This is a genomic window from Chromobacterium indicum (genome assembly GCF_039708975.1).
Taxonomy (GTDB): Bacteria; Pseudomonadota; Gammaproteobacteria; order Burkholderiales; family Chromobacteriaceae; genus Chromobacterium; species Chromobacterium piscinae.
On record NZ_JAYFSJ010000008.1, the window covers coordinates 189,638 to 288,871 of the forward strand.

Genomic DNA, 99,234 nt, shown 5'->3' on the forward strand with positions numbered 1-99,234 from the left:
TGGGGTGGATGATGGGACTCGAACCCACGACAACCGGAATCACAATCCGGGACTCTACCAACTGAGCTACATCCACCGCTGATGACGCGATGGTCGAAACCTTGGGGTGGATGATGGGACTCGAACCCACGACAACCGGAATCACAATCCGGGACTCTACCAACTGAGCTACATCCACCGTCGAAACAGTATGACTGCGGCAGTGCCGCAATCTTGCAAATTGTGGGGTGGATAATGGGACTCGAACCCACGACAACCGGAATCACAATCCGGGACTCTACCAACTGAGCTATATCCACCACTGTTTGTTGCCGCCGCTTAAGCGACTGGCGCGCCCGACAGGAATCGAACCTGTAACCCCCAGCTTAGAAGGCTGGTGCTCTATCCGGTTGAGCTACGGGCGCTCTATCGGGCAATTCGTTTTCTGGTCGGGGCGGCGGGATTCGAACTCGCGACCCCCTGATCCCAAATCAGGTGCGCTACCAGGCTGCGCTACGCCCCGAACAGAGACCGCAACTATACGGACGAGGCATGGGACTGTCAACGGCTTTGTGCAAATATTTTCGGGGCTTTCCGGGGTGTTTTGGCCTTGGCGGAATAGCGTGTTTGTTTTTTCTTTATTTATCTTGATCTTAAGAAAAATAATCCGCCGAGCGCCCTTACTGCACTGCGCAATTAATGCGAGAATAGCGGCCGTTATTCATTGCACCAATATGGGAATCAGGCATGTCGGCACAATTGATCGATGGCAAGGCGGTAGCGGAAAAACTGCTGGAGAAGGTGCGCGCGGGCGTGGAAGAGCGCCTGGGGCAGGGCAAGCGGGCGCCGGCGCTGGCGGTGATCCTGGTCGGAGACAATCCGGCCTCCGCGGTTTACGTGGGCAGCAAGAAAAAGGCCTGCGAAAAGGCGGGCATCCGTTCTGTCGCTTACGATTTGCCGGCCGCCACCAGCCAAAAGGAATTGCTGGAAATCATCGATGGCTTGAATGCGGACGCCGGCGTGGACGGCATTCTGGTGCAATTGCCGCTGCCGGCGCAGATCGATCCGCAGGCGGTGATCGAGCGCATCGATCCGAAAAAGGATGTGGACGGCTTTCACCCGTATAATGTAGGCCGCCTGGCGATCAAGATGCCGCTGCTGCGGCCGTGCACGCCGCGCGGCGTGATGACGCTGCTGGAAGAGTACGGCATCGATCCCAAGGGCAAGAAGGCGGTGATCGTCGGCGCGTCCAATATCGTCGGCCGCCCGCAGGCGCTGGAAATGCTGCTGGCGCGCGCCACTGTCACCGTCTGCCACAGCGCGACGCAGAATCTGGCGGAGGAAGTGGCCGGAGCGGACATCCTGGTGGCCGGCGTCGGCATTCCCAATTTCGTCAAGGGCGAGTGGATCAAGCCGGGCGCGGTGGTGATCGACGTGGGCATCAACCGGCTGGATACCGGCAAGCTGTGCGGCGACGTGGAATTCGATGTCGCGCGCGAGCGGGCAGGCTTCATCACCCCGGTGCCGGGCGGCGTGGGGCCGATGACGGTGGCGACGCTGTTGCAGAACACGCTGGATTCCGCCAATCTGAACGCCTGAGCCGACAGCCGCCCGAGCGGCGGCCCAAGCCAGCTCGCCACAGCCGCCGCAGCGCCGGGCTGTGGCGATTTTGTTTTCGGGAATGCCGGCTTGCCTGCGTCATGGCGGCGTTCGAATGTGCAGACAGCCGCGCTTGGCTGTTTTAGTATCAGATTTAGTATCACATAAAACTAATTTACGGATTTGCTTCATGAGTCACGACAAGCACTCGGCGACGCTGTTGATCAGCGCGCCGGACAAGAAGGGCCTGGTAGCGGCCATCGCCAATTTCCTGATGACCTACAACGCCAACATCATGCATGCGGACCAGCATCAGGACACCAGCGAAAACCTGTTCCTGATGCGGGTGCAGTGGGATCTGGACGGCTTCACGTTGCCGATGGACAGCTTCGCCGCCGCGTTCCAGCCTATCGCCGACGAGCACGGCATGAACTGGAAGGTATCGCTGTCCGCGCGCAAGCCGCGGATGGCTATCTTCGTATCCCAGTACGAGCATTGCCTGGTGGACCTGATGCACCGTTGGCGCATCGGCGAGCTGGATTGCGACATCCCGCTGGTGATTTCCAACCACGAAACCTGCCGCCGACTGGTGGAGTTCAACGGCATCCCTTTCCATGTGATCAAAGTCACCAAGGACAACAAGGCCGAGGCCGAGGCCGAGCAGTTCCGCCTGCTGGAAGAGGCGGGCGTCGATTTCATCGTGCTGGCGCGCTATATGCAGATCCTGTCCAGCGGCTTCGTCGAGCGCTATCCCGACCGCGTGATCAACATCCACCACAGCTTCCTGCCGGCCTTCGACGGCGCCAAGCCCTATCACCGCGCCTTCGCGCGCGGCGTGAAGCTGATCGGCGCCACCAGCCACTATGTGACCGAGGATCTGGACGAGGGCCCGATCATCGAGCAGGAAGTCACCCGCATCTCGCACCGCGACACGGTGGAGGATCTGGTGGAGAAGGGCCGCGACCTGGAAAAAGTGGTGTTGTCCCGCGCCGTGCGCTGGCATCTGGACAACCGCGTGCTGTCGTACAGCAACAAGACCGTGGTTTTCGACTGAGGATGCCATGCGCCTGTTGATCGACGATGTGCTTGATTTGCTGCGCCTGCGGGTCAAGCCGCTGGCCGCCTACCAGTATGCCTGGTGGCAGCCGGCGCTGTTGCTGACGCTGATGGGCGCGGTTTCCAGCGGCGATACCGCCGAGCTGGGCGGCAATATCGCCGGCCGCATCGGCTTCATGGTGCTGTTCACCTGGCTGCAGACGCTGATGTTCGCCCGCTTCATGGGTGTCTGGCTGCGCTGGGGCAAGGGCGAAGTCAGCGGCTCGCTGTTCGGCCTGGTGGTGGTGGCCAGCGGTTTGCAATTCGTGGAGCCGCTGACCAGCTGGCTGCCGGGAGATGCCGCCAAGGTGATAGACATCCTGCTGTCGCTGCTTGGCCTGGTGGTGCTGGTCAACGCGCTGTCCAAGGTGGCGCAGGTGTCAGTGATGCGTACGCTTGCCGGCGTGGTGCTGTTCGCGCCCTTGTCGCTGCTGTTGCTGGCGGCCACGCTGTCTTTCGCCAAGGCCGCAGGCTGGGTGGAGCTGCCTCAGGAGATGGTGGAGATGATGCAGCAGCAGGGCGCTGCCAGCGATGCCGCGTCGGCGGTGAAAAAATAAACCGCATGGCGGGCAAGAAAAAAGGACACGCGCACGCGTGTCCTTTTTGTTTTGAGGATTGAATCCCTCAGTCCACCTTGGCGATGTAGCGGGCCAGGCCCAGCAGCGCGCGCAGCGCTTCTCCTTTGGCGGTTTCCTCGTTGCGCAGCCTGGCGTAGCGGCGCAGGATGGCCCGTCCTTCGACGAACAAATCCATATCGGTATCCGGCGACGACACCAGCGCGATGCGCTCGATCTCGTTCTGCGGCTTGGGCTGTCCCTGGGCGATGCACAGGTAAACCTTGTGGGCGTTGAACGGGGTGATGTGATCGAACAGGTACAGCATGGAGTTGATGCGCAGGCCGGTTTCCTCGCGGATTTCGCGAATCAGCGCCTGGGAGCGCAGTTCGCCGCGATTGGCCTTGCCGCCGGGGAGGTTGTAACGGCCGCCGCGGCTGGCGGTGACCAGCACGCCGTCCGGCATCTCGATGATGGCTGTGGCGCGCCTGGCCAGGTCGCTGGGCAGGCGTTCATTCTTACGGTCTTCCAATACGTTCATTCTTCCAAAATATCATTATTTGATGAGGTCTGACGCCTCGAGCCAGCATTCCAAACACAGATAGCGCCCTTTGGCGGCGCCATCTGTATTTCAATAAGTAGAATTACTGGTCACATGCCATTTTATATCAAGGCATGGCCAAGTCCAGCGCATTTATACGAGTTTGACCAGTAAACCGACAAGGCCGACCAGCAGGCAGTAAAAGCCGAACGGTCGCAGCGACTCGATTTCGGTTTTCTTGAAGTAACGCATCAGAAACCAGGTGCTGGCATAGGCGCACAGTCCCGAAACGGCGCCGCACGCTAGCAGCAGCCCCCATTGCGGGGCGCCGCTGCCGTGGTGCGCCAGCTTGGGAATCTCCAGCACACCCGCCGCGGTGATGATGGGCGTGGCCAGCAGGAAGGAAAAGCGGGCGGAGGAGGCGTAGTCCAGGCCGTGGGCCAGTCCGGCCACCAGCGTGGCGCCGGAGCGGGAGAAGCCCGGCAGCAGCGCCAGCGCCTGGCCGGCGCCTATCTTGATCGCGCCGGCGAAGCTCAGTTCGGACAGTTCGTGCGAAGCGGTTTTCTTTTTCAGACGGTCGCCCCACAGCAGCATCAGGCCGTTCAGCGCCAGGAAAACCAGCACCGCGGTGGCGCTGGTGAACAGCGCGCGCAATTGTTTTTCCAGCAGCAGGCCCAGCAGGCCGGCCGGTATGGTGCCGGCGATCACCAGCCACATCAGGCGCGCGTGCGGATTGCTGGCGCGGCCGCCGGCTTTCAGCCAGCCGCCGATCAGGTCTGTCCAGTCGCGGCGGAAGTAGATCAGCAGCGCGGCGGCGGTGCCCAGATGCAGCATGACCATGAAGGGCAGGAAGTCGGGATGGGTGCGGTTGATCGACCAGTGCAGCCAGTCGGGTATCAGCACGCCGTGGCCCAGGCTGCTGACGGGAAATAATTCGCTGATGCCCTGGATCACGGCAAACAGCAAGGCTTCGGTCGCGTTCATGGCTCCCCCTTGGATAGGACGCGGAAGAAACGGGCGGCGGATCCGCCGCGCCCGTTTTGGAAGAATGACCGCTTCTTAACGCGCAAGCCAGCTGTCCGGTTTACCGGATCGTTCAGTGCGGGCGGCGCGGCTCTTCCCGATCCAGCTCCTGCTCTTCCTGCTCCAGCTGGCGGCGGATGGCGGCGAAGAAATCATGGATGCCGTGCACGGAGGGAGAGAGAGACGCCAGCAGCTCGGCCCGGGTTTCGGCGTCGATGGCGTCGACGAAGGGGCGCATTTCCGGGTCTGGATGACGCTCGAAGCCCAGAATCATGATCGGCTCGAGCAGCGGCGCGTTGTCAGGGGAGTCGAACAGCAGGCCCCAGTCGTCGTTCAGCAGCTCCATGCCGGCGGCGAAGCCTTCGGCCCAGTCATTGCCGGTGGTCTGGCCGGCCGTGTCGGCATCCAGCCATGGCTGAAACTCGCCCTGCTTCAGCGCTTCGGCGATGTCCTGCCAGTGTCCGCGCAACAGCGCCACGAACTGCTCCAGCGCTTTTTCGCTGGGAAAGGCCGACTCGTCGTCGAAAGCGTCGCCCAGGATCAGCGGCAGGCACTCCGCCGGGCGCACGGCCTCCGGGCCGGCGAGCAGCGCGGCGAAGAAACCGTCCAGCCGCTCCAGATTCATGCAACCGTGGCCGGCGAAGCGGGCGAGGGTGGCGGACAGGCGTTGATAATCTTGTTCGCTGAGCGGCTTGTGCGACATGGCGGATTCTTCTAGTTAGGTCAGGCGGCCATTATGGGGCAGGGCGGAGCAAAACAAAACCGCCCGCGCAGGGCGGGCGGCTTGGCGGGGCGGTCGGGGCTTAGTAGGAAGCCAGCACCAGGCCGGCGATCAGCGCCGACAGGATGCTCACCAGCGAGGAGCCGTAGACCAGCTTCAGGCCGAAGCGGGACACCATGTTGCCGCGATCTTCGTCCAGGCCCTTCACCGCGCCGGCGATGATGCCGATCGAGCTGAAGTTGGCGAAGGACACCAGGAAGATGGACAGCACGCCGCGGGTGTAGCTGGACAGGTGCGCGGCCTGGTTCTTCAGTTCCAGCATGGCGACGAACTCGTTGGTCACCAGCTTGGTGGCCATGATGCTGCTGGCGGTCAGCGCTTCGTGGCTAGGCACGCCCATCAGCCAGGCGAACGGCCAGAACACGTAGCCCAGGATGGTCTGGAAGTTGATGCCGAAGATGGCGGTGAAGATGAAGTTCACGCAGGCGATCAGCGCGATGAAGCCGACCAGCATGGCGGCCACGATCACGGCGATCTTGAAGCCGGTCAGGATGTACTCGCCCAGCATCTCGAAGAAGGACACGCGGTGCGCATCGCTGCTGATCAGTTCGTCCTCGCCCAGCGCGCTGTCGTAGGGGTTGATCAGCGACAGCACCACGAAGGTGCTGAACAGGTTGAGCACCAGCGCGGTCACCACGAAGCGCGGCTCGATCATCTGCATGTAGGAGCCGACGATGGACATCGACACGGTGGACATCGCGGTGGCGGCCAGCGTGTACATGCGCTTCTCGTCGAAGGTGTGGATGATGTTCTTGTAGGCGATGAAGTTTTCGGACTGGCCGACCATCATCGAACTGATGGCGTTGAACGACTCGATCTTGCCCATGCCGCTGATCTTGGACAGCACGAAGCCGATCGCGCGGATCACCACCGGCAGCACTCGAATGTGCTGCAGGATGCCGATCAGCACCGAGATGAACACGATGGGCATCAGCACATTCAGGAAGAAGCTGAATTCATCCTTGTTCTGGATGCCGCCGAAGGCGAACTTGGTGCCTTCGCCGGCGAAGTCCATCAGCTTGGTGAAGACGCCGGAAATGCTGCCGACGATGGCGAGGCCGTAAGTGGTGTTGAGCAGGAAGAACGCCAGGGCGATCTCGATGACCAGCAGCTGGATCACGGAGCGGATCTTGATGTTCTTGCGGTCGCGGGCGACCAGCTGGGTGAGGGCCAGTACCACGATCAGGCCGATGATGAATTGGACGATATGCATGATGAATGTCGCTTTGTGGGTTCCCCCTGCCTAGGCAGGTATCGAGCATGGTTCCGGTCCCGCCTGATGCCGCGGGCCGTATGCCGGTTTTTATAAAATGCGGTCAGCGCCGCGCCGGGCGGCATGCGCTTGGAGCGAATGCCATCGGCGTGAGCACAATGCGCTGAAGCAGAGAATAATACTTGTCTTTAGATCAAACAATCTGTCTTTAGATAAAGAGAAGCGGCCCGCCCCGGCGCGTGCCTGGGGCGGGCCGCTTTTCATGTCTATTGACCCGATTGGGCTTCCTCCGCCTCGCGGCGGGCTTGCTCGGCGAAGTAATGCGCGCGGCGCGCTTCCTTGGCGGCGGCTTTCTCCGCCAGCTCGGCGGCTTTCTTTTCCTTTTCCGCGTTTTCTTCCGCCAGGCGCGCCGCCTTGGCGGCCTCGCGTTCGGCGGCTTCGATCGCCTCGATCTCCTCGACTTCCTTGCGCGTCTTGCACGGGCTGGTTTTTTCGAACCAGGCCACGGATTCGACGTGCGCGGTGTGCGGGAACATGTTGATGATGCCGGCCGCTTTCAGCGTGTAACCCTTGGTGTTGACCAGGATGCCGGCGTCGCGCGCCAGCGTGGCCGGGTTACAGGACACGTAGACGATGCGCTTGGGCGCGGTGTCCTCGGTGATGGCCTTCAGCAGCTGCACCGCGCCGTCGCGCGGCGGGTCCACCAGCATCTTGTCGAATTTTCCTAGGGCCGCGAACGACTCCTCGGTCACCTCGAACAGGTTGGCCATCTCGTAGCTCACCTTGTCCTGCAGCTGATTATGCGTGGCGTTCTCCACCGCGCGCTTCACCAGCGGCTGGCTGCCTTCCATGCCGTGCACGATGGCGCCGGAGCGGGCGATGGGCAGCGTGAAGTTGCCGATGCCGCAGAACATGTCGGCGATGCGCTCGCCCGGCTGCGGGTCCAGGAACTTCAGCGCGCGGGCCACCATCACCGCGTTGATTTGCGGGTTCACCTGAGTGAATTCGGTGGGGTAATAGGGCATCTCCACCGCGAACTCCGGCATGCTGTAGGTCAGCTTGGGCGCGTCCAGCGGGTAGATCGGGTAGCAGGTCTCCGGGCCTTTGGGCTGCAGCCAGATCTGCAGCGGGCGCTCGGCGCTGCCGTGGGTGTCGGAAAACGCCTTCAGGATGGCGAAGTCGGCGTCGGTGATGGCGTCCATATTGCGGAACACCAGAATGTCCAGCTTGTCGCCGACCGCCACTTCCACCTGCGGCATCCGTTGGCTGATCGACAGCGTGGCGATCATCGCGCGCAGCGGCATGATCAGGTCGGAGATATGCTTGGGCAGGATGTGGCACTCGCGCATCTCGGCGATGTAGCTGGAGTTTTTCTCGTGGAAGCCCACCAACACGCCGCCCTTCTTGGCCACCATGCGGGCGGACATGCGGGCGCGGTGGCGATAGTGCCAGGCCGGACCGGCGATGGGGGTGAGCACGCGTTCCGCCTTGACCTTGCCGATGCGCTTGAGATTGTCTTCCAGCACGCGCTGCTTGACCGCCACCTGGGCGGTGAATTCCACGTGTTGCATCGAACAGCCGCCGCAGACGCCGAAGTGCGGGCAGCGCGGCTCGGCGCGCATGAAGCTTTCCTTCAGCACCGCGGAGGTGTTGGCGTTTTCGTAGCTGGGTTTTTTGCGGTAGCTGCTGTAGACAACTTTTTCGTACGGCAGCGCGCCATCGATGAAGATGGTCTTGCCGTCAACGTGGGCGACCCCCCGGCCTTCGTGGTCCAGCGATTCGACCAGGGCAATAGTCTGTGCGTGCGTCATCGTCTTGCTTGCAAAATCAAACGGTAAAACGCGGATTTTCTCAAAAACCGGCGATTCTTGCTGGTTTTTTTACGATCCCGGAATTCGCCGCCTTTCTGTTAGAATCAGCAGCGTGAATCATGGTTACAGAAGGTGCGGTATGTTGAAGCGGTTGTCGGTGCTGGCGCTGGGATGGTGGCTGGCTGTTCCCGTACAGGCGGCGGTGATGCCCGCGCCGGATGTCGCGGTCAATCCCATAGGCCGCCACCTGGTGCTTAATCTGCCGCAGGCGCGGCTATTCCTGTATCAGGACGGCAAGCTGGCGCGGATCTTCCCGGTGGCGGTCGGCAAGATGCTGACCCAGACCCCGACCGGCAGCTTCGACATCACCGGCATCTACCGCGCGCCGAGCTGGCACGTGCCCAAGTCCATCCAGGAAGAGATGCGGCGCAACGGCAAGGAAGTGCAGACCGTGGTGCCGCCGGGGCCCAACAATCCGCTGGGCCCGGTCTTCGTGCGTTTCGGCGAGAGCAGCCTGGGCCTGGGCTTCCACGGCACCAACGCGCCGGGCTCGGTGCCGGGTTTCCGCAGCCACGGCTGTGTCCGGCTGCGCAACAACGACGCGCTGGAGCTGGCCGGCACCGTCAGCCGCGGCGACGCGGTCACCGTCGCCTACCAGACCATCATCTTGAGCGAGGACGAAGCCGGCCAGCTGTGGCTGACCGTCTACCGCAACCACTACCGGCAGAGCGATCCCTCGCTGCCGTACCTGGCGGACACGCTGCTGGCCTGGCAGCGCCAGCACCAGCAGGCCTTGTTCGGCCAGCGGGTGGACAATGCGCTGAAGCAGCGCGACGGCAAGCCGGTTTGCCTGAGCTGCAAGAGCGCCAAAACCGACATCAACGGCAATCTCAGCGCCTTGCCCTGGTTGTCGAAGATGAACCCGCCGGTTCCGCCCGCGCCCGCCGCGCCGGCGGCCAGCCAGCCGCAGAACGAGCGCCAGCCGGGACCGCCGTCGGCCAGGGCTGGTCAGCGCGTCCGGCCTGTGGCCAAGACGGGCTGAGTCCGTTGGTTTGAGTCAATGAGTCCGGGCCGCGATCGCGGTCCGGATGCGTTTGGCGGCGAGCTTACTGCGCCGCGGCCTTCAGCGCCTGGGCGATGTCGGCCAGGATGTCGTCGATATGCTCGATGCCGATCGACAGCCGCACCAGCTCTGGCCGCACGCCGGCCTGTAATTGTTCCTCCGGCGACAGCTGGCGGTGGGTGGTGGTGGCCGGGTGGCAGGCCAGCGACTTGGCGTCGCCGATATTGACCAGCCGCGTCACCAGCTGCAGCGCGTCGATGAAACGGCCGCCGGCCGCCGCGCCGCCCTTGATGCCGAAGGACAGGATGCCCGAGGCGCGGCCGCCCAGGTAGCGGTCGGCCAGCGGCTTGCTGGGGTGGTCCGGCAGGCCAGCGTACTCCACCCATTCCACCGCCGCGCTTTCCTTCAGGAAGCTAGCCGCTTTCAATGCGTTGTCGCAGATGCGGTCCATCCGCAGCGCCAGCGTTTCTATGCCCTGCAGGATCAGGAAGGCGTTGAATGGCGACAGCGCCGCGCCCATGTTCCGCAGCGGCACTACCCTGGCGCGGGCGATATAGGCGGCCTCGCCCAGCGCTTCCACGTAGTTGACGCCGTGGTAGCTGACGTCCGGCTCGTTCAGCCGCTTGAAGCGTGCCTTGTGTTGTCCCCATGGGAACTTGCCGGAGTCGACGATGGCGCCGCCTATGCTGTTGCCGTGTCCGCCCAGGTATTTGGTCAGGCTGTGGACCACGATGTCGGCGCCGTGTTCGAACGGCCGGCACAGATAGGGCGAGGGCACGGTGTTGTCGACGATCAGCGGCAGGCCATGTCGATGGGCCTCGGCGGCGAAGGCGGCGAAGTCCACCACATTGCCTAGCGGGTTGCCTATCGATTCGCAGAACACGGCCTTGGTGCGCTCGTCCACCAGCGCGGCGATCGCGGCCGGGTCCTTGTAATCGACGAAACGGACTTCGATGCCCAACTGCGGGAAGGTGTGGGCGAACAGGTTGTAGGTGCCGCCGTACAGGGTGCGGGTGGCGATGATGTTGTCGCCGGCTTCGGCGATGGTCTGGATCGAGTAGCTGACCGCCGCCATGCCGGACGCCACCGCCAGCGCGCCGATGCCGCCCTCCAGCGCCGCGATCCGTTTTTCCAGCACGTCGGTGGTGGGGTTCATGATGCGGGTGTAGATATTGCCCTGCACCTTGAGGTCGAACAGGTCGGCTCCGTGCTGGGTGCTGTCGAAGGCGTAGCTGGTGGTCTGGTACAGCGGCACCGCTACCGCCTTGGTGGTCGGGTCGGGGCTGTAGCCAGCGTGGACTGCGAGGGTTTCCAGTTTCATCGTGGGCTCCGGTTGAGTGGGCGGGTGGCTGCAGGCACTTGTCATGATCGCTTACCTTAATGCCGCCGCGCGCTTGCCACAAGGAGATATCGATGATGGCGGATATAACTTTTGAATCTATTTAATCCATTGTCGATCAGTCTTGTTCCGCTTATTCCCATCCAGGATGGCCGCGCCGCAGCTCCGTCCAGATTTTCAAAACGTGGGCCGCGTAGGGCTGGGCCTTGCTCGGGGTGGGGCTGTGATAGGCGCCGATGCCGGCTACCCAGCTGCCGGTGCGCCTCACTTCGGAAGAGAGCAGCCAAGCGGCGACCTGGACATTGACGCAGGGATCGTATAGCCGGGCGCGGTCGATGCCGTAGCGCGCCAGCTTGGGCAGCCAGTTGTCGTTGATCTGCCAGTAGCTGATGTCGCTGCTGCCGTTGCGGTTGCGGCCGGTAATGTAGGGATTGCTGAACTGGACGCCGGACTCTTTTACTTTCAGCGCCATCAGCAGCAGATAGGGCACGCTGAAGCGGCGAGAAGCGTCCAGCGCGCAATTGGCGGTACGTCTGATATCGAAGTGTTCCGTGACGCGGTCGACGGGAGCCGCCTGGCAGGAGAAGACCGGCAAGAACGCGAAGACGAGTCTCCATGGCGGGAAGATGGCGCGGGAACGGCGTGCGAGCGGACTCATGGCAGGCGCCGCAACGGTCCCAGGGCATCCCGGACCTTGCGCTCGCCAGCGCCGTCGTCGAGGAAGGGACCGATTCGAACCTGGAATTTCCTGCCGACATCCTGGATCTGGCTGTCAAATCCCTTGGTTTTGTAGGCAGCGGCTACGCGCGCGGCCAAGGCGCGTTTGGCGAAGATCCCGCCGTCCATCGCGTATTTCTGCGCGGGGGGCTTTTCTGGCGTTTTGGCGGCGGCCGGAGAGCCGATGATCATTCGCGTGTAGTCGAGCGCGATGGTTCTGGATTTGGCGTCGACCACCAGTACGTAGGGGAACTGGTCGCCGATGGCCTGCAGCACCGTCAGCGCCGGCTGCGACGCGCTTTTGATGTGGACGATGACGGCATTGTCGGGGGCGCCGCGTTCCTCGAAATGCCAACCGATGGCGTCGGCGAGGTTTTGGGCGATCTCGCGCGGCGAGCCGGTATAGTCCGCCGAGTACGCCTGTCTGAGGTCCTCGGCGGGATTCGCCGAGGCGCGCGGCACCGCCTGGCGGCCATCTTTCGCCGTCTCCATGGTTTTGGCTAGGGCGGCCAGTTCGGAGGGCGCGCCCGGCCGATTGTATGGGGGCGGAGCGCAAGCGCTGAGGGCGGCGGCGAGTAGCGCCAGCCATGGTGATGTTTTCATTTTCTTAAATTTATTTGATAAAATATTAACTATATCAAACATAAAATTGACAGGCTACTCCTTCCGCTGGCGCGTGGTGTGTCGTTTGAGACTTGCCTTGTATTGATCACGACATGATCTTATTTGACTGGCATTGATAAAATGTTTGATATAATATGCATCAAAGTGAACTATTAGGGTTCGGCTGTGAAGAAGAAACTATTTCTGGCGACGTTCGTGCTGATGCACGCGGCTCAGGCGCGCGCAGGATTTCTGTACTTGGGGGGCGATACCGGCTTGCAGCCGCCGACCGCGGCGTTGGCGGGCGGCGCCGAGGCCAAGACTTCGCCGCCTGCGCCGGCAGCCACGGCGGCATCGCCAGTCATGCCCGGAGCCACGGCGGCATCGCCAGTCATGCCCGGAGCCGCGGCGGCGGCGCCAGCAGCGTCAGCGGCGCCGATGCCGGTGGCGACAGCAATGCCGCCCGCAACGGCAGCCGAAGGGCTGGCCGGTGCCGTGGGCAGCCGTGTCGTTTTGCGCTTGCGGCCCGGGGTGGGCAGGGTTTCCGCCGCGCTGCGCGATTTTGCCAAAACTAATGGCTGGGTTCTGGCTTGGGAGTTGGATCGTGATTTTCCGATCGACTACCCCGCGACTTTCAGCGGTTCTTTTCTCGATGTGATCGAGCAGGTGGCCAGGTCATTGCAGAACACCGATTCGCCGGTGCGGGTCAAGGTTTACGAGGCGAATAAAGTCATTCGCGTGCTTCAAGCCGCACGATGAGGGGATGTATGAGGAAAATGCTTGTTGTCGCGTGCGGCTCGGTGATGGTGGCCGGCTGCGGCACGCCGGGTCTGTTGCAAAGCATTGATGAGCGCATCGGGGACGTGCAGGACGCATCGCGCAAGGCGGGAGCGGAACTGGCGTATCCGACGGCGGGCCTGGTTGAGCGGAATGGAGGGGCCTGGCTCGCCCACCGTTCGGTAGTGATCGATGAGGCCGATGCATTGCCGGCCCGTTTTGATGAGCCCGCCAGCTTCGCTTCCGGCCGGGCTTTGCCGTTGTCGCTGCTGCTGGAGCAGATCGCCAAGGAGCAAGGCATCGTCATCCGTCTGGCGCGGGATATTTTCAGCGCCGGGTCAGCCAAACTGGCCGGTCCGGCTCCGTCGGCGGCCGCGATGCCGGCGCTGCCGCCAGGCTTGGGAGCGGCGTTGCCGCCGCCTGCGGCGACTGGCGGTGATGCAGAGCCCAGGGCGCAGGTAAATTACAGCGGCAGCCTGCGCGGCTTGCTGGATGCCGTGGCCAACCGGACTGGCACCTATTGGATTTACCGCAACGGCTCGGTCAAATTCTCCCGCTTGCTTACCCGTACTTTTCAGATCAAGACCATGCCGGGCACCTCCAGCTATGCCGCCAAAGTGGGCAAGAGCTCGCAGAGCAGCACGGGAGGGAGTGGCTCCGCCGGAGGCTCCAGCTTGAATTTCGGCTCGGATTCATCGGTCAGCATGAATTCGGAAATGAAATACTGGGACCGGCTCAGCGATACGGTCAACAGCATGCTGTCGCCGCTTGGGCGGGCGGTGTCGTCCGAGATGACCAGCTCCATCACGGTAACCGATTCGGCCGACGTCATTGAGCGCGTGAGCCGCTACATTGACGGCGAAAACGCGGTGCTGGGGCGGCAGGTCAGCTTGTCGGTGCAGGTGTTTTCAATCCGCCTGACCCGAGATTCGGCTGCGGGCATAGATTGGAATCTGGTGTACCAGGCCGCGCAAAGCGGTTGGGGTAGCTCGTTCCGGATGTCGGGCAATTCGGATACTGCTCAAGGCGTATTCGGCATCACGATGGATTCCGGGCAGTTCAAAGGATCGCGGATCTTGCTGCAGGCGCTGAGCCAGCAAGGGCGCGTCAGCACGGTGGTCAATACCAATGTCGTCACGCTCAATAATCAGCCGGCGCCGGTGGCGGTCACCAGCAACCGCGGCTATCTGGCCCGGGTGACCAGCACGCCCGGCACCAACGGTTCCGCTCCCAGCGTCGGGCTGGAGCCGGGCCTGATCTCGACCGGCTTCGTCATGAACTTGCTGCCGACCTTGCTGGACAACAGCAGCGTCATGTTGCAGGTGCAGATCGACCTGTCCGAGCTGATGGGGATCGATGAGGTCAAGTCTGGAGACAACCTGATTCAGACGCCGAATACCTCGTCGGTGCAGACAATGCAGCGCGCGGCGCTGAAGTCCGGGCAGACGCTGATCCTGAGCGGTTTCCGCCAAGCCAGGAACAACACGCGGCGCAAGGGCGTGATCGCGTACGAGGGGGGGACGAAGACCGCCTCGCAGAGCGATGAGGAAGTCATCGTGGTCATTTCGCCGCAATTGACCGAGGGCGTGTGAGGTGTCCCGGCTGCTGTTCGGCAATCTGGTCGTCGAGGTCCGGTGGGAGGCGCTGCTTGGGCTGAGCAAGGAAGCGGACGAGATCCGCGAACTATCCTCGCGCCGCGGAACCCGGCAGTTCCTGGTGTTGCGCAACCAGCTGGGGCCGCATGTGGCGGGCTTGGCCGATTTGCCCGGCAATGTGCGCAAAACGGCGTATTTCGCCTTGGCCGGCCTGCTGCGGGAGATGTCTGATGATGACAACATTCTCTTTCTGCATACCGACCCGGAGGATGCGGACAGCCTGATTTTCATCGCCATACACGAAGGCAAGCCGACGCATGACCGGGTGCTCTCCCGCGACGAGGCCCTCGTCGCGGCCAGGCAGTTCATCCAGGAGGTCGGGACCGGCGTCACCATCCTGGGCGATGTGTCGGAAGGCTCGCTGGTGGCGACCAGGCTGCTCGATCTCGAGCATATCGTCAGCGCGCTGGCCGATGAAGACAAGGCGGCTTCGCGCTTCCTGCCCTTGCCCGGCGGCGGCCGTTGGGCGGTCGCGCTGTTGTTGCTGATGCTGGCTGGCATGGGCGGCGGCGCCTGGTGGTGGACGCAGGAACAGGAGCGCGAACGGCAAGCGAGTCTGGCGGCGCTGCAGGCGGCCAGTCCCGATCCGGCGGCGATCTACCGAGGCCAGATGGAAAAAGCCTGGCAGGGACTTCCTTTGCGGCATGGCCTGGGGTATGCGCGGGCGATGCAGGGCGTCATCCAGCAATTGCCGTTGCTGGCGGGAGGATGGCGGATCAGCCGCATGTCGTGCCAGAACGGCGTTTGCGCGCTGACCTGGCTGCGCGGGATCGGCGGCACGTTTGAAACTTTGTTGGCGCAGCGCCGCAATGTCCGCTTTCAGGACATGAACACTGCTGAAGAGAGCCTGGATTTCGCTCCGCCGGCTGGCGCCGCGGCGATCGAGGCGATGGATGCCTCGCAGTTCTACCTGAAGGCCGGTGTGCGGATGCAGATGCTGGATGACTACGGCAAATCCTTCTCGGGCGAAAACCGGCTGCAGGTGGCATTGGACAGGATCGAGCCCCTGGTGCCGGTGCCGCCCGAGCTCAAGAGCCGGGCGGGCGAGGTTCGGCCGCTGGCCAAGGGAAGCTGGATGCTGCAAGGCCATCTGGCATTTCTGGACTCTTTGCCGGGCCTGATGGAGAAGGCCAACAACATGACGATAGATCAACTCGCAGTGACGATAGATGACAAGAATCCGGCGTTCTCTGCCAAGGGGACGTTTTATGTCCGCTAATCCGCTGAAATGGCTGGCGGCCGCTTGGCTGGCGCTGGCTTTGCCCGCGGCGGCGGAAACGATAGACAGTTTCGCCAAGGGCGCGCTGTCGTCGAACGGCGGCATGCCGCCGTTGCCCGCCGGAGGGGCGGCGCTGGCATTGCCTGGGCCCGGAGGGGAGGCGGCGCAGCCGTTCGACCTGATGTTCATTCAGAGCCGGGGCAAGGTGCGCAAAGCTTACATCGTGGTGGGCGGCAAATACGGCAGGGCAGTCCAGGCCGGCGACATGTTGCAGGAATGGAAGATCGCGGCTGTCGGCGAAGACTATGTCGACATGTCGCGCCGCGGGAAGCGGACGCGCTTGTTGATGGATGCCGGAGCGGCGATCTCGGAGCCGCGCTGAGCGCGGGAGGGAGAGAGTTTTGGAAATGTGGAAATGGTTGACTGGAGCGCCGCGGCGGAACGAGGGGGCGGAGCGCCGATCGCGCGTCCGGGCCGCGTCGAGTGGGGCGAGAGCCATGCCGGCGAGCCCGATCGCCCAACTCAGGCTGGAGGCCATCCGCCATCAGGGATGGCGGCACGAGAGCGAACTGGTACTGCCTGGCCATGAGAACGACGCGATGGTGCTGGTCGCGGCCAAGGCGAAGCAATACATCCTGCTGCTGGAGGACGCCGCTTATCGCCAGCTTCGGCACAGCGATCTGCTGCAGCGCTTCGACGCCGGGGTGCGCGGCCGGACCCGCTTCGCTTGTCTTGGCATCTTTGTCGGCAGCATGGAGGAAATCCTGCTGGTTCATTCCCAGTTGCAGCAGCATGGCATGGAGACCGGACTGCGGGGGGGGGACGCCAAGACCGGAGGCTATCGCAATTTCGACATGGTGATCGAAAAGGCGATCGATCTGCGAGCCACCGACATCCATTTCGAGTTTCGCGACAATGGCCTGGTCCAGGTGCGTTACCGCGTGCACGGCAAGTTGAGGGACAGCGACCCCAAGGACAAATTGCTGCGTGATTTCAACGCGATGATGGATGCGGTGTCCACCGCCTACAATTCCCGCGCCGACTCCAGCAGCCGCAGCCACAACCATTTCGATGAAAACAAGCATCAAAGCTGTTCCATCAGCCTGGCTATCCATGGGCGCAATTACCAGTTGCGTTTCCAGAGCATCCGGGAAAACCGCGGCGTCGACATTGTCCTGCGGATACTGCTGAACGAGGCGGTGGAGAAGGACATCATGAGCCTGGGTGAGCTGGGCTACTCGGCCGATCAGGTGGAAGCATTGGAGGACGCGGTGTTCCGCTCGCCCGGGCTGACCATCATCGCCGGCGAGACCGGCTCGGGCAAAACCACCACTTTGCGCACGTTGATGACTTACGAGCGCCATTCCGGCAAGAAGTTTTTCTCCATCGAGGATCCGGTGGAGTATATCCAGCCGCATGTGACGCAAATTCCCATCCAGCGCAAGGCGGAGGACAGCCGCAAGGACGGCAGCGAGACCGCGTTCGGCGCGGCCTCCAAGGTTTTGCTGCGCGGCGATCCGGACAAGGTGATGGGCGGCGAGATCCGCGATGTGGAAACCGGTTCGTTCGCCAAGGCCATGACCCAGACCGGCCATCAGGTGTTGTCCACCGTCCATGCCGCCAGCGCTTTCGGCATCATCCCGCGGCTGAGCGACGACGAGGTCGGCATGCCGATCCACGCGCTCGCGGCGCCGGACTTCCTGACCGCGCTGGTCTATCAAAAGCTGGTTCCCGTGTTGTGCCCGGCATGCAGCCAGCCGGCGGCAAGCTGCCTGGATGAGTCATATCTGCGCACCATCGCCGAACTGGGCATTGATGTCGCGGCGGTGAGGGTGGAAGGGGCGGGGTGCCCTGAGTGCCGGTATCTGGGCAGCATGGGACAGACCGTGGTCGCCGAGGTGTGCGAAGTGACCGAGGAGATGTTGCCGCTGATCCGGGAAGGACGGTTCTGGGAGGCGGAGAAGCGCTGGCGCGCCCTGAGCAACGGCCGCCTGGACGATCCGACGATGCTGGGAAAGACTGCGATGGAGCATGCGCTCTACAAGATGTCGCTGGGTTTGCTGGACCCGCGCGATGTGGAGTCGGCGTTCCGCAAACTCAAGAAGTATCGTCCGCTGACGCCGGCCGAGAAAACGGAATGCGCATGAGCCGTCTTTCAGGAGAGGAGGGGCCGGACGAGGCGAAGAGGAGCCCGCCATGCTGGATCTGCTGAAGCGGTTTTTCGGCATCGCTGCCACGGATGAATCGAAATACGCTGGCCTGGCCAAGGCGCGGCGGAAGTTTCTGAAACTGCGCGCCAAATTCTACGGCGATCTGGCCGATTCGATCGAGGACGGGGCCAATCCCTATGAGTTGTTTTCCCACAAATACGCGTTGGCGCGCGAGCGCGGCAATCCGATGGCGCCGTTGTTCGCTTATTGGCGGCAACGGGCGGCCTCGATGAATTTGCGGGGCACCTGGGAAGGAACGGTTCCGGCGGACGATCTGATGGTGATCGGCTCCGGCGAGCGCGGCGATCTGCCCGAGGCGCTGCGCTTTTTGGCCAGGGTGGTGAAAATCAGGGAGGGCAACGCCAAGGCCATCAAGATGGCGGTGGCGTTGCCGATTTTCCTGCTGATCCTGATGAGCGGGGTGCAGCTGGGCGTGGCCATCGGCATGATGCCCATCATGGAGCAGATCATGCCCGCCGAGCGTTTTCCGTTCATCGGCAAGGTGTTGTACTACCTGTCGGCGGCGATACGGGATTTCTGGTTTCTGATCTATGGGCTGCCGGTGTTGCTGGGCTTCGCCTATTTCTGGTCGCTGCCGCGCTGGACCGGCTCGCTGCGCAACCGTCTGGACCGCCATCTGCCGTATTCCGTATATCGCGATTTGAAGGCCAGCGAGTTTCTGGTGTCGCTTGCGGCGTTGTCGCAAGCCAATACCGCGGTGTTCGACGCGGTGATGCTGCTGGAGCGCGGCGCCACGCCATGGATGCGCTGGCACCTGGCGCGGATCCGGATTTCGCTTACCGCCAACCGCAGCATCCTGAAGGCGATGGATACCGGTTTGTTTTCCGAGGAGATTTTTGATCGCTTGTCGGAGTATTCCGAGCGCAGCAATTTCGAGGACGGCATCCGCAAGATAGGGCTTGGCACGATCGAAGAGATCGCCGAGGCGATAGGCGAGCGCTCGGCCATCATGCGCAATGCCTTGGTGGTGATGGTGGGCGGATTCATCCTGCTGACCATAGCCGGCATGATGATGACGGCGCTCGAGGCGGGCAATCAGATTCAGCAAATGACCACTGGAGGGTGATTCATTCAGTCCCGAAAATTAAATATTTAATAAAATTACTATTTTAATTAACTTTTCTTAATCATGGGAGACACTCATGCATGCATTGCCCATACAAGCCACAGCCGTCAGGCGCGGGGCGCTTAAACGCCAGGCCGGCATAGATTTGATTCAGTTGTCGGTCGCTGTCGGCATCATCGCCTTCATTCTGGCGGTCGGCTTCCTGGTTGTGCCGACGGTGATGACCAATATCAAGGTCAACTCGGAAACCTCGGATATCCAGCAATCGGTTTCCAACGCTCTGCGCGTGTTCGGCAGCGGCGCCGACAGCAGCGGCCTGACGACCGATGTGGCGGTCAGCCTCAAGCTGTCTCCGCCGGATCGCATCAGCGGGACAAACATCCTGAATCGTTTCGGCGGCACGGTGACTTGGGGCCATGGCGACGTTTTCGGCAACGATGACGGCTTGACGATTACGTCGAAGGGCTACTCCGCGGAGGCTTGCGCCAAGCTGGTGCCCAATGTTCAGGCGCTGTTTGCCAGGATCAAGATCGGCGGCACTCCGGTGAAGGACACCGCTAGTGGCAAGGCGCTGAGCGTAAGCACCCTGGGCACCGCGTGCAATCCAGGCGGCGGCAAGACTGTCGATATCGAATTCGCGTTCACCAAATGACAAGCGGCGCCCCGCCGAGCGCGGGGTGTCGGCGAGAGTATCCGGATACATGATGCAAGAGATGATTACCGACGTTCAGTTGCACGTGCGCGACTGGCAGTCCTGCGTGCTGTTTCCCGGGCAGATCCGGCCGGCGAACGAGCACAGGAGCTTCCTGCAAGACATGGCGGAAGCGGTTTTGGCCGAGCAAAAGCAGGTGGAGCAGCGCTCGGGATTCACCGTGGCCGTCGGCGGCGCGCGCTGGCGGGTGCAGCGCATGCAGCCATTCCGTTACGCCTGCCGCAAGGTGATGGGGCAGGCGCCCAAGCTGAACGAGCTGGGCCTGCTGGAATGCCATGTGCGGATGATGCAGTCCGACGAGTTGAAGAAGAGCGGCGGGCTGGTGCTGTTTTCCGGCCTGACCGGTTCCGGCAAGACCACCACCTTGAATGCGATGCTGGTGTCCCGGCTCGAGAAGTTCGGCGGCTTCGCCCAGACCGTGGAGGACCCGGTGGAGATCGTCATCGAGGGCTGGCATGGCGAGGGCTATTGCACGCAGATCGATGTGACGGATAGCCCCTCGGGGCAGGACATCGGCTTCGACCGCCGTTTCGCCGAGGCGATCACCACGTCCTTGCGCTCCTTCCCGGCGCGCGAACGCTCGATGCTGATGATAGGCGAAGTGCGCGACCCGCACAGCGCGGCCGAATTGTTGAGAATCGCGGTGGACGGCCACTTGGTCTTGTCGACCATACACTCGCGCGACATTCCGACCGCGCTGAGCCGGCTGGCTTCGCTGGCGCGGGCCGGCGGCGAAATCCAGGCCGACAAATTCATCGCCGACTCCTTGCGCATGGTGTTTCACCAGCGCCTGGACAGCGGCATTCCGCAAGTCAGTTCGCTGGATGTGCGCGAGCGCAGGGACCTTTACCAGTTCCTGAGCAAAGGCGAGTACGCGCGCCTGGAGGGGGAGGTGGACATCCAGCGACGGGTGAACGTTCAGAGCAGGGGGAATTGATGCGCAGGAAGCAGACGGGGGAGTTGCTGATCAGCCTGGCGATCGCCGTGACCTTGATCGGCATGTGCCTGGCTTATCTGGGGGTGCGCCAGGTGAACGACTGGCGGGAAAGCCGCGGCCGGCAGCTGGGGGGCGCGTTGGCGGGCCTGGCCAGAGGGGTGAACAGCTATGTGGTGCAGTATCACCCCAAGATCGTAGAGGCCCTGTTTGCTTCCGGCCCGCCTATTCCAGTGATCGATAATGGTGTGCTGATCGCCCACGATGCGGCGAAGCCCACGGTCCAGGAGATTGTCAAGTACGCCGGCATGGGTGGTTTCGGCGACAAACCGCCAGGTACTGGCGGCAACTATCAAATCGTGCTGAGCAAGGGCAGCCAGTGTTCGGCTCCGGAAACCTGCAATATCGATGCCTTGACTTACATCGACGCGCCGTTGCTGCTGCCGTATCCGTCGGTTTCAGACAAGGCCGACTATGTGGCGGCCGCCACCGCAGTGCAGACGATAGGGGCTAATGGCGGGATGTCGATGCTGCAGAACAGCCGGTGGTTGACGTTTCCGGACAATAACGGACAGCAGGTGGCTCGAATAGTGAACAGAGCCCCGGGTCAGCCCGGCGGCATCGTCGCCGTGCGTGGCGGCTATCTGCGTTCGGACATGGACCAATTTTTGCGGCGCGACGGCAGCCGGCCGATGACGGGCAATCTGGACATGGGGGGCGGCAACATCGGCGCAGCCAAGGACATCGTGGGAACTGGCTCGCTGGCGATGTCAGGGAATGTGGGCGCGTTAGGCAGCATGGTGGCCTTCCAGAACATCACCGCAGGAGCGGATTTATCTGCCGGCGGCAACCTGACGGTGGAGAAGCAGGCGACGATGAAAGGCGAGCTCATCGCCAAGGAGCGGCTGACCGCCAATAAATACCTGCAATTGGGAGGAGACTCCAGAGCGGTGATCGGGGCGGATTGCTCGCCGAACGGCTTGGTGGGGCGCGATGAGGATGGCTTGATCCTGTCATGCCAGAGGCTGAAGTGGGCGCCGGGCGGTTTTTCGCAAACCAAGCCCGCAGTGGCGGAGGTTGAAACTTGCGGCAAGCAATCGATGCGTCCGCCCAAGGGGGACAGGGGCAATGCGTCGATCGCCTATTGCGAGGAAGGGGCCCGATTGGTGGCGGGGGGCTACTACCTGACTGGCTGGCCTAATCAGGCAGACCAGCATCTATATGAGAAGTACACCCTCGCGCCGGAGGAAAGCGCGCCGCTGGCCTTTTACACCATCGCGCGGGACGAGTATCCGCAGGGCTTCAAGTCCCGCAACGACGAACGCCCGTTGCCGCGCGATAAGTTGAATCGCGAGGGCTGGTATGTCTGGACCGGGGGGGCGGAGTCGGGCTGCTGGAAGGCTGTAGCCATGTGCACCAAATAAATATGGCCAGGGCGTGGCAACCGGCTGCGTCTTGCATCCTTTTACGCGTTTCAGATCGGCGGCCGCGCTTGATCGCATCCTGCTTTAGGGCTTCTTTTCTGCCCATATTCCAGTTTCTGCGCGTTCGCGCGGCTTCGCTCAGACCGAGGCCTTCAATCCCGCCTTTGCCGCCGGATGGCGCATCTTATGAGCAAATATGATGGCTTTGCCCTGGTTCGCCGTGTAATTGACGCCGGGCGCGGGGCATCGGTCGCATCTTTCCGGTTGACCGCGCGTCTGAACGGCGGCTTCAGCGGCGCGGCGCGGCTTTCATCGCGGGCGATGGGTGCCGCGCGGATGCGCCGCGCTGACGGGCTCGCATGCGGTGTGGCTGCGGGGAGGGCGAGCCATGCCATTATCCCGGATGAATGCGCATTAAAATACCGGGTCGGCGCGCTTGTGCGGCAGTGCGATGTTTGGCGTTTGGCGAGCATCGGCAAGGGCAGAATCGCATGGAAAATCACCGTTCTAGATGAGCGTTATTTAGAGTTTTTTTAATAAAAAGTTGTGTTAAAGTATGTATCTTAATAAATTATTAATTGGATTTGGCATTGCCTTTGACATGCTTTTTCGTACTGAGGCTTGCGGGGTGTATTGATTGAGCGTTTCGGCGGCGGTCTCCCGATAGGGCGTGAAGACGGCTTTAGGTGATTGGATCGGGGCGACGAATTGGAAGTGGGTGCGAACATGGGTTTGGCGGATGATGATGCGTGTTGTTTTGTCTGGCATATGCTCTGGTGTGTTGGCTGAGACTTCCTTGGATAGGGCTGGAAGGGTTGATAGAGGTTTGGTATGAAAAAAATTCAAGCGGTGCTGAAGGACATTGCGCAAAAATCCCTGCTGCTGGCTAGCTTGATCGATGAGGCGATTCGGGTCGGCGCGCTGACCCAGGAGCGGGCCAATGATCTTGTTCAAGGATTGAGCGTCAGGGGGCAGCTGGCCAGTAGTTTGGAAACCATGCTGTATTGGACTGCCGATGATATCGGCGATCCAGCCGTGATTGAGGAGTTTCAGGAACTTGCAGTCTGTACTCGCGACTATTTGTACTGGGTGGAAGATACGGTTTGCCAAATCAGGGCTACGTTGCGGAATGCCGTCGACTGCATTGAACGATAGAAGCACCCCGCGTTTATGCGCTTGAGGTCTGCGGCGGCGTCGATGGATTTCGACTGAAGCGGTCGTTTGTAGGCGGTGATGGTGAGCGGGCGGAAAGCTGCGGCTTTCTTAATGCTCGTTGGTCGGATAGTCGCAGTCATTCCTTACCTTTCCTGTAGACTTCGTTTCCCTGATGATACTAAATCAATATTATTGTTTTTTTTTGATTGAACATGACATGGCAGGCGGGCTGCCATTGTGGCTATTACCCTGGAGCGGGTTGGGTTTCTTCATGCCCGATGATTGTCCGACAAAGGTGATTTCTGTTTCTAACGGGGTTGTGGAGTGGGTTCAGGCATGCCTGCTCAAAATGCCGACAAACCGGGTGTGGAGGAGGCTCATGTATGAGCGGTATAGCCGTCAGCGTTCGTGGAAATGAATTTTTGTGACCTTGTGGTACACTCTAGTAGTAATGAAACTAAAAGAAACTGTAACCTCCGGGCTGCGCCAAGAGGCAGGGTCACTCATGGTAACTGAGTGAGGGGAAAAGACATGTACGATGACGGACGCGTATTTTTGGTTGCGGGTTATTGGGCAAAACTTAAGAAAGCGTTCTCGGCGGCTTCGGTGTATGTCATTGCGGACACTGCGACCGTCGCATCCAGTTTGGCAAAGCGTTGCATGCCGCAGTTTCAGCCGGCGGGTGTGATGAGTCTGGCCGAAGTGCGTCGATATGTAAATTACATGAATCGGATCGCTGTCGGCGACGAGGCTTGCCTGACGCAGGAGAGCGTGGCGTTTGGCGATGATGGCCATTTGCCTGCGGAGCGGGTTTTTGTTGTTGTCGGTTTTTCCAAGACTCATGCGCCGGACCGAAATCCCGTGGTCAATTTCGTGGTTGCGCGCAGCGACGCTGAAGCGGCGGTTCTGCAGCAGGGCGCGATGCCTAGTCTTTCCGTTTCTGGCGTGGTGGATCTGGCCAGATTGACGGAGTTGTTGTATCGAATGGAGCGAGTCGCAACTGGAGAGGTGCCGGCGCTAAAAGAGCATGGTGTCATTCGGTAATGATCGGGTCTATCGCAAAAAGGTGTGACAGATGTCTACGGTGAACATCCCGGTGTATGAACGTCAACTTGCGGCGGTGTTGCCGGAGGAATTGCAGGCTTGCTACTTCAGGGGCGAGGTGCCTGAGTCAATGCGGCAACGATTTGACGAGTGGAAAGCCAGCGCTTTTCTTGATGGAGCGCCGCCGGCTTCGATGACGGAAAGCAATGTCGCGAAGTTTTTCCTGAGGGCCGAGGCGCTTGGGGCGCGGGATGCGTTGGGCGCTGTGGCCTTATCCGTGCTGTTTCCGATGAGCAATGCGCCGATCACGGCGCTGGACACTGCCGCGGTAAGGCGCGCGGCCGTCGCCGGCCACGCGCAGTTGGCGCGAGAGCTGGTGGATATGGCGATCCATCCCGCCGATGTCGCGCCGGCCAATCGTCAGCAGCAGGTCGCCGATCGCCGTGATGCCGAGCAGGCTCAGCTTGGGGCGGCAAATGTCGACCGCAATTTGCTGGACTTTTTTCAGATGCGAGGCAATGCCAAGTACCGCAAGGACTTGATGATCAATGTCGCGCTGGAGGAGGCCCACGGCGCAAAGGGTCTTGCCGAGCGGGTGGAGCGGCGGATAGGCGTGCTGGCTGCGCCGGAGCGGGGATGGGTGAGGCGTTTGCTGGATGGAGAGTCTCCGGTCGAAGTCATGAAGGATGCGCGCCGCGCGAAAGCGCCCTAGCTCCGCGCGGCTGTTTTCCCTGGGAATGGCCCTGGCGGGCCGTCCGCCGGGGACATGCGGCAGTTGGCCGCTAACCCTGTCCCAGGGCCGTCTTCAGATACCAGGCGGCGATCTCGTTTCCCCAGAACAGTGCTACCGCGGCCGCGCCGATGAGGTGAGGGCCAAATGGTTGCGGCGCATGGCTGTCAATCTTTCTCAGCGCGATCAGCGCGCCGCCTGTCAGCGCGCTGCTGATTGCGCCCAGTCCGACGATCAGCGGCAGTTGTTGCCATCCTAGCCAGGCGCCCAAGCCTGCGACCAACTTGAAGTCTCCGGCCCCGAGTCCGTCCAGTCCCGTGCTCCAGCGGAATAAGGCGGCGATCGTCCGCATCAATGAATATCCCGCTATTGCGCCGATCACGGCATCTTGCAGCGGGGCGAATGCGTGGAAAAGATTGGCTATCAAACCCAGCCATAGCAGCGCCTGGGTCAGCGAGTCGGGCAGCAGCTTGGCATCCAGGTCGATCAGCGCCAACGCGGACAGCAGAAATACCAAGACCAGACAGGCCGCGGCGATGGGGTGGGGGCCTAAATGCCAGCCTATGCAGCAGAACGCGAGTCCGACGCCCAGCTCGATCAGCGGGTAGCGCAAGCTGATTCTGGCGGCGCAGCGGGCGCAGCGTCCGCGAAGCAGCAGATAGCCGAGAAGCGGGATCAGCTGCCATCCGGCCAGCGAGGCGTGGCAAGCGGGGCAGTGTGAGCGTGGGCGCGATAGCGTAAGCGTTTCGAGTGGAGGCGCCGGCTGATTCGTGGCCTCCGCGCACTCGCGCCTCCAGGCGGACTCCATCATTTTGGGGAGCCGGTAAACCAGTACATTCAGGAAACTTCCAAGCAGCAAGCCCAGGATCAGCAGGACGACGGCGAACTGAATGGCGAGCGTGGCGTTCTGGCTGAGCCAGGCGAATAGCGCTGTCAGCGCGATGCTCGCGCTTCCGATGAGAAGCGCGCTTTTCCGGTCGATCATATGTTCTTGGCTTTCTTTCCGACGAAGCGTGTCTGAGGGGGAGGGTGTATGTGGATTTTGAAATCCCTCAACATAAAGTTTGATTTAGTACCTACTTCAATATAACATATTTATCGCATTGACCTATGTGACGAGGTATCGGAATGAGTGGAATGCATGATTTTGGCGATGCGGAAAGTCTGGCCTTGGACAGGGAAGGGCCTGGTTTCGCCGATGAGCGCGCGATGGCGCGCGATGCATGGCGGCAGCCCCCGCCGCTCCAGGATTTCGGGATGGAAGAAAAGCCCGGAAGCGCGTTGACGGAGGAAAAACCGAAACGCGATCTCCGACGGGTGGCGGTGTTAGCGCTGATCGCCTGGCTGGTGCTCATTCTGCTGGGCATGCTGTTATGGCAGAAGTTTGTGAGTCCGCAGCCTATCGCCGAGCCGTTGATCTCTGCCTCGGGGCAAACAGGCCAGCCGACGATGCCGGCGCCGAGGCGGATTGCGGCAAAGGCCGGCGCTGCGTCTGAGGCTGGCGGACGGACTGCGTTGCCGGCGCTTGGCGTACGGATTCCAGCCTCCGGTCCGCTTCCCGCGCGGCAATCCGCAACGCAGCCGGACGCTCCGGCATCCGCGCCTGCGTCGCGGCCAGACTCCCCGGTCGTGAGCGCGAAGCCCATGCCGGCAGGAGAAACGCTGGAGGCGAAAGTCGCGAGGCTGGAGCTGGAGGTGAAGGAACTGGCAGCTCGCAGCCGGCCGGCAAGCCCGCGCAAGGCCGCCACCGGCGGGCATGGACAGAAGGCGCGCGATGTGAGCGTGCTGGGCATGTCCTCCACATCGGTATGGGTGACGCAGCCGGATGGCCGCGCCGCCGAATTACAGGTGGGCGATCGCTTCAAAAATGGCGAAGTGATCCAGCGCATAGACCAGCAAGCGCAGGTGATCGAAACCGATCATGGCCGCTACAAGGTCAACCTCTAGCCGGCGGCGCAGACCAGATGAAGGCAGCGCCCTGGGGCGCGCATATGAAAGGATTAAGTCATGCGCAAGTTTTTCGCGAAAATGCTGCTGGGCAGCGACGCGCTCAGCAAGCTCGATTCCATCGAGCAGTCGGAAGCCCTGCAGGAGGTGGCGGGCAGCCAGCCTGACGAGACGATCAGCGACACGCTCAAGGGCAGTTCGCCCACCATCACGCGCGAGCAGATCCGTTCTTTGATCGAGATCGACATGGAGATCCATGGCGATATTTTCATTGGCCGGGGCGTCAAGGTTTCCGGACGGATTATCGGCAGCCTGATTCCCAATGGGGCGGTCAAGGAGTGCGATCCTATCGTCATCGTCAGCCAGGGGGGAGATATCAATGGCGATCTGCATGCCCGAGTCGTGGTCGTGGCCGGCAATCTGGACGGAGATATCTATGCCGATCATGTTCTGTTGATGCCGACTGCCCAGGTTTGCGGCACGGTCAACTACCGCCATACCCTGCGCCAGGATATAGGCTCGGCCTTGTCCGGCATGGTGAGGCGAGTCGAGCACATCGCCATGCTGGATCATCCGCCTCATCCTTGCGATATGGGCAGAAGCGCGTTGCCGGGCGACGGAGAGGCATCGGCCACAGGCATCCCGGTGCTGACCGTGGAGCGCGAAGCGGCTGTCGCGCAGGTTTCGGCGACGGTATCGCCATTGGCCGCGACGCAGAATACGGCGGAGATTGAAAAGCTGTATCGCGGGCTGGATGTCGAGCGCGAAAGCTCGGCGAACCTGCGTTCCTTGGCTGTCGGCGCCTGACAGGCGCCGGGCCTGCGTTTCGTTTGAATGGTTGGAACCGGGAGTTTGGATGGAAGAGCAAGGCTTTCCCCGGCGGGTGCCGGCGGATGCGTTGTCGGCGGCGGAAGCCGCCAGGCTGGGCTTGAATGCGCCTCTGCCGCCGGAAGCGAGCGACGAGGAGGAAGATGCCCGGTGGGCTTGCCAGCCGTTTCTGAAGCTGGCGATAGAACGCTTGTGCATCATGTTGTTGCTGGCAGAGGATCATGAGGTCGCATTTTCCCCTTTGGGCGGAGATGGGCTGGCGGCTATCCGGGCGATGGCGGCGTCGGCCGCGGATCCGGTATTCGCCCAGGCTGCCGCGGACTATCTGGGAGGCTTGGCTACGCTGGCTTCGATGATGGGGCGCGGCGAGGCTGGACTGCATCAGTCGATCAGCGGCTTGTATCTGTAGGAGGAGAATTCATGGGTCTGCAGCAAAGCGGACGGCGCGATTATTTCAGCGAGGTCTCGGCCAGAGTCTCCAGGCACCTGGAAGCGATGCGGGTTGGCTCTGGGGCTGCGCCGGCTGGGCTGGCCTGCCATTTCAATCCGTTCTCGGGAACGGTTTATCAAGGCATTAACCATTTATTGTTGAACGCCGCCTTGCCGGCGGGCAGCGCCGATCCCCGCTGGCTGACGTTGAAGCAGATAGATGGCTTGCGGCAACGATTTGCCGACATCCGTCTGGTCAACGGCGCGCAGGCCGCCCTGGTCGTGTTCGCTCTGCCGGTCATGAGGGCGGGGGGCATGCCGGGGGCTGACGCCGTATACGCATTGAAGGGCTGCTCGTTGTTCAATGCCGCCCAAATCATCGGTTTGCCTCCGCTGGCGGTTTCGTCGGAGATGGATCTGGCGGCAGGGGGCGGCAACCGTCGCTTGACTGGGCTTGCGTTGAGCGATGTGGGTTGGACGGATGGGCCGAATGTGTTTCCGGCCCTTGCCCGGCATTGCCTGGGGGACGCCGCCTTGGATGAGGGGGCGGTGTTGCTGTCGTGGGTCGCCGCGAGCATGCTGAGCTGGTTGCCCGGTTTGGCCGAGGCGGCGCCGATGGCGCGAATCTCCGGCAATGACGGGGCTGAAGGGCCGCTGGCCATCTTCCGGGCGGCGCATGCGGTGGAAAGAGTGAGAGCCTGGCTTGGCCGGCACTCTCCGGCGGTTTCGGCGTTCGAGCGGACGGGCAACGAGTTCATGAAGGCGAATCTGCTGGCCGATCCCTCGTTGGAGGCGCGGAAGCTTGCGCTGGCGGCGGAAGCGGCCCGGTTTGCGGCGCGGCGCGGCGCGTTATGGATGGAAGTGTCCATGCTGGCCATCGCGGAATCGACGCAGCTGACGGCGAGCCATTTCGGCAGCCAGGAACTCTTGCCCGAAACCGAAGCGGAGCTGTACGGCCGTTTTCAGGACTGGGCGCGGCGCTCCATTCAGGCGGGAGCCTATGATGGCTTGTCTGTTACCGCGCGAGAGCTGTTCGGCTGGTTTCTGGCTGAGGAGGAAGGCATGGCGAGGGATCTGCTGAGGCTGGATGACAGCCGACGGAGGCTGCGGCGCGCGGCTTCAGCCATCGATATGGCGGTGCCGGGCCTCGCCGCCGCAGGCTAGGAGAGGCTGACAAAAATCCCGACGCTGCGTTGCGCCGATTTGTCATGCGATTCATGAGCGCCTGCGTCCTTGGTCTTGAGTCAGCGCTTCCGCTCGGCGGGCGCGGGGCTTGGAAAAGACTTTGAACCGCTTCCAAGAGCGGCGTGATTTCCCGCCGCCATCGATAAACCTCCGGAGTTTCTCCGCGCCGGCCGCCGCTGCGGTTCCTCGGCTGGATTCCTCCCGACGCCCTCCCGGCGCGTCGCTGCCGCATGCGGGGCGGCCAGCCTGCCGAACGCAGCCTGGCCGATTCTCCGCGTCACCAGTCGCTGAACTCCGGCGGCGTGCCATCCGATAGCAGGACCTCCTGCATCCACTGGTTCACTTGGGATTGCAGGTTGCTGGCTCCCAGCATGACCCCTGTCAGCGGCTGGTAAAGAGGCGATGCGTCGCCCACCTCGTTCTGGAGGTGCTTGAGCACGGCTTTTTGCTGGGCCAGGGTGGCAAATGCGCGGGTGTTTCCTTGAGGCGATTTGAAGTCGCGCAGCTGCTGCGCGATGGCGGCGATATAGGCCTTGCGGTCCGCCAGCGAGTCCGATGCCGGCGCAGGCAGCTGTTTCATTGCCGCGAGCAAGGCCTGCGCCTGCGCGGCGTCTCCGGGCGCGAGGGCATGCTCCTGGGCGGCATCGGTCTGTTGGGCTTGGGCGGCCCGCAGATATAGCGGAACGATGGAGTCCGCGGCGTTCGAGCCGAGGGTTCGCGCGTCGGGAATCTTGTTTGGCGGGGGCGTGATCATGGGGGCTAGCTTTCCGTTGGCGGGGTGGCGGGGAGAGCGGCGGCCAGCGGCTCCAGCCGTTGCCGCAATTGCCGCTGCAGTTGTTCCAGCGAGGCGGCGGACAGCCGGCGGCAGTCCTGCGGCAAACCATTCAGGCTCTGAAGCAACTGGCGGCTCGCCGGTTCCAGATATTGTTCCGGGGAAAACTCCGCCGCCTGATCGGCGCAACGCATGATGAAGCGGCTGTCGTCATGGTGGTCGATCTGGATGGCGCCGTGCCAGCGCTCCGCGAGCAGAGACATCAGCGCGCCCTGCCGCGGGCGGGAGGCTTTGGGCACGCGCAAGTGCAGCGTGGCTTCCGGCGCGGCGGGGGGCTGGCTTTTCAGCCATTCGTCCAGCAGCAGCAGCAAGGTGTCCGGATGGTCGACAGCGGCGGCCAGCATCGCGCGCGCCTGTTGCTCGAGATGTCCGCGCCATCGCTCCGCCAGGGCCTGGCTGTCGGCCAGCGCGGCGGCTATCTGGTCCAGGGCGGTGAGCATGCCTTGCTGGTAGCCGTCGCTATAGGCCTGGCCGCGGATGGCCTCGGCCTGATTCTGGGCCTCCCGCAATACTTGGCCGGCGCGGCGGCGCGCTTGTTGCTCCAGATTATGGACGCGGCGAAGGCGCTCCAGCTGGCCGCGGCGGATCAGCACCCCCTCAGCGGCTGTCTGCGGGCGGAACATGGGGGTGTCGTTGGGCATATTGCAGAGCCAATGTCAGTAACAGGGTATCCGGCGCGCCGGGCGCGGCCGGCGCATCGTCGACGATGGGAGGAAACGGAAGCGGCAGCCTTTGGGCCAGAGCAGAGGGCAGCTCTGGCTTCCAGGCCAGCACGCGGCTATAGCCGGCGCGCAGCAAGTCGTTGTGGGAGAACGGGCGGGATGGCGCGATGCCGCTTGGCGGATTCAGACGCATGACGGCGAAATCCTGAGCCCAGGCAGGCAGGCGCAGCAGACCGCCTTGCCAGCCTAGGGCGGCGCGCAGCGCCTGGCAACCGATCAGGTAAGCCGCTTGCGGCAGCAGCGGCCAATGGCGCAGAAACTGGCGAGTGGCGCTGTTGAGCGGGCCGGCGGGCCAGTGGCTGTCCAGGCGATGGCCGCTGATCAGCATGTCGTTGACGACGGCGCGCTGCCGTGGGGTGTCCAGCGCGGCAGGAAGCCGCAACCGTTGCGGATGCAGATAGGACAGCGGGTCGAACAGAATGGCGCGCACTTGCGGGGACAGTTCGGCTTCGATGCCGGAATGCTCAGCCATGCCGCGCCTCCGCGAGCGTCGCCTTGCCGCCCCGCCGGCCTTGGCGCAGCCAGAACCAGGCGGCGACGGCGGCCAGCAAGCCCGAGGCGGCCAGTCCGGCCAGCAGCGTCGGCAGGTTGTCCGGCCGGCTGGCGGAGGGTTGGCCGGGTTGCTGTTGCTGGGCTTCGCTGCGGCGCGACAGCACGACCGAGATATTGTCGTATTCGACATCGGCGAAGCTGTTTTTCAGAAAGCGCTTGATGTTGTTGATCATCGGCTCCGGTTCGATATCCCGGTCATAGCTTGCCAATACGGCGAGGTGGATAGGCTGTGGAGGCCGGCCGTCTTCCCCTGCATTCAGGTCGTAGCTGACGTGGACGCGGGCGGACAGAATGCCATCCATGGTTTGCAGCGATTGCTCCAGCCGTTGTTCGATGGCGGAATACAGCCTGGCTTTTTCCGCGCGCGGCGAGGAGACCAGCGAGTCCGCCGGGAACATTTGCGCCACCTCCATGCGCGGGCGGGAGGGCAGATCGTAGGTTTTCAGCCAGTCCACCGCGGCGGCGAAGTCGGACGGCGCCACGGCGATGCTGAAACCGCTCTTGCCCTTGTCCTGCTTGTCCGCCTCGATATTGTGGCGCTGCAGCACGGCGATGACTTCATTGGCCTGCTGCTGGTCCAGGCCCTTCAGCAAGTCCTTTTGCTGGCAGCCTGCCAGCAGCAGCGCCAGCAGCGCGGCTTTCAGGCAGGCGCGCGTCATGAGCGCAGCAGGCTTTCCACCACGCCCACTCCTTTGCGGGCTAGGGTGCTGAGCATGGAAACTTCCAGGTTGTAATTGGATGTGCGCAGCTGCAGCTGATATAGCTTGGACGGATCGCTCAAATCCTCGGCTTGATCGATTTTTTGCATGATGGCGGTTTTCTCCGTGCCGACTGAGACCGCGGATTCGGCGAAGGCATGGATCATTCTGTCTTCCAGCGACATGGTCTGCTGCTCGGTCCGGCTGATGTCGCTGACCTGGATGGCCTGGTGCGATTGGGTGGCGGAAATGGGAATCATCTTGGAGTCCAGGTTGGCGCCGGCGGGGTGCCGGCGCGGCGATTAGCGGAAGTTCTGGATAATGGCGGCGTCAATGTCCTTGAAGGTCTTGACCACGTTGGACTGGGCGTTGCGGTACAGGTTGTATTCAGACAGTTTGCTTTGGTACTTGGCGAGCACGCTTGGGTCGGAAGGGTTGGCGACAAGGGCGTTCAGGGCAGTATCTACTTCGCTCTTGAGTCCGGTCACGTCAAAATTCTGCGACAACACGTTGATGTAAAAGGAATCCGGGCTTGAGGCTCCGATATTGGCGGCCATGCTTATTCTCCTGAGGTTGAGGAAGTGTGTGGGAAGTACCAATGGCTGGCATCAAGTTTGATGTAGCCCTGATTGCCATACATGAAGGACCTGTCCTTGAGACTGTCGTCCTTCAACTCGATGGCGAACTGCACGTAACGACCGCCCCATTGGCGGTAATAGCGGTCGACGAACTGGCGCGCGCGCTGCAACTCGTCGTCGCCCAGCGAGCCCGAGATGGCGAAGACGACGCTGCTTGGGTTGTCCTGGCGGCGGAAGGGCAAGGCCAGCCGCTGAAGCCCGGCTTCTGCTTCGCGCGCGGCGGCGGCGTCGTCCATCGGGATGATTTCCACCTTGTCTGCGTAAGGCAGGCGCTCGATCAGCCGGGCCGACAGGCGCATTTTGTCTTCGGCGCTCAGCGCGGCGCGTTGCAGGCTGATCCAGAGTTGGGGATGGCGCGGATCGTTCAATTGCAGGCAGTAATACGCCAGGTCGGGATAGGCTCCGGCCAGCCAGCGGCCGATGCGTTCGTTCTCGCGCGGAGGGGTGATGACCTCGAAGGCTTGCGGATCGTCGCTGCGCAGCAAGGCTTGCCGTGCCCAGGCGGTGTCTCTTTCGCTGGCGGCCGCGACGTAAAAGCGGCCATCTTGTCCAGGCAGTATCTGAAAGCGCTGAGGATTGTTGCCCAGCAGCGCCGACAGCTCCTTTGTCTTGCGTTGAGAACTGTCCTGCCATTGCTGGTAGCTGCCGAAGCCCAGCCCCGCCGCGGCCAGCAGCGCCACTAGGGCGGGAATGGCCAGCCAACGGTTGCGGCGGCGCGGAGGCTTTGTCGCCAGGGTGTCGGTCTGGCGTGGATTGAGCACTTCCGGCAGCCAGGACTGGTCCTGAGGGCGCAGCGCCAGCTCCAGCGCGCCTACCCGGATGATCTGGTTGAAGCCCGCCGGGTATTCGTTCACTTCGTCCTGGCCCAGCTCGCGGATCTGCGCTTCCTCGCCAATCAGTATCTCGAAGTTGACGCCGCCGTCGGCCAGCGGCACGTACAGCGTGTCCCCGGGCAACTCCGGCAATTGGCGCGGCTCGGCCAGGGCTTCGCTGGGGCCCACCAGAAACAGCGTCCTGCCGGGGCGCAACAAAAACTCGCAGCCGCGCAAGGCGCTGTTGAGCAGGCGCACGACGATGGAGGCAGTCTCGGATGGGTGGTTGTCTTCTGCAAGCATGGTGTTCTTATTCAAGGCTGCTGGGCGAGTCGGTATCGGCCGCCACTGTATGCGCGCGGGCTATGCCATTCCTGATGAAAAAACGATCAGATTGGGCGCGGCGGATCAGATTCGCATCCGAATCTTGTCGGCTTAGTGGACTCACGCCGCTGCCGACATTTGCGGCGCGAACAGCTCCGCCAACCGAGGGTCGTGCCGCCATGCCGGCAGCCAGGGGTAGCGTCCGGCCTGCAATTGCCCCCACAGCAGCAGCGCCGCCTCGCGGCCGTCGCGCGCCAGCACCAGCGGCAGCAGGCTGGCCCGCACATGGCGGCTGTCTATCTGCAGCGCTTGCAACGGGGAGGGGTCCCCGGAGCTGGCAAACTCCACGCTGCAGCGGTTGAGCATGAGCAGGCCGGCTTCCTCGCCTGCGGCGCGCACGGCATGGATGAGCTCCAGCGCTTCGGCATGCTGTTGCTGTTGCGACAAGATCAAGGCCAGCAGGCTTTGCAATACCGGATGGTCCTGGCCATAGCGGCGCAACTGGCTCTTGCCCAGCGCGACGGCGTCGCCGAGGCGGTTCTGGCAAAAGGTCAGCCATAGCTTGAGGATGTTGGCCGCAATGCGGGAAGGGTCGCGTTCCAGGCTGGCGTCCAGCGCGTTCTGCGCCTGGCTCAGCCGGCCGGACAAAAACAGATGCCAGGCGTGGCAGCAGTGCACTTCCACCGATTGCGGCGCCAGCAGCCGCGCCTGCTCGAACAGCGCGTCGGCCAGCGCATGCTCGCCGCGCAAGCTGCCCAGCAAGGCCAGCAGCCCAAGCGTCTGAGGATGGGCGGCGTCCAGTTCCACCGCCTTATCGACCGCCTGCCTGGCTTGTTCCAGCGCCAGCTCCTGGTCGAACAGGCTCAGTTGCGCCAGGGCCAGATAACATTCGGCCAAGGCGCGCCAGGATGGCGCGTGGCCGGGGGCGCTCTCCACGCACCGATGCAGCTGGCCCAGCGCGCGCAGCAGGCTGGATGGCGTGTGCTGCCGCAGTTCTTGCATGGCGTTCAGGTAGGGGATGGCGGTGTCGGCGGCGTCCAGCTCCCCAATCCGGCTGACGCGCAGGCCGGGGATGCGTTGCGCCAGCAGATTGCTCAGCCTGGCTTGCAGCGCCGCCGGGTGCAAGCCGGATAGCGAGATGCTTTCGTGATGGACCAGCTGGTGGCCGCGGGAGCGGATCAGCTCCACCCGCAAGATGCAGGCTTCGCCCGCGCCCTGGGTTTGACCGGCCAGGTAGTAGTCGGGAGCAAGCTGCTCCAGCAGCGCGTGGATATCGCCGATGGCATGGCAATGCCGGGTCAGCGTGGCCGGGAGCACGCAGAGGCCGTAGGGGGCGTAACGGGCCAGATTCTGCACCAGCGCGCCATGCAGCGCCTGGGCATCCTGTTGGCTTTCCATGCGGAAGGGCAGCACCGCGACCGAGGCGCTTGTCGCGGGCACGCTGTGCTGGGTCACCATGGCCACGGGGCGGCAGAAACGGTAGCCCTTGCCGTAGACGGTGTCGATGTAGCGCTGCTCCTTGCTCTCCAGCAGGATGCGGCGCAAAGCGTAGATGCAGCGAGTCAGCGACTCCTCGTTGACGTCGTCATCTGGCCATACCCTGTCCAGCAGCTCATCCTTGCTCACCAATTCGCCGGCGGCTTCCAGCAGCACGGTGAGCACCGCCAGTTCCTTGGGCGGGATGCCCAGCTGCCGCTCGCCGTGGGTCAGCATGCCGTCGAAGTGCAGGATGAAATCGCCGAAGACGAACTGCCGGTTCATGAAGCCATCGTTGTTCATCATCTCTCTATCCCTTGTGGCAGGCCAGAGCTACAGGGTCTCACGGCGCATTGATAATTTGTTCGTTATGATATGTATCATATCAAACATCTTATCAGCAGGCTTGGCGACTTGACAACGGAATTTTCACTATCCTGCTTGTCACCCCTGTAGGGATGGGGCCGGCTCGTCCTTGATGGTGGAGGCGTGAGCTGTTTTTGCAAGTATGGCTGGCGATTGTGGTTTAGCTTTTTTGGTTACGTGTGTGCCTCTTGAGCGTTTAGAGCATGTGCAGAGCCTTTTCCACTTTGTTTGACTAGTATTGCTAACCATCCATGGTATTTGGATTCAGTGCAGTTTGTGTTGGCTAGACTTGGTTTATATGTCGAAGTGTGTTGCGAGGATATAAGGTGGTGGCGTAATTCATTGCCATCAAATTTAATTGGTTATATTTGTTTGAACAATGGAAGCGATATGATCTCTAGTTCACCGAGTGGTGTATCTGTCAATGCGAAATTTGGTAGTATGACCTTGGATGGTGGCGCGGTGGAGGAGCGTGCTAAAAAATTCAACACGGGAGAGGCCTCTAAAACTTATGATGGTCTGATCGACATACTGAAGAAAAATAACGTTGATACTACAAAGATTGAGGGGCTTTATGCTCGGTATGAGGAGATAGTGCCTAGTAATGCAAATACAATTCTTGAAAAATTGCGGATTGCTGATGACATGGCTGGTGAAGGTAAAATCATCAGGGAACAATATGTAGGAGGTGATGCTACTGATGGTGATGCGGCGCGCACAATCTCCCTTTTTCCTCATGTTTTCTTGCCGATTGGTTTTAGTATTTCTTTGGAGGAGCTCGAGACTATTGGGAAGGACAGAAATTCTAGCAGTGAGATTGGCTTGAATGTGGTCGGTGATGCTCATGAGCGGCAGCTTTTAATCGTGGGAGGTCTGGCGAGTGATGGATCTGATGGCTTAGCCGCATTTGTTAAGACGCCAGGAAAGAGCACTGCTGGCTTTAAAGAAATGAACATTGTCAATATTGTGCATACGCATCCGAGAGAGGGGCAGGCTAAGGCTTCCACGGTTGAGTTTGCGGCAGATGTGAAGGGACAGAAAGAAGAAAAGAGTCCTGCGCTTGTACGCAGCCATTCTGGTGGAACTTATCTGTTTCACAACGAAGAATCGGGTGGTGTTTTTAACCAAAAACAAGGTGATAGATTTTCTAAATCTTCTTTGTCTGTTCCTGATTTTGCTGAAAAGACAAGAAGTGGACATGAGCATGGATTTCCATTTCATCTTTATGAGCCAAAAGAAGAGGGGGTGGATATTTCTTCTTATAAGCAGGCTGTGATTGATGAGATTGGGCATAGTGTTAATGAGTTGAATGGGTTGTATGATAGAATGAAGACTGAATCATTTACTGCAGATCAATTCGTTGAAATATTAGAGCGCGCTGGGATGGTAAGATCTGGCTTGGAGGAGATTGATAACTTGAGTAGTGTGAGGGATTTTAAAGCGCATTTTGAAATTCCGCGAAGAGACAGCTCTGGTGATGATTTCTTTACTATGGATCTTACCGGGGTGGGTAGTGATAGTGATTAAGTCTTTTTGGTAGGGAATGTTCGCTTAGTGTGTAATTAATGTGCTATCTACATGGGATGTAATGCGCCATAATTATTTTCACTCTGCTCTTGCTTGGGGTAAAGGTCGATGTAGCTGATTTGCTGTTGGTAAGCATTGGTCTCACCATCATATTCCCATCAGGATTCCTTCCTTTCGCTGATACACACTGTCGTCATCCCGGCAACCGCCGGGCCTGGATTTCATGCGATGACAGAGAACAATGTATTGAACCCCCTGCAAAGCCTGGAGGCCTCCGGCCGGCGCGAGATCGCCGGCCAGGAGGCTTGGTTATTGCTGCCGCTGGCCAAGGGCGGGGCCCGGCTTGAATTGAGCTGGGAAGCCGACCGGGAGGTTTGGACTCTGCCCTCAGGCTGGCAGGGGTTGTTGCTGCTGGATCGGCTGAAGCTGACGGTGGCGTCCGGCAGTCTTTGTTTTCACCCGATCCGGCTGGAGGCGCTGGCCAAATTGCTGGCCTTCGTCGATGAGGCCAATGGCCTGGCGCCGTGTTCTGCCGAGCGGCATTGCGCGCGCTTGCCGCAGGATGATCTGTCTTTGTGGGCTGACCGGCGCCGTTGCGAGTACTGGTTTCTGAACCAGTTGCTGGAGCCTGCGGAGCCGTTTTCGTCCTTGCTGACCCTGTTGCGCCGCAATGAAAGCTATTGGCTGGTGCGTTTTCTGTTGGCGCAGTCGGCAGGCGGCGACAAATTGCAGGAGCTGGGCGAGCGTTACGGCGTATCGCGTTCCCATTTTCGGCGCTTGTGCCGCCACGCGCTGGGCAATGCGGCCAAGACTGCGCTGCGCGACTGGCGGATGGCGCGCTCTCTGCTGGACGTGGTTGAGGGCAGAGAAAGCCTGACTCAGCTGGCTTTGAAGCACGGCTATTCTTCGCAATCGCACTTTTCAAATGAAATCAAAGGATTGATCGGCGTTTCTCCACGCAGTCTGTCCAATATCATCCCGCTAAGCGTGAAATGAGCAAGTGTTTGTCGTACGCGTTATGGCTGGGATGCGCGCTGTGCCTGGCCGCCGGGGCGGCGGCCGCGCCGGAGCCGGGGGAGGCTGCCGATGGCGCTGGCTATGTGGCCAGAAAGGACAGCCTGCGTTCGTTTTTCGACGCGATCTCCTCCAAGTTGAAAAAGCCGGTGATTCTGAGCAAGCAGGCGGCGCGCAAGCAGGTCAGCGGCGAGTTCGACCTCAGCAATCCGCAGGCGCTGCTGGAGCGGATGACGCAGCAACTGGGGCTGGTCTGGTATCACGACGGCCAATCCATCTATGTCTACGACGCCAGCGAAACCCGCAACGCGGTGGTGGCGCTGCGCAATGTGTCCTTGTCGGCTTTCAACGGCTTTCTGCGCAAATCCGGCCTCTACGACAAACGCTATCCGCTGCGCGGCGACAGCCGCAGCGGGGCTTTCTACGTGTCCGGCCCGCCGATGTATGTGGATCTGGTGATCAATGCGGCCGGGTTCATGGATAAGCAGAGCGAAGGCATGGACCTGGGCCGTTTGAAGATAGGCGTGATCAAGCTCAACAACACTTTCGTCGGCGACCGCAGTTACGAGTTGCGCGACCAGAAGCTGGTGATCCCCGGCATGGCCACGGTGATAGAGAAATTGCTGACGGGCGAGGGAAAGTCGGTGCGGATGCTGCCGCCGCCGGCGCCATCCTTGCCTCCCTCGCCGGGGCTGCCTGCGCGAGCGGAAGACGCGGCCAGCCAAGTAGGCCTGCCGCCATTGCCGGGGCTGCCGTTGCCGTCCAAGGCGGCGCTGCCGGAGCCGCCGCCGCAAGATGGTCCAGCGGGGGATATCCGCGTGATCGCCTATCCGGACACCAACAGCCTGCTGGTGAAGGGGTCGGCCGAGCAGGTGCGCTTCATCGAGAATCTGGTGTCGGCGCTGGATGTGGCTAAGCGGCATGTCGAGCTGTCGCTGTGGATCATTGATCTGCAGAAAGAGGATTTGAACCGGCTGGGCGTGGAGTGGAGCGGGCAGCTTGCCGTCGGAGGCGGGCTGGGGGTGTCGTTCAACGGTTCCGGCTCGCTGAGCACGCTGGACGGCAGCCGCTTCATCGCGTCGGTGATGGCCTTGTCGCAGCAGAACAAGGCCAATGTCGTGTCGCGGCCGGTATTGCTGACACAGGAAAATGTGCCGGCCGTGTTCGATAACAACCGCACTTTCTACACCAAGCTGGAAGGCGAGCGCAGCGTCGACTTGCAGCATGTGACCTATGGCACGCTGGTCAGCGTGCTGCCGCGCTTCAGCGCCGATGGCCAGATCGAGATGTCGCTGAACATCGAGGACGGCAGCGAGGCGCGCGCGCCCGATTACTCCAAAGACAATAAGGACGCCGCCACGCCGGAAGTGGGGCGCACGCGCATCAGCACGGTGGCACGGGTGCCGCAGGGCAAAAGCCTGCTGATAGGCGGCTTCACCCGCGACGCCAGCAGCGACAACCGGGCGGCCGTGCCGGGCTTGGGCCAATTGCCGCTGGTGGGGAGCCTGTTTCGCTATCAACGCAAGGATTTGTCGAACAGCGTGCGGGTGTTTCTGATCCAGCCGCGCGAGATCGACTCGCCGCTGACGCCGGATGCCAGCGACTTGGCTGGCGGTTTGAGCCGGCAGGGCGGTTTGGATATGGATCCGCTGCAGCAGAAGTTGCGCCGCTACCTGGAGCGGCGGGAGGGCGCGGGCCATGGAGATTAACGCTCGCCAGCAGCATGCCTTGGGTTTGCGCACGCCCAAGCAGCAGGCTCAGCTGGACGCCAAACGCGATGCCAAGCGCGATATCCGGCACGATGCCCAGCAGAAAAGCGAATCGCAGCAGGCCGATGCGCAGATGAACGAAGCGGAGCTGGCGGAAGAGACCAATCCGGCGGCGCTGCTGCAGCGCGCCGCCCAATCCGCCGACGAAATGGCGGCGGTGCTGACCCAGTTCCGCAGCCGCCGCGATTACGACAAGAAGCGGGGCAATCTGGCGGATAGTTTCGAGCGGGTGCTTGACGAGGATGCCCTGCCCAAGGCTCAGGAAATCCTGCAGGTGGCCAAGTCGCCCGGCTACGCCGCCGAGGAATTGCTGCGCCGGGCGCGCTCGCAGTTTCCCGACGACAGCGATCTGGTGCTGGTGCTGCGCCAGCTGCTGCGGCGCCGGCAGCTGGACGAGGTGACGCGCAAGCGGCTGCAAGCGCTGTTGGACCAAGTGGAAGACGAGGCGGAGCCGCAGCCGCTGAAAGCCGGCATCAACTGCGCGCTCAAGGCGCGCTTGTTCGGCAAGGCGCTGGATTTGAGCCCCGGCCTGCTGCGCGCCAGCTACCGGCAGTTTCTGCAAAGCGAGGCGGGCGAGGCGGAGATCTATCAGGACTGGGTAGCCAGTTACGGCTACCAGCGCCGGGCGCAGGTGCTGGACTTCATCGAGGGGGCCTTGCTGGCGGATATCGATTCGCTGGATGCCAGTTGCTCGAGGCTGGAGTTCGGCGATCTGCTCGGCAGGCTGACCCAGCTGAAATTGCTGCGCTCCGCTGACTGCCTGTTCATCGGGCGCCTGCTGGCCAATCCGGCGGTCCACGGCTTCAACCCCAATGAGGCCGACTGGCTGTTTCTGCTGCTGTCGCTGCTGCAGCAGCCGCAAGAGCTGGACGAACTGCTGGCGGAAACCGTGGGCGATACCGCCCTGCTCAGCCGCCATGCCGACCGCTCTACCTTGCTGCATGCCTTGTACCAGGCCTGCAAGTCCTTGCCCGCCAGGCTGTTTCCCGATGAGGGATGGCTGGACGCTTTGCTGGACGAGTTTCGCCATCTGGCCGGAATCGCTTATCGACATGAGTTGGTTGAGCGGCGCAGAGCGCGGTGAGCCGTTTGGGAGAGAGCCGCCAGCCAAGCCCTGCCGCGCAGGATTTCGCTTGCTGTTTTCCCCTATCAAAGACGTTTTTAGCGTCTGATTTTCTGGATGAACGACGGTGTTGACTTCTTTGTTGAACGGCGCGCGCTCGCGGCCTGAATTGCTGATCCTGTTGTTGATGGTGATGATCATCGCGATGCTGATCATCCCGCTGCCCACCTACCTGGTGGACTTTCTGATCGGCCTCAACATCGTGCTGGCGATGCTGGTGTTCATGGGGTCGTTTTACATCGACCGCATCCTGAGCTTCTCCACCTTTCCGTCGGTGCTGCTGATCACCACGCTGTTCCGGCTGGCGCTGTCGATCAGCACCAGCCGCCTGATCCTGATCGAGGCCGATGCCGGCGAGATCATCGCCACTTTCGGCCAGTTCGTCATCGGCGACAGCCTGGCGGTGGGTTTCGTGGTGTTCTCCATCGTCACGGTGGTGCAGTTCATCGTGATCACCAAGGGTTCGGAGCGGGTGGCGGAGGTGGCGGCGCGCTTCTCGCTGGACGGCATGCCCGGCAAGCAGATGAGCATCGACGCCGACTTGAGGGCCGGCATCATAGACGCCGACGGCGCGCGCGAGCGGCGCAGCGTGCTGGAGCGGGAAAGCCAGCTGTACGGCTCTTTCGACGGCGCGATGAAGTTCATCAAGGGCGACGCCATCGCCGGCATCATCATCATCTTCGTCAACTTCGTCGGCGGCATCGCCGTCGGGGTGACGCAGCATGGGATGAGCCTGTCCACCGCGCTGTCCACCTACACCATGCTGACCATCGGCGACGGCCTGGTCGCGCAGATCCCGGCATTGCTGATCGCCATCAGCGCGGGTTTCATCGTCACCCGGGTCAATGGCGACAGCGAGAACATGGGCCGCAACATCATGAGCCAGTTGCTGGGCAACCGCTTCGTGCTGGTGGTCACTGCGGGCCTGGCGTTGGCGGTGGGCATGCTGCCGGGTTTTCCTCTGCTGGTATTCCTGATCCTGGCCGGCGGACTGGGCGGCTTGTTCTATTTCAAGCGGCGGGCGGCCCTGGCCGCCGGCGCGCCCGGCGAACCGGCCGGCGCGCGCGCGGTTTCGGGCGGCGCGGCTACCGAGCCAGGCAAGCCGGGGCCGGACAGCTCCTTGGGCTTGATCGGCAATCTGGACCGGGTGGCGACCGAGACGGTGCCGCTGATCCTGCTGGTGCCCAAGGCGCGCCGCGCCGAATTGGAGCGCATGCAACTGGCTGAGCGCCTGCGCAGCCAGTTCTTCATCGATTACGGCGTCCGCCTGCCGCAGATGATGCTGAGCGACTCCAGCTCGATGCAGGACAACCGCGCGGCGGTGTTGATCAACGAGATCCGCGCGGAAGAGTTCGCGTTGCATTTCGATCTGGTGCGGGTGGTCAACTACTCGGACGAAGTGGAGGCGCTGGGCATCCAGCCGGTATGGGCCGCGCAAGGCGCCGGGCAGTGCGCGTGGGTCAAGCCGGCCGAGGGAGAAAAGCTGGCCAAGCTGGGCTATCAGCTGCGGCCGGCGCTGGACGAGCTCTACCACTGTCTGTCCACGCTGCTGGCGCGCCATGTCAACGAATACTTCGGCATACAGGAAGCCAAGCACATGCTGGATCAGCTGGAAGGCAAATATCCGGACCTGCTCAAGGAAGTGCTGCGCCACGCCACCGTGCAGCGCATCGCCGAAGTGCTGCAGCGGCTGCTGACCGAGCGGATATCGGTGCGCAATATGAAGTTGATCATGGAGGCGCTGGCGTTATGGGCGCCGCGCGAGAAGGACGTGATCAATCTGGTGGAGCACGTGCGCGGGGCGCTGGCGCGCTACATCTGCCACAAATTCGCCAATGGCAACGAATTGCGCGCGGTGATGGTGTCGGCGGAGGTGGAGGACGTGGTGCGCAAAGGCGTGCGCCAGACTTCGGCCGGCGCCTTCCTCAACCTGGAGCCGTCCGCCTCCGAAGAACTGATGGACTTGTTTGCGGTGGGGCTGGACAGCCTGAGCATCGCCCACAAGGACATGGTGTTGCTGGCGTCGGTGGATGTGCGCCGCTTCATCAAGAAACTGGTGGAAACCCGCTTCCATGATCTGGAGGTGATTTCGTTCGGGGAAATCACCGACAGCGTGTCGGTGAATGTGATCAAGACTATCTGACGGGGGAGGAGAGCGCTATGCAGTCAATCGATATCGCGCAACTTTTGAACGCTGCCTTGCAAGGCAGCGGCTACGAGCCGGAGAGGCTGGCGGCGCTGGACGGCGGCTGCACTATCGCGCTCGAGCTGTGCGATCTGCCCAGCATGCACATCACCGAGCAAGAGGGCGAGGTATGGCTGTGGTCGCGCCTGGGGAGCCTGAACGATGCGGCGCTGGACCGCCTCGGCGGCAGTTTGCTCAAGTCGCTGATGGCGGGCTGCGGCTTTGCCCGCAGCGGCCAGCTGCAGCTGGCTCAGAGCGAGGGCGAGTTGGAGCTCAGGGTACTGTTGCATCCGGATTGCCTGGAGGATGGCCCCCATTTCGCGGCGGCGTTGAACGGGTTTTTCGACGCGCTGAATCATTTTCGGGAGCTGCTGCTGTGATGAAGCCCCCGCGTTTGCTGCGCCGCCTGGCTTATCCGCAGCGGCTGTCCGGTCCGATCCTGGAGGCGGCGTTGCCGGATGTGGCGATAGGCGAGTTGTGCGAAATCCGCCGCAGCTGGCAGGACCGCGAGGTGGTGGCTCGCGCGCAGGTGGTGGGTTTTCAGCAGGAGCGAGCGATCCTGAGCCTGATCGGCAACGCGCGCGGCTTGTCGCGCGAGGCGGTGCTGCAGCCGACTGGACGGGCGTTGTCGGCCTGGATCGGCGATGCGGTGCTGGGCGCGATGCTGGATCCCACCGGCCAAGTGGTGGAGAGATTCGCCAGCGAGCCCGCCAGCCATGGCGGCGACGAGCGCGGCATCGACGCCGACCCGCCGCCGTATTCGCGGCGCGTGGGGGTGCGCCAGCCGCTGGTCACCGGCGTGCGTGCGATCGATGGCTTGCTGACTTGCGGCATCGGCCAGCGGGTGGGCATTTTCGCCTCCGCCGGCTGCGGCAAAACCATGCTGATGCATATGCTGATCGATCAAGCCGAGGCCGATGTGTTCGTGATCGGCCTGATTGGCGAACGCGGCCGCGAGGTGACTGAATTCGCCGAGTCTTTGCGGCAGTCGCCCAAACGCGACCGCTGCGTGCTGGTGTACGCCACATCCGACTACGCGTCGGTGGACCGTTGCAACGCCGCCTTGCTGGCGACCACGGTGGCTGAATACTTCCGCGATCAGGGCAAGCGGGTGGTGTTGTTCGTCGACTCGATGACGCGTTACGCCCGCGCCTTGCGCGATGTGGCGCTGGCCGCGGGGGAGCCGCCGGCCCGGCGCGGCTATCCGGCATCGGTGTTCGACAGCCTGCCGCGCCTGCTGGAGCGGCCCGGCGCGACCCGAGAGGGCAGCATCACGGCTTTTTACACCGTTTTGCTGGAAGGCGACGACGAGCCAGACCCGATGGCGGACGAGATCCGCTCCATTCTGGACGGCCACATCTATCTGAGCCGCAAGCTGGCCGGCCAGGGACATTACCCCGCTATCGACGTGCTGAAGAGCGCCAGCCGGGTGGCGGGCCAGGTCTGCGCCGACGCGCATCTGCAGGTGGCATCAGGAGTGCGGGGCCTGATGGCGCGCTTGGAGGAGCTGCAGGTTTTCATCGATCTGGGCGAGTACCGACAAGGAGAGAACGCCGACAACGACCGAGCCATGCGCGCGCGCGAAGCTTTGCGGCAATGGCTGCGGCAGCCCTTGGCGCAGAACTCGTCGTTCGACGCCACGCTGCGCGGCATGCATGAGCTTATTGCCTAAGATCGGCGCGCTGCTGCGGCGCTGCCAGTTCGCGCAATCCCGGTGCCAGCAGGCGCTGGCGCAGTTGTCGCGCCAAGACGATGGCCTGTTGCGGGAGCAGCAGGCGCTTGAGGCACAGGGGCAGGGCGTGCGCCTGCTATTGCAGGCTCAGCAACTGGCCGGCACGGTCGTCGATCGCGGCCAGTTGTTTTCCTTGCAGCGCCGGCAGGCGGTGTTGCGACAGCAACTGCAGAGCCTGGCATTGCAAGGCGAGCAACTGCAGGAGCGGCGCCAGCAGCTGCAGTTGGAAAGAGAGAAACAGAGCGGGCTGAGCCGGCAATGGCTGCGCAAGGAAGACAAATATCAGCGATGGGCGCAACGGGTCCGCAAGCAGCGGCGATTGTCGCGGCTGCTGCAAGAAGAAGTCGAACTGGAGGAGCGAACGAAATGGAAACCGTGACGGCGGCAGGCAGGTGGCCGGCCGCGCTCAAGCCCGAAGAGGCCGAGGGGGCGGCAAGCAGTTTCGCCAGGCTGCTTTCCAGTCCCGACGCGCGCAAGCCGCTGAGGGGCGATCAGCCTCTGTCGATTTTACCGCCGCCATGCGGCGCGGGACGCGGCATGAATGCGATGGCGGAATCAAAGGCCGCTGTCTCGCCGGAAGGCGGGTCAAACCCGGACGCCAATCAAATGGGGGCTGAGGGTTTGCCGGAAACGGCAGGGCCATCGCCGGTCGTTCAGAACGTATTTCCCCCGCTGGACGATGAGGCGGCAAGGAACCGCAGCGACTGGCTTGCCGGCAGGCTGGCAAAGGGTAAGCGGCTGGCGTCGGGCTCGCATGCCGATGCAGCCGCCAGCGAGCCGCCGCTCCCTGCCTGGTCGCCGCCCTCGCTGCTGCAACTGTCGCAAGGCCATCGACAGAAACATGGCGAGCCATCCTGCAATGCAGCGCCGTCCGGAATCCGCTCCTCTGAGCGCGCGACGGCTGGTTTGGGGGCGAGGGCATGCGAAGAGCCATCCCGAGCATCTTTGCCGATAGCGGTCACGGCTGCGTCGCCGGCTGGCGGGAGGAAGGCCGAAGCGAGCGCGCCGCCAGTCATGGCCGCGACTCCGCGCAAGGCGTCAATGTCGTCGCCGTCGAGCGCGGCTGGTTGGGCGGACGGGCAAGAGAGGCCGGTGGATGGGCGGCGCGCGAGCGTCGGCGGCGCCGCTGTGCTGGGTTCGCCGCCGGCGTTGCCTGGGGCCCGTCGCGAGGAAGCATTGTCGGCAGCTGCCGCGCCTTTCCCGCCGGCCGGCGAGAAGGCGGCCGCAACAAGCCCGCCGCCAATCGCGGCCTCTGCCATCGGGATGGATGTGGCCGCGCGGGGGATGGCCGAGACGCCGCCGAGCGGAGCCGGAAATGCCGGCTCCGTCATCGGACAGGGCGCGCCGGAGCCGGGGAGCGCGGGCATTGTCAACGCCGGCGCTCGGGGCGGAGAGTCGGAGCGGGCACCGGACGCCCCGGGGCGGACCAAGCCTGCCGCCGGCGCGGCCGGACTCGCGCTGCCGGGCATGGCGCGCGGCGACATGGTGGCGAGCCCGATTTCGACGCGCGCTGGCCGCAAACATCATGAGGATGCCGCCGCCGCGGTTGTTGCCGGACGGCAGGATGCGCTCTTGCCGCCGCAGGCCATGGCCGCAAGCGATGGGAGCTGGGCTCCGCGGCCTCGAAGCCGGGCGGAGGGAGCGCCGCAATCGCCGCCGAAGGCCGAGCCTGAACAATCGTCCGGCATCGGCTACCGCTTTCTGCGCTGGGGAGGGGAGCACGCGGTGAGGATTCAGAGCCGGAATGGCAAGTTGTTGCTGCAGCCGTCCGACAGCCTGGTGCAGCAACGCCTGAGCGAACAGTGGCTGTCGGGCAACCCGCAGCACTGGAGCCTTGATCGCGACAACGGAGAAAGACAATCGCCAAGGCCGGCCCAGGATGAGCACGAGGAGGACGCCTGATGTTGAAACTGCGGCATGTGGACCGGCAATTCCAGGCCCTGCGCCAGACGGAAGACGCTTGGAAACGGCAAGGCTGGGAAGCCGAAATCGCTTATCCGTCCCGCAGCGGCAGATGGGTGGCGCTGAGCGATGAGGCGCGACGCTGGCAGGGATGGCTGCAGCCGCGGACCTGGCTGGAGAAGATGGCGCCGGAGCTGGCGGCGCTGGCCAGCGCATCCGGGGTGGAAGAACAGGCGGTCCGGTTGATCGCCGCCAGCGAACAGCCGCTGCGCTGGCCTATGCCGGAGCTGGCCTATCAAGGGCTGAGTCTGGGCCGGCTGGTGGACGGAAGCGAGCTGCCTGCGCAGGCTCTGCTGAAAGTGTCGACCGAGCTGGGGCCGGTGTGGTTGTCCAAGGTGCCGGCGCCGACGCATCCGGTCTTGGATTCGGCACGGCTGGAGAGCCTGCCGCTGCCGCTTAGGTTCGAATTGGGAAGAAGCCGCATCAGCTTGTCTTTGTTGCGGAGCGTTGGCCTGGGCGACATGTTGCTGGTCCAGCAGGCCGCGCCGCGGGTGAGTTGCCATGGGCGGGTGTTGGGGCGTTATCAACGGAGCGATGAGGGAATCGTGATGGAGTGGCAGACGGAAGAGGATCGTCCCGAGGACGGACCGGCAGTGGCGGATGTCCGCCAGTTGCCGGTGCGGTTGGAGTTTGTCTTGCAACAGAGCATGGTGACGTTGGCCGAATTGCAGCAGCTGTGCCAGGGGCGGTTGCTGCCGGTGCAGACAGGCGCGGAACAGCGCGTGGAGGTCCGCGCCAACGGCGCGCTGCTGGGGCGCGGCGAACTGGTGCAGCTGGATGGCCATCTGGGCGTGGAAATGACGCAGTGGCAGGGCGAGGTCGCGGATGTCGAATGATATTACCCTGATAGCGCTGATGGCGTTTGCCACGCTGCTGCCCTTCCTGATTGCTTCAGGCACTTGCTACATCAAGTTTTCCATTGTGTTCGTGATGGTGCGAAATGCGCTGGGCCTGCAACAAGTGCCTTCCAATATGACGCTTAACGGCGTCGCGCTGCTGCTGTCGATGTTCGTGATGCTGCCCATTGCGCGGCAGGCCTGCGATTACTACCAGGACGAGCATGTCAGCTTTTCCAGCATCGAATCGGTGCGCAACTTCGTCGAAAACGGCCTGGATGGCTATCGCGGTTATCTGCAGAAGTATTCCGATCCGGAACTGGCGCGCTTTTTCGAGAAAGCGCAGGCGCAACGGATGGGAGAGCCTGCAGGCGGCGCGGCTGCGGACGAGCCGCCATCCATCTTCGCCTTGCTGCCGGCCTATGCGCTCAGCGAGATCAAGAGCGCGTTCAAGATTGGCTTCTATTTGTATCTGCCGTTCGTTGTGGTGGATCTGGTGATCTCCAGCGTGCTGCTGGCGTTGGGGATGATGATGATGAGCCCGGTGACGATATCGGTGCCGGTCAAGCTGGTGTTGTTCGTGGCGCTGGATGGCTGGACTCTGTTGTCCAAGGGCCTGGTGCAGCAATACCTGGAGCTCGCCAGTTGATGCGGCCCGGCGTGGAGGCGCTTTCCTGCGCGGCATGGTCGTCCGCCCCATCCTATGGGACGCATCGCCATGAATGAAATGATATTCGCCAGCAACAAGGCGCTGTACCTGGTGTTGATGATGTCGGCCTGGCCCATCATCGTCGCCACCATCATCGGCCTGTTGGTGGGCCTGTTCCAGACCGTGACCCAGCTGCAGGAACAGACGCTGCCGTTCGGCATCAAGCTGTTTGGCGTCAGCCTGTGCCTGTTCATGCTGTCGGGCTGGTATGGGGAAACCTTGCTGGGCTTCGGCCGCGAGGTGATGCGTCTGGCGCTGAGCCATGGGTGAGGCGATGCCGGCCTCTCTGTTTTTCGACATCCATGGCTGGGCGGCCACCGCGGCGCTTGGGTTTGCCAGGGTCGCGCCTATTTTTTTCATCCTGCCTTTTTTCAACAGCAATGTGTTGAGCGGGATGGCGCGCACGGCGGTCTCCATGCTGGTTGCGCAGGGGGTGTGGCCGCATGGGGTGGATGAGCCGATGGCCGCCGATTCGCTGCCGTTTCTGGCGCTGCTGGGGCGGGAGGCTGCCATCGGCCTGTTGTTGGGTTGTCTGCTGGCCTGGCCGTTCTGGGTTTTCCATGCGCTGGGCAGCGTCGTAGACAACCAGCGCGGCGCGACTTTCAGCAGCAGCGTCGACCCGGCCAACGGCGTGGATACCTCCGAGCTGGCCAATTTTTTCAATCTGTTCGCGGCGGCTGTCTATCTGCAGGGCGGCGGCATCCAGCTGGTGTTGGAGCTGATCGGGCAGAGCTATCAGCTATGCGACCCGCTGCGCGACTGCGCTCCGCCGCTGACGCCATTGTTTAGCCTGATCAACCGGGTGATGGCCAAGGCCTTGGTGCTGGCCAGTCCGGTGGTGGCGGCTTTATTGCTGTGTGAAGCGGCATTGGGCCTGCTGTCGCGCTTTGCGCAGCAATTGAACGCCTTTTCTGTGGCGATGACGGTCAAGAGCGCGGTGGCGCTGTTGATCCTGCTGCTGTATTTCGCGCCGGTGCTGCCGGGGACGGTGGGGCAACTGGCGCTGAAACCCGCGGCGCTGGCGAATTGGTTGGCGGCGCCGCGCTGAGATGGCCGAGAAAACCGAAAAGCCCACGCACAAGCGGCTGAGGGATTCGGCCAAAAAAGGGCAGTCGTTCAAGAGCCGCGATCTGGTCGTCGCCTGCCTGACCCTGTGCGGGGTCGCCTATCTGGTGTCGTTCTCCTCCCTTGCCGAACTGATGGGCGTGTTCCGCCAGACGATCGCCAGCGGTTTCCGGCTGGACATGCCGGGTTACGCCAAGGCGCTGGCATGGCTGGGGCTGAGGCTGTTCTTGCCGATTTTCCTGTTGTGCGCGCTGGCATCGGCGCTGCCGTCCCTGCTGCAGAGCGGCTTCGTGCTGGCCAGCGAGGCGTTGAAGCTGAATCTGGACGCGCTCAATCCGGTGAATGGCTTCAAGAAGCTGTTCAGCCTGCGCACGGTGAAGGAAGTGGTGAAGGCCTTGCTGTATCTGGCCAGTTTCGTCGTAGCGGTGTTTGTGGTCTGGAACAAGCACAAGACGCTGCTGTTCGCCCAGTTGCATGGCGGTCCGCTGGGCCTGGCCGCTATCTGGCGCGAGTTGTTGCTGTCGCTGGTATTGACCTGTTTGGGTTGCATCGCGCTGATCCTGATTCTGGATGCGCTGGCTGAGTATTTCCTGTTCATGAAGGACATGAAAATGGAAAAAGAAGAGGTCAAGCGCGAGATGAAGGAACAAGAAGGCAATCCGGAGGTGAAGTCGCGCCGGCGCGAGGTGCATATGGAAATCCTGTCCGAGCAGGTGAAGTCGGATGTGGCGAATTCGCGCTTGATCGTCGCCAATCCCACCCATATCGCCATCGGCATTTATTTCAAGCCGGAGTTGTCGCCGGCGCCGTTCATTTCCGTGATGGAAACCAACCAGCGGGCTTTGGCGGTGCGCGCCCATGCCCGGAAGGTGGGCGTGCCTGTGGTTCGCGACGTGCCGCTGGCGCGGCGAATTTACGCCAGCCATCGGCGCTATGCCTTCATCAGCCTGGACGAGGTGGACGAAGTGCTGCGGCTGCTGGCGTGGCTGGAGCAGGTGGAAAACGCGGGTTTGCCGGAGGGGGATGACGCCGTTGAGCCGCAATGAGCGATTCTTGAATGTTTATCGTAGCCGACCCGGGTTTAATGGCTGGGATGATGCCCGCCGGCAATGGTTGTCCGGCGATCTTCTCCAGCCAGCTTTGCCGAGTTGGCGACCGTTACTTGGGAGCAGATTAATGAGTTTTACAGACAGCGCCGATGACGATCGCCTGGCGGAGGTGATCTGGCAAGCCGTGAGCGAGGGTGCCACGTTGCAAGACGTGCATGGCATTCCGCAGGACCTGATGGATGGCCTGTATGCCCATGCTTACGATTTTTACAACAAGGGAAGGCTCGACGACGCCGAGACATTCTTCCGCTTCCTGTGCATCTACGACTTTTACAACCCTGACTACATCATCGGCCTGGCTGCGGTATTCCAGTTGAAGAAGCAGTTTCAGAAGGCGGCCGATCTGTACGCGGTGGCTTTCGCGTTGGGCAAGAGCGATTACCGTCCCGTGTTCTTCACCGGCCAGTGCCAGCTGTTCATGCGCAAGGCGGCCAAGGCGAAGCAGTGTTTCGAACTGGTGCTGGAGCGCAGCGACGATGAGGCGCTGCGCGTCAAGGCCCAAGTGTATCTGGATACTTTGCAGGAGGCTGAGGACGAGCAGTCCCGCAGCCTGGAAAAGGAGCAGGCATGAGCGATGTGGGCACGATAGGCGGCCGCCGGCCGCCAAACCCCGATCTCATCAAGGCGGTAACGGACAGCGTGCGCCAGGGGGGGGCGTTTCTGAATGTGGCGCATGAGGCTCACGCGAAACTGTTGGCCTTTCATGCGGGCAAAACGGGTGGCGTGACGGTGGCGCGCGAGAACGAGACGGGCTCGCCGGAGTTGACTCCGCCTACGGACAGTTCATTGCCCGGACTGAACAAGGACGGCGCGTTCACTTACGTGGTGGGAAAACTGATCGTCCTGCTGGGCGAGAGCAGCCTGAAGGAGCTGGAGACCCGCCTGGCTACCTGGCGAGCGATGCGGGAGTCGGAAAAGGCGATGAGCACCGAGTTGTCGAAGGAGTTCGAAAAAGCGTTGGGCGAGTCGGAAGCGGCCACCGCGGCATTCAAAACGGCGACGCAGAACAGCGAAACGGCGAATGCCGCGGTCGCCGCCGCGCAGAGCAAGGCGGATGAGGCGAAGAGCAAGCTGGACAAGATGTCGCCGAATGACGCGGGCTACGCCGACGCCAAGGCCGCCCTGGATGCGGCGAACACCACGCTGGCGCAAGCCAAGACCGCGGCAAGCAATGCCGTCGACGCGGCCACCCAGGCTCAGCAAGTGGCGACGCAGAAGGCCGCGGTTACCGATGGCGTGGTCGACAAGATACACAACGCCGGCATAGACAGCGAGACCGCCAGGCTGGCGGACAAGGACAATTTGAACAATCTCGCCAAGTTGACCGAAGTGATGGCCAGGTTTTCCAAGCTCCTCGGCGACAACAGCGAAAGAAGCCTGAAAAACGAATTATCCCTGTTCGAAGCCATGCAGGACAGCCGGCAGAAGGAAATGGAGAAGAAGGCCGACGAGTACCAGAAAGAGGTGAAGAAGGCGGAAACCCTCAATACCGTCATGGGCTGTCTCGGCAAGATCCTGGGTGCGATCCTGACGGTGGTCAGCGTGGTGTCGGCCGCCTTCACCGGCGGCGCCAGTCTGGCGTTGGCCGCCGTGGGGGTGGGGCTGATGGTGGCGGACGAAATCTGCAAGGCTGTTACCGGGAAGTCGTTCATCGAAGAAGCCTTGAAGCCGCTGATGGACAAGATCCTCAAGCCCTTGATGGAGTTGTTGAGCAAGGCGATCACCAAGGCGCTGGAAGGTTTGGGCGTAGATAAAGGCACTGCGGAAATGGTGGGAGCCGTGGTCGGCGCCGTCATTGCGGCGGTGGTGATGGTGGTGGCCATGGTGGCGGTGGCGGCGGTGGGAAAGAACGCCGCCAGCAAGATGGGCGACATGTTGGGCAAGCTGATCGGCGACGCGGTCAAGGACATCGTGCCGCAGGTCTTGAAGGATTTGGCCAGCGGCACCGGCAAGTTGTTTTCCCAAGGCATGGAGCGCTTGACCAAGAGCCTTGGCCTGGGCAGCGACGAGGCGTCTCAGAAACTGGTGGCCAATACGCTGGATCGGGTGGTGACGGCCGGGTCGTTCATCAACTCCACCATTCAGGGGATCGGCGGGGTGGAGCAGGGGGTGTTCAAGAAGAAGGCCGCCGAAGCGCTGGCGGGTTTTTCGCTTGCCCGGGCCAGCATGGAGCAGCTCGAAAAGTGGCTGCAGCAGGCGGTGGAGACTTTCGGCAGCAATCTGAAGATTACCCAGGATCTGACTGTGAACATGTCCAACGTGTTCGAGCAAACCACGGATGCGGGGCGTTTCGTCCTAGGGCACACCCGCGCCTGAGCTAAAGGGAGTTTAAGAATATGACGGTTCACAACAACACTGTTTTCAATCCCAACCTTAACCAGGTTGTGGCTCCCACCGGCGCGCCGGTAGGCCGTGGTGGCGGCGTGCAGACGGTGCCGATGCCGCTGCCTAGCGATATCGACAACAAGGAAAAGAACGATGGAGGAAAGCCTCACCTGACCCAGCCCAAAACGGTGGTGACAGAGGAAAGCACCCGCAAGCTGAAAAACTTCATCCAGCTGAAAAGCGAAGAGCAGCCGGTGAAGGATGACGATAAAAAGCCGGATGGCAGCGGTCTCGATATCAGCCATATGTCGACGAAGTTTGCGGATACCCAGACCGAGCTGATGCATGCGTTGGTCAAGGTGAGAACGGCCGATAGCAAGCTCAACGGCAAGATGTCGGTCGTCAGCTTCGACGCGGCCAAGGCCGGCGCGGCGGCGACGGAGAGGGCCGGCCAGGACGAGCTTCTCGGCAGCGTGGCGCAGAGCACGCTGCAGGTCGGCATGAGCGCCACCGGCGCCGGGATGAGGCATGGCGGCTTGTCGGCTGAACGCGGCGTATTGAAGACCAATTCCGTCAGAGTGGCAAAGCTTGACAGCGAAATCAACGCGAACAAGATCAAGCTCGAGTCGCCGAAGGTGGAGTCTTCCAATCGGCAAGAGCTGATGGAGCACAACGGCAAATTGGAGATCAAGCGTCAGGAGGAGCACCGGACCGGAGAGGACACCAGGCTTGCCGCGGACAAGAAGAAAACCAGCGGCCAGCTGGTGATGGACACATCCGCCGCCGTCGGCAACGTGGCGGGTTCTGCCGGCCGCTATGCGGCGTCAACCGAGCAGGCGAACCAGCAGATTGCCCAGGCATCCAGCCAGGTGGCTTCCAACGCATCGGGCGAGGCGCGCGATCGCAGCCGCAGCACCGATGGAATCATCCAGGACGTGCTGAAGGTGCTGGATGGCGTGAGCCAATCCAATATGGCGGCGATGGGAACGGTGGCTGGCAATATCCGGGCGTGAGTCTATTCGCTCAATCCGTTCGGCCGCGCCGGCATCCGGCGCGGCGCTTTTCGCCCATGCCGCTTCGAGTTGGCTTGGCCTGCCATCGGGAGGTTTGAATGCTTGATATCCATCACCACATCGCGTCGGCGGGGTTGCCGAATTTGCAGGTTCCGAACAAGGAAGACGCCCCGACGCCTTCGGTCAAAGCCGCGCCGAACAACAACAGCCGCCCGGCTGGCGATTCCAAGCCCTTGGAACATGCGCTGACGGCAAGCCAGCGCTTCAGCGACACGCTGGCGCCGCTGTTTCGAGCGGTGACGACCGGCAAAACCTCGGCGGGGGATGACAATCAGCTGGCGTGGCATCAGCTGGACGGCCGCTTGCGCAGCCTGGCGGCCGGAAAGGTCGCGCTGCCGGCGCCGCTGGCGGAATCGTTTGTAGTGGGCGCCGAACGCGTTTTCCGTTCGGAGTCGCCCTTCGTCCGCTCCCAGGTGGCGCGAATGGCGGCAGGGTCCAGTCTTTCCAATGGCCATGACGATTTCGCGTTATGGGACAAGATTTCGCAGTATATCGGCCAGGTCAATACGGAATATCTGGGCGTGTTTCAAGACGCCACCAGCAAGTACGTCAAGTTCTACAGCGAATTCAGCGATACCGTCATGTCGCCGTTGAGCAACTGGATCAAAACGGCCAGTGATGAAAAGAAGGGCGAGCAGATCACGCTGGACACCGGCGCCTTGAGTAGCGCGCTCAGCGCTTTGAAAGCCAAGTACCAGGACGTCGCGCTGTGGAGCGCGACCCCGAATGGCAAGAATCATGATGGCGCGGTCGCGTGGGCCAAGCAACTGGGGTTGCCGGAGACCTGCGCCCAGGGGGACAAGGTGGTGATCGACATGAGCGCGATCGATCAGATGATAAAGGATCTGCCGAAAGAAACGACGATGGACAGCGCCAAGTTCCAGGCCTGGAAGGCGGGTTTCGACGCCGAGGAAGAAAAAATGAAGAACACGCTGCAGACGCTGACGCAGAAGTACAGCAATGCCAATTCCTTGTTCGACAACCTGGTCAAGGTGCTGAGCAGCACCATCAGCGCGTGCCAGGAAACAGCCAAGTCTTTCCTGCAGATTTGAAGCGGGAGAGGGCGTAATGCCTGCCGGAAGACTTTCCCGATCCATGTCGATGCCAAATTTGGGATACGCCAGCCAGCCGGGTACGGTCGATTCGAGAAGATCGTTTTCTCGCTTAGTGTCTCCAGAATTGCTCATAGGGCTGAAGAGTGTGAGCAATTGCCCGTCCAAGCCGATGCGGCCTAAGCCAGATTTGGGCGGCTTGTCCGCAGGCCTCGCCGCGCAGAGCCTGGAGGCCTTGTCCAGCTTGGGAGAGCCGCCGGGCCGCTTGCTGGATGTGTATCAAGGCTCCAGCAACTTCTACGCCAGGATGGAGGTGGCCGAGTTCGCCAAGGTGTTTCATCAACTGGTTCAGCAGCCGGATCTGGATGCGGGGAGCAAGTCGCAATTGCAGGAACAGGCGCGGCAATATGCGGCGCTGATTCTGAAGGATGGCTTGGGGGAGAAGTCCGCTTTTGGCCCCTGGACGCCGAAAACCGATAAAGGCTACCAGCTGCGCAGCCAGCTGGAGCATAAGCTGGCGCAGCATGCCGTTGCGCTGGAGGGGGGCGTCGGCCAGTTGAGCGAATCCTTCCTGACGCGCGAAGTGCTGCCGCTGGCGGGCGAGTATCTGGCGTATCAACTGGACGTCAGTCTGGATTCGGACGCCGTGCGCGATGGGCAGAAACGGTTTGAACAGGCGGCTCGCCAGGTCTTTGAAGACTTGAGCCAGGCGAGGCGGGAGTTGATGGATATCCATGGCGCCGGCGTCGGCAAGCTGGCGCGGGATCTGGATTTGATGGCCATGCTGCCATTGCTGTTGCGAGCGGCGCTGGCGCGGCCTGAAACCGAGCTTGATGCGGACCGCGGCCTGGCGCGGTTGAGCGAGGCCCCGTCGCCGCGAGGTGGCTCTGGGCTGGGCGATTTGAAGGATGAGGGGACAGAGGATGCGGCTGGAAATGAAGGATCTAGGCAGCGAGCGCGGAGCGTTGGAGGAGAGGGTGAGAGCCGTGTTGCACCTCACTCTGGGGGCGAAGATAGAGAAGATCCAGCCCGCGGCGAGGCTGATTGACGATTTGTACGCCGACTCGATGGAGTTGTTGGAAATGGTGATGTCGCTGAATGACGAGTTCGGCATTGAAATCGGCGCGGTGGATGTCGCGGGCATGCGCACGGTGGCGGATGTGCGCGAGGTGGTGACTAGGTGCTTGGCGAAAGCTTGGGAAATGGGGTGATCGTGCCCAAGGCTTGAGAGAGTTGAGGCCATTTATGGATGAGGCCTGATTTCAAGGCATGGCATGCATATTCAACGTGATAAGGGGAAGATGGATAATGATGATCAGTTCGCTAGCGACTGTTGGCGTCGCACAAACGCAGTCCGTGACTCCGGGCGAAAAAGTAATTTCTGTTTTGAATCAATTTGGGGTGGAGCTACGAGGCATGATCCATCCAGGAAATAAGCCGGAAGGCCAGGGGACGAGTGGGCCGGCATCTGCGGCGTATGCGTACGATATGGGAAATTTGTACACCCAATATCGCCAAAGCTCAGGTCTTTCGCCCATGCAGGCGAGCTCTGAAAGTACGCTGTTCCAGGCGGGCTTGGCATTGAAGTACGGTGGTGGGAATTGCGACCATTATTCCGCGCTTGGCGAGTTTTATCTAAGTCGTGTCATTAAACCCAAGCTTGAGATGGAGGGCTTGGCGACGATTGAAAGTTATGAGCGCAAGTCGGATCTGGTGGCAAAGCATTCGTTTCTTGAGGTAAAGGTTGCTGGCGTGCCTGGATTGATTGTTTTTGATCCTTGGGCGGCCTCCAGTCCGGATAAGGCGCTGGCAGGCTATGCCAGTGAGTATCAATTCGATGTGGCGGGTGGGCGGGGGGAGGGAGCAATTGCAATTGATAAATGGGGAATGCCAGACGAGTTCTCAATAGGCGATATCGACAACGTGACTCAGCAGCTTCGGCAATTTACCGATACTTGGGAAACGAATTTGCAGCAAAACCGCCCCAATGAGTATCAAGACATAAAGCAGCGAGCCGAGAGTGGAAATGTTGTATTCACCGCGTATGGCAATGATACCGGCTTCTCGCAGGGAATGAATGCCTATGCGGCGGGATTGCATCTAGGCGAGGGCGGTAGCGTCAGCGCTTGGTACCGAACGCCGATTGCGCCTCCTGTATTGGCAAGGCAGGATTCCGATGAAAGCATGAAATCCCATCAGAGCTCTAATTCGGATATGAGTATCACTTGATCAGTGGAGTGCTGGGATGGTTGAGCATCAAGGCATAGGCGCAGCCGGCAGGCGCGGGGGCGCCGGTTGGGTGGGCGGCGTGAACGCGCCGTCGACCGGCTGGAGCGGCTCCGGGCGCGCGGGGGCTGGTCATGAGCAGCCGTCCGCAGCGGGGCTTGCCCGCGCGCTGCGCGAAGGCGAGTTCCGCATGCACTACCAGCCGCAGCTGGATTGCCGCAGCGGGCGCGTGATCGGCGCCGAGGCCTTGATGCGCTGGAACAGCCGCGCTTTGGGGCGGTGGGTGAGTCCGGCGGATTTCATTCCGTTGGCGGAGCGGGATGGCTTCATTGTCGAGCTGGGCGACTGGAGCATGGGGCGCGTCATGCGGACATTGCGCGCCTGGCAGGATGCGGGGTGTTTGCCGACGGGCTTCAAGATGGCGATCAATCTGTCGGCGAGGCAGCTCACGCCCGCCTTGCCGGAGAGAGTGGCATGCCTGCTCGGCGAAACCGGCATTGCGCCCTCGTTGATCGAGCTGGAAATCACCGAGTCGTACTTTTCTCCCGATATGGCGGGGATGGCCGATATCGCCCACCAACTGCGTCGGCTCGGACTGAGGCTGGCGATCGACGATTTCGGAACCGGTTATTCCATACTGGCTCATCTGCGCCATATCCCGGCCAACACGGTCAAGATAGACCGCGGCCTTACCCGGAAGGTTTTGAGCGTCGAACGCGACCATATCATCATGCGCAACCTGATTCGGATGATTCGCGATCTGGGCATGCAAAGCGTGTGCGAAGGCGTGGAGACGGCGGAGGAGTTGGCCGCGCTCCGGGAAATGGGCGCGGATGCCTGGCAAGGCTTTCTGTCCACGCCTGCCGTGCCGGCGGAGGAGTTCATCGGTTTTTTGGCGCTTGCGCCGCTGAAGCGCGCCGGATGACTTGACGGTTTCGCCGGAGCTGGAGGGGAGGCGTTGCCGCGCCTGGTTTGAAACGGGCATGCTTACGCGGTTAAGCCAGTCGAATGCCGACTGGCTTTTTCTATTTGCTGCTTCGGATGAGAGGCTGGGCAAGGGCGAACCGCGCGCTTGGCAGCCATCCAAGGAGAATGAGGCCGGTCTAGGGGCTGCGGTATACTCCAATCATTCCAAGCGGCGTATCGCATATCGTATTGAGGTGTAAATGACTGAACAACAATCGCTTCTTCCGGCAGAGCATAAGGCTTCGGCGCAGGAGTCGCCTATGGCTTCCAGGCTGCCGAGAGTCCTTTCCTTCCCGATGGACAGGCCGATTCTCGGGCGCGATCTGGACACATTCAAGGATTACTTCGGCGCTACGGTGGCGCAGGCTTTGGCCGCGTTGGGCATACAGACGCACGGCCGCTGGTCCACCATCGTCAAGAAGAACGCCGAGCGGCCGGTGGATGGCGCCATCGCCAACCTGGTGCGTTGGTATGCGGCCCACCCGGAGCGGTTTCCATTCGGGCAAGTGGATATGCCGACGCTGCGGCTGCGGCTGGCGATCAATCAGGATTCTTTCGCTCAATTGTTCGGCCGGCGCAAGGTGGCGGTATCGCATTGGGAGCGCAAGCAGGTGAAGCCCGAGCCGCAGGTGCAGATCATCGCGCGCGAGGTGGACGATCTGTTGAAGTCATACGAGCACCAAGCGGAGAGCGAACGGGACGGCTCGCCGCGCATGATCGTGCAACACCTGCTGTACAGGCTGGAGGAGCTGGAGCAGGACGATGGTCCGACGCGAAAGGAAGATATTTTGGCGGCTATCCGCGAAACGCTGCGAATGGAGGAAAAAAACATCGAGCTCAAGCAGGAGGCCTCCACGCGCGGCTTGGATATGCTGCATGAGTTCATGGATATCGCGTCATTGAACGCTTCGCTGATACCCGCGCCGGCGCCGCGGCGCAAGAGCGTGCAGCCGGTTCCGGCTGCCGCCGGCGAGGCGTAGCCGTCAGGATCGATGCTCAGCCGCGCCCGGCCAGCTCTCCCGCCAGTTCCCCAACCCGGACCAGCGCCCGCTGGTAGGCATCGTTCCACGGATAGCAGCACGACAGCCGCAGGCAGTTGCGGTAACGCCCTTTGGCCGAGTACATCGCGCCGGGCACCACGGTGATGCGCTCGGCCAGCGCGGCGCGGAACAGCTCCATGGTGTCGGCGTGGCTGGGCAGCTCCACCCACAGCAGGCAGCCGCCTGAGGGCAGGGTGGCGCGGGTGCCGTCCGGGAAGTGCTGGGCCACCGCGCCGCGCAGTTTTTCCATCTGGCTGATGAAGTGGCGGCGGATCAGCCGCAGGTGGTGGTCGTAGCCGCCGCTTTCCAGATATTCGGCCAGCGTTTCCTCCAAGAGCGCCGGCTGGCCCAGGCTGCTGGAGAATTTCAGCCGCCGCACCTCGCTGAGGAAGCGGCCCGGGGCGATCCAGCCGATGCGGAAGCCGGGCGCCAATGTCTTGCTGTAGCTGGAGCACAAAAGCACCCAACCGTCGCGGTCGTAAGCCTTGACCGCGTCCGGCGTCGCGGCGCCGTAGAACAGCTCGGCGTGCGGCGCGTCCTCGATCAGCGGCACCTGGTAGTCGTTGACCAGTTGCGCCAGCCGCCGCTTGGCCTCGGGCGGCATGGTGCTGCCCAATGGATTGTGCACGGTGGGCATGGCAACAATGGCGTTCAGCCGCTTTTCCGACAACAACAGCTCCAGCGCGTCCAGCGCCAGTCCGCTGGTGGGGTGGGTGGGGATTTCGATCACCGCCAGGCCCAGGTCCTTCAGCATCGGCAGCAAGGCGAAATAGGTGGGCGACTCCACGCCCACGGTGTCGCCCGGCTTGCAGACGGCCCTGAGCGCCAGTTGCAGCGCCTCGGTGCAGCCGTTGCTGATCACCAGCTCGTCCGCCGCCAGTACGCAGCCCCAGCTGACCGCGCGCTGGGCGATCTGCCGCCGCAGCCGCTCGGAGCCTGGCGGGAAGGGGTAGTCGGTGGTCAGCTCCGGCTGCTGGCGCAGCAGCCGGCCCATGATGTGCTTGAAGCGGGTGGTGGGGTAGAAGTCGCTGCCGCGCGGGCTGGCGAGCGACAGGTCGATGAAGTCGGCCTGGTTCTGCACGCCCATCACCGCTTCGATCTGGTCCACCACCTCGCCGGTGTGGTGGACGGCGCTCTGGCGGCGCATCCGCGGCAGCGGCAGGCTGGCGGCGGATTTGACGTAGAAGCCGGATTGCGGCCGGGCCTCGATCAGGCCGCGGTCTTCCAGCATGCGGTAGGTCTGCAGGATGGTGGACGGGCTGACCTTGTGCATCGCGCAGGCCTTGCGCACCGAGGGCAGGCGCTCGCCCGGGCGCACGGTGCCGTTCTGGATCAGCTCCGTCCATTCGTTGACCAGTTGCTGGTACAGCGTTTCGCCGCTCATGCGGGGCTCCTCGTCTTGCGTGGGGTACAGGATGGTCCGGTCGTCGGTACAGTTTTGCATGAAACCGATCATAACAGTTTGGTCAATTCCAAACTGTTATGGTCTCAATTCTATTTTTCTGAATCTGTAATTGTCCAGCCGAAACGCCTAACATGATGGCCTTGAGTCGGGGGACTGCCCCGCATGCGCCGGCAGCCTGCCGGTTGTGGTTTCAGGAGTCGTCATGAATCTGCTTGCGCTTGTCACTTACCTGCTGGTGATGTCCATTACCCCGGGTCCCAATAATCTGGTGCTGGCCTCGTCCGGCGTCAATTTCGGCTTCTCCCGCACGCTGCCGTCCTTGCTGGGCATGGCGCTGGGCCTGTCGCTGCAGATCGGCCTGCTGTCGCTGTTCCTGGGCGCGCTGATGTCGTTGATGGCGTCCTTGCAGCTTTACCTGGCCGTCGCCGGCTGCGCCTATCTGCTGTGGCTGTCGTGGAATCTGGCGCGCGCCGGCAAGGCCAAGGCGGGCGACGCCGGCGCCCGGCCGATGGGTTTCTGGGGCGGTCTGATGTTCAACTGGCTGAATCCCAAGGTATGGCTGATGGGCTTCAATCTGGTGATGGTGTTTTTGCCGGCGCAGATGAACCCCTGGCACGCGGCCGGCGTGTTCGCGCTGGTGTCTTTCGTCACCAGCCTGCCGTGCATCGCGGTGTGGGCCGGCTCCGGCGTCGCCATCCGCCGCTTCCTGGATTCGCCGCTGCGGCTGCGGGCCTTCAATTGCGGCATGGCCGCGATGCTGGCGCTGACCGCGGTATGGCTGTTGGCGGAGATGCTGCCAGCCCATTCGCTGGCCGCCTTGATGGTCTAAACCCCGTTTTTTCCTGAGCCCGCGTTTGCGGGCTTTTTTGTTGGCGGCGTACAATAGCGCCTTTGTGTTTTTCTCAGAGTCCAACCCATCATGATCCGTACCCGTTTCGCCCCCAGCCCCACCGGTTACCTGCACATCGGCGGGGTGCGCACCGCGCTGTTCTCCTGGGCTTACGCCCGCAAAAACAACGGCGTGTTCGTGCTGCGCATCGAAGACACCGATCTGGAGCGCTCCACGCCGGAATCGGTGAAGGCGATTCTGGACGGCATGCACTGGGTGGGCCTGGACTATGACGAGGGTCCGTTCTACCAGACCCATCGTTTCGACCGCTACAAGGAAGTGATCCAGCAGCTGCTGGCCTCCGGCCACGCCTACCATTGCTACTGCAGCAAGGACGAGCTGGAAGCGATGCGCGCGGAGCAGGAAGCCCGCGGCGACAAGCCGCGCTACGACCGCCGCTGGCGCCCGGAAGCCGGCAAAACCCTGCCGGCCATCCCGGAAGGCGTGCAGCCGGTGGTGCGCTTCAAGACCCCGCTCGCCGGCGCGGTGGCCTGGGACGACGCGGTCAAGGGCCGCATCGAGATCTCCAACGAAGAGCTGGACGACCTGATCATCGCCCGTCCGGACGGCAGCCCCACCTATAACTTCTGCGTGGTGGTGGACGACTGGGACATGCAGATCACCCACGTGATCCGCGGCGATGACCACGTCAACAACACCCCGCGCCAGATCAACATCCTGCAGGCGCTGAACGCGCCGCTGCCTGTGTACGGCCACCTGCCGATGATCCTGAATGAAGACGGCCAGAAGATGTCCAAGCGCCGCGACGCGGTCAGCGTGGTGGATTACGCCGACAAGGGCATCCTGCCGGAAGCGCTGCTGAACTACCTGGCGCGTCTGGGTTGGGGCCACGGCGACGACGAATTCTTCAGCATGGAGCAGTTCGTCGAGTGGTTCAGCCTGGAGGCGGTGAGCCCGTCCGCCAGTCGCTTCAACCATGAAAAATTCATGTGGCTGAACGCGCAGCACATCAAGGCCGCAGACAACGGCCGCCTGGCCGAGCTGATCGCGCCGCGCCTGGCCGCCGCCAATGTCGACACCGCCAGCGGCCCGGCCATCGGCGACGTGCTGGCGTTGGTCAAGGAGCGCGTGCAGGATCTGAACGCGCTGGCGCTGGAAGTCGATTACTTCTACAAGAAGCGCGAAGCGGCCGCCGCCGATGTGGAAAAACATCTGGCCGGCGACGCCGTGGAGCGCATGGGCCGCTTCGCCGACCGTCTGGCCGCGCTGGAAGCCTGGACCGCCGAATCCATCCATGAGCTGTTCAAGCCGTTCTGCGCCGACGAAGGCATCAAGATGGGCCAGCTGGGCATGCCGCTGCGCGTGCTGGTGTGCGGCACCACCCAGACACCGTCGGTGGACGCGGTGCTGGCATTGATCGGCAAAGATGAGGTGCTGCGCCGCATCCGCGGCTGATTTTTCGGCAGGATTGGCATCATCCCGCCCCCGCCGCCCTGATGGGCCGCGGGGGTTTTGTTTGCCCTCAGCCGGAAGCCAGCTGCGCCAGGTAGCGCAGGCCGCTGATGCTGGGGAAGAAGCAATAAGCGCCGCCGCGGGTATGGATCAGGCGGGGAAAGCCGGTGATGTGTTTGTTGTTCTGTCCCTTGCGGCCGGCTTGGGCGTCGGTGAAGGAGCTTTGCTCCACGTGGTTGACGCCGAGAAACACATCTTCTCCGCTGATGTTGAAGAACGCGTTGCCTTGTTCCGACCCGCCGGGGCCGGTGGCCGATTTGACGAAATGGGAGTCCAGTATCCACTGGCTGGTCACGAACTCGAACTGGTTGCTCAGGCTGGCGTTGATGAAATAGCCGACCAGGCCGCGCTTCTGCTGATCCGGCTGGTTTGGGTCGTATTCCGGCCCGTAGGGCATGGCGCGGCGCACGATGCGGTGCGAAGGGCTGCCGGCGCCGACCACGCCGCCGTCGCGCGGGTTGCTGCGGCGGATGTGGGAGCCTATCGGGCATTTCAGGCCCAGGGTGTCGTCCTGCTTCGCGTCATTGCTGACATAGTGGAACGCGTTGAGCTGATCCGGCGGCAGCGTGGAGCCTTCATCATTTGGCATCAAGGTCAGCGGGTTGCCGTTGCGCCAGCGGCCGCAGACCTTGGCCGCCAGCATTTCGGCGTCCATGCCCAACTGGCCGGCATAGGTCTGCAGGAAGCTTTCAAAGCCGGCGACATCCTGTTCCAGAATGCGGAAGGCGGCGAAGCTGCTGTTGAGGCACAGCTCCTCCGGTTGCAGCGAGTAGTAGCCGTTGCTTTCATTGAGGTAGCCGAGCAGGAACTCGCCGGTGGCCACCGATGGCTGATCGTCCGGGATGCTGCGCTTGCGCGGCGGAGCGCCGTCTATGGTGGGCTGGGCGATGCTGTCGCGGTAGCCGAAATGCACCCGGTTGTCCGGCAGCGCCACGGCATCCTGCGCCGACAGCTCGGTCACGCCGGATGCGGCGAAGGCGCGGCGCAGCGTGGCCGACGCCGCTTCCAGCGGCTCTTCGCCGCCGTCCACCCACAGGCTGAGCAGCGCGTGAACCTGGCTGCCGTCGCTCAAGCCGCCTATCCAGTTTTGCGGCGCGCTGTCGTCGCAGTCGCCGACATCGGCGGCGACGCCCGGATCGGTGGCGCCCTTGTAGAAAGAGGCGTCGAAGGTCTGCAGCTGGGCGTCGCTCAGCCCCAATCGGGACAAGCCGACGCGGGTGAAGCTGATGTTAAGGAAGTGGACGGGCTTTTGCTGGCCGCGCTGGGCGGTGGTGATCGGCGGCAGTCCCAGTTGGCCGTCCACCAGTTTGAGGATCAGTTCTCCTGCGCCGGCCTTGTCGTCGATGCGCAGGATGAAGTGCCGGGCGCGCTCCACCCGGTAGCCGCGCAGGATGGTGCCTTGTACATCGTCGTAGGATATGTTCATGGCTGCTCCGGGAACGGAATGCGGCCAGCTGCGGGAAGGGTGCAGGCGGCCGCATGGAAAGGCATGGAAATTACAGGGACGCCAGAATCTCTTGCACGGTGGCGTCGTAGGCTTGGTACAGGCCCTGGTTCAGATCGTGCTGGGAGGCGTCGTTCTTGGCGATGAAGGCGGTGAAGGCGGAGGTGTTGTTGGCCACCGGGATCAGCTTCTCTGCCCCGTCCACGAAGCGCAGCAAGGCATCGAATATGGGGCCGACCTCTTTCACGAAGTCCTGGATGTACTTATCGAAGCTGCCGTCGTATTCGGTGATGACGGCGAGGACATAGGCCTTGCTGGGACTGATGCCCGGCTGCAGATTGGTGACGGCGCGGTCCAGCAGCAGGGTGCGGGCGTAGTGCACGGTGCCGATTTCGGTGAGCGCCGCGTGCAGCTTGGGTTGGTTTTCCTTGACGGTGGCGGCAAGGGCGATCAGATCCGCGTGGGGCGCCACCGGCATCAGCAGGGTAAGGGGATTGGCCATGTTTTCCTCCGCGACAGGTTTGTTGGAGGTTGAAACATAGGAAGGAGATAGTCTGTTTGATATGGTGTTGACTACGTAGCGCTCGCGGTTTGGCGCGGCTGTCGGCACTGCCGCGGGGAAGTCCGGTCAGGGAAGTCAGCGCCTCAGCCAATGCCAGCTGGCGATGCCGGCCATGGTCATCAGTAGCGAGCCGCTGACATGCGCCGCGATGGCGGCGAACGCGGGCTGCAGCTGGCCCTGGCGCAGCAGGTCCACTACTTCGGCGGAGAAGGTGGAGAAAGTGGTGAGCCCGCCGCAGAAGCCGGTGATGATCAATAGTCGCCACAGCGGCGACAGCGACGGCATGTCGGCGAACAGGGCGACGGCCACGCCGATGATGTAACCGCCGATCAGGTTGGCGGCCAGCGTGCCGGGCGGCAGGGAGGGGAACAGGCTGTTCAGGCGCAGGCCCAGAAACCAGCGGAGCAGGGCTCCGGCGGCGGAGCCGACGGCGATGGCGAGCATTGGTTTCCACATAGCGGGGGCGGATAGCGGCGAATGGCCATCATTGTGCATTGCCGATCGGGATTCGCCTAGCGCCTGAGGGGCGCTGGAGGATAAAAAAAGAGCCCCAGGGGGGCTCTGAATTGCACCTTCGCTCAGGTGATCGAGGCTCGGTCGGAGACCTGGCATCGATCATGTCCCGTTCTCGATCCCGTTGGAGATCGTGGACCGGACAAGACGCATTATCCCGATGTGCCAGCCTTTTCCGTAGCATGATTGTTGATGGCTTGTGTGACGGGGTGTAATCAAAACGGCCTGTATTTAACACTTTCGCAAAAGAATCGGCAAATAGGCCTGGCATCCCGTTTTTGCCGTTATCATGAAGTCTTTCAAACAGTCGGGAGCTAGCCTTGACGACGCCGTTGCCGGTGCTGGACACGCGCACCATCAGCATGCGCTGGGGAGACATGGATGCGGTGGGGCATCTCAATAACACTTATTATTTCCGCTACCTTGAGCAGATCCGCATCGAGTGGCTGCAGGGGATGGGATTCGGCATCGAGCCAGAGGGAATCGGCCCGGTGCTGGCCAGCACCAGCTGCGTCTATCGCAAGCAACTGACTTATCCCGCCACGCTGGACATCACCATCGAGCTGGAGAAGCTGGGGCGCAGCAGCCTGAAGCTGCGCCACCATTTCTATCGCCGCGACGATCCGGGCGTGGTCTACGCCAGCGCAGAGGTGCTGCTGGTCTGGGTGGACTACAAGGCCGAGAAGTCAGTGCCGATCCCGGAGGAGATCCGGGAGGCGATAGAGCGTTCTACGGCCGAGGTTTGAGTCTGGTCAGGGCGTGTCCAGGTCCAGCTTGCGGCGGATCAGGTCGCGCAGCAGGAAGCGGGACGGATGGATGGCCCGCATCAGGTCGGCCGGCAACGGCGCCGGCTCTCCCTCCAGCAGCGAGGCCAGGATTTCTCCCGACAGCGGCGCGGTGATCAGGCCGCGGGAGCCGTGGGCGGCGTTGACGTACAGGCCGTCGGCCCACGGACATGTCTCCGCCAGCTCCAGCGTCGCGTCGCGGGCCAGCTCGCGGTAGGCGCGGACGAAGTCGCGGGCGGCCACTACCGGGCCGATCAGCGGCAGATAATCCGGGCTGGTGCAGCGGAAGGCGGCTCGTCCTTCCAGATGCTCCGGCGCGTCCTTCTCCAGGCTGGCGCGCAGGTCCGGCGCCAGCCCGGCCAGCATCGCCAGGTTTTCCGCATGCTCGTCGTCGTGGACGGCGAGGTCGTCGGCATCGAACTTGAACGTGGCGCCCAAGCAGTGGCGGCCATTGCGGGCGGGCGAGATGTAGCCTTCGCCGCACAGCACGGTGCGCAGCCGGCTGCTGGCCTCGCTGGCGGCGACGCTGGTGACCTGTCCCCTGATCTTTTTCAGCGGCAGATGCCGGGTGCTGTCGAACTGCGCGGTTTCCGCCGCGCCGGCCAGCACCACCACGGACGCCACCGCCAGCGGGCCGCGCTCGTCGCTTGCGGTCCAGCTGCGCTGCGAAGGGTCGTAATCCAGCGCCAGCGCGGTGCGGCCGGTCTTGACCACGATGTTCGGGTGTTCGACCAGCTTGCGCACCAGCGCGGGCGGGTGCACCCAGCCGCCCTGCGGGAAAAACAGCCCGCCGGACGGCAGCGGCGTGCCGGCCAGCTCGCTGGCGGCCGCTTGGTCAAGCGGCCGCATCACGGTTTCGGGCAGCTCCAGTTCGGCCAGTCCTTGCTGTTTTTCCGCTTCCTTGGCGTCATGTGCCAATTGCAGCACGCCGCAGGCCTGCCAGTCGGCGCCTTCCGGCAGCAGGCCGCGCAGCGCGCGCAGGCTGTAGGCGTAGCCGGACAGCACCAGCCGGGTCAGCGGCGTCAGGTGAGGGGAGAGCTTGGTGTACAGCACGCCCTGCGGATTGCCGGAGGCGGCGCTGGCGAGCTGGGGCATTCTTTCGATCACAGTCACCTGCCAGCCGCGCTGTGCCAGGCTGTTGGCGGTGGACGCGCCGGCCAGGCCGCCGCCGACCACGACGGCGCTGCGCTCGCGCCAGCGCGGCTCGGGCCGGGCGAACCAGGGTTCCTGCCAGCCGGCGTCGGTCGGGGCGGCGATCCCGCCATGGGCGATGTGGCGCTTGGCGCCATGCCCTGGCGCTTTTTTGACCTCGAAGCCGGCCTCGGCCAGGCCGCGCCGCACCGCGCCGGCGCAAGTGAACGTGGCGAAGGTGGTGCCGGGCGAGGACAGGCGGGCCATTTGATCGAACAGCGGCTGTTGCCACATGTCGGGGTTCTTGGAGGGCGCAAAACCGTCCAGGAACCAGGCGTCGACGCGCGCGTCCAGCTGCGGCAGCACGTCCAGCACGTCGCCTATCATCAGCGTCAGCGTCACCCGGCCGCCGGCCAGCACGAGACGGTGCCAGCCCGGGGTCAGGACATCGTACTGCGCCAGCAGCGGGGCCGAGAATTCAGCCAGTTCCGGCCACAGCGCCAGCGCCTGGGCCAGGTCGGCCGGCGTCAGCGGGAATTTCTCCGCGCTGACGAAATGCAGCCGGGTGCCGGCCGGCGCGCGCGCGTCGAAGCATTGCCAGGCGCAGAGGAAATTCAGCCCGGTGCCGAAGCCGGTTTCCGCGATGGTGAAAGAGCCGGACGGCCGCAGCGCGGCGAAGCGCTCTTCCAGCTGGTTGTGGCGGAGAAAGACGTGGCGCGTCTCCTCCAGGCCATCGGCGCGGGAGAAGTACACGTCGCCGAAAACGGCGGACATGGGCTGGCCGTCCTGCCAGACGAGTTGTGCGTGGGAGTGGGTCATTTATGTGGTCAGCACGCTGGCCCTGGAGGGCCAGCGGGAAGGGTCGGTCGATTTGGCGCCATTGTCGCATGCCGATCAAGCGCGTCCAAGCCTGGACCGGTCATAGGGTCCACCGCAGATTGAAGGTGGTGACCGAGGTTTTGGGGTGGTGGCTGCCCACATTGACCCTGGGCAAGTAGCCGACCTCCAGCGCGAAGGATTTGCCGCCCAGGCTGACGGTGGGCAGCGCGGCTGGGCCGTTGTGGCCAGATCCGTGCAGATAGCCGGCTTGCAGGCCGACGCCGGCGAAGAGCGGGCCGAGGATTTTCCATTCGCGCCGCCAGCCCAGCGTGACGAAATTGGCTTCCTTGCGGAAAGAGTCGCGATAGACGCCGGTTCGGGCGAACCAGCGGCCATCATCCTGATCGCCTGCGAATGCCCATTCCAGACCGGCGCCGGGATTGTCTTGATTGAGGTTGCAGGTGGTGCAGCCATGATGAAGCGAGGCGCCGAACAGCAAAAGCGAAAAATCCTGGGCCTGGGTGGGGGGGGCGGAAATGAACAGTGCGGCGGCGATCAATGCGAAACGCTTCATGGCTTCCCCTTGCTGAGCGATGGTGGTTGCGTTTGTTTTATTTGAACGTCATTGATTGATTTGAGCGTAGTCAATTCCAGGCGTTTGGCAACTCTTGAAATGGCTGTCGGCCTCCCCAAAATGTAAGTCATCGACAGATCATCCGGGGAGCCGACACCATGCGATTCGACAAGCTGACCACCAAATTCCAGCAAGCGCTGGGGGATGCCCAGAGCCTCGCCGTGGCGGGGGACAATCCTTTCATCGAGCCGCAGCACTTGCTGCTGGCCATGCTCGACGACGCCGAGGCCGGCATCGGCGGCCTGCTGGCGCGCGCCGGCGTCAACGTGCCTGCGCTGAAGGCCGGCCTCAAGCTGGCGGTAGAGCGCTTGCCGCGGGTGCAGGGGAATGGCGGCGAGATCACCGTGTCGCGGGATCTGGCCAATCTGCTCAACGTGACCGACAAGATCGCGATGAAGCTGGGCGACGACTTCATCGCCAGCGAGCTGTTCCTGTCGGCGCTGAGCCAGGACAAGGGCGAGACCGGCCGCTTGCTGAAGGAGCATGGCGGCAACCACGCTTCCATCCAGGCCGCCATCGATGCGGTGCGCGGCGGCGAGAGCGTGTCCAGCGCTGATGCCGAGGGTCAGCGCGAGGCGTTGAAGAAATACACGCTGGATCTGACCGAGCGCGCCCGCCAGGGCAAGCTGGATCCGGTGATCGGCCGCGACGACGAGATCCGCCGCGCCATCCAGGTGCTGCAGCGCCGCACCAAGAACAACCCGGTGCTGATCGGGGAGCCGGGCGTGGGCAAGACTGCCATCGTCGAGGGCCTGGCGCAGCGCATCGTCAACGGCGAAGTGCCGGAAAGCCTGAAGGGCAAGCGCCTGCTGGTGCTGGATCTGGCGGCGCTGATCGCCGGCGCCAAATACCGCGGCGAGTTCGAGGAGCGGCTGAAGGCGGTGCTGAGCGATTTGGCCAAGGACGACGGCCAGACGCTGATCTTCATCGACGAAATCCACACCCTGGTGGGGGCGGGCAAGGCTGATGGCGCGATGGACGCCGGCAATATGCTGAAGCCGGCGCTGGCGCGCGGCGAGCTGCACTGCCTGGGCGCAACCACGCTGGACGAGTACCGCAAGTACATCGAGAAGGACGCCGCGCTGGAGCGTCGCTTCCAGAAGGTGCTGGTCGGCGAGCCGTCGGTGGAGGACACCATCGCCATCCTGCGCGGCCTGCAGGAAAAGTACGAGATCCACCACGGCGTGGACATCACCGACCCGGCCATCGTCGCCGCGGCGGAGCTTTCCCAGCGCTATATCACAGACCGCTTCCTGCCGGACAAGGCGATTGATCTGATCGATGAGGCCGCGTCCAAGATCAAGATGGAGCTGGATTCCAAGCCGGAGGCGATGGACAAGCTGGACCGTCGGTTGATCCAGTTGAAGATCGAGCGCGAGGCGGTGAGGCGCGAGAGCGACGAGGCTTCGCAAAAGCGTCTGCAGCTGATCGAGGACGAGATCGCCGGCTTGTCGCGCGAATACGCCGACCTGGAAGATATCTGGAAGGCCGAGAAGGCCGCCCAGCAGGGTACGCAAAGCATACGCGAGGAAATCGACCGCCTGAAGGTGGACATGGAGGAGTTGAAGCGTAAGGGCGACTGGCAGAAGCTGGCCGAGCTGCAGTACGGCAAGCTGCCGCAGCTGGAAGCGCGGCTGAAGGAGGCAGAGGCCGCCGGCGACAAGGGCGAAGCCAAGCCCAACCGTTTGCTGCGCACCCAGGTGGGCGCGGAGGAGATCGCCGAGGTGATCAGCCGCGCCACTGGCATCCCGGTGTCCAAGATGCTGACCGGCGAGCGCGAAAAGCTGCTGCACATGGAGGATGTGCTGCACCGGCGCGTGGTGGGCCAGGATGAAGCGGTGACGGCGGTGGCCGACGCGATCCGCCGTTCGCGCTCGGGCCTCGCCGATCCGAACAAGCCTTACGGATCCTTCCTGTTCCTGGGGCCGACCGGTGTCGGCAAGACCGAGCTGTGCAAGACGCTGGCTGGTTTCCTGTTCGACAGCGAGGAGCACCTGATCCGCATCGACATGTCCGAATACATGGAAAAGCATTCGGTGGCGCGGCTGATCGGCGCGCCTCCGGGCTATGTCGGCTACGAGGAGGGCGGCTATCTGACCGAGCAGGTGCGCCGCAAGCCGTATAGCGTGATCCTGCTGGACGAGGTGGAGAAGGCGCATCCGGACGTGTTCAACGTGCTGCTGCAGGTGCTGGACGACGGCAGATTGACCGACGGCCAGGGCCGCACCGTGGACTTCAAGAACACGGTGATCGTGATGACGTCGAACATCGGCAGCCAGCAGATCCAGGCGATGGCGACAGACGATTATCAGGTGATCAAGCTTGCCGTGATGGCGGAGGTGAAGACCCAGTTCCGGCCAGAGTTCATCAACCGCATAGACGAGGTGGTGGTGTTCCATGGCTTGGACGAGAAGCACATCCAGTCCATCGCCCGCATCCAGCTGAAGGGCCTGGAGGCGCGGCTGGCCAAGCTGGAACTGAATCTGCAGATCAGCGACGAGGCGCTGGCGCAGCTGTCCGAGGCCGGCTTCGACCCGGTCTACGGCGCGCGGCCGTTGAAGCGGGCGATACAGGCCGAGCTGGAGAACCCGCTGGCCAAGGCCATCCTGGCCGGCAAGTATCCGCCGAAGTCCACGGTGATGGTGGAGGCGCGCGACGGCCGGCTGGCATTCGACTGAGCCTCGATCCTCCCTTTTCCAGGAGCAAAAAAACGGCCGCTTGCGCAAGCGGCCGTTTTTCATGGCGTCGCGTCTTGCTTAGTCGCCGCGGGCAGGGTGCAGGAAACAGCCAGGCAGGTGGTCGTTGACCACGCCGCAGGCCTGCAGATAGGCGTAGATCACCGTGCTGCCGACGAAATTCATGCCGGCTTTCTTTAGCGCCTTGCTGACGAGGTCGGACAGCTCGGTGCTGGCCGGTACCCGCTCGTCGCTGCGGCGCCGCAGGATGGGTTTGCCGTCGACGTGCGCCCACAGCCAGTCGGAAAAGCTGCCGTGCTCCTGCTGCATCCGCAGGAACACCTTGGCATTGCGGATGGCGCTGTGGATTTTCAGCCGGTTGCGGACAATGGCCGGATTCTGCATCAGCCGCTCCACGTCGTCGTCGGTCATCTCCGCTACTTTTTCCGGATGGAAGCCGTGGAAGGCGGCGCGGTAGCCTTCGCGTTTTTTCAGGATGGTGATCCAGGACAATCCGGCCTGGGCGCCTTCCAGAATCAGCATCTCGAACAGCTTGCGGTCGTCGCGCTCGGGGCGCCCCCATTCCTCGTCGTGGTAGGCGATGTATAGCGGATCGTCGCCGCACCAGGGGCAGCGCTGGGTTTCGTTCATGGCGTATGCAGCAGGATGTCGATCTTGAGGCCGGTTTTCTGGATGCCGCGCCGCGACGACAGGCCGATTACCAGCGGGTTGCACAGATTGGCCTGCAGCGTGCCGAGCGCGGGGTGGGATTCGCGCTGCTGGTCCAGCGGGCGGTACAGCATCAGCAGGATGGCGGCGTCCTGCGGCTCCTGGAGCTGGAGCTGCGCGACCTCCTCATCCGACAGCTCGACCTGGAAGCGCACGCCAAGCCTTTCTGGCTGGGCCAGGCTGAAGGTGATGCCGGGATCGTCCAGCGATTGCAGCCAGTACATTTGCGGCACCGGGTGGGTGATGTCGTGGAACAGCTTGAAGCGGGTGCAGTTTTCCAGCGCGGGAATGCCCTGCGGGAAAGTGATGACGGTGGCCTCGTCGACCTCGACGTTGCCGAGCTGGTTGGAATCGAAGCGCATGGCGTTCTCCTGTGCGGAAGTGGGTTCCGTCGGGAATGATACCCGAGCGCGGCCCTTGCCGCGACGGCGCGCTCAGGCCCCGCTTGTGCTGGCAAATTTGTCAGCCTATACATGGTATTGCGTTACGTGACATTACGCGAATGTCTTAAATCTCGAGTTGTGGACAGGGCCGTTTTTCGCGTGTCGTATCGCGGTTTGCACGCAGCGTTCATCTATCGGCAAGGCGGCATGCCCGGCGTCCGGCGCTCCGGGTCCGGCCCGTCTGGAAGGGGCAACGTGGCATGGACCTGAAACCGAAGCGCTTCCTGATACTTGATGATCAGCTGGTGCTGCGCAAGCTGATTTCGCGGCAGGCCAGCTTCTTCAGCCGGTTCTCCGTGGAGATAGATGAGTTCAGCGACCCGGCCGAAGCCCTGCGCAGCATCGGCGAGGGCGGTTACCACTTGGTGATCACCGATATCGGCATGCCCGGCATGAACGGGATCGACTTCATCAAGAACGTGGCCCGGCTGGGCTATCAGTCCGCGCTGCTCATCATTTCCGGCTATGACGGCAAAACCCTGCAGACCATAGCCGACATGTCGATCAACCTGGGCATCGGCTGCACGCGCTTTCTGTCCAAACCTTACTCCGCCGATGCCTTTGTTTCCTCGCTCAACAGCATATTCAACGAGATGGAGCGCAGCGAGGCGCCGCGGATCGACGATATCGCCCAGTTGCTGGCCGAGCTGGGCGGGGAGAGTTTCCGGATGGAATTCGCGCCTGTGCGTTCCTTGTCCAGCCATAAGCTGGCGTCCTTTTCCCTGCGCGCGCTGCGGCTGCCCGATGGCAGAAGGCTGGCGTTCGACCGCCTGCTGGCCTTGCTGGCGGGGCGAAGGATGGCGTCGGCCGCCCTGCTGGAAATCGTGGTGGAGCGCACCGCGCGCCTGCTGCAGCATATTCGCCTCTCCGCTGGCATCGATGATTGCCGGGTGGACATCCGGATCGATGAGGCCTGCCTGTGCGCCGACAATGTGTTCGACCGTTGCTTCATGGCGTTGCAGCAATACGAGGTTTCGCCAGCCTGTCTGGGGTTCGAACTGGCCGACGGGCTGAACCGGCGTTCCGACGCCGTGTGCTTCGAGAATATCTCCAAGATCAAGTATCTGGGTTTCCACCTGCTGGCGGACGGGTTCGGCCAGGGGTCGCTGACGGTCAGCAACCTGATGCGTTTGCCTTTCGACCAGGTCAATGTGCCGCTGGAGGCGCTGCAGTGGATGAAGGCGCTGTTGGGAGAGGATCCGGGCGCCTTTCGCTTGCTGAAGTCTTTCGGCCTGGCGCAGACGCCGGTGTGCGCCACGGGTCTGGAGGATGAGGAGGGCATCGTGCTGGCGCAGGCCATGGGGTGCGGCTTGGGCGTAGGCGATGCGGTGTCGATGATTGTGCCGGAAGATGAGTTGCCGTTGGAGGTGGCCGCGGTGCCGGAGGGTAGCCCGGCGCTCATCGGCAGTCCGGTGGAGGGCGCGCGATGAGCTCTGTCGACCTGGCCCGACTGCGCATCATGATCGTAGACGATCAGACCTTGGTCCGGTCGCTGATTTCCCAGGCACTGCAGAACATGGGCATCAAGCAGGACCGCATCTTCCAGGCCGCGGACGGCACCACGGCGATGCGTCTTTTGGATATCCGGGGCGTGGACATCGTGCTGTGCGATGTGCAGATGCAGCCGATGAACGGCATGGATCTGCTCAAGGAGCTGCGGTGCGGCCATACTGCCAACGCGTCCAATCTCCCCTTCGTTTTCCTGTCCGGGCACGCGGATCGAACCAATGTGGTGCTCGCCAGCCAGCTGCACGCCGACGGCTTCGTCGTGAAGCCGCCGAAGCCGGCGGAAGTGGAGAAATCGATACAGGTGGCGATGAGCCGAAACCGGCCTGAGATCGATCCGTTCAGCTACTACCATGTCGCCACCGGGACCGAGTACGACAAGAAGGTATTCGGCCGGCTGTTCGAGACCCGCGCGCCGGTTTCCCAGGACGAGCCGGCGGAGAAGTGCCTGTCGCTGGACACGGTCAAGCCCGGCTCGGTGCTGGCCCGCGATCTGCGCAGCAAGGCCGGACACCTGTTGCTGCCCCGCGGCGCCAGCATTTCGGCCAACCAGTTGAACGTGCTGCGCGATTTCAGCGAGCGTTACGGCGTCGCGCTGATTTATGTCGCGAACAGCGATGAGGCGGCAGCCAATCCATCCGTTGCGAGGCATTAGGCATGCAGTTGTCGGGACGCAGCCGAACTCAGGCGATGGCGATTGGCCGCAGCGTGCTGGCCATCGTGCTGCTGCTCGGCCTGTTGCAGGCTGGCGTGGTGGCGGTGCTGCAGTTCTCCGCCTGGAATGCCTATCAGCAGTCCGAGTTGCTGGTGCATTTGAATCAGGATGCTTACGGGCTGCGCAATTTCGCCAATCTGCAGCTCAAGGAAAGCGGCCTGCTGATGGAGGGGCTGCTGGAGAAGCGCCCGGACGAAGCTCAATTGAGCAGCCTGGCGCGGCAAGTGGATGAAGATTTCCTGACGCTGCTCACGGACTGGCATGGCCAGGACGAGGCACGCTCGGCCGGGCGTCTTGAACAGTTGAGACAGTCGATCAAGCGGTTCCAGCAGTTGCGGGTGTCGACGCGGCAGGCGATGAAGGGCGTCGCCGACGGGAGGGAGGCTCAACTCGTCAAGCTGTACGAGGGCACCCGCGATGTGCAGCAGCAGTCGCAATTGCTGCTGGACGAGGTGGTGGCGAGCATGGCCGCAGGCGGGGAATACCGCATCAGCAATCTGGTCTGGCTGCGGCAGGACGCGGCGATGCTGGGCTACTGGCTGAATTCCAGCGCGCAGGCGCTGGTGCTGCGTTCGAGCCTGAGGAGCCGGCTGGAGCGGCGGACCGAGCTAGAGCTGGCCCACGGCCTGAGCGCCAGCATCTTGTTGCTCGGGCGGGCGCAGTCGCTGCTGGGCAGCATAGGCGATGCCGAGTTGTCGCGCCAGTTCGGGGAACTGGCCATGCAGGCGAACCGCCTGCAACTGCTGACCCAGCTGCAACTTGAGCAAGTGGACGGCCGCATGCAATTCAGCCAGGCCACCGACTACCGGCGGAATCTGCTGCAGCTGTCCGGCTCGCTGGACAAGATCCGGGTGGCCATCGGCGAGCGGGCGCAGCGGACCTTGCAAGACAACCGCTCCAACTACCGCAACACCTTGCTGCGGGAGGGCGTGTTTGGGCTGGCGATGCTGGCGCTGCTGGGCTTCTTGTTTCATGTGGTGGTGCGCAAGGTGCTCAAGCCGCTGGACTTCCTGCAGCGCATGCTGGACGTGTCGGGCGACGCGATGCTGGTGATCGACCAGAACGGCGTGATCGACATGGCCAACGAGGGCGCGGGGCGCATGTTCGGTTATCCCATGGATGTCTTGATCGGCACCCCCGCCCGGCAGTTGTTCGTGGTGGACGACGAGTTGCTGTCGGTGCTGGCCGCGTTGGAGGTGCAGGCGGGCCGGACGATGCCGGTCGAGGGCATGGGCAGCAGCGGCGAGCGCTTTCACGCGATGTTGAGCGTGGGGCGGTTCCAGGAGGACCGCAGCCGGCGGCTCGACATCCTGATCGTGCGCGACGAGCATAAGCGGCGGCTGGCGGAGAATTCGCTGGAGCGCAGCGTCGCCCTGCTGTCCGTGATCTCGGAGATCGAGGCGATGCTGTTGTCGCGGGCCGAGCGCGGCGATGTCTTCCAGAGGCTGCATGATACCTTCCTCGAATTCACCAGTTCCGAGCAGTGTCTGCTGGTGGCCTGGGCGGTGAGGGAGGACGGCGACGAGGGGCTGCAGCCCCAGGCCGGGGATTGGCCTGCTTTTCTGCCGCTGCCGCAGCAACTGTCCCAGACGGAAGTGCCGCTGGCGGCGCTGTTCCGCAGCCTGACCGCCCAGCCCTCCTGGGTGTCGCTGCCGGTGATGCTGGGCGGCGAAGCGTCGGCTGGCGTATGCCTGCTGCGGCCTACCTTGTCGCAGCTGGGCATCAGCATCCTGCCTTTGCTGGGCGCCTACGCCAATATCTTGGGCTTTTACGCCGAAGAGGACCGGCGCAAGCTGTCGGAAGCCCAGCTGCGCGCGGTGCTGCAAGAGGAGGAGGCGGTGTATTCGGCGTCGCCGGTGGGCCTGCTGCGTTTGAACGAGCATTTTCAGATCACTCGCGCCAACCTCACGGCCGAGAGCATATTCGACGTCGGCGACGAATACGGCCTCTCGGGCATGCACCTGATGGAGCTGCTGGCTTCCGAGCATGGCTGGTATGAGCTGGCGGAGCAAATGTCCAAGATGCAGCAGGACAATGCCCGCATCCATTGCGAACTGGAGTGCCTGACCGGCACCGGGCGGCCGATCTGGGTATTGTTCGAGGGACAACTGCTGTTCCCTGACGCCAACGAGTCGGTGATCATCCTGGCCTGCCTGGACATCACCGAGCGCAAGATGGCCGAGTTCGAGCTGAGGATGGCCCGCGACCAGGCCAACGCGGCCAACCGCGCCAAGAGCGCCTTCCTCGCCACGATGAGCCACGAGATCCGCACGCCGATGAACGGCGTGCTGGGCATGCTGGAGCTGCTGGCGATGACCCGTCTGGACGCCGAGCAAAGCGACACCGTCTCCACCATCCAGGATTCCGCCAATACCTTGCTGCGGCTGATCGACGATATCTTGGATTTCTCCAAGATCGAGGCGGATAGGCTGGAAATCGTGCCCGCGCGCACCGCGATCCGCCCGTTCATGGACAGCGTGCGCAGCCTCTACCACGAGAACGCCAGCAAGAAGGGGCTGGAGCTGGCGCTGACGCTGGACGACAAGCTGGCGCCGACGCTGGTCATCGACCCGCTGCGGGTGCGGCAGATCCTGCAGAATTTCATCAGCAACGCCATCAAGTTCACCTCCAGCGGGCGGGTGGATATCCGGGTCAAGGTCATGGACACGGTGTCCAACTACCAGGTGCTGAGCTTCGAGGTGGAGGATACCGGCATCGGCATGTCGCAGGAGCAGTTGAGCAAGCTGTTTCAGCCGTTCACCCAGGCCGACTCCGAAACCACCCGCCGTTTCGGCGGCACCGGCCTGGGCCTGGCGATTTGCCGGCGTCTGGCCGGTCTGATGGGCGGGCATGTGGAAATGGAAAGCGAGCAGGGCAAGGGCAGTTGCGCCCGGCTGTTGATGGAGGTGGAGTGGCTGGCCGAGTTGGTGGAGCCGGTGCTGCTGCCCGAGCAACGCGTGCCATTGGTGGAGGCCGTGGTCGCCGCGGCGCAGGCCGACAAGGAAATCGGAGCGGGCTGCGGATTGTTTCCCATCCTGTTCGCCGAGGACAATCCCACCAATCGCAAGCTGACGTTGAAGCAACTTGAGAAGCTGGGGTATCCGGCGGACTGGGCCGAGGATGGCGACCGCGCTTTCAGCAAATGGCTGTCTGGGCGCTATTCGCTGATTCTGACCGATTGCCACATGCCCGGCATCGACGGTTACCAATTGGCGAGGCTGGTGCGCGCGCATGAGGAGTCCCACCCCGAGCGCGGCCGCATTCCCATCGTCGCCTGCACCGCCAATGCGGCCAAGGAAGAGGTGGACAAGACACGCGAGGCAGGCATGGACGATTTCCTGACTAAACCGCTGTCCATCCTGGATTTGGAAGCCACGCTGCGCAAATGGATGAGCGCCTCACTGGAGCAGCCTCTTCCCGCGGCCGATGTCGCGCCGCCCGCTCTCGGGAGCAAGGAGGAGGCCGGGAAGGAGCCGTCGCCTGACGCTTCGGGCATTCCCGTGGATCGCAGCGTGCTTGAGGTGTACAGCAACGGCGAGCTGAGCGTGGAGCTGGAAATCCTGCGCGAATTCCAGACCGGCAATAACGAGGATGTGGCCGAGCTGCGCGCGGGAATGGAGGCGGAGGACGCCGAGCGCGTCGGTTTTTCCGCCCACCGCATCAAGGGCGCCAGCCGCATGGTGGGAGCCAACGGTATGGGCGACGCCGCCGAAGCGGTGGAAAAGGCGGGCAAGGCGCGCGATCTGGAGCTGGCCCGGAAAAAAATGGCATTCCTCGAAGAGCAACTGGCGGTATTCGACCATTGGCTGGCCAGCCAGAACGAGACCATGGCCGAGTAGGACTCGCCCGCCGTTTGGCCGGTTGATCCCGCCCAGGCTTGGCCAGGCTGCGGGGCCGGCTTAGAATCCGCCTTCATGAACCAAGCCCAATCGCTTTATCCGCTGATCGAGCAGGCGTTGCTGTGTCCGGTCGTGGACGACAAGCTGGCGCTGGCGGAGCGCTTGCGCCGAGACTGGCGCGGCGGCCTGCTGGTCCGGGAGGCGTCTCCCGCCGCCTATGCCTTGCCGCAGCCTGGCCGGCCGCTGCGCCCCGAGCTGGTGCATCCGGTGCGCGTGTCCAGGCGCAGCCTCGCCACCCGCCATGGACACGGAGCTTTGCTGCATGCGATCGCCCACATCGAGTTCAACGCGGTCAATCTGGCGCTGGATGCCGCCTGGCGTTTCCGCGACATGCCGGATGAGTTCGTCGACGACTGGCTGACGGTGGCGGCGGAGGAGGCCGGGCATTTCCGCCTGCTGCGGGGACGCTTGGCCGATCTGGGTTTCGCCTACGGCGATTTTCCGGCACATGACGGCCTGTGGACCATGTGCCGCAAGACCGATCACGACGCGATGGTCAGGATGGCGCTGGTGCCCAGAGTACTGGAGGCGCGGGGATTGGACGTGACGCCGGGCATCCAGCGCCGGCTGGCGGGCATCGGCGACCACGCCAGCGTCGCGGTGCTGGACGTGATTCTGCGCGACGAGGTCGGCCACGTGATGATAGGCAACCGCTGGTTCGTCCGGTTGTGCCGCGAACGCGGCCTGGAACCGCAAGCCACTTTCCGCGGTCTGTTGGAGCAGCACGCGATGCAACTGCATCCCGGCGACTATAATCTGTCCGCCCGCGCCGAGGCAGGCTTCTTCGCCGACGAGCTGGAAGCGCTGGCGCGGCTGACCGAATCCGTCTCCGACGGCCGTTGAATCTCACCGAAGCAGGTATTCATGATCAAGCTGTTCCAACGCATGCGCGACAATCGCAAGCTGGCCGTCGCCACGCTGCTGCTGTCCACCCTGATATTCATGCTGGCTTCTGCGTTCTGGCGCGGCGGGGCCGCCGAAGGCGCGCTGGCCGCGCTGCTGTGTCCGTTGCTGCTGCTGTTGGCGCTGGCGGGACAGCTAAGTTCGCTATTGGCTCTTTTACAAAAACCACGAAAATGAAACGGCTTTTAAAAACAGCGGCTTAAAGTTGCCGGGATGCGTCAGGCGGGCTTGACGCTGTCCTTTCGGCCGCGCATAATCGCGACCGGATAAAATTCAAAACAGGCTCCGCTATGGTGCGGGGCCTGTCGTTTTTTGCACTTGCGGAGTGTCTGCATAATGGAGCACCAGGTATTCCTGCGTCAGCTGGAAGCCAATGCGCTGCCTGCGTCGGATTTCAATCATCGAGCCCACCTGTACGCAGCCTGGGGTTATCGCCGGGAGTACCCGGCCCCCGAAGCGGCCGCGCGCTGCGCGCATGCGTTGTCGCGTTTCGCGATGGCCAATGGCGCGGCCACCAAGTACAACCATACGCTGACGATGGCGCTGCTGGCCATCGCCTACAGCCGCGTCGAGTCCTGCCCCTCGCTGATGGAGGACTGGCCGGCCTTCCTCGACCGCTGCAGCGATCTGGCCTGCGACGCCCGCGCCGTGCTGGAGCAATACTATTCCGCGGAGCGTCTGCAGACGGACTCCGCGCGCAAGGCCTTCGTCAAGCCGGACAGGGAGCCGCTGCCGGTTTCCTGTCTGCTCAACTGATACACCGAGAATTCCCCACGCAATGATCAAAGCACCCGAACTCTTGCTGCCCGCCGGCACGCTGGACAAGATGCGCGCCGCCTATGATTTCGGCGCCGACGCCGTGTACGCCGGCCAGCCGCGCTACAGCCTGCGCGCCCGCAACAACGACTTCAAGCTGGAAGAGCTGAAGCAAGGCATAGACGAGGCCCACGCGCGCGGCAAGCTCTTCTTCGTCGCCAGCAACATCCTGCCGCACAATAGCAAGATCAAGACCTATATGGCCGACATGGAGCCGGTCATCGCGATGAAGCCGGACGCGCTGATCATGGCCGATCCGGGTCTGATCATGATGGTTCGCGAAAAATGGCCGGAAGTGCCGATCCACCTGTCGGTGCAGGCCAATACCGTCAACTACATGGGCGTCAAGTTCTGGCAGAAGCTGGGCGTGCAGCGCATCATCCTGTCGCGCGAGCTGAGCCTGGACGAGATCGCCGAGATCCGTCAGGAATGCCCGGACATGGAGCTGGAAGTGTTCGTGCACGGCGCCTTGTGCATCGCCTATTCGGGCCGCTGCCTGCTGTCCGGCTACTTCAACCACCGCGATCCGAACCAGGGCACCTGTACCAACGCCTGTCGTTGGGATTACAAGATGCACGATACCGAGGGTGATGCCGCCGGCGACGTGCAGGTGATCCAGTTCGACTTCAACAAGGCGATGGAAGAAGCCAACCAGAGCTTCTCGTCCTGCGGCAGCCAACAGCGCCATCCGCTGGCCGACAAGACCTATCTGATCGAAGAGGGCAGCCGTCCGGGCGAGCTGATGCCCATCATCGAGGACGAGCACGGCACTTACATCATGAACTCCAAGGACCTGCGCGCCGTCGAGCAGGTGGAGAAGCTGGTCAAGATCGGCGTGGACTCGCTGAAGATCGAAGGCCGCACCAAGAGCCTGTACTACGTGGCGCGCGCCGCGCAGGTGTATCGCAAGGCGATCGACGACGCCGTCGCCGGCCGCCCGTTCGACCTCGGCCTGCTGGCCGATCTGGACGGCCTGGCCAACCGCGGCTACACGCCGGGCTTCCTGGAGCGCCATCAGAGCCAGGACTACCAGAACTACCTGACCGGCCATTCCAAGGCCAAGCAGAGCCAATACGTCGGCGACGTGATCGAGGTGGACGCCGATGGCTGGGCGCTGATCGAGGTGAAGAACCGCTTTGGCGTCGGCGACAAGCTGGAGGTGATTCACCCGTCCGGCAACCGCGTGATCGAGCTGGCCGAGATGACCCGCAACGGCGAGCCGGTGCAGGTGGCGCCGGGCAATGGCATGCAAGTGCGCATCCCGGGCCTGGCCGGCTATGACGGCAAGGCGCTGATTACCCGCTTGCTGTAATCTCCGAGCGTCCGCGTCGTATCAAAGAAAGGCTGCCCTTGGCAGCCTTTTTGTTTTACCGGGCGCAGCCTGGCGGCAAGCTGGTGTTGCGCGATTTCCACGCGGCAGGTCGATCATTTGTTTTTTGATGCCAATGTCTTGAATTGCCGGCCGGCAAAGGGCCGCGGGGAGCCGATGCGAGTCTGGCGCCGCCGATTGCAAGGCGGGGCGTGGCCGTCACGCGCTTTTGGTCTGAACGTTTACCTTTTACCTGCTTGCGCGCATTCGGGAATATGGTTAAAAAGTAATGACATAAATGTGAATGCGTTGATTTTATTAAACGCATCAGTGCAGTACGGAGACCAAAGAGAGGAAACGATGATGCCCGCCGCCTGTCGCTGTCCAGTAGACTTCGCGCTTTTCAGCCATCCTTCCCGTCCGTTCGCGGAAGCCCCGCGAGCCGGTCCGCCTTCCCGTCCCTTCCCGCTCAGCTGAATCCATACCATCCGTTTGCCGTTTTACATGCTGTAACGCCGTAATCATTGCGGCCGGGGCCGCAAGGTATATGTTGGCATTATGCCGTCGCGCGTCTGCGGCGGATTGTCAGCGGGCTGACAGCATGGAACGCAGTGATTCGAAGTTCCGCCGCTTGGCGTGGCCGGTCAATATTCGGCATGTCCATATGACGCGCGTCGCCGCGTCGGGATCGCCGCAGGCCGCTCCGGGACGGGGACGTTTATGGTCGTGCCACTTTAGGAAGCCTGTCATGAAGAAGAAACTGGTTCGCAACGCGCTGTATTCGCTGCTGTTGCTGCTGCCGGCCGCCGGCGCGCTGGCGGCGGACAAGGTGCTCAACGTCTACAACTGGTCCGACTACATCGCCAAGACCACCATCCCGGGCTTCGAGAAGCAGACCGGGGTCAAGGTGAAATACGATGTCTACGACAGCGACGACACCTTGCAGGCCAAGATGCTGACCGGCCGCGCCGGCTACGACATCGTGGTGCCCACCTCCAATTTCATGGCCAAGCAGATCGAGGCCGGCATCTACCAGAAGCTGGACAAGTCCAAAATCCCCAATCTGTCGCATCTGGACAAGGCGCTGATGGCCAAGATCGTCGACGCCGATCCCGGCAACGCCCACGGCGTGCCCTGGGCCTACGGCACCGACGGCCTGGGCTACAACTACACCAAGGTCAAGGCGCTGCTGGGAGCCGGCGCGCCGCTGGACAGCTGGGACATCCTGTTCGATCCCAAGTATGTGTCCAAGCTGAAGGGCTGCGGCGTGTCGGTGCTGGACCAGGCCAACGACGTGTTCGCGGTCACGCTGCACCATCTGGGCAAAGATCCGAACAGCAAGAACCCGGCCGACTACCAGGCGGCGTTCGAGGCCCTGAAGAAGATCCGCCCCTACATCACCCAGTTCAACTCTTCCGGCTACATCAACGATCTGGCCAACGGCGACATCTGTCTGGCGCTGGGCTGGTCCGGCGACGTCAACATCGCCAAGCACCGCGCCGCGGAGGCCAAGCGCTCCTATCAACTGGGCTACGTGATCCCCAAGTCCGGCGCGCCGATCTGGTTCGACGTGATGGTGATCCCGAAAGACGCGCCGCATCCGGAGGAGGCGCACAAGTGGATCAACTACATCGAGACGCCCGAGGTGAACGCCGAGATCACCAACGAGGTGTTCTATCCCACCGTCAACGCGGCGGCCCGCAAGTTCGTCAAGCCTGAGATCGCCAACGATCCCACCATCTATCCGCCGGAGCCGGTGATGAAGACGCTGTTCCTGCTCAAGCCGCTGCCGCCGGACATCATGCGGCTGCAGAACCGGCTGTGGACCCAGCTGAAGACCGGCCGCTGAGCCAGCCCTGGGCCGGACAGGCTCCGGCCCGGCCTTTCATCGCATAAGCACAATCGTCCGCCGCCCGGGTGTTCCGGGACGGCCGGACAGCTGTGGAACATCGGCCGCCTATCCTGGCGGACGACGGGCATCGGCGCGCGCGCCGCCGATGGGGATGCAACGCTTTGACGCCGCGGGCGTCGTGGTGCCGCCATGAAACTACCGGATCTGAAACGCTGTCTGCCGACGGGCAGGGGGGCTGCGATAGGCGTGCCTTTCTTGTTCCTGTTCGTCTTTTTCCTGCTGCCCTTCCTGCTGGTGGTGGGCATCAGCTTCTCCCAGCAGCAGCTGGGCATTCCGCCGTACACGCCGCTGGTCAAGTTTGAAAACGACGTGGTCGGCATCGCGCTCAATATCGGCCACTACAAGTTCATGCTGAGCGACGACCTGTACTTCGCCACCTACATCAGCTCGGTGAAGATGGCCTTCGTCTCCACCGTGCTGTGCCTGCTGATCGGCTACCCGATGGCCTACTACATCGCCCGGGCCGAAGGCGCGGCGCGCAACACGCTGATGATGATGGTGATGCTGCCGTTCTGGACCTCCTACCTGATCCGCGTCTACGCCTGGATCGGCATCCTGAAGAACGACGGTTTCCTCAACCAGTTCCTGTTGTGGCTGGGGGTGATAGACAACCCGCTGCACTTGTACCACACCAATTGGGGCGTCTACATCGGCATGGTGTTTTCCTACCTGCCATTCATGATCATGCCCTTGTACGCCCACCTGGTGAAGATGGACCTGACGCTGCTGGAAGCCGCCTACGATCTGGGCGCCAAGCCATGGCGCGCCTTCTGGCAGGTGACCTTGCCCCTATCGAAGAACGGCATCATCGCCGGCAGCCTGCTGGTGTTCATTCCGGCGGTGGGCGAGTACGTGATCCCGGAGCTGCTGGGCGGCTCGGACACGCTGATGATAGGCCGGGTGATGTGGGACGAGTTCTTCAACAATATGGACTGGCCGATGGCCGCCACCGTCACCTGCTGCATGGTAGTGCTGTTGCTGGTGCCGATGGCGCTGTTCCAGCATTACCAAGTCAAGAGCATGGAGGAGGCGCGATGATCAAGCCGAGCAAACCCTTGTCTGTCCTGGTGCTGGGGCTGGGCTACGCCTTCCTCTACTTACCCATCGCGCTGCTGGTGATCTATTCGTTCAACGAATCCAAGCTGGTGACGGTATGGTCCGGCTTCTCCACCAAGTGGTACGCGGCGTTGCTGGACGATGACGAGCTGATCTGCGCCGCCTGGCTCAGCCTGAAGATCGCGCTGATGACGGCCACGGCGTCGGTGGTGATGGGCACCTGGGCCGGCTTCGTGCTGGGGCGCTTCGGCCGCTTCCGGCTGTTCGCGCTGTTCACCGGCATGGTCAACGCGCCGCTGGTGATTCCGGAAGTGATCCAGGGCATCTCGCTGCTGCTGTTGTTCGTGGCGATGGAGCAGAGCTTCGGCTGGCCGGAGGGGCGCGGCGTGTTCACCATCTGGATAGGCCACGTGATGCTGTGCGTGTCCTACGTCACCATCGTAGTGCAGTCGCGGGTGAGGGAATTGAACCTGTCGCTGGAGGAGGCGGCGATGGACCTGGGCGCGCGGCCGCTGAAGGTGTTCTTCGTCATCACGCTGCCCCTGATCTCGCAGGCGCTGGTATCGGGCTGGCTGCTGTCCTTCACGCTGTCGCTGGACGACCTGGTGCTGACCGCCTTCCTGTCCGGCCCGGGCTCCACCACGCTGCCGATGGTGATCTTCTCCCGCGTGCGGCTGGGCCTGAATCCGGAAATGAACGCGCTGGCCACCTTGTTCATCGTGCTGGTGTCGCTGGGCGTGGTGGCGGCCAACATCTATATGAGCGCGATGACGCGCAAGCGGGAAAAGGAGATGCGCTTGGCCTTCGCCAATAGTTGACAACGGCGGGCGATGCGGCCCGGAGCCAGGGCTGCGCCTGCCGTGCCGGGCGGTTGCGGATGGAAACAACGACAAGCAGTGCGGCACAAGGAGAAACGAAGATGAAGAGGTTACTGATCAGCGCGGCGATCGCGGCCCTGCCGGGCATGGCGATGGCCGACGCCAAGGCGGATGAGATCGCCAGGTTGAAGTCGCAGATGCAGAAGCTGCAACAACAGATGGCGGAGCTGCAGAAGGCGGTGGAGGCGGCAACGGCGCCAGTTGGCGCGCAGAAGGAGGCCGCGGTGGCCGGGGGAGAGGACGCCAACACCGAGCTGAAAGAACGGGTGGCGAATATGGAACTGAAGGTGGACAAGCTCAACACCGCATCCACCGACGGGCCGTTGGCCGGCCTCAGCGTCACCGGCTATCTCGACCCCACCTATATCTACAACCGCAACAACAACAGCTCCGGCTTCCAGTTCCTGAACCACCAGAACGTTTACGCCTACAGCAACAGCACTTTCGGCGACGTTTACCTGGACATCAAGAAGACCTTCGGCGTCGGCCCCACCGCGCCCAGCGCCGAGATTTCCATCATGCCCAACCGCGGCAGCGGCAACACCTTGCTGGACGGCGGCAGCGGCAACAACATCATCAACACCGCGGTGATCAACTTCCCGCTGTCCGACACCTGGACCTTCAACGCCGGCCTGATGAACAGCTTCGGCGGCTATGAGGTGCAGCAGTCCAACCAGATGGTGACGCTGACCCACGGCTTGTTGTACGACTTCAGCGACCCGGGCAGCTATGTCGGCGCCGGCTTCAACTGGAGCCACGATGTGTGGGCGTGGAAGTTCCTGCTGGCCAACGAGCAGTACCGGACGCACGCCAACCTGGCCAATACCGGCACCAACCCCGCCAACGGCAATCCGCAGGTGAAGAGCAACAACACGCCCACCTTCACCGCGCGCGTCGATTACACCTGGAGCAGCGCGCTGGATCTGGGCGGCTCGTTCAACGCCGGCCGGCAGACCTTGCTGACTGGCAGCGCCTGCGCGGGAGGATTCGGCTACCAGTGTGCGTCCGCCGATCCTTACTCCAATTACTTCTTCACCGAGGCGGACGCCAGCTACACGCTGGGCGACATCCAGTACAACGCGGAATTGGACTACGGCCAGCAGCAGAAGGCGGCCTGGAACGGCGGCTCCGCGCAGTGGTACGGCGTGTCGCTGCTGGGCCACCGCAAGTGGATGACGGAGTCGCTGGGCAAGATGGGCGCCACGCTGCGCTACGACTACCTGAACAACAGCAAGAACGGCGGCGGCGGAGGCGGCGTGGCATTGGGGGCGGGCGGCTACGACGGCGTCAACGCATTTGGCGTCGACCCGGCCTGCGTGGCCAGCGGCGCCGCCGATTGCAAGGGCGCCAACCGCATGGCGCTGACCGCCGACCTGCTGTTCTTCCCGACCGACCAGTTCACGCTGAAGTTCGAGTACCGGCACGACTGGGCCAGCCAGGCGGTATTCCAGCGCAACGACGGCAGCATGAAGAAGGGCAACGACATGCTGGGCGCGCAGGCGGTTTATACCTTCTAAATGTTTTGCTTCCCGCAGGCAGCGGCGCCGTCCGCTGCCTTTTTATTTGCGCCGCGCTGCGCAAAATGCCTTTATCATTGCCATCTTTCCATGCTGGCCGGCGCGTTCATCCGGCGAAAATAGCCGGCTCATGCCGTATGGGATCAAATGATGGTCGATTCCAGCCGGATCGGGCGAGGCCAAGCATTGCCCGCATCGACGCAGGCGCATACAATCAAACACACATTTTTCAGAAGCGAAGACATTTTTTCGTTTTCGCGGCATTTCGTGGGGCTATCAATGACGATTCATCAACTGATCAACGAACGGGTTCAGGCAGCGCTTGCGGCAGCGGGCGCGCCTGACGCGCCTGCCGTGGTCCAGCCGGCTTCCAAGCCGGAATTCGGCGACTACCAGGCCAACGGCGTAATGGGCGCCGCCAAAGCGCTGAAAACCAATCCGCGCGCTCTGGCCGAAAAGGTCGTCGCCGCGCTGGATCTTGCCGGCATCGCCGACAAGGTGGAAATCGCCGGTCCGGGTTTCATCAATATTCATCTAGCCCCTGAATATCTGGCCCGACGAAGCGAAGCCGCCCTGAAAGACGACAAGCTGGGCATCGCGCCGGTGCAGCCGCTGCGCGTGATGGTGGAGTATTCTTCGCCCAACCTAGCCAAGGAAATGCACGTCGGCCACTTGCGCTCGTCCATCATCGGCGACGCGCTGGCGCGCGTGATGGAATACGTCGGCCACGACGTGGTCCGCGCCAACCACGTAGGCGACTGGGGCACCCAGTTCGGCATGCTGGTGGCCTACCTGGTGGAAACCAGCCACGCGGGCGACGCCGACCTGCAGCTGTCCGATCTGGAAACCTTCTACCGCAATGCCAAGATCCGCTTCGACGAGAGCGAGGACTTCGCCAACACCGCGCGCGATTACGTGGTGAAGCTGCAAGGCGGCGACCAGGAAGTGCTGAAGCTGTGGCGCCAGTTCGTCGATGTATCGCTGAAGCATTGCGAGGAAGTGTACGAGACGCTGAACGTCGGCCTGAAGCGCGAGCACGTGCGCGGTGAATCGTCTTACAACGACGACTTGCCGGTGATCGTCAACGAGCTGCGCGCGGCCGGCCTGCTCACCGAGAGCGACGGCGCCCAGGTGGTGTTCCTGGATGAATTCCGCACCCAGGAAGACAAGCCGATGGGCGTGATCGTCCAGAAGAAGGACGGCGGCTTCATCTACACCACCACCGACATCGGCGCAGTGCGCTATCGCCACCGCGAACTGAAGCTGGATCGCGTGATCTACGTGGTGGACGCGCGCCAGAGCCAGCACTTCGCCCAGATGTTCACCATCTGCCGCAAGGCCGGCTTCGCGCCGGAGGCGATGAAGCTGGAGCATGTCGGCTTCGGCGTGATGATGGGCGACGACGGCAAGCCGTTCAAAACCCGTTCCGGCGGCACCGTCAAGCTGATCGAACTGCTGCACGAGGCGCAGGAACGCGCCTACGCGCTGGTGGCGGAAAAGAACCCGGACCTGTCCGAAGAGCAGAAGCGCGAGGTCGCCAACGCGGTGGGCATCGGCGCGGTGAAATACGCCGACCTGTCCAAGAACCGGATGAGCGATTACATCTTCAACTGGGACACCATGCTGGCCTTCGAAGGCAACACCGCTCCGTATCTGCAGTACGCGTATACCCGCGTGCAGAGCGTGTTCCGCAAGGCCGAGGGCTATGACGCCAACGCCAAGATCGTCATCACAGAGCCGGCCGAGAAACAGCTGGCCGCCGCGCTGGCGCAGTTCGAAGACACGCTGAACGCCGTGGTGGAAGGTTGCTACCCGCACTACCTGTCGCAGTATCTGTACCACATCGCCACGCTGTTCTCGCGCTTCTACGAAGCCTGCCCGATCCTGAAGAGCGAGGGCGAGGTCCGCGCCAGCCGCCTGCAGCTGTCCGCGCTGACCGCCAGGACGCTGCGCGCCGGCCTGGACCTGCTGGGCATCAAGGTGCTGGAATCGATGTAAACGCCGAGGCCATGGCCATCGCGAGAAACCCCGCCGCATCCGGCGGGGTTTTTTCATTGATGGGCGGCAGGGGCGTATTTCCTGAACGGATTGGACCGGAGGCTGTCCATCGTGGGCGGGAGTGCATTTGCTCTACCCGCGCTAATGAAAATCAACCTTGCAAATAATATGAATGCCATCCTGATGAACGCTTCGTTTTCCACCGCCGCGCGCGGCGCCGGCATCGCGCTCTGCCTGTCGCTTCCCGCCGTTTCTCAAGCGGGGCAAGCTCCGGCGCCAAGCGATCCGCAAACCGTGTCGCAGTATCTGAAGCAGGCCAGGGCCAGCCAGCAGCCGGCCAAATTGCTTGGTGAAAGCGAAGAGGGCGGCGTCAAGGTGCGCAGCTACGGTTTCGTGTCGCAGCGCTGGCCTGGCAAGGGCAGCACGCTGGCCAGCGACGCGCCGCAGTGGGAGCACGAATTGAAGCTGGCGTTGCCGCCAGGACGCAAGCCCGGCTCGCCGGTGCTGCTGTATGTTAGCGGCGGCAGCAACCATGCAGAGAAGGGGCCGCAAGCGCCGCGGGATCCGTTGCCGATCGCGGAGTTGGCGCGCGGGTTGGGCATCGCGGTGGCCGAGCTGTATTACGCGCCCAACCAGAGCCTGAAGCTGGACGGACAGCCGGCTGGCCGCGAGGACGCGCTGGTCGCCTACAGCTGGCGCAAGAGCGTGGACCAGCCGGAGGCCGATCGTTTCAGCTCGCTGCATCTGCCGATGACGCAGGCTGCCGTCGCTGCGATGGACGCGATCCAGGCCAGCTTGCCGGATGCGCGCGCCTTCGTGCTGTCGGGCAGCTCCAAGCGCGGCTGGACCAGTTGGCTGGCCGGATTGAACGACGAACGGGTACAGGCCATCGTGCCGGTGGTCGCCGATTTCTGGAACATCCGCGTCAATTTCACTCACGTGTACAACAGCTACGGCAAGCAATGGCCGGTGGCGCTGCGCGATTATGACAGAAACGGCATCACCGGCGAGGTGCTGAACGGCAGCCCCGGCTTCGACGCCTTGCTGCGGTTCGAGGATGTGGTCAATTACCCAAAAAGCATGCCGCGCTTGAAGAAATACATGATTTCCGCGTCCGGGGACGACTTCGCGGTGCCGGACTCCGCCTGGAGCTACCTGCCGATGTTGAAGGGGCCGATGCAGCTGCGCTATCTGCCCAATCAGTCCCATTACGTGGGCAGCAAGCAGGTGGGCGAGGCGCTGAGCCAGTTCATGGGCCGCTGGCTGGCGGGCAAGCCTTTGCCCGAGGCCAGCGTGGAGGGGGACGAGCGCAATGGACGGATCAGCGTGAGCACCCGGGAGCCGGCGGTCCACGCCAGATTATGGCTGGCGCGCAATCCGGACAGCCGCGATTTCCGCCTCCGTTCCGGCATCCGCTATCAGGAGCAGCCGATCGAGGGCAAGTGCCGGCTGGGCGAGTGCCGCTTCGAATTCACGCCGGACGCCGCGCAACCGGGCTGGCAGGCTTATTTCATCGAATTCGAGGGCAAGGACTTCACCTGGACCACGCCGCCGCTGATCTGGCCTGCTCGCTACCCGGACGGCTCAAGCGTGCCTTTCGGCGCGCCGCGCCTGCAACTGGGCGGTTGATCATCCTTTAGCCCAGCCGCAGCAGCCGTTCGCGGATCTGGGAAGTGGCGGGCGACGCCGCCTCCCAGTCCGCGCGCCGGTAGCGGCCATTGTCCAGCAGATCGGCGCCGAAACAATCGCAGCCCAACAGCCGGATCGCTGACGGCAGCGCCGCCTGCGCCTCGGTTAGCAGCGCTTGCTCCTCGTCCAGTTCCAGCGCCGGCAACGCCGCCCAGGCGCTTTCCTCTATCCAGCCCATCTTTCCCAAGCCGGCGATCAAGCGTTGCCGTTTGGGAATCAAGCAGAAAAACATAAAATCCAGCGCCAGCCATTCCTCCGCCTCGGGCAGATAGCGCAGCAGCCGGCGGCGCAGCGCGTCGGAGGCGTCGAAGCGCTCGGCGTCGCCCAGCATGGTCAGCCGGGCGGCCGACTGCGCCGAGTCGCCGTCCGGCGCGAGCAGGGACAGGCTGATGCGCGGATCGGCCAGCAGGTTTTTGCTGTGCTCGGCCAGCGCGCTGACCACGAATACCGGGCGATGATGTTCGTCGCAGAAGAACTGGATGGCGCTGGCGTAGGGATAGCCCGGATAGGCGTGCGACTGGGTGGCCAGCGTGGCGTGGCGGCACTGGTGCAGCAGACTGATGGCGAGGTCGGGTTTCATGGCGCGCAGCGAAGAGGGGACATGCAGTCATTTTAAGCGGCGGGCCGGCTGAAGAAAATGCCCCGCGCAAGGCGGGGCATGGCGGTGCGTGCGATCAGAAGCCGGTGGTTTTGGCGATAAAGGCGTTGAGGTTGGCGATGTTCAGGCTGCCCCACCCGGTGGCGTAGTCCCAGCCTGCCGTGGCCTTGTAGGCGCCGTTGCTGCCGCTGGCCACGTCGCGGTACAGCGACGGGTTGGCCTTGAAGTATTTGTAGATGGCATTGGCCGGCGAAGTCAGCTTGTTGCCATTGGCCGACTGGATGCGGATCCAGAATCCGCTGAACAGCGGCGCGGCCAGGCTGGTGCCGCCTACCTGGTAAGTGCCGCCGGCCACCAGCACCAGCTCGCCGCTGTTTGGGTCGGCGTCGAAGGCGATGTCCGGCACGCCGCGTTTGGTCTTGGACGCGGTCAGCACGCCGGCGGCCGTTTGCCAGGAGGGCGCGGCTTCGGTGGCGCTGGGTCCGCCGCCGCCGCCGCTCCAGGTTTTTTCGCTGCTGTACGTGGTCGCGCCGTTGGTGGAGAGTGTGGTGCCGCCCACCGCGATCACGTAGGGCGAAACCGCCGGATAGCTTTGATAGGCGGTATTGCCGCCGCATTCATAAGAGCCTGAGTCGCCGCTCGAGACGGAAAAGGTCTGGCCGTGCGCGATGGCGGCCTGCAGCATCTGGTCTACGCTGGCGGTCATGCCGGAAGCTTTCGCGCCCAGCTCGCATTCGCCCAGCGACACATTGATCACTTTGGCGCTGTTGGCGGCCACCGCCGCGTTGATGGCCGCGGCGATGTCGGCGTTGTTCATCGTCGGCGCGACGTAAAACTGCAGCTGCCTCAGCGCGCCGCCGCTGGCGGCGAGCATGGTCTGGCTGTCCAAGTTCCATTCCAGAATGCCCGAAGTGTCGGAACTGGGAGCGCCGGCGTTGACGATGGCCACGCTGGGCGCGGCGAAGCCCGCGCTCCTAGCGTAACTGTTCAGGTCCGCAACCGTCTGGTTCAGGTTGCCCTCGGCGATGATGCCGGCCACGCCGTTCTTGGCAGCGGGGAGGCTGGCGGCGTTGTAAATGGAGGCGAAGTCGGCCGGTTTGTGGGCGATGATGCCGGAGGCGGCCTTGCTGACGCTTTGGGCGTGGAAGGCGGCATGGAATTGGTGGGCGCTCTGCAAGCCATGCACCGCCAGCACGATGCCGGCCAGGCTCGCCGGCACCTGGGCATCCTGCGTATTGGCCACCGCCTGGCGGCCATTGACGTTGTATCGGCGCAGCTTGGTCTGGAAGGCGCCGTAAACGGTGGCGGCGCTACCATCGGCGGTAAGCAGCAGGTTATTGGAGGAAACGGCGATATTGCGGAAGCCGTTTTGCCGTAGATGGTTGACCACCTGTTGCACCTGGGCCTGGGGGGGCGCGTATTGGGCGATGAACTGGGCATCGGTGATCGGCTGCCCTTGTCCGGCCTGGATGCTGTCGGTCAGCGCGTCCAGCGCGGCCTTGTTGCGCACGGCCAAGCTGACAGCAATATGGACCAGCTCGCCGCCAGCGACTTCTCCCGCGTCGCGGGCTTCCGGGATCAACTGCTGGGTGGGATGCGCCTGGGTGCCGGTGCTGACCCAGCCGGAGGCGCTCGCCGCCAGACTGAACAGGCCAAGAAACAGGGACAGAGTCGGTTTGCCAGCCCGCATGCCATTTCTCCTGAAAAGCGGCGCCGTGAGCGGTGAGGGTTGCATCCGTGCGCACGTTTTTCCGTGATAGCGGGTCTGTCCTAGTTTGTAAAGTATTTACTCTTCAATTGCCCGGTTGATTTGTAATTGCATGATTTGAATAGGTTTGTCATCGCTGAGTGGCGTGGATTGAGCCGCGCCAAAACGGAAAAAGCCCCGGTTGCCCGGGGCTTTTCTTTTGCCTGATGCCTTCTTAGAAGCCGGAGTGGCTGTTGATGAAGGTATTCAGGTTGGCGACGTTCAGACTGCCCCAGCCGGTGGCGTAATCCCAGCTGGCGGTGGCTTTGTAGCCGCCGTTGTTGCCGCTGGTGACGTCGTGATACAGCGACGGGTTGGCCTTGAAGTACTGATAGATGGCCGGGTTCGGCGATACCAGGCTATTGCCGTGCGCGGACTGGATGCGGGCCCAGAAACCGGTGAACAGCGGAGCGGCCAGGCTGGTGCCGCCGATTTGCTGATTGCTGCCGTTCACGACGACCAGCGCGCCGCTGTTCGGATCCGCGTCGAAGGACACGTCCGGCACGCCGCGCTTGGTCTTGGACGTGGTCAGCACGCCGGCCTTGGTTTGCCAAGACGGAGCCGCTTCGATGACGCTCGGGCCGCCGCCGCCGCCGTTCCATACGGATTCCGACGAGTACTTGGTGCCGCTGGTGCTCAGCGTGGTGCCGCCGATGGCGATCACGTAGGGCGAAGTCGCCGGGTAGCTCTGGCCCGAGGTGCTGCCGCATTCGGCGGAGCCGGAGTCGCCGGTGGAAACCGAGAAGGTCTGGCCCTGAGCCACCGCGGTCTGGAAGATCTGATCGTCGGAGGCGACGGTGCCATCGCTTTGCGCGTCGCGTTCGCATTCGCCTAGCGACACGTTGATCACCTTGGCCGAGCCGTCGCTGACTGCCGAGTTGTAGGCGGCGGTGATGTCGGCGTTGGTCATCGAGGTGGCGACATAGAAATTCATCTGCTGCAGCGCGCCGCCTGCGGCGGCCAGGATGTCCTGGCTGTCCAGGTTCCATTCGCCTACGCCATCGGTGTCGGACGAAGCGTCGCCAGCATTGATCACGTTGGTTTGCACGTAGCTGTAACCGGCGGCGTCTTCAAACTGCTGCAGATCTTGCAAGGTTTGGGTCAGGTCGCCTTCCGAGATGATGCCCACGGTGGTGTTGCTGGCGGCCGGCAGGCTGCTGGCGTTGTAGATCAGCGGGAAGTCGGTCGGTTTGTGGCCGGTGACGCTGTTGGTCTTGGCGGAGGCCAGGGTCTTCACGCCGCTCTTCTGCAGGGTGGTGTGGAAGGTGTGGACGTTCTGCAGGCCATGAACGGCCAGCACGGTGTCGCCCAGCGACTGCGGAACCTGGGCGGCGGTCACGTTGGCGAAGGCCGAGCGGCCGTTGACGCTGAAGTGGTGCAGGGTGGCGTTGAACGCGGTCTTGGCGGTGGCGGCGCTGCCGTCAGCGGTGACCAGCATGCGGTTCGGAGCCACCTTGATGTTGCGGAAGCCGTTCTTCTGCAGGTGGGCCACCACCTTTTGCACCTGAGCCTGGGTCGGCGCGTACTGAGCCATGAAGTCTGCGTGGCTCAGGGTCTTGTGGCTGGTGCCGGCGAGCAGACTGTCGGTCAGCGTGTTCAGTTGAGCCTTGTTGCGCAGCTTCAGGGTCACGGCTACATGCACCGATTGGCCGGCAGCGAGTTCGCCGACGCTCTTGGCGGCGACGGCGCTGGTCAGGGTGGAGACCAGCGGGTGGGCTTGGGTCGCGGTGTTGACCCAGGCTTCTCCTGCTTGGGCGCCGGCGGCGAATACGCCGGCAACGATCAGTGCTATAGCGTGCTGTTTTGCAAACATGCAGTTTCTCCTCTTGCGGTTTAAATACAGGAAAAAACGATATGTCTTTTCCTGATAGCGGCAGGGCTTGTATTGCGAATTGTGTTCGCGCCCTTGGCCTGTGCTTGCCTCTGAATTGTTCGAGGCATGTCGTAATTTCATACGACTATTCCGCAATAGGTCATTCAAGATAAAAATGCCAAATGGATTTAATAGAAATTCATACTTTGAAATGATACTTAATCAAATTTGCAAACATTTACCCTTTTTGGAAGTCGTTGAATGCTGATGAATGACGAAATAGAGCATTTGTACTATTCGTCCGTTTTTTGGATTCCACCATTACTCATGGCTGTGATGAGTTTTTGTGAATCAAATAAGAAGCGGCTGTCAGGCACGGAATGTGAGTGGCACAACATAAAGATGAATGCACTGCATAAATGCAACAAATTAGACATCATTTATGCGTGTTGAAAAGTATTTCTCAATTTGTCTTTGTGACGGACTGTGACATACCAAGTGCATGAATGCTGAAATTATTACTGGTTTGTTTGATTTCTTTGTGACGATTTGTGATTCGTCTGAATGTGTTTGTTTGCTTTCTTTTTGAGGTGATAGACAAAAGTAAATGGCTGTTGACGTTAGTCATTACAAACTTTCACACTCGAATTGCCTTTACTTGGCACGACAAATAGATAAGACGGCCGCCCACGAGGCGGCGGGCAGTACCTCTACATGGGATTTGGAGAAATGATGAACTACAAGAGAAAAGCGCTTGCGGTGGCGCTGTCGCTGATCGGCAGCGTCAGCTACGTTTCATTCGCGCATGCGGACACGTCGGACGACAGCGCAGGTACTCTCGACCGGGTTGAGATCACCGGTTCCAACATCAAGCGCTCTATCAAGCAGGAACAGGCGATCCCGATGACCATCGTCAAGACCGAGGACCTTGCCAAGCAAGGGATGACCACGGTCGAGCAGGTGGTGAACAGCTTAGCGTCCAACCAATCCAGCCATGGTGCCACCGCAGCTGTGGGCGCGAGCACTGGCGGTGCCTCTTATGCCAGCCTTCGCGGCCTGGGCGCGCAATATACGCTGGTTCTGCTGGATGGCCGCCGTATCGTCAACCAGCCGATGGACGGCTACGCGGTCGACTTGAACGCCATTCCGCTGTCCGTCATTGACCGCGTGGAAGTGGTGCGCGACGGCGCGTCCGCGATCTATGGAACGGATGCCATCGGCGGCGTGATCAACTTCATTACCAAGAAGTCGGCTCAGGGCCTTTCTATCGGGGGCAACTTCGTAGAGCCACAGCGTTCCGGAGGCAAGGAAAAACAGGTTTCCATTTCCTACGGCTATGGCAATTTGGCGAAAGATGGCTACAACATCTATGGCGCATTCGACTACCACAAGATCGACCCGATTTACGCGAAAGACCGCGATTTTGCTACGAATATCACCCAATACACTAAGCTGAGCCCGAACTCCTTCCCCGCAAACTATCAGAATGCTGCCGGCAGCGTGGTTGTCGCGTCTTCCTATCCGAATTGCGCGCCGCCGTATTCGGTGCCGGTGGTGGATGCAAAAGGCCACAAGTACTGCGGAGAGGTGGCGTCGCTGTATCCAGGTATCACTCCTGAAATCGAGCAGAAATCCGGTTTCTTGAAGGGCACGCTGAATCTCGGCGAACATCAGTTGTCAGCGCAGTACATGATTACCCAGACGGACAACAAGACCTGGATCGCTCCGCTGCCGCTTGGGGGGCAGGTCACGTCCCCGACGGCTCCCGGTCAGAGCCCCGCAGCAGGGCCATTCCCGGTTCAAGGCCGCGCCGTGCCGTTGGGGGATCGGGTGGACAGAAGTATTGCGACAACCCAGCGCTTGCAACTGAATCTGGAAGGGCTGCTCGCCGGTTGGGACTACCGCGCGGGCGTGGGTCACTCTCAAAGTATCGTAACGCATGATCTGGTATCGGGTTACATCAGCGGGAGCGCACTGCAAAATGCCTTAAACAATGGCTTTGATCCGAATAATCCGAGTGCTGCTGCTTGGGGGCAGTACTCGGTTGTCGGTCAGATCGAAAATGCCAAGTCCACGCTGGATATGGCCGACTTCAAGATCAGCAAGGAAATATGGCAGTTGCCTGCCGGCATGCTGGCTGCGGCGTTGGGTGTGGAAGGACGGCATGAGACGATCTCTCACAATTACAATGCGCTGGCGACTGATGCGCTGAGCACCGGCCTGAATCAGACCACTTCTGCCAGCGGTAGCCGCAGCGCCCAAGCGGTATATGGGGAGATGGACATCCCGGTGATCCAGCACCTGGATGCAAACCTGGCGGTCCGTTACGACAAGTACAGTGATTCCGGCAGCTCGGTGAATCCCAAGGTTTCGGTGAAATACCAGCCGACGCCGCAGGTGATGTTCCGCTCTTCGGCCAGCACTGGCTTCCGCGCGCCTACCTTGTTCGACATCAACCAGCCGACCCAAACCCAGCTGACCGGTGATTTTTATTACAACCCAATCAGCTGCCCGAATGGTGTTGGTACTAATTGCAGTAAACAGCAGCAAAACCTGGTAACTGGCGGCAACAAGAACTTGCAGCCCGAGAAGTCGTCTTCGCTGTCGTTTGGGGTGGTGTTGGAGCCGATCAAATCGGTCACCTTGAGCGCCGACCTGTGGTGGACCATGGTCAAAAACAGCATTGGTACGCTGGACGAGTCTGTTATCTACCTTAACCCGGCTAAGTACGCCAATCTGTTCAGCCCGAGCACGGTGACCCCGGGGACGGTGAATGCCACCGCCACCACCGCCAATCTGGGTAATACCAGCGTCTCCGGTCTGGATGTCAGCTTCTCCTACGCGCTGCCGAAGAGTTCGCTCGGCGACTTCGTGGTATCGCTGGATGGCACCTACATTAGCAAGTACAGCTTGCAGCTTGAACCGCAAGGTCAGTATTTCGACAATGCAGGCCGCTATTTCAACGGCAGCCCGGTATTCCGTTGGCAGCACAACCTGTCGTTGAATTGGTCCCGCGGTGATTGGAGCGCCATCCTGGCGGAGGACTACAAGTCCGGTTATACGGATGCCATGGACAATCATATGGTCAAGCCTTACTCGACTTGGAACTTGTCCGGCACCTACACCTGGAACAAGAAGCTGAGCGTAACCGCCGGCGTGCGCAACCTGTTTGATCAGCTGCCGCCGTGGTCCAACCAGAGCTACACCACTCCGCAAGGTTACGACCCGCGTTTTGCCGACGCGACCGGCCGAGCCTACTTCCTGAAGGCCAACTACAAGATGTAAGCCGCTGGGCATGCGGCCCCAGGCGCCGTCAGGCGCCTGGGGTGATTACGGATTGCGGCCAGTCCGTTACGGGAGTTCACTTTGTGTTGTCGGGGCCGGCGGCTAGCCGGCTTCCAGTCCGCAAGCGCATGCAAGCAGGGAAGGTAATCGCAATGAGCAGTGTTTCCATCAAACGCAGCAGCGGGATGCTTAGCCGCCGCTCGGCAGGCTTGGCGGGCGTCGTCGTATTCCATGCCGCGCTGATCTACGCGCTGGTGACAGGCCTGGCCCAGGGGGTGGTCAAGGTGATCCAGCAGAAAGTGGA

General features: G+C 62.5%; 90 protein-coding genes and 5 tRNA genes. 62 read left to right on the forward strand and 33 right to left on the reverse strand.

Annotated features, from left to right (window positions below; genetic code table 11):
• From VA599_RS12740 to VA599_RS12760, 5 genes are all read right to left on the reverse strand, one after another.
• A tRNA-His gene (locus VA599_RS12740) sits at positions 1 to 76 on the reverse strand.
• A gap of 26 nt (positions 77 to 102) precedes the next feature.
• Positions 103 to 178 (reverse strand) — tRNA-His (locus tag VA599_RS12745).
• 45 nt (positions 179 to 223) lie between these two features.
• Positions 224 to 299 (reverse strand) — tRNA-His (locus VA599_RS12750).
• A gap of 28 nt (positions 300 to 327) precedes the next feature.
• Positions 328 to 404 (reverse strand) — tRNA-Arg (locus tag VA599_RS12755).
• Positions 405 to 425: 21 nt separating this feature from the next.
• A tRNA-Pro gene (locus tag VA599_RS12760) sits at positions 426 to 502 on the reverse strand.
• Positions 503 to 726: 224 nt separating this feature from the next.
• Between VA599_RS12760 and folD the strand changes: the two genes are divergently transcribed.
• The 3 genes from folD (at position 727) to VA599_RS12775 (ending at position 3,230) form a co-directional block, all read left to right on the forward strand.
• Positions 727 to 1,578, forward strand: coding sequence for a bifunctional methylenetetrahydrofolate dehydrogenase/methenyltetrahydrofolate cyclohydrolase FolD (gene folD, locus VA599_RS12765; RefSeq protein ID WP_104946840.1), 852 nt, complete (start codon positions 727 to 729; stop codon positions 1,576 to 1,578).
• 190 nt (positions 1,579 to 1,768) lie between these two features.
• Entirely contained in the window at positions 1,769 to 2,632 is an 864-nt protein-coding gene (purU, locus tag VA599_RS12770; protein ID WP_021475696.1) for a formyltetrahydrofolate deformylase, read from the forward strand.
• A 7-nt stretch (positions 2,633 to 2,639) separates the two neighbouring features.
• On the forward strand, positions 2,640 to 3,230 hold the full coding sequence (locus VA599_RS12775) for a hypothetical protein (protein ID WP_346788874.1): 591 nt from the start codon (positions 2,640 to 2,642) through the stop codon (positions 3,228 to 3,230).
• 67 nt (positions 3,231 to 3,297) lie between these two features.
• On the opposite strand, the gene VA599_RS12780 is transcribed toward VA599_RS12775, so the two are convergent.
• From VA599_RS12780 to rlmD, 5 genes are all read right to left on the reverse strand, one after another.
• Complete coding sequence (locus tag VA599_RS12780) at positions 3,298 to 3,768, reverse strand: NUDIX hydrolase (protein ID WP_011135479.1); 471 nt, start codon at positions 3,766 to 3,768, stop codon at positions 3,298 to 3,300.
• A gap of 153 nt (positions 3,769 to 3,921) precedes the next feature.
• Positions 3,922 to 4,752, reverse strand: coding sequence for an undecaprenyl-diphosphate phosphatase (locus VA599_RS12785; protein WP_046155902.1), 831 nt, complete (start codon positions 4,750 to 4,752; stop codon positions 3,922 to 3,924).
• A gap of 112 nt (positions 4,753 to 4,864) precedes the next feature.
• Complete coding sequence (locus VA599_RS12790; RefSeq protein ID WP_104946842.1) at positions 4,865 to 5,494, reverse strand: YecA/YgfB family protein; 630 nt, start codon at positions 5,492 to 5,494, stop codon at positions 4,865 to 4,867.
• Positions 5,495 to 5,594: 100 nt separating this feature from the next.
• On the reverse strand, positions 5,595 to 6,785 hold the full coding sequence (locus VA599_RS12795; RefSeq protein ID WP_104946843.1) for a NupC/NupG family nucleoside CNT transporter: 1,191 nt from the start codon (positions 6,783 to 6,785) through the stop codon (positions 5,595 to 5,597).
• 266 nt (positions 6,786 to 7,051) lie between these two features.
• Positions 7,052 to 8,596 carry a 23S rRNA (uracil(1939)-C(5))-methyltransferase RlmD gene (gene rlmD / locus VA599_RS12800; protein ID WP_104946844.1) on the reverse strand — a complete coding sequence of 515 codons (1,545 nt, stop codon included), beginning with the start codon at positions 8,594 to 8,596 and terminating at the stop codon, positions 7,052 to 7,054.
• A 139-nt stretch (positions 8,597 to 8,735) separates the two neighbouring features.
• Between rlmD and VA599_RS12805 the strand changes: the two genes are divergently transcribed.
• Positions 8,736 to 9,638 carry a L,D-transpeptidase gene (locus tag VA599_RS12805; protein ID WP_104946845.1) on the forward strand — a complete coding sequence of 301 codons (903 nt, stop codon included), beginning with the start codon at positions 8,736 to 8,738 and terminating at the stop codon, positions 9,636 to 9,638.
• Between the two features lie 64 nt (positions 9,639 to 9,702).
• On the opposite strand, the gene VA599_RS12810 is transcribed toward VA599_RS12805, so the two are convergent.
• From VA599_RS12810 to VA599_RS12820, 3 genes are all read right to left on the reverse strand, one after another.
• Positions 9,703 to 10,980, reverse strand: a complete 1,278-nt coding sequence (locus tag VA599_RS12810; protein ID WP_346788875.1) for an O-acetylhomoserine aminocarboxypropyltransferase/cysteine synthase family protein — start codon at positions 10,978 to 10,980, stop codon at positions 9,703 to 9,705.
• Positions 10,981 to 11,131: 151 nt separating this feature from the next.
• Positions 11,132 to 11,656 (reverse strand): lytic transglycosylase domain-containing protein, encoded by a 525-nt coding sequence (locus VA599_RS12815; RefSeq protein ID WP_346788876.1) that lies wholly within the window; start codon positions 11,654 to 11,656, stop codon positions 11,132 to 11,134.
• Positions 11,653 to 12,360, reverse strand: coding sequence for a DotD/TraH family lipoprotein (locus tag VA599_RS12820; protein WP_346788877.1), 708 nt, complete (start codon positions 12,358 to 12,360; stop codon positions 11,653 to 11,655). The genes VA599_RS12815 and VA599_RS12820 overlap by 4 nt, the downstream gene beginning before the upstream one ends.
• A gap of 144 nt (positions 12,361 to 12,504) precedes the next feature.
• Between VA599_RS12820 and VA599_RS12825 the strand changes: the two genes are divergently transcribed.
• The 13 genes from VA599_RS12825 (at position 12,505) to VA599_RS12885 (ending at position 25,247) form a co-directional block, all read left to right on the forward strand.
• Positions 12,505 to 13,077 carry a toxin co-regulated pilus biosynthesis Q family protein gene (locus tag VA599_RS12825; protein WP_346788878.1) on the forward strand — a complete coding sequence of 191 codons (573 nt, stop codon included), beginning with the start codon at positions 12,505 to 12,507 and terminating at the stop codon, positions 13,075 to 13,077.
• A gap of 17 nt (positions 13,078 to 13,094) precedes the next feature.
• A complete protein-coding gene (pilN, locus tag VA599_RS12830) occupies positions 13,095 to 14,687 on the forward strand; it encodes a PilN family type IVB pilus formation outer membrane protein (RefSeq protein ID WP_346788879.1) in 1,593 nt (530 codons plus the stop codon).
• Position 14,688: 1 nt separating this feature from the next.
• The gene (pilO2, locus tag VA599_RS12835; protein WP_346788880.1) at positions 14,689 to 15,969 is read left to right on the forward strand and encodes a type 4b pilus protein PilO2; all 1,281 of its coding nucleotides are present in this window, start codon (positions 14,689 to 14,691) and stop codon (positions 15,967 to 15,969) included.
• Positions 15,959 to 16,351 carry a hypothetical protein gene (locus tag VA599_RS12840; protein ID WP_021478934.1) on the forward strand — a complete coding sequence of 131 codons (393 nt, stop codon included), beginning with the start codon at positions 15,959 to 15,961 and terminating at the stop codon, positions 16,349 to 16,351. Before pilO2 ends, VA599_RS12840 begins: the two co-directional genes overlap by 11 nt.
• 115 nt (positions 16,352 to 16,466) lie before the next feature.
• The gene (locus tag VA599_RS12845; protein WP_346788881.1) at positions 16,467 to 18,116 is read left to right on the forward strand and encodes a GspE/PulE family protein; all 1,650 of its coding nucleotides are present in this window, start codon (positions 16,467 to 16,469) and stop codon (positions 18,114 to 18,116) included.
• A gap of 49 nt (positions 18,117 to 18,165) precedes the next feature.
• Complete coding sequence (locus tag VA599_RS12850) at positions 18,166 to 19,266, forward strand: type II secretion system F family protein (protein ID WP_021478936.1); 1,101 nt, start codon at positions 18,166 to 18,168, stop codon at positions 19,264 to 19,266.
• 76 nt (positions 19,267 to 19,342) lie between these two features.
• Entirely contained in the window at positions 19,343 to 19,918 is a 576-nt protein-coding gene (locus VA599_RS12855; RefSeq protein WP_021478937.1) for a type 4 pilus major pilin, read from the forward strand.
• A gap of 61 nt (positions 19,919 to 19,979) precedes the next feature.
• A complete protein-coding gene (locus VA599_RS12860) occupies positions 19,980 to 20,915 on the forward strand; it encodes an ATPase, T2SS/T4P/T4SS family (RefSeq protein WP_346788882.1) in 936 nt (311 codons plus the stop codon).
• Positions 20,915 to 22,336 (forward strand): shufflon system plasmid conjugative transfer pilus tip adhesin PilV, encoded by a 1,422-nt coding sequence (gene pilV, locus VA599_RS12865; protein WP_346788883.1) that lies wholly within the window; start codon positions 20,915 to 20,917, stop codon positions 22,334 to 22,336. The genes VA599_RS12860 and pilV overlap by 1 nt, the downstream gene beginning before the upstream one ends.
• 186 nt (positions 22,337 to 22,522) lie before the next feature.
• The gene (locus tag VA599_RS12870) at positions 22,523 to 22,873 is read left to right on the forward strand and encodes a hypothetical protein (RefSeq protein ID WP_346788884.1); all 351 of its coding nucleotides are present in this window, start codon (positions 22,523 to 22,525) and stop codon (positions 22,871 to 22,873) included.
• Between the two features lie 294 nt (positions 22,874 to 23,167).
• Positions 23,168 to 23,491 carry a hypothetical protein gene (locus VA599_RS12875; RefSeq protein WP_021478940.1) on the forward strand — a complete coding sequence of 108 codons (324 nt, stop codon included), beginning with the start codon at positions 23,168 to 23,170 and terminating at the stop codon, positions 23,489 to 23,491.
• Between the two features lie 531 nt (positions 23,492 to 24,022).
• Positions 24,023 to 24,535 carry a hypothetical protein gene (locus tag VA599_RS12880; protein WP_346788885.1) on the forward strand — a complete coding sequence of 171 codons (513 nt, stop codon included), beginning with the start codon at positions 24,023 to 24,025 and terminating at the stop codon, positions 24,533 to 24,535.
• A 31-nt stretch (positions 24,536 to 24,566) separates the two neighbouring features.
• Positions 24,567 to 25,247 (forward strand): hypothetical protein, encoded by a 681-nt coding sequence (locus VA599_RS12885; protein WP_021478942.1) that lies wholly within the window; start codon positions 24,567 to 24,569, stop codon positions 25,245 to 25,247.
• 70 nt (positions 25,248 to 25,317) lie between these two features.
• Here VA599_RS12885 and VA599_RS12890 read toward each other — a convergent pair whose 3' ends face one another.
• The gene (locus VA599_RS12890; RefSeq protein WP_346788886.1) at positions 25,318 to 26,250 is read right to left on the reverse strand and encodes a prepilin peptidase; all 933 of its coding nucleotides are present in this window, start codon (positions 26,248 to 26,250) and stop codon (positions 25,318 to 25,320) included.
• Positions 26,251 to 26,402: 152 nt separating this feature from the next.
• On the opposite strand from VA599_RS12890, the gene VA599_RS12895 reads away from it, so the two are divergent.
• The 4 genes from VA599_RS12895 to VA599_RS12910 are packed head-to-tail and all read left to right on the forward strand — an operon-like array spanning position 26,403 to position 29,633.
• Positions 26,403 to 27,212 carry a hypothetical protein gene (locus tag VA599_RS12895; RefSeq protein ID WP_346788887.1) on the forward strand — a complete coding sequence of 270 codons (810 nt, stop codon included), beginning with the start codon at positions 26,403 to 26,405 and terminating at the stop codon, positions 27,210 to 27,212.
• A gap of 60 nt (positions 27,213 to 27,272) precedes the next feature.
• Positions 27,273 to 28,019: a bactofilin family protein gene (locus VA599_RS12900; protein ID WP_346788888.1), complete on the forward strand. Its 747-nt coding sequence runs from the start codon at positions 27,273 to 27,275 to the stop codon at positions 28,017 to 28,019.
• A 49-nt stretch (positions 28,020 to 28,068) separates the two neighbouring features.
• The gene (locus VA599_RS12905) at positions 28,069 to 28,449 is read left to right on the forward strand and encodes a hypothetical protein (RefSeq protein WP_104946857.1); all 381 of its coding nucleotides are present in this window, start codon (positions 28,069 to 28,071) and stop codon (positions 28,447 to 28,449) included.
• Positions 28,450 to 28,460: 11 nt separating this feature from the next.
• Positions 28,461 to 29,633 (forward strand): ArdC-like ssDNA-binding domain-containing protein, encoded by a 1,173-nt coding sequence (locus VA599_RS12910; protein ID WP_346788889.1) that lies wholly within the window; start codon positions 28,461 to 28,463, stop codon positions 29,631 to 29,633.
• Positions 29,634 to 29,931: 298 nt separating this feature from the next.
• Here VA599_RS12910 and VA599_RS12915 read toward each other — a convergent pair whose 3' ends face one another.
• The 8 genes from VA599_RS12915 to VA599_RS12950 form a co-directional block, all read right to left on the reverse strand.
• Positions 29,932 to 30,408 carry a hypothetical protein gene (locus tag VA599_RS12915; RefSeq protein ID WP_346788890.1) on the reverse strand — a complete coding sequence of 159 codons (477 nt, stop codon included), beginning with the start codon at positions 30,406 to 30,408 and terminating at the stop codon, positions 29,932 to 29,934.
• A 5-nt stretch (positions 30,409 to 30,413) separates the two neighbouring features.
• Positions 30,414 to 31,109, reverse strand: coding sequence for a hypothetical protein (locus VA599_RS12920; protein ID WP_346788891.1), 696 nt, complete (start codon positions 31,107 to 31,109; stop codon positions 30,414 to 30,416).
• Positions 31,084 to 31,680, reverse strand: a complete 597-nt coding sequence (locus VA599_RS12925) for a type III secretion apparatus protein OrgA/MxiK (RefSeq protein ID WP_346788893.1) — start codon at positions 31,678 to 31,680, stop codon at positions 31,084 to 31,086. Before VA599_RS12925 ends, VA599_RS12920 begins: the two co-directional genes overlap by 26 nt.
• Positions 31,673 to 32,419, reverse strand: a complete 747-nt coding sequence (locus VA599_RS12930; RefSeq protein ID WP_104946862.1) for an EscJ/YscJ/HrcJ family type III secretion inner membrane ring protein — start codon at positions 32,417 to 32,419, stop codon at positions 31,673 to 31,675. Before VA599_RS12930 ends, VA599_RS12925 begins: the two co-directional genes overlap by 8 nt.
• On the reverse strand, positions 32,416 to 32,718 hold the full coding sequence (gene sctI / locus VA599_RS12935; protein WP_346788895.1) for a type III secretion system inner rod subunit SctI: 303 nt from the start codon (positions 32,716 to 32,718) through the stop codon (positions 32,416 to 32,418). The genes VA599_RS12930 and sctI overlap by 4 nt, the downstream gene beginning before the upstream one ends.
• Positions 32,719 to 32,760: 42 nt before the next feature.
• Positions 32,761 to 33,015, reverse strand: a complete 255-nt coding sequence (locus VA599_RS12940) for a type III secretion system needle complex protein (protein WP_346788896.1) — start codon at positions 33,013 to 33,015, stop codon at positions 32,761 to 32,763.
• A 2-nt stretch (positions 33,016 to 33,017) separates the two neighbouring features.
• Positions 33,018 to 34,211, reverse strand: coding sequence for a PrgH/EprH family type III secretion apparatus protein (locus tag VA599_RS12945; RefSeq protein WP_346788897.1), 1,194 nt, complete (start codon positions 34,209 to 34,211; stop codon positions 33,018 to 33,020).
• A gap of 141 nt (positions 34,212 to 34,352) precedes the next feature.
• Positions 34,353 to 36,014, reverse strand: a complete 1,662-nt coding sequence (locus VA599_RS12950) for a HilA/EilA family virulence transcriptional regulator (RefSeq protein ID WP_346788898.1) — start codon at positions 36,012 to 36,014, stop codon at positions 34,353 to 34,355.
• 450 nt (positions 36,015 to 36,464) lie between these two features.
• Between VA599_RS12950 and VA599_RS12955 the strand changes: the two genes are divergently transcribed.
• From VA599_RS12955 to VA599_RS13065, 23 genes are all read left to right on the forward strand, one after another.
• Complete coding sequence (locus VA599_RS12955; RefSeq protein ID WP_346788899.1) at positions 36,465 to 37,601, forward strand: hypothetical protein; 1,137 nt, start codon at positions 36,465 to 36,467, stop codon at positions 37,599 to 37,601.
• A gap of 228 nt (positions 37,602 to 37,829) precedes the next feature.
• Positions 37,830 to 38,597, forward strand: coding sequence for an AraC family transcriptional regulator InvF (gene invF, locus VA599_RS12960; RefSeq protein ID WP_346788900.1), 768 nt, complete (start codon positions 37,830 to 37,832; stop codon positions 38,595 to 38,597).
• Complete coding sequence (gene sctC / locus VA599_RS12965) at positions 38,594 to 40,324, forward strand: type III secretion system outer membrane ring subunit SctC (RefSeq protein ID WP_104946868.1); 1,731 nt, start codon at positions 38,594 to 38,596, stop codon at positions 40,322 to 40,324. Before invF ends, sctC begins: the two co-directional genes overlap by 4 nt.
• Positions 40,314 to 41,468 (forward strand): YopN/LcrE/InvE/MxiC type III secretion system gatekeeper, encoded by a 1,155-nt coding sequence (locus VA599_RS12970; RefSeq protein WP_346788902.1) that lies wholly within the window; start codon positions 40,314 to 40,316, stop codon positions 41,466 to 41,468. The genes sctC and VA599_RS12970 overlap by 11 nt, the downstream gene beginning before the upstream one ends.
• Before the next feature lie 106 nt (positions 41,469 to 41,574).
• A complete protein-coding gene (locus VA599_RS12975; protein ID WP_104946870.1) occupies positions 41,575 to 43,650 on the forward strand; it encodes an EscV/YscV/HrcV family type III secretion system export apparatus protein in 2,076 nt (691 codons plus the stop codon).
• Positions 43,651 to 43,667: 17 nt separating this feature from the next.
• Complete coding sequence (locus tag VA599_RS12980; RefSeq protein ID WP_346788903.1) at positions 43,668 to 44,072, forward strand: InvB/SpaK family type III secretion system chaperone; 405 nt, start codon at positions 43,668 to 43,670, stop codon at positions 44,070 to 44,072.
• A complete protein-coding gene (gene sctN, locus VA599_RS12985) occupies positions 44,072 to 45,364 on the forward strand; it encodes a type III secretion system ATPase SctN (RefSeq protein WP_346788905.1) in 1,293 nt (430 codons plus the stop codon). The genes VA599_RS12980 and sctN overlap by 1 nt, the downstream gene beginning before the upstream one ends.
• Positions 45,348 to 45,803, forward strand: a complete 456-nt coding sequence (locus tag VA599_RS12990) for a hypothetical protein (protein WP_346788906.1) — start codon at positions 45,348 to 45,350, stop codon at positions 45,801 to 45,803. The genes sctN and VA599_RS12990 overlap by 17 nt, the downstream gene beginning before the upstream one ends.
• Positions 45,791 to 47,326 (forward strand): SpaN/EivJ family type III secretion system needle length determinant, encoded by a 1,536-nt coding sequence (locus tag VA599_RS12995; RefSeq protein ID WP_346788907.1) that lies wholly within the window; start codon positions 45,791 to 45,793, stop codon positions 47,324 to 47,326. Before VA599_RS12990 ends, VA599_RS12995 begins: the two co-directional genes overlap by 13 nt.
• Positions 47,326 to 48,222 carry a YscQ/HrcQ family type III secretion apparatus protein gene (locus VA599_RS13000; RefSeq protein WP_021477903.1) on the forward strand — a complete coding sequence of 299 codons (897 nt, stop codon included), beginning with the start codon at positions 47,326 to 47,328 and terminating at the stop codon, positions 48,220 to 48,222. Before VA599_RS12995 ends, VA599_RS13000 begins: the two co-directional genes overlap by 1 nt.
• Positions 48,212 to 48,871 carry an EscR/YscR/HrcR family type III secretion system export apparatus protein gene (locus VA599_RS13005; protein WP_021477904.1) on the forward strand — a complete coding sequence of 220 codons (660 nt, stop codon included), beginning with the start codon at positions 48,212 to 48,214 and terminating at the stop codon, positions 48,869 to 48,871. Before VA599_RS13000 ends, VA599_RS13005 begins: the two co-directional genes overlap by 11 nt.
• Before the next feature lie 69 nt (positions 48,872 to 48,940).
• Entirely contained in the window at positions 48,941 to 49,201 is a 261-nt protein-coding gene (locus tag VA599_RS13010) for an EscS/YscS/HrcS family type III secretion system export apparatus protein (protein ID WP_031296613.1), read from the forward strand.
• Between the two features lie 4 nt (positions 49,202 to 49,205).
• Positions 49,206 to 49,979, forward strand: a complete 774-nt coding sequence (sctT, locus tag VA599_RS13015; protein WP_031296614.1) for a type III secretion system export apparatus subunit SctT — start codon at positions 49,206 to 49,208, stop codon at positions 49,977 to 49,979.
• A 1-nt stretch (position 49,980) separates the two neighbouring features.
• The gene (locus tag VA599_RS13020; RefSeq protein WP_021477907.1) at positions 49,981 to 51,042 is read left to right on the forward strand and encodes an EscU/YscU/HrcU family type III secretion system export apparatus switch protein; all 1,062 of its coding nucleotides are present in this window, start codon (positions 49,981 to 49,983) and stop codon (positions 51,040 to 51,042) included.
• 130 nt (positions 51,043 to 51,172) lie between these two features.
• Positions 51,173 to 51,676, forward strand: a complete 504-nt coding sequence (gene sicA, locus VA599_RS13025) for a type III secretion system translocator chaperone SicA (protein ID WP_021477908.1) — start codon at positions 51,173 to 51,175, stop codon at positions 51,674 to 51,676.
• Positions 51,673 to 53,421 carry a type III secretion system translocon subunit SseC family protein gene (sctE, locus tag VA599_RS13030; RefSeq protein WP_346788908.1) on the forward strand — a complete coding sequence of 583 codons (1,749 nt, stop codon included), beginning with the start codon at positions 51,673 to 51,675 and terminating at the stop codon, positions 53,419 to 53,421. Before sicA ends, sctE begins: the two co-directional genes overlap by 4 nt.
• A 20-nt stretch (positions 53,422 to 53,441) precedes the next feature.
• Entirely contained in the window at positions 53,442 to 54,443 is a 1,002-nt protein-coding gene (locus VA599_RS13035) for an IpaC/SipC family type III secretion system effector (RefSeq protein ID WP_346788909.1), read from the forward strand.
• 98 nt (positions 54,444 to 54,541) lie between these two features.
• Positions 54,542 to 55,555, forward strand: coding sequence for an IpaD/SipD/SspD family type III secretion system needle tip protein (locus tag VA599_RS13040; protein WP_346788910.1), 1,014 nt, complete (start codon positions 54,542 to 54,544; stop codon positions 55,553 to 55,555).
• Between the two features lie 199 nt (positions 55,556 to 55,754).
• Positions 55,755 to 56,603, forward strand: coding sequence for a hypothetical protein (locus tag VA599_RS13045; protein WP_346788911.1), 849 nt, complete (start codon positions 55,755 to 55,757; stop codon positions 56,601 to 56,603).
• Positions 56,491 to 56,766, forward strand: coding sequence for an acyl carrier protein (locus VA599_RS13050; RefSeq protein WP_234004356.1), 276 nt, complete (start codon positions 56,491 to 56,493; stop codon positions 56,764 to 56,766). Before VA599_RS13045 ends, VA599_RS13050 begins: the two co-directional genes overlap by 113 nt.
• Positions 56,767 to 56,863: 97 nt before the next feature.
• Positions 56,864 to 57,784 (forward strand): hypothetical protein, encoded by a 921-nt coding sequence (locus VA599_RS13055; RefSeq protein WP_152526956.1) that lies wholly within the window; start codon positions 56,864 to 56,866, stop codon positions 57,782 to 57,784.
• 16 nt (positions 57,785 to 57,800) lie between these two features.
• Positions 57,801 to 58,706 (forward strand): EAL domain-containing protein, encoded by a 906-nt coding sequence (locus VA599_RS13060; protein ID WP_021477915.1) that lies wholly within the window; start codon positions 57,801 to 57,803, stop codon positions 58,704 to 58,706.
• Positions 58,707 to 59,007: 301 nt separating this feature from the next.
• Positions 59,008 to 59,727, forward strand: a complete 720-nt coding sequence (locus tag VA599_RS13065; RefSeq protein WP_021477917.1) for a hypothetical protein — start codon at positions 59,008 to 59,010, stop codon at positions 59,725 to 59,727.
• A 16-nt stretch (positions 59,728 to 59,743) separates the two neighbouring features.
• On the opposite strand, the gene VA599_RS13070 is transcribed toward VA599_RS13065, so the two are convergent.
• Positions 59,744 to 61,231 carry an aminotransferase-like domain-containing protein gene (locus VA599_RS13070; protein ID WP_235047860.1) on the reverse strand — a complete coding sequence of 496 codons (1,488 nt, stop codon included), beginning with the start codon at positions 61,229 to 61,231 and terminating at the stop codon, positions 59,744 to 59,746.
• Between the two features lie 163 nt (positions 61,232 to 61,394).
• Between VA599_RS13070 and VA599_RS13075 the strand changes: the two genes are divergently transcribed.
• Together VA599_RS13075 and gltX are read left to right on the forward strand one after the other, a co-directional pair.
• Positions 61,395 to 62,021, forward strand: coding sequence for a LysE family translocator (locus tag VA599_RS13075; protein ID WP_021477919.1), 627 nt, complete (start codon positions 61,395 to 61,397; stop codon positions 62,019 to 62,021).
• Between the two features lie 87 nt (positions 62,022 to 62,108).
• Entirely contained in the window at positions 62,109 to 63,497 is a 1,389-nt protein-coding gene (gene gltX / locus VA599_RS13080) for a glutamate--tRNA ligase (RefSeq protein WP_031296621.1), read from the forward strand.
• Positions 63,498 to 63,564: 67 nt separating this feature from the next.
• Here the strand turns inward: gltX and VA599_RS13085 are convergent, their stop codons facing one another.
• From VA599_RS13085 to crcB, 3 genes are all read right to left on the reverse strand, one after another.
• Positions 63,565 to 64,980, reverse strand: a complete 1,416-nt coding sequence (locus VA599_RS13085) for a Dyp-type peroxidase (protein WP_346788914.1) — start codon at positions 64,978 to 64,980, stop codon at positions 63,565 to 63,567.
• Positions 64,981 to 65,050: 70 nt separating this feature from the next.
• Complete coding sequence (locus tag VA599_RS13090; protein ID WP_021477922.1) at positions 65,051 to 65,500, reverse strand: hypothetical protein; 450 nt, start codon at positions 65,498 to 65,500, stop codon at positions 65,051 to 65,053.
• Between the two features lie 135 nt (positions 65,501 to 65,635).
• Positions 65,636 to 66,004, reverse strand: coding sequence for a fluoride efflux transporter CrcB (gene crcB, locus VA599_RS13095; protein WP_429838727.1), 369 nt, complete (start codon positions 66,002 to 66,004; stop codon positions 65,636 to 65,638).
• A 389-nt stretch (positions 66,005 to 66,393) separates the two neighbouring features.
• On the opposite strand from crcB, the gene VA599_RS13100 reads away from it, so the two are divergent.
• Positions 66,394 to 66,819: an acyl-CoA thioesterase gene (locus VA599_RS13100; RefSeq protein WP_346788917.1), complete on the forward strand. Its 426-nt coding sequence runs from the start codon at positions 66,394 to 66,396 to the stop codon at positions 66,817 to 66,819.
• 6 nt (positions 66,820 to 66,825) lie between these two features.
• Here the strand turns inward: VA599_RS13100 and mnmC are convergent, their stop codons facing one another.
• Positions 66,826 to 68,808 carry a bifunctional tRNA (5-methylaminomethyl-2-thiouridine)(34)-methyltransferase MnmC2/FAD-dependent 5-carboxymethylaminomethyl-2-thiouridine(34) oxidoreductase MnmC1 gene (gene mnmC, locus VA599_RS13105; protein ID WP_346788918.1) on the reverse strand — a complete coding sequence of 661 codons (1,983 nt, stop codon included), beginning with the start codon at positions 68,806 to 68,808 and terminating at the stop codon, positions 66,826 to 66,828.
• Between the two features lie 100 nt (positions 68,809 to 68,908).
• Positions 68,909 to 69,382: a hypothetical protein gene (locus tag VA599_RS13110; RefSeq protein ID WP_346788919.1), complete on the reverse strand. Its 474-nt coding sequence runs from the start codon at positions 69,380 to 69,382 to the stop codon at positions 68,909 to 68,911.
• A 158-nt stretch (positions 69,383 to 69,540) separates the two neighbouring features.
• Between VA599_RS13110 and clpB the strand changes: the two genes are divergently transcribed.
• Positions 69,541 to 72,120 carry an ATP-dependent chaperone ClpB gene (clpB, locus tag VA599_RS13115; protein WP_346788920.1) on the forward strand — a complete coding sequence of 860 codons (2,580 nt, stop codon included), beginning with the start codon at positions 69,541 to 69,543 and terminating at the stop codon, positions 72,118 to 72,120.
• Between the two features lie 78 nt (positions 72,121 to 72,198).
• On the opposite strand, the gene VA599_RS13120 is transcribed toward clpB, so the two are convergent.
• Positions 72,199 to 72,768 carry a DNA-3-methyladenine glycosylase I gene (locus tag VA599_RS13120; RefSeq protein WP_346788921.1) on the reverse strand — a complete coding sequence of 190 codons (570 nt, stop codon included), beginning with the start codon at positions 72,766 to 72,768 and terminating at the stop codon, positions 72,199 to 72,201.
• On the reverse strand, positions 72,765 to 73,208 hold the full coding sequence (gene fliW, locus VA599_RS13125) for a flagellar assembly protein FliW (RefSeq protein ID WP_346788922.1): 444 nt from the start codon (positions 73,206 to 73,208) through the stop codon (positions 72,765 to 72,767). The genes VA599_RS13120 and fliW overlap by 4 nt, the downstream gene beginning before the upstream one ends.
• Before the next feature lie 281 nt (positions 73,209 to 73,489).
• On the opposite strand from fliW, the gene VA599_RS13130 reads away from it, so the two are divergent.
• The 13 genes from VA599_RS13130 (at position 73,490) to VA599_RS13190 (ending at position 91,427) form a co-directional block, all read left to right on the forward strand.
• Entirely contained in the window at positions 73,490 to 74,719 is a 1,230-nt protein-coding gene (locus tag VA599_RS13130) for an EAL domain-containing response regulator (protein WP_346788923.1), read from the forward strand.
• A complete protein-coding gene (locus VA599_RS13135; RefSeq protein ID WP_104946893.1) occupies positions 74,716 to 75,450 on the forward strand; it encodes a response regulator in 735 nt (244 codons plus the stop codon). Before VA599_RS13130 ends, VA599_RS13135 begins: the two co-directional genes overlap by 4 nt.
• A gap of 2 nt (positions 75,451 to 75,452) precedes the next feature.
• A complete protein-coding gene (locus VA599_RS13140; protein ID WP_346788925.1) occupies positions 75,453 to 79,349 on the forward strand; it encodes an ATP-binding protein in 3,897 nt (1,298 codons plus the stop codon).
• A 75-nt stretch (positions 79,350 to 79,424) separates the two neighbouring features.
• Complete coding sequence (locus VA599_RS13145) at positions 79,425 to 80,252, forward strand: ferritin-like domain-containing protein (protein ID WP_346788926.1); 828 nt, start codon at positions 79,425 to 79,427, stop codon at positions 80,250 to 80,252.
• A 21-nt stretch (positions 80,253 to 80,273) separates the two neighbouring features.
• Positions 80,274 to 80,489 carry a hypothetical protein gene (locus tag VA599_RS13150; RefSeq protein WP_021477934.1) on the forward strand — a complete coding sequence of 72 codons (216 nt, stop codon included), beginning with the start codon at positions 80,274 to 80,276 and terminating at the stop codon, positions 80,487 to 80,489.
• Positions 80,490 to 80,648: 159 nt separating this feature from the next.
• Positions 80,649 to 81,068, forward strand: a complete 420-nt coding sequence (locus VA599_RS13155; protein WP_021477935.1) for a hypothetical protein — start codon at positions 80,649 to 80,651, stop codon at positions 81,066 to 81,068.
• 25 nt (positions 81,069 to 81,093) lie between these two features.
• The gene (trhP, locus tag VA599_RS13160; RefSeq protein ID WP_346788938.1) at positions 81,094 to 82,440 is read left to right on the forward strand and encodes a prephenate-dependent tRNA uridine(34) hydroxylase TrhP; all 1,347 of its coding nucleotides are present in this window, start codon (positions 81,094 to 81,096) and stop codon (positions 82,438 to 82,440) included.
• A gap of 745 nt (positions 82,441 to 83,185) precedes the next feature.
• Positions 83,186 to 84,286 carry a polyamine ABC transporter substrate-binding protein gene (locus VA599_RS13165; protein ID WP_021477937.1) on the forward strand — a complete coding sequence of 367 codons (1,101 nt, stop codon included), beginning with the start codon at positions 83,186 to 83,188 and terminating at the stop codon, positions 84,284 to 84,286.
• 192 nt (positions 84,287 to 84,478) lie between these two features.
• Positions 84,479 to 85,387, forward strand: a complete 909-nt coding sequence (locus VA599_RS13170) for an ABC transporter permease subunit (protein WP_021477938.1) — start codon at positions 84,479 to 84,481, stop codon at positions 85,385 to 85,387.
• Entirely contained in the window at positions 85,384 to 86,223 is an 840-nt protein-coding gene (locus VA599_RS13175; RefSeq protein ID WP_346788928.1) for an ABC transporter permease subunit, read from the forward strand. The genes VA599_RS13170 and VA599_RS13175 overlap by 4 nt, the downstream gene beginning before the upstream one ends.
• A 101-nt stretch (positions 86,224 to 86,324) precedes the next feature.
• On the forward strand, positions 86,325 to 87,800 hold the full coding sequence (locus VA599_RS13180) for a DUF3138 family protein (RefSeq protein ID WP_346788929.1): 1,476 nt from the start codon (positions 86,325 to 86,327) through the stop codon (positions 87,798 to 87,800).
• Positions 87,801 to 88,079: 279 nt separating this feature from the next.
• Positions 88,080 to 89,798, forward strand: coding sequence for an arginine--tRNA ligase (gene argS, locus VA599_RS13185; RefSeq protein ID WP_346788930.1), 1,719 nt, complete (start codon positions 88,080 to 88,082; stop codon positions 89,796 to 89,798).
• Between the two features lie 168 nt (positions 89,799 to 89,966).
• The gene (locus VA599_RS13190) at positions 89,967 to 91,427 is read left to right on the forward strand and encodes a PhoPQ-activated pathogenicity-related family protein (RefSeq protein ID WP_346788931.1); all 1,461 of its coding nucleotides are present in this window, start codon (positions 89,967 to 89,969) and stop codon (positions 91,425 to 91,427) included.
• Between the two features lie 7 nt (positions 91,428 to 91,434).
• On the opposite strand, the gene VA599_RS13195 is transcribed toward VA599_RS13190, so the two are convergent.
• From VA599_RS13195 to VA599_RS13205, 3 genes are all read right to left on the reverse strand, one after another.
• Positions 91,435 to 92,067 (reverse strand): pyridoxamine 5'-phosphate oxidase family protein, encoded by a 633-nt coding sequence (locus VA599_RS13195; protein ID WP_346788932.1) that lies wholly within the window; start codon positions 92,065 to 92,067, stop codon positions 91,435 to 91,437.
• 94 nt (positions 92,068 to 92,161) lie between these two features.
• Entirely contained in the window at positions 92,162 to 93,775 is a 1,614-nt protein-coding gene (locus VA599_RS13200; RefSeq protein WP_346788934.1) for a S53 family peptidase, read from the reverse strand.
• A 232-nt stretch (positions 93,776 to 94,007) separates the two neighbouring features.
• Positions 94,008 to 95,645, reverse strand: a complete 1,638-nt coding sequence (locus tag VA599_RS13205; protein ID WP_346788935.1) for a S53 family peptidase — start codon at positions 95,643 to 95,645, stop codon at positions 94,008 to 94,010.
• A 729-nt stretch (positions 95,646 to 96,374) separates the two neighbouring features.
• On the opposite strand from VA599_RS13205, the gene VA599_RS13210 reads away from it, so the two are divergent.
• Positions 96,375 to 98,930 carry a TonB-dependent receptor gene (locus VA599_RS13210; RefSeq protein ID WP_346788936.1) on the forward strand — a complete coding sequence of 852 codons (2,556 nt, stop codon included), beginning with the start codon at positions 96,375 to 96,377 and terminating at the stop codon, positions 98,928 to 98,930.
• The last annotated feature ends 304 nt before the right edge of the window (positions 98,931 to 99,234 follow it).

Excerpts from the sequence above, each read along its gene's own strand:
- VA599_RS12820 (WP_346788877.1), bottom strand. The coding sequence starts at position 12,360 with ATGTTTGATATAGTTAATATTTTATCAAATAAATTTAAGAAAATGAAA.
- VA599_RS12980 (WP_346788903.1), top strand. The coding sequence starts at position 43,668 with ATGCAGTCAATCGATATCGCGCAACTTTTGAACGCTGCCTTGCAAGGC.
- sctE (WP_346788908.1), top strand. The coding sequence starts at position 51,673 with ATGAGCGATGTGGGCACGATAGGCGGCCGCCGGCCGCCAAACCCCGAT.
- VA599_RS12885 (WP_021478942.1), top strand. The coding sequence starts at position 24,567 with ATGTCTACGGTGAACATCCCGGTGTATGAACGTCAACTTGCGGCGGTG.
- VA599_RS13065 (WP_021477917.1), top strand. The coding sequence starts at position 59,008 with ATGGCTTCCAGGCTGCCGAGAGTCCTTTCCTTCCCGATGGACAGGCCG.
- VA599_RS13090 (WP_021477922.1), bottom strand. The coding sequence starts at position 65,500 with ATGGCCAATCCCCTTACCCTGCTGATGCCGGTGGCGCCCCACGCGGAT.
- pilN (WP_346788879.1), top strand. The coding sequence starts at position 13,095 with ATGCTTGTTGTCGCGTGCGGCTCGGTGATGGTGGCCGGCTGCGGCACG.
- VA599_RS13035 (WP_346788909.1), top strand. The coding sequence starts at position 53,442 with ATGACGGTTCACAACAACACTGTTTTCAATCCCAACCTTAACCAGGTT.
- VA599_RS12920 (WP_346788891.1), bottom strand. The coding sequence starts at position 31,109 with ATGTTCCGCCCGCAGACAGCCGCTGAGGGGGTGCTGATCCGCCGCGGC.
- VA599_RS12995 (WP_346788907.1), top strand. The coding sequence starts at position 45,791 with ATGGAAACCGTGACGGCGGCAGGCAGGTGGCCGGCCGCGCTCAAGCCC.
- pilV (WP_346788883.1), top strand. The coding sequence starts at position 20,915 with ATGCGCAGGAAGCAGACGGGGGAGTTGCTGATCAGCCTGGCGATCGCC.
- invF (WP_346788900.1), top strand. The coding sequence starts at position 37,830 with ATGACAGAGAACAATGTATTGAACCCCCTGCAAAGCCTGGAGGCCTCC.
- VA599_RS12915 (WP_346788890.1), bottom strand. The coding sequence starts at position 30,408 with ATGATCACGCCCCCGCCAAACAAGATTCCCGACGCGCGAACCCTCGGC.
- VA599_RS13110 (WP_346788919.1), bottom strand. The coding sequence starts at position 69,382 with ATGAAGCGTTTCGCATTGATCGCCGCCGCACTGTTCATTTCCGCCCCC.
- VA599_RS13135 (WP_104946893.1), top strand. The coding sequence starts at position 74,716 with ATGAGCTCTGTCGACCTGGCCCGACTGCGCATCATGATCGTAGACGAT.
- fliW (WP_346788922.1), bottom strand. The coding sequence starts at position 73,208 with ATGCGCTTCGATTCCAACCAGCTCGGCAACGTCGAGGTCGACGAGGCC.
- VA599_RS13020 (WP_021477907.1), top strand. The coding sequence starts at position 49,981 with ATGGCCGAGAAAACCGAAAAGCCCACGCACAAGCGGCTGAGGGATTCG.
- VA599_RS13060 (WP_021477915.1), top strand. The coding sequence starts at position 57,801 with ATGGTTGAGCATCAAGGCATAGGCGCAGCCGGCAGGCGCGGGGGCGCC.
- VA599_RS12840 (WP_021478934.1), top strand. The coding sequence starts at position 15,959 with ATGTCCGCTAATCCGCTGAAATGGCTGGCGGCCGCTTGGCTGGCGCTG.
- VA599_RS12810 (WP_346788875.1), bottom strand. The coding sequence starts at position 10,980 with ATGAAACTGGAAACCCTCGCAGTCCACGCTGGCTACAGCCCCGACCCG.
- VA599_RS12890 (WP_346788886.1), bottom strand. The coding sequence starts at position 26,250 with ATGATCGACCGGAAAAGCGCGCTTCTCATCGGAAGCGCGAGCATCGCG.
- crcB (WP_429838727.1), bottom strand. The coding sequence starts at position 66,004 with ATGCTCGCCATCGCCGTCGGCTCCGCCGCCGGAGCCCTGCTCCGCTGG.
- VA599_RS13070 (WP_235047860.1), bottom strand. The coding sequence starts at position 61,231 with ATGCAAAACTGTACCGACGACCGGACCATCCTGTACCCCACGCAAGAC.
- VA599_RS13055 (WP_152526956.1), top strand. The coding sequence starts at position 56,864 with ATGATGATCAGTTCGCTAGCGACTGTTGGCGTCGCACAAACGCAGTCC.
- VA599_RS12900 (WP_346788888.1), top strand. The coding sequence starts at position 27,273 with ATGCGCAAGTTTTTCGCGAAAATGCTGCTGGGCAGCGACGCGCTCAGC.
- VA599_RS12780 (WP_011135479.1), bottom strand. The coding sequence starts at position 3,768 with ATGAACGTATTGGAAGACCGTAAGAATGAACGCCTGCCCAGCGACCTG.
- sctI (WP_346788895.1), bottom strand. The coding sequence starts at position 32,718 with ATGATTCCCATTTCCGCCACCCAATCGCACCAGGCCATCCAGGTCAGC.
- mnmC (WP_346788918.1), bottom strand. The coding sequence starts at position 68,808 with ATGACCCACTCCCACGCACAACTCGTCTGGCAGGACGGCCAGCCCATG.
- VA599_RS13190 (WP_346788931.1), top strand. The coding sequence starts at position 89,967 with ATGAATGCCATCCTGATGAACGCTTCGTTTTCCACCGCCGCGCGCGGC.
- VA599_RS12925 (WP_346788893.1), bottom strand. The coding sequence starts at position 31,680 with ATGGCTGAGCATTCCGGCATCGAAGCCGAACTGTCCCCGCAAGTGCGC.
- VA599_RS12795 (WP_104946843.1), bottom strand. The coding sequence starts at position 6,785 with ATGCATATCGTCCAATTCATCATCGGCCTGATCGTGGTACTGGCCCTC.
- sicA (WP_021477908.1), top strand. The coding sequence starts at position 51,173 with ATGAGTTTTACAGACAGCGCCGATGACGATCGCCTGGCGGAGGTGATC.
- VA599_RS13200 (WP_346788934.1), bottom strand. The coding sequence starts at position 93,775 with ATGCGGGCTGGCAAACCGACTCTGTCCCTGTTTCTTGGCCTGTTCAGT.
- VA599_RS13165 (WP_021477937.1), top strand. The coding sequence starts at position 83,186 with ATGAAGAAGAAACTGGTTCGCAACGCGCTGTATTCGCTGCTGTTGCTG.
- VA599_RS13010 (WP_031296613.1), top strand. The coding sequence starts at position 48,941 with ATGAATGAAATGATATTCGCCAGCAACAAGGCGCTGTACCTGGTGTTG.
- VA599_RS13205 (WP_346788935.1), bottom strand. The coding sequence starts at position 95,645 with ATGTTTGCAAAACAGCACGCTATAGCACTGATCGTTGCCGGCGTATTC.
- VA599_RS12775 (WP_346788874.1), top strand. The coding sequence starts at position 2,640 with ATGCGCCTGTTGATCGACGATGTGCTTGATTTGCTGCGCCTGCGGGTC.
- sctC (WP_104946868.1), top strand. The coding sequence starts at position 38,594 with ATGAGCAAGTGTTTGTCGTACGCGTTATGGCTGGGATGCGCGCTGTGC.
- VA599_RS12940 (WP_346788896.1), bottom strand. The coding sequence starts at position 33,015 with ATGGCCGCCAATATCGGAGCCTCAAGCCCGGATTCCTTTTACATCAAC.
- VA599_RS12930 (WP_104946862.1), bottom strand. The coding sequence starts at position 32,419 with ATGACGCGCGCCTGCCTGAAAGCCGCGCTGCTGGCGCTGCTGCTGGCA.
- VA599_RS12895 (WP_346788887.1), top strand. The coding sequence starts at position 26,403 with ATGCATGATTTTGGCGATGCGGAAAGTCTGGCCTTGGACAGGGAAGGG.
- VA599_RS13175 (WP_346788928.1), top strand. The coding sequence starts at position 85,384 with ATGATCAAGCCGAGCAAACCCTTGTCTGTCCTGGTGCTGGGGCTGGGC.
- VA599_RS12990 (WP_346788906.1), top strand. The coding sequence starts at position 45,348 with ATGAGCTTATTGCCTAAGATCGGCGCGCTGCTGCGGCGCTGCCAGTTC.
- VA599_RS12870 (WP_346788884.1), top strand. The coding sequence starts at position 22,523 with ATGAGCAAATATGATGGCTTTGCCCTGGTTCGCCGTGTAATTGACGCC.
- VA599_RS12970 (WP_346788902.1), top strand. The coding sequence starts at position 40,314 with ATGGAGATTAACGCTCGCCAGCAGCATGCCTTGGGTTTGCGCACGCCC.
- VA599_RS13180 (WP_346788929.1), top strand. The coding sequence starts at position 86,325 with ATGAAGAGGTTACTGATCAGCGCGGCGATCGCGGCCCTGCCGGGCATG.
- VA599_RS12910 (WP_346788889.1), top strand. The coding sequence starts at position 28,461 with ATGGGTCTGCAGCAAAGCGGACGGCGCGATTATTTCAGCGAGGTCTCG.
- VA599_RS12805 (WP_104946845.1), top strand. The coding sequence starts at position 8,736 with ATGTTGAAGCGGTTGTCGGTGCTGGCGCTGGGATGGTGGCTGGCTGTT.
- VA599_RS12955 (WP_346788899.1), top strand. The coding sequence starts at position 36,465 with ATGATCTCTAGTTCACCGAGTGGTGTATCTGTCAATGCGAAATTTGGT.
- VA599_RS13050 (WP_234004356.1), top strand. The coding sequence starts at position 56,491 with ATGAAGGATCTAGGCAGCGAGCGCGGAGCGTTGGAGGAGAGGGTGAGA.
- VA599_RS12850 (WP_021478936.1), top strand. The coding sequence starts at position 18,166 with ATGCTGGATCTGCTGAAGCGGTTTTTCGGCATCGCTGCCACGGATGAA.
- argS (WP_346788930.1), top strand. The coding sequence starts at position 88,080 with ATGACGATTCATCAACTGATCAACGAACGGGTTCAGGCAGCGCTTGCG.
- VA599_RS13195 (WP_346788932.1), bottom strand. The coding sequence starts at position 92,067 with ATGAAACCCGACCTCGCCATCAGTCTGCTGCACCAGTGCCGCCACGCC.
- VA599_RS13145 (WP_346788926.1), top strand. The coding sequence starts at position 79,425 with ATGAACCAAGCCCAATCGCTTTATCCGCTGATCGAGCAGGCGTTGCTG.
- VA599_RS12950 (WP_346788898.1), bottom strand. The coding sequence starts at position 36,014 with ATGATGAACAACGATGGCTTCATGAACCGGCAGTTCGTCTTCGGCGAT.
- clpB (WP_346788920.1), top strand. The coding sequence starts at position 69,541 with ATGCGATTCGACAAGCTGACCACCAAATTCCAGCAAGCGCTGGGGGAT.
- VA599_RS12905 (WP_104946857.1), top strand. The coding sequence starts at position 28,069 with ATGGAAGAGCAAGGCTTTCCCCGGCGGGTGCCGGCGGATGCGTTGTCG.
- VA599_RS12860 (WP_346788882.1), top strand. The coding sequence starts at position 19,980 with ATGATTACCGACGTTCAGTTGCACGTGCGCGACTGGCAGTCCTGCGTG.
- VA599_RS13085 (WP_346788914.1), bottom strand. The coding sequence starts at position 64,980 with ATGAACATATCCTACGACGATGTACAAGGCACCATCCTGCGCGGCTAC.
- VA599_RS13140 (WP_346788925.1), top strand. The coding sequence starts at position 75,453 with ATGCAGTTGTCGGGACGCAGCCGAACTCAGGCGATGGCGATTGGCCGC.
- VA599_RS13155 (WP_021477935.1), top strand. The coding sequence starts at position 80,649 with ATGGAGCACCAGGTATTCCTGCGTCAGCTGGAAGCCAATGCGCTGCCT.
- VA599_RS12790 (WP_104946842.1), bottom strand. The coding sequence starts at position 5,494 with ATGTCGCACAAGCCGCTCAGCGAACAAGATTATCAACGCCTGTCCGCC.
- sctN (WP_346788905.1), top strand. The coding sequence starts at position 44,072 with ATGAAGCCCCCGCGTTTGCTGCGCCGCCTGGCTTATCCGCAGCGGCTG.
- VA599_RS13005 (WP_021477904.1), top strand. The coding sequence starts at position 48,212 with ATGTCGAATGATATTACCCTGATAGCGCTGATGGCGTTTGCCACGCTG.
- VA599_RS12845 (WP_346788881.1), top strand. The coding sequence starts at position 16,467 with ATGCCGGCGAGCCCGATCGCCCAACTCAGGCTGGAGGCCATCCGCCAT.
- VA599_RS12880 (WP_346788885.1), top strand. The coding sequence starts at position 24,023 with ATGTACGATGACGGACGCGTATTTTTGGTTGCGGGTTATTGGGCAAAA.
- VA599_RS13210 (WP_346788936.1), top strand. The coding sequence starts at position 96,375 with ATGATGAACTACAAGAGAAAAGCGCTTGCGGTGGCGCTGTCGCTGATC.
- VA599_RS12815 (WP_346788876.1), bottom strand. The coding sequence starts at position 11,656 with ATGAGTCCGCTCGCACGCCGTTCCCGCGCCATCTTCCCGCCATGGAGA.
- VA599_RS12945 (WP_346788897.1), bottom strand. The coding sequence starts at position 34,211 with ATGCTTGCAGAAGACAACCACCCATCCGAGACTGCCTCCATCGTCGTG.
- VA599_RS13130 (WP_346788923.1), top strand. The coding sequence starts at position 73,490 with ATGGACCTGAAACCGAAGCGCTTCCTGATACTTGATGATCAGCTGGTG.
- VA599_RS13000 (WP_021477903.1), top strand. The coding sequence starts at position 47,326 with ATGTTGAAACTGCGGCATGTGGACCGGCAATTCCAGGCCCTGCGCCAG.
- purU (WP_021475696.1), top strand. The coding sequence starts at position 1,769 with ATGAGTCACGACAAGCACTCGGCGACGCTGTTGATCAGCGCGCCGGAC.
- VA599_RS13120 (WP_346788921.1), bottom strand. The coding sequence starts at position 72,768 with ATGAACGAAACCCAGCGCTGCCCCTGGTGCGGCGACGATCCGCTATAC.
- rlmD (WP_104946844.1), bottom strand. The coding sequence starts at position 8,596 with ATGACGCACGCACAGACTATTGCCCTGGTCGAATCGCTGGACCACGAA.
- sctT (WP_031296614.1), top strand. The coding sequence starts at position 49,206 with ATGCCGGCCTCTCTGTTTTTCGACATCCATGGCTGGGCGGCCACCGCG.
- VA599_RS12875 (WP_021478940.1), top strand. The coding sequence starts at position 23,168 with ATGAAAAAAATTCAAGCGGTGCTGAAGGACATTGCGCAAAAATCCCTG.
- folD (WP_104946840.1), top strand. The coding sequence starts at position 727 with ATGTCGGCACAATTGATCGATGGCAAGGCGGTAGCGGAAAAACTGCTG.
- VA599_RS13040 (WP_346788910.1), top strand. The coding sequence starts at position 54,542 with ATGCTTGATATCCATCACCACATCGCGTCGGCGGGGTTGCCGAATTTG.
- VA599_RS12785 (WP_046155902.1), bottom strand. The coding sequence starts at position 4,752 with ATGAACGCGACCGAAGCCTTGCTGTTTGCCGTGATCCAGGGCATCAGC.
- VA599_RS13150 (WP_021477934.1), top strand. The coding sequence starts at position 80,274 with ATGATCAAGCTGTTCCAACGCATGCGCGACAATCGCAAGCTGGCCGTC.
- VA599_RS13170 (WP_021477938.1), top strand. The coding sequence starts at position 84,479 with ATGAAACTACCGGATCTGAAACGCTGTCTGCCGACGGGCAGGGGGGCT.
- VA599_RS13075 (WP_021477919.1), top strand. The coding sequence starts at position 61,395 with ATGAATCTGCTTGCGCTTGTCACTTACCTGCTGGTGATGTCCATTACC.
- VA599_RS12855 (WP_021478937.1), top strand. The coding sequence starts at position 19,343 with ATGCATGCATTGCCCATACAAGCCACAGCCGTCAGGCGCGGGGCGCTT.